Origin of the sequence: Shewanella sp. 10N.286.54.B9, assembly GCF_041468565.1 — a bacterium.
Lineage (GTDB): Bacteria > Pseudomonadota > Gammaproteobacteria > Enterobacterales > Shewanellaceae > Shewanella.
On sequence record NZ_JBFRIY010000021.1, the window covers coordinates 1 to 102,526 of the forward strand.

The 102,526-nt window shown below is 43.5% G+C and carries 93 protein-coding genes, 9 tRNA genes and 3 pseudogenes; 64 read left to right on the forward strand and 41 right to left on the reverse strand.

Annotated elements, in window-relative coordinates:
* From AB4135_RS07795 to AB4135_RS07810, 4 genes and pseudogenes are all read right to left on the reverse strand, one after another.
* Positions 1–326 (reverse strand): annotated as a pseudogene (locus AB4135_RS07795) (transposase); the annotation flags it as partial.
* A 526-nt stretch (positions 327–852) separates the two neighbouring features.
* Complete coding sequence (locus AB4135_RS07800) at positions 853–1,698, reverse strand: hypothetical protein (protein ID WP_371991789.1); 846 nt, start codon at positions 1,696–1,698, stop codon at positions 853–855.
* Between the two features lie 242 nt (positions 1,699–1,940).
* Positions 1,941–2,399: a GNAT family N-acetyltransferase gene (locus AB4135_RS07805; protein ID WP_371991791.1), complete on the reverse strand. Its 459-nt coding sequence runs from the start codon at positions 2,397–2,399 to the stop codon at positions 1,941–1,943.
* Positions 2,400–2,528: 129 nt separating this feature from the next.
* Positions 2,529–2,789: a hypothetical protein gene (locus AB4135_RS07810; RefSeq protein WP_371991793.1), complete on the reverse strand. Its 261-nt coding sequence runs from the start codon at positions 2,787–2,789 to the stop codon at positions 2,529–2,531.
* A gap of 808 nt (positions 2,790–3,597) precedes the next feature.
* On the opposite strand from AB4135_RS07810, the gene AB4135_RS07815 reads away from it, so the two are divergent.
* The 7 genes from AB4135_RS07815 (at position 3,598) to AB4135_RS07845 (ending at position 8,283) form a co-directional block, all read left to right on the forward strand.
* The gene (locus AB4135_RS07815) at positions 3,598–3,936 is read left to right on the forward strand and encodes a cytosolic protein (protein WP_371991949.1); all 339 of its coding nucleotides are present in this window, start codon (positions 3,598–3,600) and stop codon (positions 3,934–3,936) included.
* A gap of 443 nt (positions 3,937–4,379) precedes the next feature.
* Positions 4,380–5,078, forward strand: a complete 699-nt coding sequence (gene mtnN / locus AB4135_RS07820) for a 5'-methylthioadenosine/S-adenosylhomocysteine nucleosidase (protein ID WP_371991795.1) — start codon at positions 4,380–4,382, stop codon at positions 5,076–5,078.
* A 99-nt stretch (positions 5,079–5,177) separates the two neighbouring features.
* Positions 5,178–6,104: a cobalamin biosynthesis protein gene (locus AB4135_RS07825; protein ID WP_371991797.1), complete on the forward strand. Its 927-nt coding sequence runs from the start codon at positions 5,178–5,180 to the stop codon at positions 6,102–6,104.
* 164 nt (positions 6,105–6,268) lie between these two features.
* A complete protein-coding gene (locus tag AB4135_RS07830) occupies positions 6,269–6,646 on the forward strand; it encodes a DUF2721 domain-containing protein (protein ID WP_371991951.1) in 378 nt (125 codons plus the stop codon).
* Positions 6,643–7,269, forward strand: a complete 627-nt coding sequence (locus AB4135_RS07835) for a trimeric intracellular cation channel family protein (protein WP_371991799.1) — start codon at positions 6,643–6,645, stop codon at positions 7,267–7,269. Before AB4135_RS07830 ends, AB4135_RS07835 begins: the two co-directional genes overlap by 4 nt.
* Positions 7,266–7,745 (forward strand): nuclear transport factor 2 family protein, encoded by a 480-nt coding sequence (locus tag AB4135_RS07840; protein ID WP_371991801.1) that lies wholly within the window; start codon positions 7,266–7,268, stop codon positions 7,743–7,745. The genes AB4135_RS07835 and AB4135_RS07840 overlap by 4 nt, the downstream gene beginning before the upstream one ends.
* Before the next feature lie 136 nt (positions 7,746–7,881).
* Positions 7,882–8,283, forward strand: a complete 402-nt coding sequence (locus tag AB4135_RS07845; RefSeq protein ID WP_371991803.1) for a hypothetical protein — start codon at positions 7,882–7,884, stop codon at positions 8,281–8,283.
* A gap of 53 nt (positions 8,284–8,336) precedes the next feature.
* Here the strand turns inward: AB4135_RS07845 and tyrS are convergent, their stop codons facing one another.
* Positions 8,337–9,533, reverse strand: coding sequence for a tyrosine--tRNA ligase (tyrS, locus tag AB4135_RS07850; RefSeq protein WP_371991804.1), 1,197 nt, complete (start codon positions 9,531–9,533; stop codon positions 8,337–8,339).
* Positions 9,534–9,659: 126 nt separating this feature from the next.
* On the opposite strand from tyrS, the gene AB4135_RS07855 reads away from it, so the two are divergent.
* Positions 9,660–11,063, forward strand: a complete 1,404-nt coding sequence (locus AB4135_RS07855) for a peptidoglycan DD-metalloendopeptidase family protein (protein ID WP_371991806.1) — start codon at positions 9,660–9,662, stop codon at positions 11,061–11,063.
* Between the two features lie 38 nt (positions 11,064–11,101).
* Entirely contained in the window at positions 11,102–12,211 is a 1,110-nt protein-coding gene (locus AB4135_RS07860) for an anhydro-N-acetylmuramic acid kinase (RefSeq protein WP_371991808.1), read from the forward strand.
* Positions 12,212–12,218: 7 nt separating this feature from the next.
* Here the strand turns inward: AB4135_RS07860 and AB4135_RS07865 are convergent, their stop codons facing one another.
* Positions 12,219–14,363, reverse strand: a complete 2,145-nt coding sequence (locus AB4135_RS07865) for a winged helix-turn-helix domain-containing protein (protein WP_371991810.1) — start codon at positions 14,361–14,363, stop codon at positions 12,219–12,221.
* A 321-nt stretch (positions 14,364–14,684) separates the two neighbouring features.
* Between AB4135_RS07865 and AB4135_RS07870 the strand changes: the two genes are divergently transcribed.
* The 5 genes from AB4135_RS07870 to AB4135_RS07890 all read left to right on the forward strand — a co-directional run bounded on the left by AB4135_RS07870 (position 14,685) and on the right by AB4135_RS07890 (position 20,865).
* Positions 14,685–17,441, forward strand: coding sequence for a TonB-dependent receptor plug domain-containing protein (locus AB4135_RS07870; protein ID WP_371991812.1), 2,757 nt, complete (start codon positions 14,685–14,687; stop codon positions 17,439–17,441).
* Positions 17,442–17,604: 163 nt separating this feature from the next.
* Entirely contained in the window at positions 17,605–18,951 is a 1,347-nt protein-coding gene (locus tag AB4135_RS07875) for an alkaline phosphatase (protein WP_371991814.1), read from the forward strand.
* A 191-nt stretch (positions 18,952–19,142) separates the two neighbouring features.
* On the forward strand, positions 19,143–19,838 hold the full coding sequence (gene aqpZ / locus AB4135_RS07880; protein WP_371991815.1) for an aquaporin Z: 696 nt from the start codon (positions 19,143–19,145) through the stop codon (positions 19,836–19,838).
* Positions 19,839–19,971: 133 nt separating this feature from the next.
* Positions 19,972–20,352 carry a DUF2750 domain-containing protein gene (locus AB4135_RS07885; protein WP_371991817.1) on the forward strand — a complete coding sequence of 127 codons (381 nt, stop codon included), beginning with the start codon at positions 19,972–19,974 and terminating at the stop codon, positions 20,350–20,352.
* A gap of 69 nt (positions 20,353–20,421) precedes the next feature.
* Positions 20,422–20,865 (forward strand): hypothetical protein, encoded by a 444-nt coding sequence (locus AB4135_RS07890; RefSeq protein WP_371991819.1) that lies wholly within the window; start codon positions 20,422–20,424, stop codon positions 20,863–20,865.
* A gap of 185 nt (positions 20,866–21,050) precedes the next feature.
* Here AB4135_RS07890 and erpA read toward each other — a convergent pair whose 3' ends face one another.
* Positions 21,051–21,401, reverse strand: coding sequence for an iron-sulfur cluster insertion protein ErpA (gene erpA / locus AB4135_RS07895; RefSeq protein WP_020913868.1), 351 nt, complete (start codon positions 21,399–21,401; stop codon positions 21,051–21,053).
* Positions 21,394–22,197, reverse strand: coding sequence for a DUF6776 family protein (locus AB4135_RS07900; RefSeq protein WP_371991821.1), 804 nt, complete (start codon positions 22,195–22,197; stop codon positions 21,394–21,396). Before AB4135_RS07900 ends, erpA begins: the two co-directional genes overlap by 8 nt.
* 66 nt (positions 22,198–22,263) lie before the next feature.
* Here AB4135_RS07900 and AB4135_RS07905 point away from each other — a divergent pair, with 66 nt between their 5' ends.
* The 6 genes from AB4135_RS07905 to AB4135_RS07930 all read left to right on the forward strand — a co-directional run bounded on the left by AB4135_RS07905 (position 22,264) and on the right by AB4135_RS07930 (position 28,274).
* Complete coding sequence (locus AB4135_RS07905) at positions 22,264–23,979, forward strand: chloride channel protein (RefSeq protein WP_371991823.1); 1,716 nt, start codon at positions 22,264–22,266, stop codon at positions 23,977–23,979.
* Positions 23,980–24,521: 542 nt separating this feature from the next.
* The gene (locus AB4135_RS07910) at positions 24,522–24,842 is read left to right on the forward strand and encodes a cytochrome c (protein WP_371991825.1); all 321 of its coding nucleotides are present in this window, start codon (positions 24,522–24,524) and stop codon (positions 24,840–24,842) included.
* Complete coding sequence (locus AB4135_RS07915) at positions 24,842–26,068, forward strand: sulfite oxidase (RefSeq protein ID WP_371991827.1); 1,227 nt, start codon at positions 24,842–24,844, stop codon at positions 26,066–26,068. The genes AB4135_RS07910 and AB4135_RS07915 overlap by 1 nt, the downstream gene beginning before the upstream one ends.
* Complete coding sequence (locus AB4135_RS07920; RefSeq protein ID WP_371991829.1) at positions 26,068–26,475, forward strand: cytochrome C; 408 nt, start codon at positions 26,068–26,070, stop codon at positions 26,473–26,475. The genes AB4135_RS07915 and AB4135_RS07920 overlap by 1 nt, the downstream gene beginning before the upstream one ends.
* A gap of 1 nt (position 26,476) precedes the next feature.
* Complete coding sequence (locus AB4135_RS07925) at positions 26,477–26,884, forward strand: cytochrome c (RefSeq protein ID WP_371991831.1); 408 nt, start codon at positions 26,477–26,479, stop codon at positions 26,882–26,884.
* 280 nt (positions 26,885–27,164) lie between these two features.
* A complete protein-coding gene (locus AB4135_RS07930; RefSeq protein WP_371991833.1) occupies positions 27,165–28,274 on the forward strand; it encodes a glucosaminidase domain-containing protein in 1,110 nt (369 codons plus the stop codon).
* A 61-nt stretch (positions 28,275–28,335) separates the two neighbouring features.
* Here AB4135_RS07930 and AB4135_RS07935 read toward each other — a convergent pair whose 3' ends face one another.
* The gene (locus tag AB4135_RS07935) at positions 28,336–30,198 is read right to left on the reverse strand and encodes a methyl-accepting chemotaxis protein (RefSeq protein WP_371991835.1); all 1,863 of its coding nucleotides are present in this window, start codon (positions 30,196–30,198) and stop codon (positions 28,336–28,338) included.
* Between the two features lie 388 nt (positions 30,199–30,586).
* Here AB4135_RS07935 and AB4135_RS07940 point away from each other — a divergent pair, with 388 nt between their 5' ends.
* From AB4135_RS07940 to AB4135_RS07955, 4 genes are all read left to right on the forward strand, one after another.
* Entirely contained in the window at positions 30,587–31,540 is a 954-nt protein-coding gene (locus AB4135_RS07940) for an ornithine cyclodeaminase family protein (RefSeq protein ID WP_371991837.1), read from the forward strand.
* 174 nt (positions 31,541–31,714) lie between these two features.
* Entirely contained in the window at positions 31,715–32,248 is a 534-nt protein-coding gene (locus AB4135_RS07945; protein ID WP_371991839.1) for an RNA polymerase sigma factor, read from the forward strand.
* Between the two features lie 24 nt (positions 32,249–32,272).
* Positions 32,273–32,803 carry a hypothetical protein gene (locus AB4135_RS07950; RefSeq protein WP_371991841.1) on the forward strand — a complete coding sequence of 177 codons (531 nt, stop codon included), beginning with the start codon at positions 32,273–32,275 and terminating at the stop codon, positions 32,801–32,803.
* Positions 32,800–33,747: a DUF4097 domain-containing protein gene (locus AB4135_RS07955; RefSeq protein WP_371991843.1), complete on the forward strand. Its 948-nt coding sequence runs from the start codon at positions 32,800–32,802 to the stop codon at positions 33,745–33,747. Before AB4135_RS07950 ends, AB4135_RS07955 begins: the two co-directional genes overlap by 4 nt.
* A gap of 595 nt (positions 33,748–34,342) precedes the next feature.
* Here AB4135_RS07955 and rsuA read toward each other — a convergent pair.
* The gene (gene rsuA / locus AB4135_RS07960) at positions 34,343–35,035 is read right to left on the reverse strand and encodes a 16S rRNA pseudouridine(516) synthase RsuA (protein ID WP_371991845.1); all 693 of its coding nucleotides are present in this window, start codon (positions 35,033–35,035) and stop codon (positions 34,343–34,345) included.
* 346 nt (positions 35,036–35,381) lie between these two features.
* Between rsuA and AB4135_RS07965 the strand changes: the two genes are divergently transcribed.
* From AB4135_RS07965 to AB4135_RS07980, 4 genes are all read left to right on the forward strand, one after another.
* Complete coding sequence (locus AB4135_RS07965; protein ID WP_371991846.1) at positions 35,382–37,466, forward strand: M13 family metallopeptidase; 2,085 nt, start codon at positions 35,382–35,384, stop codon at positions 37,464–37,466.
* Between the two features lie 240 nt (positions 37,467–37,706).
* Positions 37,707–38,489 (forward strand): RelA/SpoT domain-containing protein, encoded by a 783-nt coding sequence (locus AB4135_RS07970; RefSeq protein ID WP_371991848.1) that lies wholly within the window; start codon positions 37,707–37,709, stop codon positions 38,487–38,489.
* 107 nt (positions 38,490–38,596) lie between these two features.
* Positions 38,597–38,998: an SMI1/KNR4 family protein gene (locus AB4135_RS07975; RefSeq protein ID WP_371991850.1), complete on the forward strand. Its 402-nt coding sequence runs from the start codon at positions 38,597–38,599 to the stop codon at positions 38,996–38,998.
* A 38-nt stretch (positions 38,999–39,036) separates the two neighbouring features.
* Positions 39,037–39,537 carry a DUF4447 family protein gene (locus AB4135_RS07980; RefSeq protein ID WP_220739039.1) on the forward strand — a complete coding sequence of 167 codons (501 nt, stop codon included), beginning with the start codon at positions 39,037–39,039 and terminating at the stop codon, positions 39,535–39,537.
* Positions 39,538–39,681: 144 nt separating this feature from the next.
* Here the strand turns inward: AB4135_RS07980 and AB4135_RS07985 are convergent, their stop codons facing one another.
* Positions 39,682–40,308: a glutathione S-transferase family protein gene (locus AB4135_RS07985; RefSeq protein WP_371991851.1), complete on the reverse strand. Its 627-nt coding sequence runs from the start codon at positions 40,306–40,308 to the stop codon at positions 39,682–39,684.
* A 215-nt stretch (positions 40,309–40,523) separates the two neighbouring features.
* Between AB4135_RS07985 and AB4135_RS07990 the strand changes: the two genes are divergently transcribed.
* The 6 genes from AB4135_RS07990 (at position 40,524) to AB4135_RS08015 (ending at position 46,880) form a co-directional block, all read left to right on the forward strand.
* Positions 40,524–41,060, forward strand: a complete 537-nt coding sequence (locus AB4135_RS07990) for a PH domain-containing protein (protein ID WP_371991853.1) — start codon at positions 40,524–40,526, stop codon at positions 41,058–41,060.
* A gap of 46 nt (positions 41,061–41,106) precedes the next feature.
* Complete coding sequence (locus tag AB4135_RS07995) at positions 41,107–42,372, forward strand: Nramp family divalent metal transporter (RefSeq protein ID WP_371991855.1); 1,266 nt, start codon at positions 41,107–41,109, stop codon at positions 42,370–42,372.
* A gap of 18 nt (positions 42,373–42,390) precedes the next feature.
* A complete protein-coding gene (locus AB4135_RS08000; RefSeq protein ID WP_371991857.1) occupies positions 42,391–43,539 on the forward strand; it encodes a serine hydrolase domain-containing protein in 1,149 nt (382 codons plus the stop codon).
* 77 nt (positions 43,540–43,616) lie between these two features.
* Positions 43,617–44,081 carry a DUF1456 family protein gene (locus AB4135_RS08005; protein WP_020913893.1) on the forward strand — a complete coding sequence of 155 codons (465 nt, stop codon included), beginning with the start codon at positions 43,617–43,619 and terminating at the stop codon, positions 44,079–44,081.
* Between the two features lie 214 nt (positions 44,082–44,295).
* Complete coding sequence (locus tag AB4135_RS08010) at positions 44,296–45,984, forward strand: NAD-dependent malic enzyme (protein WP_371991859.1); 1,689 nt, start codon at positions 44,296–44,298, stop codon at positions 45,982–45,984.
* Positions 45,985–46,184: 200 nt separating this feature from the next.
* On the forward strand, positions 46,185–46,880 hold the full coding sequence (locus tag AB4135_RS08015; protein ID WP_371991861.1) for a polymorphic toxin-type HINT domain-containing protein: 696 nt from the start codon (positions 46,185–46,187) through the stop codon (positions 46,878–46,880).
* Between the two features lie 73 nt (positions 46,881–46,953).
* Here AB4135_RS08015 and AB4135_RS08020 read toward each other — a convergent pair whose 3' ends face one another.
* The gene (locus AB4135_RS08020; RefSeq protein WP_371991863.1) at positions 46,954–47,391 is read right to left on the reverse strand and encodes a DUF3069 domain-containing protein; all 438 of its coding nucleotides are present in this window, start codon (positions 47,389–47,391) and stop codon (positions 46,954–46,956) included.
* 660 nt (positions 47,392–48,051) lie between these two features.
* Between AB4135_RS08020 and AB4135_RS08025 the strand changes: the two genes are divergently transcribed.
* Together AB4135_RS08025 and queG are read left to right on the forward strand one after the other, a co-directional pair.
* Entirely contained in the window at positions 48,052–49,962 is a 1,911-nt protein-coding gene (locus AB4135_RS08025; RefSeq protein ID WP_371991865.1) for a diguanylate cyclase, read from the forward strand.
* Between the two features lie 72 nt (positions 49,963–50,034).
* The gene (gene queG, locus AB4135_RS08030) at positions 50,035–51,219 is read left to right on the forward strand and encodes a tRNA epoxyqueuosine(34) reductase QueG (protein WP_371991867.1); all 1,185 of its coding nucleotides are present in this window, start codon (positions 50,035–50,037) and stop codon (positions 51,217–51,219) included.
* A 38-nt stretch (positions 51,220–51,257) separates the two neighbouring features.
* On the opposite strand, the gene AB4135_RS08035 is transcribed toward queG, so the two are convergent.
* The 4 genes from AB4135_RS08035 to AB4135_RS08050 form a co-directional block, all read right to left on the reverse strand.
* Positions 51,258–51,467 (reverse strand): dodecin, encoded by a 210-nt coding sequence (locus AB4135_RS08035; protein ID WP_371991869.1) that lies wholly within the window; start codon positions 51,465–51,467, stop codon positions 51,258–51,260.
* Positions 51,468–51,634: 167 nt separating this feature from the next.
* Positions 51,635–52,159: a protein disulfide oxidoreductase gene (locus AB4135_RS08040; protein ID WP_371991871.1), complete on the reverse strand. Its 525-nt coding sequence runs from the start codon at positions 52,157–52,159 to the stop codon at positions 51,635–51,637.
* Entirely contained in the window at positions 52,159–52,938 is a 780-nt protein-coding gene (locus AB4135_RS08045) for a thioredoxin domain-containing protein (protein ID WP_371991873.1), read from the reverse strand. Before AB4135_RS08045 ends, AB4135_RS08040 begins: the two co-directional genes overlap by 1 nt.
* A gap of 144 nt (positions 52,939–53,082) precedes the next feature.
* Positions 53,083–55,152: a protein-disulfide reductase DsbD family protein gene (locus AB4135_RS08050; protein ID WP_371991875.1), complete on the reverse strand. Its 2,070-nt coding sequence runs from the start codon at positions 55,150–55,152 to the stop codon at positions 53,083–53,085.
* A gap of 782 nt (positions 55,153–55,934) precedes the next feature.
* Between AB4135_RS08050 and AB4135_RS08055 the strand changes: the two genes are divergently transcribed.
* Positions 55,935–56,345 carry a GNAT family N-acetyltransferase gene (locus tag AB4135_RS08055; protein ID WP_371991877.1) on the forward strand — a complete coding sequence of 137 codons (411 nt, stop codon included), beginning with the start codon at positions 55,935–55,937 and terminating at the stop codon, positions 56,343–56,345.
* Positions 56,346–56,419: 74 nt separating this feature from the next.
* Here AB4135_RS08055 and prmC read toward each other — a convergent pair whose 3' ends face one another.
* The 3 genes from prmC to hemA are packed head-to-tail and all read right to left on the reverse strand — an operon-like array spanning position 56,420 to position 59,662.
* Positions 56,420–57,262: a peptide chain release factor N(5)-glutamine methyltransferase gene (gene prmC / locus AB4135_RS08060; protein WP_371991879.1), complete on the reverse strand. Its 843-nt coding sequence runs from the start codon at positions 57,260–57,262 to the stop codon at positions 56,420–56,422.
* A gap of 50 nt (positions 57,263–57,312) precedes the next feature.
* Positions 57,313–58,398, reverse strand: a complete 1,086-nt coding sequence (gene prfA, locus AB4135_RS08065; RefSeq protein ID WP_371991881.1) for a peptide chain release factor 1 — start codon at positions 58,396–58,398, stop codon at positions 57,313–57,315.
* Between the two features lie 13 nt (positions 58,399–58,411).
* Positions 58,412–59,662: a glutamyl-tRNA reductase gene (gene hemA, locus AB4135_RS08070; RefSeq protein ID WP_371991883.1), complete on the reverse strand. Its 1,251-nt coding sequence runs from the start codon at positions 59,660–59,662 to the stop codon at positions 58,412–58,414.
* A 270-nt stretch (positions 59,663–59,932) separates the two neighbouring features.
* Here hemA and lolB point away from each other — a divergent pair, with 270 nt between their 5' ends.
* The 3 genes from lolB to AB4135_RS08085 all read left to right on the forward strand — a co-directional run bounded on the left by lolB (position 59,933) and on the right by AB4135_RS08085 (position 62,461).
* Positions 59,933–60,598: a lipoprotein insertase outer membrane protein LolB gene (gene lolB / locus AB4135_RS08075; protein WP_371991885.1), complete on the forward strand. Its 666-nt coding sequence runs from the start codon at positions 59,933–59,935 to the stop codon at positions 60,596–60,598.
* Positions 60,595–61,449: a 4-(cytidine 5'-diphospho)-2-C-methyl-D-erythritol kinase gene (ispE, locus tag AB4135_RS08080; protein ID WP_371991887.1), complete on the forward strand. Its 855-nt coding sequence runs from the start codon at positions 60,595–60,597 to the stop codon at positions 61,447–61,449. The genes lolB and ispE overlap by 4 nt, the downstream gene beginning before the upstream one ends.
* A gap of 64 nt (positions 61,450–61,513) precedes the next feature.
* Positions 61,514–62,461 carry a ribose-phosphate pyrophosphokinase gene (locus tag AB4135_RS08085; RefSeq protein ID WP_028769213.1) on the forward strand — a complete coding sequence of 316 codons (948 nt, stop codon included), beginning with the start codon at positions 61,514–61,516 and terminating at the stop codon, positions 62,459–62,461.
* 112 nt (positions 62,462–62,573) lie between these two features.
* Here the strand turns inward: AB4135_RS08085 and AB4135_RS08090 are convergent, their stop codons facing one another.
* The 18 genes and pseudogenes from AB4135_RS08090 to AB4135_RS08175 form a co-directional block, all read right to left on the reverse strand.
* Positions 62,574–62,990, reverse strand: a complete 417-nt coding sequence (locus AB4135_RS08090; protein WP_371991889.1) for a hypothetical protein — start codon at positions 62,988–62,990, stop codon at positions 62,574–62,576.
* 31 nt (positions 62,991–63,021) lie between these two features.
* Positions 63,022–63,480 (reverse strand): hypothetical protein, encoded by a 459-nt coding sequence (locus tag AB4135_RS08095; protein ID WP_371991891.1) that lies wholly within the window; start codon positions 63,478–63,480, stop codon positions 63,022–63,024.
* Positions 63,481–63,571: 91 nt separating this feature from the next.
* Positions 63,572–64,930 (reverse strand): transcriptional regulator, encoded by a 1,359-nt coding sequence (locus AB4135_RS08100; protein ID WP_371991893.1) that lies wholly within the window; start codon positions 64,928–64,930, stop codon positions 63,572–63,574.
* A 187-nt stretch (positions 64,931–65,117) separates the two neighbouring features.
* On the reverse strand, positions 65,118–67,475 hold the full coding sequence (locus tag AB4135_RS08105) for a multiheme c-type cytochrome (protein WP_371991895.1): 2,358 nt from the start codon (positions 67,473–67,475) through the stop codon (positions 65,118–65,120).
* Positions 67,476–68,967: 1,492 nt separating this feature from the next.
* Complete coding sequence (locus AB4135_RS08110; RefSeq protein ID WP_371991897.1) at positions 68,968–69,702, reverse strand: RES family NAD+ phosphorylase; 735 nt, start codon at positions 69,700–69,702, stop codon at positions 68,968–68,970.
* Positions 69,703–70,002: 300 nt separating this feature from the next.
* Positions 70,003–70,994: pseudogene (locus AB4135_RS08115) on the reverse strand (transposase).
* A gap of 83 nt (positions 70,995–71,077) precedes the next feature.
* Positions 71,078–71,164 (reverse strand): annotated as a pseudogene (locus AB4135_RS08120) (Mobile element protein); the annotation flags it as partial.
* 279 nt (positions 71,165–71,443) lie between these two features.
* A tRNA-Gln gene (locus AB4135_RS08125) sits at positions 71,444–71,518 on the reverse strand.
* A gap of 30 nt (positions 71,519–71,548) precedes the next feature.
* Positions 71,549–71,633: transfer RNA gene (locus tag AB4135_RS08130), tRNA-Leu, on the reverse strand.
* Between the two features lie 101 nt (positions 71,634–71,734).
* Positions 71,735–71,809: transfer RNA gene (locus tag AB4135_RS08135), tRNA-Gln, on the reverse strand.
* A 50-nt stretch (positions 71,810–71,859) separates the two neighbouring features.
* A tRNA-Leu gene (locus AB4135_RS08140) sits at positions 71,860–71,944 on the reverse strand.
* A gap of 57 nt (positions 71,945–72,001) precedes the next feature.
* Positions 72,002–72,078 (reverse strand) — tRNA-Met (locus AB4135_RS08145).
* A gap of 5 nt (positions 72,079–72,083) precedes the next feature.
* Positions 72,084–72,158, reverse strand: a tRNA-Gln gene (locus tag AB4135_RS08150).
* A gap of 50 nt (positions 72,159–72,208) precedes the next feature.
* Positions 72,209–72,293, reverse strand: a tRNA-Leu gene (locus AB4135_RS08155).
* A gap of 318 nt (positions 72,294–72,611) precedes the next feature.
* Positions 72,612–72,688 (reverse strand) — tRNA-Met (locus AB4135_RS08160).
* Positions 72,689–73,132: 444 nt separating this feature from the next.
* Positions 73,133–74,224: a redox-regulated ATPase YchF gene (ychF, locus tag AB4135_RS08165; RefSeq protein ID WP_371991899.1), complete on the reverse strand. Its 1,092-nt coding sequence runs from the start codon at positions 74,222–74,224 to the stop codon at positions 73,133–73,135.
* Between the two features lie 51 nt (positions 74,225–74,275).
* The gene (gene pth, locus AB4135_RS08170; RefSeq protein WP_371991901.1) at positions 74,276–74,860 is read right to left on the reverse strand and encodes an aminoacyl-tRNA hydrolase; all 585 of its coding nucleotides are present in this window, start codon (positions 74,858–74,860) and stop codon (positions 74,276–74,278) included.
* 224 nt (positions 74,861–75,084) lie between these two features.
* Entirely contained in the window at positions 75,085–76,227 is a 1,143-nt protein-coding gene (locus tag AB4135_RS08175) for an FAD-dependent monooxygenase (protein WP_371991953.1), read from the reverse strand.
* A gap of 361 nt (positions 76,228–76,588) precedes the next feature.
* On the opposite strand from AB4135_RS08175, the gene AB4135_RS08180 reads away from it, so the two are divergent.
* The 8 genes from AB4135_RS08180 to AB4135_RS08215 all read left to right on the forward strand — a co-directional run bounded on the left by AB4135_RS08180 (position 76,589) and on the right by AB4135_RS08215 (position 85,234).
* Positions 76,589–76,903 carry a hypothetical protein gene (locus tag AB4135_RS08180; protein WP_371991903.1) on the forward strand — a complete coding sequence of 105 codons (315 nt, stop codon included), beginning with the start codon at positions 76,589–76,591 and terminating at the stop codon, positions 76,901–76,903.
* 95 nt (positions 76,904–76,998) lie between these two features.
* The gene (gene miaB / locus AB4135_RS08185) at positions 76,999–78,426 is read left to right on the forward strand and encodes a tRNA (N6-isopentenyl adenosine(37)-C2)-methylthiotransferase MiaB (protein ID WP_371991905.1); all 1,428 of its coding nucleotides are present in this window, start codon (positions 76,999–77,001) and stop codon (positions 78,424–78,426) included.
* Between the two features lie 157 nt (positions 78,427–78,583).
* The gene (locus tag AB4135_RS08190; protein WP_371991907.1) at positions 78,584–79,624 is read left to right on the forward strand and encodes a PhoH family protein; all 1,041 of its coding nucleotides are present in this window, start codon (positions 78,584–78,586) and stop codon (positions 79,622–79,624) included.
* Positions 79,617–80,087 (forward strand): rRNA maturation RNase YbeY, encoded by a 471-nt coding sequence (gene ybeY / locus AB4135_RS08195; protein ID WP_371991908.1) that lies wholly within the window; start codon positions 79,617–79,619, stop codon positions 80,085–80,087. The genes AB4135_RS08190 and ybeY overlap by 8 nt, the downstream gene beginning before the upstream one ends.
* Before the next feature lie 27 nt (positions 80,088–80,114).
* On the forward strand, positions 80,115–80,990 hold the full coding sequence (corC, locus tag AB4135_RS08200) for a CNNM family magnesium/cobalt transport protein CorC (RefSeq protein ID WP_248975871.1): 876 nt from the start codon (positions 80,115–80,117) through the stop codon (positions 80,988–80,990).
* A 35-nt stretch (positions 80,991–81,025) separates the two neighbouring features.
* Positions 81,026–82,561, forward strand: coding sequence for an apolipoprotein N-acyltransferase (gene lnt, locus AB4135_RS08205; RefSeq protein ID WP_371991910.1), 1,536 nt, complete (start codon positions 81,026–81,028; stop codon positions 82,559–82,561).
* Positions 82,558–83,049, forward strand: a complete 492-nt coding sequence (locus tag AB4135_RS08210; protein ID WP_371991911.1) for a prepilin-type N-terminal cleavage/methylation domain-containing protein — start codon at positions 82,558–82,560, stop codon at positions 83,047–83,049. The genes lnt and AB4135_RS08210 overlap by 4 nt, the downstream gene beginning before the upstream one ends.
* A gap of 319 nt (positions 83,050–83,368) precedes the next feature.
* Entirely contained in the window at positions 83,369–85,234 is a 1,866-nt protein-coding gene (locus tag AB4135_RS08215; protein WP_371991913.1) for a methyl-accepting chemotaxis protein, read from the forward strand.
* A gap of 199 nt (positions 85,235–85,433) precedes the next feature.
* On the opposite strand, the gene AB4135_RS08220 is transcribed toward AB4135_RS08215, so the two are convergent.
* A complete protein-coding gene (locus tag AB4135_RS08220) occupies positions 85,434–85,934 on the reverse strand; it encodes a zinc ribbon-containing protein (protein ID WP_371991915.1) in 501 nt (166 codons plus the stop codon).
* A 120-nt stretch (positions 85,935–86,054) separates the two neighbouring features.
* Here AB4135_RS08220 and leuS point away from each other — a divergent pair, with 120 nt between their 5' ends.
* From leuS to lipA, 14 genes are all read left to right on the forward strand, one after another.
* Positions 86,055–88,634, forward strand: coding sequence for a leucine--tRNA ligase (gene leuS / locus AB4135_RS08225; RefSeq protein WP_371991917.1), 2,580 nt, complete (start codon positions 86,055–86,057; stop codon positions 88,632–88,634).
* Between the two features lie 59 nt (positions 88,635–88,693).
* Positions 88,694–89,188: an LPS assembly lipoprotein LptE gene (lptE, locus tag AB4135_RS08230; RefSeq protein WP_371991919.1), complete on the forward strand. Its 495-nt coding sequence runs from the start codon at positions 88,694–88,696 to the stop codon at positions 89,186–89,188.
* Entirely contained in the window at positions 89,188–90,219 is a 1,032-nt protein-coding gene (holA, locus tag AB4135_RS08235; protein WP_371991921.1) for a DNA polymerase III subunit delta, read from the forward strand. Before lptE ends, holA begins: the two co-directional genes overlap by 1 nt.
* The gene (nadD, locus tag AB4135_RS08240) at positions 90,219–90,884 is read left to right on the forward strand and encodes a nicotinate-nucleotide adenylyltransferase (protein WP_371991923.1); all 666 of its coding nucleotides are present in this window, start codon (positions 90,219–90,221) and stop codon (positions 90,882–90,884) included. Before holA ends, nadD begins: the two co-directional genes overlap by 1 nt.
* A gap of 93 nt (positions 90,885–90,977) precedes the next feature.
* A complete protein-coding gene (gene rsfS, locus AB4135_RS08245; protein ID WP_371991924.1) occupies positions 90,978–91,307 on the forward strand; it encodes a ribosome silencing factor in 330 nt (109 codons plus the stop codon).
* Entirely contained in the window at positions 91,307–91,777 is a 471-nt protein-coding gene (rlmH, locus tag AB4135_RS08250) for a 23S rRNA (pseudouridine(1915)-N(3))-methyltransferase RlmH (RefSeq protein WP_020913937.1), read from the forward strand. The genes rsfS and rlmH overlap by 1 nt, the downstream gene beginning before the upstream one ends.
* An 84-nt stretch (positions 91,778–91,861) precedes the next feature.
* Positions 91,862–93,718 carry a penicillin-binding protein 2 gene (mrdA, locus tag AB4135_RS08255; RefSeq protein ID WP_371991926.1) on the forward strand — a complete coding sequence of 619 codons (1,857 nt, stop codon included), beginning with the start codon at positions 91,862–91,864 and terminating at the stop codon, positions 93,716–93,718.
* Positions 93,715–94,821 (forward strand): rod shape-determining protein RodA, encoded by a 1,107-nt coding sequence (gene rodA / locus AB4135_RS08260; RefSeq protein ID WP_371991928.1) that lies wholly within the window; start codon positions 93,715–93,717, stop codon positions 94,819–94,821. The genes mrdA and rodA overlap by 4 nt, the downstream gene beginning before the upstream one ends.
* Before the next feature lie 76 nt (positions 94,822–94,897).
* Positions 94,898–95,896 (forward strand): lytic murein transglycosylase B, encoded by a 999-nt coding sequence (gene mltB / locus AB4135_RS08265; protein ID WP_371991930.1) that lies wholly within the window; start codon positions 94,898–94,900, stop codon positions 95,894–95,896.
* The gene (locus AB4135_RS08270; RefSeq protein ID WP_371991932.1) at positions 95,883–96,671 is read left to right on the forward strand and encodes a septal ring lytic transglycosylase RlpA family protein; all 789 of its coding nucleotides are present in this window, start codon (positions 95,883–95,885) and stop codon (positions 96,669–96,671) included. The genes mltB and AB4135_RS08270 overlap by 14 nt, the downstream gene beginning before the upstream one ends.
* Positions 96,672–96,774: 103 nt before the next feature.
* The gene (locus AB4135_RS08275; protein WP_371991934.1) at positions 96,775–97,947 is read left to right on the forward strand and encodes a serine hydrolase; all 1,173 of its coding nucleotides are present in this window, start codon (positions 96,775–96,777) and stop codon (positions 97,945–97,947) included.
* 141 nt (positions 97,948–98,088) lie between these two features.
* Entirely contained in the window at positions 98,089–98,355 is a 267-nt protein-coding gene (ybeD, locus tag AB4135_RS08280) for a DUF493 family protein YbeD (RefSeq protein WP_371991936.1), read from the forward strand.
* 93 nt (positions 98,356–98,448) lie between these two features.
* A complete protein-coding gene (lipB, locus tag AB4135_RS08285; RefSeq protein WP_371991938.1) occupies positions 98,449–99,105 on the forward strand; it encodes a lipoyl(octanoyl) transferase LipB in 657 nt (218 codons plus the stop codon).
* A complete protein-coding gene (gene lipA / locus AB4135_RS08290) occupies positions 99,102–100,067 on the forward strand; it encodes a lipoyl synthase (protein ID WP_371991939.1) in 966 nt (321 codons plus the stop codon). Before lipB ends, lipA begins: the two co-directional genes overlap by 4 nt.
* Positions 100,068–100,152: 85 nt before the next feature.
* Here lipA and rimI read toward each other — a convergent pair whose 3' ends face one another.
* The 3 genes from rimI to AB4135_RS08305 all read right to left on the reverse strand — a co-directional run bounded on the left by rimI (position 100,153) and on the right by AB4135_RS08305 (position 101,154).
* Positions 100,153–100,590 carry a ribosomal protein S18-alanine N-acetyltransferase gene (gene rimI / locus AB4135_RS08295; RefSeq protein ID WP_371991941.1) on the reverse strand — a complete coding sequence of 146 codons (438 nt, stop codon included), beginning with the start codon at positions 100,588–100,590 and terminating at the stop codon, positions 100,153–100,155.
* On the reverse strand, positions 100,587–100,937 hold the full coding sequence (locus AB4135_RS08300; RefSeq protein WP_371991943.1) for a hypothetical protein: 351 nt from the start codon (positions 100,935–100,937) through the stop codon (positions 100,587–100,589). Before AB4135_RS08300 ends, rimI begins: the two co-directional genes overlap by 4 nt.
* A 140-nt stretch (positions 100,938–101,077) precedes the next feature.
* Positions 101,078–101,154: transfer RNA gene (locus tag AB4135_RS08305), tRNA-Trp, on the reverse strand.
* A 319-nt stretch (positions 101,155–101,473) separates the two neighbouring features.
* Between AB4135_RS08305 and AB4135_RS08310 the strand changes: the two genes are divergently transcribed.
* Together AB4135_RS08310 and AB4135_RS08315 are read left to right on the forward strand one after the other, a co-directional pair.
* A complete protein-coding gene (locus AB4135_RS08310) occupies positions 101,474–101,686 on the forward strand; it encodes a patatin-like phospholipase family protein (protein ID WP_371991945.1) in 213 nt (70 codons plus the stop codon).
* Positions 101,687–101,713: 27 nt separating this feature from the next.
* Positions 101,714–102,424: a DUF6363 domain-containing protein gene (locus tag AB4135_RS08315; protein WP_371991947.1), complete on the forward strand. Its 711-nt coding sequence runs from the start codon at positions 101,714–101,716 to the stop codon at positions 102,422–102,424.
* The last annotated feature ends 102 nt before the right edge of the window (positions 102,425–102,526 follow it).

Sequence of the window (102,526 nt, forward strand, 5' to 3'; positions counted from 1 at the left end):
ATATTATTTTCAGTCGCTGAAATAGCCCCTCGCTTGTCATCACGAATAACTCTGCCTGTTTCATCAACCAATTGCAGATAATCTTTCAGTGAGAAGGTAATGCCTTTTGGTTGATGTGCCCGTTCATTACCAATAAAGGGTAATAACCTCTTAGGTTGCTCGCCTTTTACGGCTGCACTGACTCTTAATTTTAAACTTGTGAAATCCGATTGCTCTGGAGTGTTAGCCATTTGGGCGCGTATAGGGTTGAGCTCAACGTAAGCCATACAGGCAAGGACTGCCGCTTCATCCAGCAGTGCCTGAGACTTGAATCTTCCCTCCCAGAAAAGAGAAAACTCATAGCCAGTCATTATTAATCAATAACATACCCAGTTTAAAAACCGATATCAACGATAGCCGCGTACCGAAGGCGCAATTGAATTATTTTCAACAAAGAATGACCAAAAAAAACAAAGCCAGCCATTATTAATCAATAACATACCCAGTTTAAAAACCGATATCAACGATTACCGCGTACCGAAGGTGTCATGGCGTTATTTTCAACAAAGAATAATCAAACAGTTCGAAAAAATGGGGGAGTTTGCTGATATTGAATTCGGACAGGACGACAAAATCTAGATTTAACATACAGATAAAAATAAGAAAAAGGAGGTGCTAAGGCATTGATATGTTGAGGTAACGAAATTAGCTGGCGATGCTAAGGGATAGATGCGGCTAGTAAAAAATGTTACTGCTCAGCACACATCGAAAAAGCGTAAGATCTTACGCCGATATTTACACTATAAAGGTATTACTCGGGCTTGTTCAACACTTGGGATAAGGACGCGGCTGCGCGCGGCCTATCCTTATACGTTATTTGTTCTGTCCCCAAAGTGTGTCTACACGCTCATACCCTAAAGACAGCATGTATTTATTGTTTTGCTCCGTCGTCATATTAGGCTGCCAGTCTAAAGGGGCATAACGCGCTTCGGCGCGGCTAGAAAGTTGTTTTGTCATCTCAGTGAAAATTGAAAATGGATCTGCTGTTGTACTGGCCCTATTTACTCGTTGGTGAATTTGAGGGGCATCAATAATGCCACGTACATCGATGATGTCTTTTAAATTGCTCTTATCTACATGGTATTGCCCTAGGTAACGGCTACTTCCGCTTGGCCCTCTTTCAAGGGCTATGCCATCAATTAGAGATTCAGATAATTTATTTGATAGCTGCACTAGTTGATCATTACTGTTAAGTAAGTTGGTCAAGTATGCCGTTTCATCCTCGGTTAGTGCCTCACCAGGATCAAATACGAGTAAGCCACCGTCTTCAGCGACGGTAAAGCCCCAATCTTTTTTAGCAAGCGCTGGACTTAAATTCTGAACTTCATTCAGTAGTTCACTAAAAGAGGCTCTCATATTGTTAACGGCTCTAATGCCGCGCTTGAACAACATGCCTGTTTCATGTTCTCGAGCCCCCCTCTCCCCCTTTGTCTCTTTTGGCACAGCCCACACCTCCATATTTTTATTAGGGTGATATGTTGACGGCTCTTCTTTCAAGGTCTTGTGATAGATAGCAGACTGAACAACTTCCAAGGCACTAGTTAACGCCTGCTGGCCATTATCAACCACAGGCTGTTGCTGGCTATTTTTTGCTAATGAGCTTGCCTCTACTTGACTGCTGTGGTGATAAAGCTGATTGATATTATTGGTCACATTCACTTTCACACTCCCTGTGATTTCAAAACTAACGCTAGGGTACTCACCCAAAAACTACACTCTATATCGGCATAAGAAACTACGCCTTGAAAGGTTTCTAGTCTGTTAGTGAGGCTCTAATTTTCAATAATGCTTCAGACTTATTCATACACATAACGCCGTTTTAAGCGGCGAGTAATAGCTTGCTAAAATGTGAAACGAAGTGGAACCGAGCAAGCTGTAATGAGTCCGACTTTAAAACCTTGTTAGCTGCTTTTTAGATTGCGCTCTAAGAATACAACTCTCGTTTTACCCAACTTTGCCGTTTTAAACTCAGAATAACCGCGACGTTTATACATCGCTAAATTAAAAGCACTAAACTCCCCTGTAAAAAGCTCGACACGATTAGCTTCTGGAAATACAGTTTCAAGTGAAGAAAGTAACTTAGAGCCAACACCCTGACCATGCAGTTCAGGCCATACCGCCATGCGTCCAATATGACAACTACCAGCTTCTAAGCAAGCTTGGCCACTTGCCAATAACTTACCGTTATCAACAACTTTCAAAATGGTTTTACTCTCAAAGTCTGCTTTCAGTTCATCAAGCGTTTGAGTTAAAGGAGGGATATTAAAGTCATTATGCAGTTCAGCTTCTGATTGATAAGCAACGCGCTGAAGTTCTAGCAAACATTCTGCATCTTCTATTGTGGCGTGAAATATTTCCATATACTCAATTCCTTTTGGCAGCTAACGCCCGCATAAGGGGCTGATAATAGTTTGCTAAAATGTGAAGCGAAGCGGAACCGAGCAAACTGTTAGCAGTCCCGTCTTAATGCGCTTGTTATATGCTAATTGCTAATGTAGTTTTTCCGACTTATCCCCGATGAAAGCCAAAATACCATCAGCTTTGATTGTGCTAATTGCTTCATCCAGCGCTTCTTGCTCGGTTGGGAATTCATCATTCCATACTGTGGAGTTATTAAATTCATCAACAACCTCAATGAGCCAGCCTCCATTGTCACCATTATAAATATCAATTTGCACTGACTTTCCGTCTAATTCAAATGATTGACATAAAGGGGACATTATTAATTCCCAATCATCTTCTTCTGACATAGTTTACTCCTGCTCAAATGTGAGACTTTTGCATATAACAGCTTATTCATTAGTCGCTCGATAACGTTCTTAGCAACTCGTTAACTTTTTAACAAACTATCACTGCTAAGGCATTGCTGTAAATAGATAATTTCTAAGTTAAGGCGACATAAACGGCCTTATTGAGTACGGAGAAAGAGAGCCTAAGTTGTTCAATGGGTCCGTGTATCACTTTTTTACATTTTTCATAAGGCTGATTTTTATAGTTTTTGTGAAATGTTAAAAAATTATCGATGCCTAGCAGCACCGTTTTTGGCATCTTTATTCAAGCTACACTTGGTTGCTCTGCGGTTTCAACTAAGCTCCATATATGGAGGGAACACCAAACTCTGTATGCAACAGGATTCGCCATGAAACAAAAGCCTCAACAACATCTTCATTAGAGAATAAAAGCGTAAATACTTAGCATTTGGGTTTTAGCTTTAGCTATTTTCCCGTAAACATCTGAGCTTAAAAATATTACCATGAACTCACAGAATCAGATCCCCCCGTTGGAAATTTCGCTTTTTAAATTTCGCCGGGGCGCTGAGGGATTGCCAAGGGGCGCAAGCGCTTTGCCCCTTGGCTCGGGTGTGGGCGAAGCGCCACGACTTTTCTTTTACTTAAAATGGAAGCAAAGCTTCATGAACGTAACTTGGATTGGGGCAGAAACGTGTTTCAAGTTGGCCTAGTGAATGTCGGGAAATGGCACTGCATAGCAACTAAATCTCTACTACGTTCTGCCCCTGATAGTGATAGAATCTCCGCATCAGAAATACCGAGAAACTCTATGTTTATCCATCATGTTAACGACATCGACTGGCTGGTGATTACAGCTTTTGAAGAACTGAAAACGATATTTATTGAAGAAGCCGGTGCTATCCCATCTTGCTTCTCAAGCGCCAGCGAATTGAGCTTGATTGCTCAAGCCAAGCGCACTTATGGATATTTGCCTACATTCAGCGGCGTAATCACCGATACCGGCTCATTTCAAAGTCAGGATAACGAAGAAGATTTGAACCCACAGCTTGCCTGCCTAGTTGAGGGGCGTGGTCGGGTGTTTATCTATCACGGCGGCTTTGTGGCTTTTGTGGATGACGAGCAAACCTTTATTACCCGAATGGGCTAAAAATCACTCATTAAGTTAAAATCGCTAAATTAGCAAGTGTAGGTACGGCAGTGTCTGCACATGCGGTCGTTCATTCACATTTGACCCATAGAGATATGAGAAATGTCATAATGATGTCGGGAACATCATCGACCATGTGTTCACGACATTCGTACATCCTGTCCAGCACCCGCTGGAGGCAATTAATAGCCATGAGAACTCAAGTTCAAACAGGTTGCATGGCAACACCAACCAAAAATGTAATCAGTCTTCATTCGAAGGTAAACTAACTTTGGGACACTTCCCAGCTAACAACTTACAAAGACAATGGCTTGCCGTCAGCAAGCTGCAACTAGCCGCCCTTGCACCATATCTCAACTTACCACACTGGCTTTTTCCCTATCACCATAGGCCGTGGTATATTAGCGCCCATAATCACTCAAGCAGTTAAAAAAGGTCATTTCATGAAAATCGGTATTATTGGCGCTATGGAGCCAGAAGTTGCGCATTTAGTTGAATCGATGGAAAACTCGACTTCTACCACTATTGCGGGTATCGAGTTTGTCGCTGGCCAATTAGCCGGCAAAGAGGTCATTGTCACTCGCTCTGGTATTGGTAAAGTGACCGCGAGTATCGCAACGACACTGCTTATTGAAAAATATGCCCCCGATGCCATTATTAATACTGGTTCAGCAGGTGGTTTTGCTAAAGATCTGGCTATTGGTGATATCGTTATCTCATCAGAAGTGCGTCATCACGATGTCGATGTGACCGCTTTTGGCTATGAAATAGGCCAGATGGCTCAGCAACCAGCAGCATTTATTCCAGATGCAAAACTTGTCGCTGCAGCGCAAAAAGCAGTAGCGAGCCTAGGCGAAGTTAAAGCGATTGAGGGGCTAATTTGTACTGGTGATAGCTTTATTTGCGACCCTGTACGAACTAAGACTATGTTAGAGAACTTCCCAACAATGGCAGCGTGTGAAATGGAAGCGGCGGCAATTGCCCAAGTTTGCCATCAGTTTACTATGCCTTTTGTGGTTATTCGCTCATTGTCAGACAATGCAAATGACGATTCGGCGGTCGATTTTGACGAGTACTTAATCAAAGCAGGTCACCACTCAGCATTGATGGTTATCGCCTTAATAGGGCAATTAGATAATTAAGCTGAATCAGACAAGGATATAACAGCCACTATGGTTCCAGAGTTTACAAAGCTCTTCTCGCAAGATAGCCAACTCTATATTGGGGCTATAGTGCTGTTTATGTCGATCCTGCTCGCACGTATGGCGCCATTACCGCGCCAACTGCAACCATTGGTATGGCTCAGCAATTTAGCGTTAAGTTTAAGCGTAAAAGTGAACCATACTCACCGTGCAGTTTCGCAGCAGATCCTTGCTGGCGCGCTATCAACACTGCTTTTAGTCATCCCCTTCTGGCTCATTATCAGCTTTTTTATCGAGCTTGCTGAGTTTCCGTGGTTTTTTGAAGCATTAGTTATCTATATTTGCCTGCAAGACGATCACTTCAGATATATAGCCCGCGAAGTTTCTATCGCAATTCAACGGGATAATAAAGGCCGTGCCCGGGCACTATTGCAGCCTTGGCTCAATCGCAGCACTCAGTCTTTGTCTAGTGTCGGTTTGAGTAAAGTCACCATTGAACGTTTAGCTACAACCCCAACCTATGGCATTGCCTCTACCGTGCTGTTTTATTGCATTGGGGGAGTACCATTGCTGCTAGCGGCGAGAATGCTTAAACAGCTAGATAATGCTTGGCCGGTTTATAATCCGCAGTATCGTTTCTTCGGCATTGCAGTGTATGCACTGAGTAGCATTGTTCATTTCATTCCCGCTAAACTTTGGAGTTTTACGCTTGCGATTCAGGGCGGTCCAAGAAGTTTAGCCGTACTACTGAGCCCTAAAGTCAATGCGGCGCCGATTGTTGATTATCAAACCTGTGCCGTTATCGCCAGTGCGCTTAACGTTGAGCTAGGTGGCCCCGCTAAATTTCAACGTGGTAAAAATGCCGATGAAAAGGTCATTTTACCCAAATTAAAATATGGCCGCTTGCCCGAAGCTAACGATATTCAACGCGCATTAAAGCTTAACTCGATTGCATTTTCCTTGTGGACCTTGACGATTGTTTTGTTGCCAATGATTTGGGGAACACTAAGAGTACTCAATAGCTAATCAATGGCGCACCGATTTATCTGATAACATTAGTGCGTCATAAATAACCAATCAGCAATAAAATGCATCAGAAAAATGTCATCATCTTGTATATATTGTTGTCATAGGTATTATTCTTAATTTGGTTATTATCTCCGTTACGGGCTTTCGATTTGCTAGATAACATACATGTATCGCTTACTACACCAGCATTGCTATTTCCGGCAATTTCTTTGCTTTTGCTCGCCTATACCAATCGCTTTTTTGCGTTAGCCGCACTTATTCGAAATTTGAGCGCCGACGGCCAACCCATCCACGACAGCCAGCTTAAAAACTTACGTCAACGAATTAGTATTATCAAAAGAATGCAAGAGTCCGGTGTGCTCAGTTTTGCACTGTGCGTTTTATGCATGATTTTTATCTATATTGGCTTTAACAAAATTGGTTCGTTGATCTTTGGTTGCAGCTTATTGTTATTGCTTTATTCACTGCTGTTATCTGTCATTGAAATCCGCATCTCTGTCGATGCATTAAACATCCACCTGAAAGAGATGGACAAATGATAGATTGGATCTATTTTTTCGACCTGTGCGGTACCTCAGTATTTGCCCTATCAGGTGCACTGGCAGCTGGTCGGCATAAAATGGATCCATTTGGGGTGATTGTTTTGGCCTCTGTTACTGCCGTCGGCGGCGGCAGTATTCGTGATGCGATATTAGGCGCTACGCCTGTGTTTTGGATCCAAGACCCTAACTACATTATTGTAATTTTAGCGACCGTGCTGCTAACACTGATATTTGTGCGCAAACCAAAGCGTGTACCTAGATATATCTTTCCTGTGGCTGATGCCCTAGGTTTAGCACTGTTTACCATTATTGGCGCTGAAAAGGCTCTGAACCTAGAGCTAGGCGGTATGATAGCGGTAGTGATGGGACTGATTACCGGAGTCGGTGGCGGCATTATTCGCGATCTGCTTTGTCAACAAGTGCCGATGGTACTGCGCACAGAAATTTATGCGACAGCATCAATTATGGGTGGGATCTGCTACACCATTAGCTTATATTGGGGAGCGCCAGATATGTTTGCGCTGCTGTTTGCTATGGCGACCGCATTAATAATAAGATTAGCTGCAATACGCTGGCATCTATCTTTACCTGCATTTGACTTAAAGACCCAACAAAAATGAGATTACAATTATTTAGTTTACTCCTGGTTTTTTTCAGCTTGCCAAGCTTCGCCAACATCGGTGACATGCCTAAAGAGCAGCAACTAGCAGTTAAGTATATTAAGGCTCTCACTAGCCAAGATTACGCAAAGCTAACCTCATTTTATAATCGTGACAGCGTGTTTAATGATAGAACGGCCAAGCGTAAATACACCGGGAAACGCCACATATTAAATTTTTTAAAACGCGCCCATCGCGGCGTGCTGGAGTACAACTTTAATATCGAACATATGTATAATTCAGGCTCTTTAGTTGTTCTGATTGGTAACTACCATTACAAAGGCCCTGGAGAGCAGTTTGGTAAGCCCGGTAGAATTATTGATCTCGCTATCCCAGGGGTGACCACGCTAAGTCTGGATATGACTAATAATCGTGTAAAAGAGCACCAAGATTTGATGGACTACCAAACCATGTCAGATCAGCTCTCGACTCAATAACCACTAAAACCTGCGAGTAAACTGCAAACTGGATATATTCCGTGGGCGCTGGATCGCATTTTAAAACTGCTGTAGGAAACTTTTTCAATCTGACCTGTCAAAGCAATAGAGACACATTTTTTTGCTGTAGGTTGTTATGAGTTTTATCAATATTATTCGTACCTTTTTTGCTTTTTCAGCTCTGCTGTGCGGCGCTGCATTGGCCTATGACAATCCCATAGTGGTGTCTTATGCTGTGCAGCCAATAAACAAGTTTAATCGGCAACTTGATCAAGCTCAACAGCAGTCTTTAAAGTGGACGCAGGCGCCGGAATCTATCTCTGAACACTATTCAGGTGATAACTTTACTTTAGCGAGAATTAAAAATTTCAATGGCAAAGTGGTCACTTACAGTGTTAGCCAACAGAATAGTAAGCATCCAAAAATGTTATTGATATTGTCGATGGAGAAACAGAAAGGCTTGTGGAGCGTAGATGCCGCAAAGCTTACTTGGCAATGTAAAAACGGCCTGCACTTTGGTACAGACCGTTGTCAATAATCAGCACTTTATGAGCACTGTGGCAGTATAAGTCTTTATATTGAAATAAAGCCTTATACCAAAGTGATTTTAGCGAACTTGCGCTTACCCACTTGGAAAACACCCGTTGTGCCAGCCGTTAGCTGCATACGTGTATCTTCAATCTTGTCACCGTCTATCTTCGCTGCGCCTTGCTTGATCATGCGCATTGCATCAGATGTAGAGCTAACCAGACCCGCTTCTTTTAGTAAGTTAGCAATCGCTATCCCTTCACCCGCTGCAATTTCTAACTCTTGAATATCGCTAGGAAGTGCACCTTTCTGGAAACGGTTGATAAACTCTTGATGGGCAGCGTCTGCTGCAGCTTCATCATGGAAACGAGCAATGATCTCTTTGGCTAATGCAATCTTGACATCGCGCGGATTAGCACCGGCTTCGATATCCGCTTTAAACTGCTCAATCTCAGCTAACGGACGGAATGATAGCAATTCAAAGTAGCGCCACATCAGCTCATCAGAGATCGACATGATCTTACCGAACATCTCTCCGGCAGGCTCACTCACACCAATGTAGTTGTGGGCAGACTTAGACATCTTCTTAACGCCATCAAGACCTTCTAGCAGCGGCATCATGATCACTGTCTGTGGTTTTTGACCCGATGACTTTTGTAGCTCACGTCCCATCAGCAAGTTAAACTTCTGATCGGTACCACCCAACTCTACATCTGACTCAAGTGCGACTGAATCGTAACCTTGCAGTAACGGGTACATAAACTCATGAATCGCGATAGCTTGACCTGAACCATAACGCTTCTTAAAGTCATCACGTTCCATCATACGCGCAACAGTCTGTTGCGATGCTAGACGGATCATACCTGCAGCGCCAAGTGGCTCTAACCAGCTAGAGTTAAATTCAATACGAGTTTTAGCAGGGTCTAAAATCTTAAACACTTGCTCTTTATACGTCTCGGCATTAGCAAGTACTTGCTCACGTGTCAGCGGCGGACGAGTACTGTTTTTGCCACTTGGATCGCCGACCATACCAGTGAAGTCACCAATCAAGAAGATCACTTCATGACCTAGCTCTTGAAAGGTACGCATTTTGTTCAAAATAACGGTGTGGCCCAAATGAATATCTGGCGCGGTTGGATCGGCGCCAAGTTTGATCTTTAGTGGACGACCCTCTTTTAGCTTCTCCAGCAGATCCGCTTCAAGTAAAATTTCGTCAGTACCACGTTTAATTTCTGCTAATGCTTGCTCTAAATCAGCCATGTCGGCGGTTACTCCTGGGAGCCTAATCATAAAATCTGGGGACTAATGTTACTTGTTAGCCAGCACAAATGAAAGTGTGTACACTAAGGGGATCACTAAGAAAGAGCGAATTTGGTACCAAGGTCAATGGGAAAGGTTATAACTTTATTTAAATTACTGCCAAAATTACATCAAATACTCCTTTGTATCTTAGTTTTTGTCACCCTAATTATAGTGTTAATACCGTCAGATGATGTTCAAGCATCGAAACAAACGGTGTCATCAAGCGGTGAGTACGGCTTAAATACGCGTTATGACGTACCTTTAGCATTTCGCACACCGACTCCTCCTACGGGTTCAGATTCAATCAATCAAAAAAATGCTGAGACTCGAAAACAGCCTTTAGCGCAAACTTCTTCGCGCAATCAAATAAAAACAGAACAAACAACAGCAGTAGATATTGAACCAGTATTAAACGAAAAACATTTTCAGGTTAAAAGTGGTGACACGCTTGCGGCACTCTTTAGCCGTGCTGGTTTAACCGCGAAAGATGTCTACGACGTCACTCAATTGCCTAAGTCCAAAAAGAACTTACTTAAAATCATGCCTGGCGATGAGTTAGTGATTGCTAAAAACGATGATGGTCAACTGGTGCAACTACGCTACCACTTGGATAAAATTTCCACCTTGGTGGTAAACCGAGTTGATGATAAATATCAAGAGAGCATCAGCACTAAACAGGTTGAAACTCGCAGCAAGTTTGCCAATGCCACCATTGAAAATAACTTTTGGAATGCAGGCGTTGCCGCTGGACTAACCCCAAATCAGATCATGCAGCTGGCCACGATCTATGGCTGGGATATTGATTTCGCCTTGGACCTTAGGAAAGGTGACAGTTTTGCCATTCTGTTTGAAGAGGAATACGCCGACGGTGAGTTTTTGCGTAACGGCAATATTCTAGCCGCTGAGTTTACTAACCAAGGCGACCTCTACACTGCGGTGCGGTATAAAGACGGTAACTATTACTCTGCTGAAGGCCGCAGTATGCGTAAGGCGTTCTTACGTTCACCAGTCGACTTTAAGTATGTAAGCTCAAGCTTTAACCCTCGCCGCTTACATCCGGTCACAGGCCAAGTACGAGCCCATAGAGGCGTTGATTACGTTGCGGCCGTTGGCACTCCTATTAAAGCCGCGGGTAAAGGCCGCGTAATAAAATCAGCCTATAATCAATACAACGGCAATTACGTTTTTATCAAGCACAATGACACCTACACCACCAAGTACCTGCACCTTAAAAAGCGTAAAGTGAAAACTGGCGCCTCTGTTAAGCAGGGACAAATTATTGGTACTTTAGGCTCTACTGGCCGAGTCACTGGTGCTCATCTGCATTATGAATTTATTGTAAACGGGGTTCACCGTAACCCGCGCACCGTTAAGCTGCCAAAGTCACAAGCAATAGCGAAAAAAGAGCAAGCCCAATTTGCGATTGTCAGTAAAAAGCTAATGGGTGAGCTTGAACACAATAAACAAGTACAGCTAGCATCACATTAGTGTTTGCTCAATCAAGGCTAACAGAAGAGATCAATACTATGAATAAAAGCTATTATATTGGTCTAATGTCAGGCACCAGTATGGACGGTGTTGACGCGGTACTGGTTAAATTCAGTGGTGATACGCCATCTTTGATAGAGCATCACTCAGAAGAGATCCCCTCTGCATTGCTAATTAACTTACAAAAGCTTTGCTTACCGGGCAATGACGAGATCAATCGTTTAGGTCATCTTGACCGTGCAGTAGGCAAGCTGTTTGCAAAAGCGGTCAACGTTCTGCTTGATAAAGCTGGCGTTGATAAACTTGCCGTTATTGCTATTGGTAGCCATGGGCAAACGGTTCGCCATATGCCTAATCTTGAGATGGGCTTTACCCTACAAATAGGCGACCCGAATACTATTGCAGCTGAAACTGGCATTGATGTTATCGCAGATTTTAGACGTAAAGATATTGCCCTTGATGGCCAAGGTGCGCCGCTGGTTCCAGCCTTTCATCAGCAGGTATTTGCCACGCCTAAACATAAACGTATCATTTTAAACATTGGTGGTATTGCCAACATTACCTATTTACCAGGTAACACCGATGCGGTTACTGGTTTTGATACAGGACCTGGCAATACCTTAATGGATGCGTGGACCCAATATCACCAAGAGTTACCTTATGACAAAGACGGTGCTTGGGCCAAATCTGGCTGCACCGACGATAAGATGTTACAGCACTTATTATCTCACCCTTACTTTGCCTTAGCAGCGCCTAAAAGCACCGGAAGAGAGTTGTTTAATCAAGCATGGTTAGAGCAGCAGCTCGCCGAGTTTAACCACCTTAGTGACGCTGATATCCAATCAACGTTACTCGATTTAACCTGCTTCAGTATTGCCAATGATATATTAGCCTTATCAACACAAGGAGAGGTATATGTCTGCGGTGGCGGCGCATATAACACTGAACTAATGAGTCGCCTAACCCGCCTCTTGCCTCATTATAAAATCACAACAACAGCGGAGCTGGGCATTAATCCACAATGGGTTGAAGGCATTGCTTTTGCTTGGCTAGCGATGCGCTTCCACTTAGGGTTACCCGGTAACTTACCCGCAGTAACAGGTGCCAGCCGTGAAGCCATACTAGGCGGCAAATTCAGCGCTTTTTAATATGCGGCTACCTTAAAAGCTTATGTTCGAGCATCATCACGTCACGCTCAGAGTATTTGGAGAGTGTCATTAGCAACTGTTGCTGCTCTTCACTGTAACTTATTGATCCAAAAGAGCTTAAACTCGATGAGGGCAGGCGTATAATAGGCTTAACCATTTTATTAGTAAAATCCCAATAGTTGATCTGCTGAAAACCGACACCATTTGCCTTAAAAAAGATGCCATTATCAACCACTGTCCAGTTGTGGTTCTCTTTAAAAATTGTCGGCGAAATAACTTTGGTTAACTTATTTGGCGCATCTAGCGCCAACTGCCACAAGCCATTCTTATCCTCTCGAGTAAACAATAATCGCTTGTCATCAGTCGCGTATGCTAAACGTATTGCCACTTTAGCAATAACTTTAACTTGGTGTTCAGTCAAAAAGAACTGCGTTAACCCATCAGCAGTAGAGGTAAAGATAGCGTTATCATCACGGCTCCAGTTGAGCCTACCATGGTCTATATAGGGCGAGGCCAGAATACTCAAACTTTGACTCGCTAAATTTAGCACATGAATGACATTGCCCTCCCCCTTCGCGTCGGGAGCAAGAAAAGCAATGTTTTTACCGTCATGAGACCATTTAGGGTAGGCCACTCGTTGATTTAATGTTGTAAGCTGACGTCGATTCTCACCATTAATATCGGCAGTCCAAAGTTCATTAGCCCCTGTAAGGTTGGATACATATACAATTCGCTGAGTCTGCTCTGAATAGTCCGGGTTTCTAAAACTAAAGCCCGACTGCAACATAGGAAAGGGAGCCGTAGCGACTGCGGCATTCGTCGGTAAGGAGACAATTTGGTACTCTTTTTTATGCCGTTCAAACACCAAAGCGTCGCTTCCAATCAAAAACTTAGGATAACTAAAGCCCTTTATATTTAAGGCTTCAGTTTGCTTGGTCTTGATATCGACAATAAAACCATTACGCACCCCAGATGTTTCAGTGCTAAAGACCAGACGTTGATTATCTTGATGCCAGCTTATTCCGCGGATATCTTCCAGCCCTTCAGTTAAGCGCTGCTCCTCACCCGAATCTCGATTTAAAATGAAAATATCTTCCGATATATTGCCAAAACGTCGTGCTATTGCTAACCATTTTCCGTCGTGGCTGTAAGCTAAATCACGGTCCCTGTAGTTACAATCAACTAAACAAGAGATCCGAGTTGGTAGTACTTGTTGCTGTTGTAAATCAACTGTGTAAAGACCGCCAACATCACTCTCTAAATCAAAGCCTATATATGCCAGCTCAGTATCACCGGGCGCTAGATCAATTGCAGACATATAGCTATTACAAGGCGTTAGGCTAAGCGTTTCTGCCGTTGCGATAGCAAAATGTTTAATAAAGCATTCATCGGTTTTCTTATCTGTACTTGGGAAATAAAGCCCGGTGCCATCAGCACTCCAAACCGCGCGAGCTTCTCGACTTGCATTAGAAGTTAGTCGTTTGGGGCTGCTGTCGAAATCAGTTAAATCTTTTAAATACAGGCTGTAACTTTGACCGTGACTGCGACTGCCATATACCAACCAAAGCCCATCTGGTGATACCGCCGGAAAGCGCTCAGCCTCTCCGCCCCATGATAATCGTGAAACCTGTGGCTCCATCATTTTAATCTGATCTTGGTAAAGGTGGTAAGCGAGAGTGATTAGGCTTATTACACTGACACAGGCTATTGCTATCCAACTGTTTTTTAGCGCTACGTTTAGTTTTTTTGTGCGACTTTGTAGTTGCTGCAATACATCAACGTCATCGACTAAGTCAGCTGCATTATATTGTGGCTCGACCAGAAGGCGATAACCGCTTTTACGCACAGTTTCTATAATAGGCTCGGTTGCAATAGGCTTAAGCTGCTGCCGAAGATGCCAGATCGCATTGGTAAGCGCTTTACTGCCTACGTAGGTATTTCCATCCCAAATATGCTCAATTATCTCATCACGGGAGACCACTTCTGGATAACGGTGAGCCAGATAGCTGAGCAGCTCAATAAACTTAGGTTGCAAGGTAGTACAACTCGCAACCTCATCATCGAGTAAAGAGTCAAAACGCAGGCTATGGTCGCTAGGATCAACAACGCATCTACCAAGCTCAAACTTAATCCCTAGCTTTACTGTTGTCATATTACCTCTTAAGCCATTTGATTAAGTTATCCGTAGACTCACAGCAACTCTGCTATTGAAGCCTAAGTAATCATATCGTTAACACGCTTAGCACATATCAAAAACATAGTAACTCATTAATTAAAAACAAAATAGATATTAAATAGATATATAAACAACGAAGAAACGACATAGCAAACATTGCTGATGATTAACAAAGAATTTACAAATATCCCCAGAGCAAATTGACAGGGGTGCACCACACCTAAACAGATAGCTCCTATAAAAAATAGCCCGTAAACCTCCCAATTGAAGTGGCTAACGAACATTAAAGGATGACTGATGAAACGATCAATATTAAGCATGGCAATAGCGCTTGCCACCATAACACCCACCACATTCGCAGCAGAAACGGCGACAGATAAAAACGCCGATCAACCTATGGAGAAAATGGAAGTCACTGGTTCTCGCATTAAACGAGCAGACTTTGAAGGGGTTGCTCCAGTAACTGTTATTTCAGCAGATGAGATTGCTAATAGCGGCCTCACCTCTATTGCGGAGGTGTTGCAATCTTCAATCGCCAATACCGGTGGTTCATTAAATGGCGAAAGTGATGGTTTTACCGATAGTGCCAGTTCAGTTAACCTGCGTGGAATGGGCGCAAACAGAACCTTGGTACTCATAAATGGTCGCCGCCAAGCTTCTTTTCCAAGTGCTGCAGGTGGCACGTCAAATTTTGTCGATGTATCAGATATCCCTACCGCAGCAGTGGCACGTATAGAGATCCTTACTGGCGGTGCATCGGCAATTTATGGCTCTGATGCCGTTGGCGGTGTAGTTAACATCATTCTGAAAACCGAATATGAAGGCGCTAAGGTCGCAGTAAAATATAACGACCCAACTCAAGGTGGCGGCGAGCAACTCGACCTCTCATACCTACAAGGATTTAATACTGAGAATAGCCAAACATTGGTGATGCTCGAATATAAAAATGTTAAACAGATCCAAACTTATCAAAGAGATCTTTTCTATAGCCCTGCTTATTATGAAGATGACGAGGGTGAGACACGCTGGGGCGCAGGTCCGTACGGTGATGCGTCAGCATCAAGTTGGGCGTCTTGGGTCCGTGATTACGATAAAGTCTATACCAGTGATAAATATAGTCCTGTCGATCAAGCTCAATGTAGCAATCTCTTTGGTGACAAGGGTATATACACTCCAGTTGGAAAGTACGACTGTTACTACGACAAATACGCAGATCGAGGCTTACAGTCGGCTTATGACCGCCTCAATTTAGTGCTCAGCAGTACCTATGACCTTAATGATGACTGGCAACTTTACGGTATGGTAAATGCGTCATACAAAGAATCCACCAAATACAAAGATGAAAAAGGCTTTGGCACCTATATCTATGAAGATAGCGCTTCTGGCTCATTGAGCTATGAAAAAACTGACTTTGATGACTACAACAAATTCCAAATGCGTCGCCGTATGGAAGAGTACCCTGGCACACGAACTTATGACACTCAAAATACTAAAGCCGCCATCTCATTTGGTATCGACGGTGCAATTGGTGATTACGAGCTAGATGTCTCCTGGTCAAGCAGCTACAACAAATATGAGAAGCAAAATCACCACATGGTTAAGGCTGACGCGCTGCTCGATATGGTCACATTTGATCCAAATGATGCCAACCCAAGTAAATGGTACCCCAATAACAAACTGACGACAGAGCAAGCCGAGTCATTGATTGGCGACTCGACTAAAGAATCAGATTCAAGTATGCACCAGCTACAAGCTGTATTTACTGGTGACTTAATGGAACTATCAGCAGGTACCGTTGGTTTTGCGACCACTGCAGAATGGGCACGCGAAGGATATGAAGATACCTTAGATGCCACGACCACCAGCGGCGGCTATATCGGTATGGGCGGCACGGGTGGTAAAGGCGATAGAGATAGAGTTGCCATAGCCGGCGAGCTACAAATTCCACTGTTGGCAGATATCACGGCAGTAAAATCATTAGAACTATCAGCGGCGTTACGTTACGACCATTACTTAGACGACTCTAGCGTTGGCGGCGCAACCACTCCACAGGTGGGACTCATGTATCGTCCAATTGATGAAGTGTTGGTTCGCGCCAACTGGGGCAAGAGTTTTAGAGCCCCTGATATGCATAGGCTTTACGCGGGCATCACCCGCAGCTTTGGCTCAACAGAATATCCTCATCCAACAATCCCAGATGAGGTCTACGAAGATCAATATGATGGTATTAGTTCAGGCAATATCAACCTGACTGAAGAGAAAGGTGATTTTTGGAACATAGGTTTAGTCGCCAATATCACCGACAATGCCGATCTAACCTTGGATTGGTGGAATATCGAACTTGAAGGTGCTGTTAAAACGATCTCGACAGATGAGATGCGTGATGATCCAGCGCAGTACGACCAAACGGGTAACTACACTAGCTGTGATAAAATGAATGTTGTTGGCTACCTCAATGAGTTTGATGACGACGGTATTGAGAACTTGGCGTGTATGCGTAAAGGCCCTATTAACAGTGCTTATGAAGCCTCAGAAGGTATTGATGCAAGCTTTAACTACCAATTCCCCGAAACGGTTGCGGGTGAATTCAAGCTTAAAATTGGTGCTTCTTACTTAATCAAAAAAGAGTATCAAGAGACTGTTGAAAGTGAAATCGAAGAGCAAACTGAAACCGATTACTTCCCTAAATGGAAAGGTAAGGCAAGCCTAAATTGGAACATGGCGGATTTCTCGGCCACCTTAGCTTACTACTACACCGGCGAAGCTAAGGGCACTGACACCTTTACTCTTATTGACGCCGATGGCGAAGAGTATGAAGAGGATAACTACACAGACACCTTAGATGCGTATCAAACTTTGAACCTCACGCTTAGTTATAGCGCACCATGGGATGGTAAATTCACTGCTGGTGTTAAAAATCTGACTGATGAAATGCCGCCGCTTTACGATGAGCGTAACGATGAGCACAACAGCTGGCCATTTTATGAGGAAGATAACAGCAGTTATTCCGCTGTAGGTCGTAGTGTGTTCTTCGGCTACTCACAGAAATTCTAAACTCATCCTTTCATGGCGTCTCGAGTCATTCTTGACGCCTATTTTTATTACGTTAAAAGGCATTGGGTTGAGTTTGCTATAAATCGGGATGTGACCCATTCAAACCTATCAACCTAAGCGCCACTTAAACACAATTATCGTGTTTCTATTTAGGGATATCTCTATGCAGTACTTATTGAAGCCCTGTGCATTACTCTTGCTACTACTTACTGTTTTCAGTGCTTATTCGACCACGACTCAGCTAACCGCAACCCAAAAGTTAGTTGTGCCAAAGAACATAATCTACGTTATCGGCGATGGTATGGGCCCAGCATATACCTCGGCCTACCGCTACTTTAATGATGACCCTTCTACAAAAATGGTAGAGCAAACCATATTCGACAAACTCTTGGTGGGCATGTCGAGTACCTACCCCGATGATGATACTTATGTCACCGACTCAGCAGCGGCTGCAACGGCGCTAGCCACCAGCCATAAGACCTATAATGGCGCCATTGCAGTGACTAAAGAGCAACAGCCATTAACCACCTTACTTGAGCAAGCCAAGGCTGCTGGTAAAACAACAGCAGTGATAGTCACTTCACAAATCAACCACGCGACTCCAGCCAGCTTTTTGGCCCACAACGAGCATAGACGCAACTATGACGAGATTGCCGACAGTTATCTAACAAACCTTATTAATGGCCAGCCTGTCGCCGACATCATGCTCGGCGGCGGCAAGCGTTATTTTATCCGTGATGACACAGATCTAACTCATGGTTTTATCGAGCACGGATACCAATACATTGATGACATTGACCAACTCAATCAATTGACTAGGATACCCGCACTCGGATTGTTTGCCGACAAAGGCTTAGCCCCTGCATTAGGAAGTAAACATCCCACACGATTAATGACCATGACAGACAAAGCACTACAACTCGTCAGCAGCCGTAAACAACCTTTTGTGATGATGGTAGAAGCCAGTCAAATTGATTGGTGTGGTCACAGTAACGATATCAGTTGCGCCATGGCAGAGATGGATGACTTAGCCAAAACAGTTAGGTTAATAAAGGCCTATATCGATACTCATCCAGATACGCTGCTTGTTATGACAGCGGATCATTCAACTGGTGGCTTAAGTTTGGGGCGAGCTGGCACCTATCAATGGCAAGGCCAAGCGCTAAAGCAAGTTACAATGATGCCAAACGACATTGCTCAAAAGATGTTGCGATCAGAGCAGCCTCTCGTTTTTTGGCAACAAACGACACAATTGCCACTGACAAAAGAGCAAAAACTGCAACTTACAGAAACGATTATGACTGCCAAAGCACAGAAAAGGCCGCAGAAATATCTAACAAAAGCCTTAAAACACCTCATTGATACCGCGACCTATACAGGCTGGACAACCAGTGGCCATGATGCTGTAGATGTTCAAGTGTTTGCCTACGGCAAAGGCTATGAAGCCTTTATCGGTCATCAAGACAATACCGGGATTGCTGCGACAATAATGCAGATGATTGACCAATAGCCTCATCTTCCCTCATTGCGCTTGTTTCTCTACTGGACAAGCGTCATTTCGTTCATCAAATTAACATATATTGAAATTATGCTTTATATTCAATAGCGAGTGCGCAAACTTTAAATAAAACCACATAATGGATTCAGTCACGCAGTCGGTTCATTGAGGTATGTCGGTCAAATCAAAAAGGATTAAGACTTATGAGTATGTCTCAAAAAATGGCGGCTGAGTTTATCGGTACATTATGGTTGGTGCTCGGCGGTTGCGGCGCCGCAGTGCTCGCGGCGGCTTTCCCTGAATTAGGTATCGGCTTCGCAGGCGTTGCATTAGCGTTCGGATTAACGGTATTAACCATGGCCTTTGCCATTGGGCATATTTCAGGCTGCCACCTCAATCCCGCGGTATCATTTGGCCTATGGGCCGGTGGTCGTTTCCCAGCATCTGAGCTTGCGCCCTATATTATCGCCCAAGTATCGGGCGGTATCGCAGGTGCAGGTATTCTATATCTAATAGCATCAGGCCAAGATGGCTTTAGCCTAGCTGGCGGCTTTGCTTCTAATGGCTTTGGCGAACATTCCCCTGGTGGATACAGCTTAACTGCAGCATTAGTGTGTGAATTAGTGATGACGCTATTTTTCCTCATCATCATTTTGGGCGCTACTGATGAGCGCGCGCCAAAAGGTTTTGCCCCTATCGCTATCGGCCTTGGGCTGACGCTTATTCACCTTATTAGTATTCCGGTAACCAATACCTCTGTAAATCCAGCAAGAAGCACCGGGCCGGCTCTGTTTGTTGGTGATTGGGCACTGTCTCAACTTTGGTTATTTTGGCTGGCGCCGATAATCGGCGCCATACTCGCTGGTGTTATTTATAAGTTCTTTAACCCAAAAACATAGCAATCCCCAAAACAGAGTCGATTCGGCTCTGTTTTCTTTTTCATTCCGGCATGAAATGTTACTATCCACAGCAATTCGGCGCATTGCGTGCATAGCTTACGCTCGCCCCCTTTAAAATTGAGAGACGTACACCATGAGCAACAAAAGCAAAAGCTTAAAGCAAATTACTGAAATGACGCCAGAATCTCGTTATGACTATCTTGTTGAGCAAGTTAAAGAACACAAAACCTTATGGTCATTACAAGATCTAGACGGTTGCGTAATGTTAACCACTGATGATGAAGACTGCATCCCGATGTGGCCAACTGAAGAGGCTGCTGCACTTTGGGCTGTTGATGACTGGAAAGATTGCCAAGCATTAGCCATTCCAGTTGATGAGTGGTTAGAGCGTTGGGTGCCTGGTATGCAGGATGATGACTTGTTTGTAGCTGTATTCCCAGTACAAGATGACTTAGGTGTGGTGATCCCACCTTACGAACTTGAAGAGCGTTTAGCCCCTAAAAAGCGTCACTAATTACTATCGTTTTATGGCTAGCGATTAGCTAGCCTTCTATTCCCTGCCGCCTGCAAAAGAGATTAAAAAGTGGAAACCAATAATACCGCTAACAATACTGCCGCCCCGACTAAAGTGAACATGCCAAAACGGCTTATCGCGCTACTTGCTTTTTTAGTAATAATTTCAGTAAGTGGCTTATTTGCCAAACAGGGGGCGCTGTTTTGTATATTGACCCTGTTTATGGTGCTGGCACTTATCGGCAGACAAAAAGCGGCATTAATCATGTTGCGAGTGTACACCTCATTACAACTCGCCATTGTTAGCATATTGCCCGTGGTGTTGTACGATCCAGAGAACCTTGCAGCTTCGGGTCCTTCAAGTTTTGCTATCGGTAGCTTTAAAGCTCAAGTGCCAGACTGGATAATATTTAGCATATTGATTGTGTTAGCGATTGTACAAGTGTGGATAGCCTTCAATCGTAAAGTCAGTCTGTATTTTAACCGAGAAGTTAACCTCAATATTATGCGTTAAATAAGGTGCAGTTCTTTCCAGCTGAGTTCTTGTATGAGTTCAATAATTTAAGGCAAGGCTTGAACGTTGATGCTTCGCTCACGAGGTGAAAGCTCACCAGCCCCTAGCAGGCACAAAAAAGCCGTCGATTGACGGCTTTTTTAATGGGCGAAACACAATCCGCCAAATCTCAGTCAGCGACTTGCTTAAACTGAGAAACTTGCACCACAACCACAGGTTGTTGTTGCATTTGGATTCTTCACGAAAAAGCGTGATCCTTCAAGGCCTGAAGTGTAGTCCACTTCACCACCAACAAGGTATTGCAGGCTCATAGGGTCAACAACTAACTGAACACCCTGCTTCTCTACAGTAAAGTCACCTTCGTTTACTTTCTCATCGAAAGTGAAACCATATTGGAAACCTGAGCAACCGCCACCAGTTACGTATACACGTAATTTAAGGGCATCATTTTCTTCTTCATCGAGCAAGGTTTTTACTTTTAATGCCGCCGCATCAGTAAAGCTAATTGGCAAAGCATCTTCAGCTTGTTCAGTCATTACTACCTCTTACATCTATTTGCTGTGCAGAATTATCTAATACCTGACCGTTTTGTTCAAGTAATATGCTCTGCTCATTTTCATTCACAAGTAATTCTTGTGAACTATATTCCTGTTCAGTCTGTGACCCTTTAGTCCAGCGACTTGCTGGTACAACGACTTTTGCCGTCACTCTAGACAAGATAAAGCCTTCAGGTAAAGTGAATTCTGTTTCTAGCACCTGAAAATAGGTAAACTTGAATTTAAACGGTGCGTCACTCAATTCAGATAACTTAATGGTTTTAGCTTTACCATCTTGCAGCCCGATAAAGCTCACTTCACTGCGCCCAGACACTGAACGCCGACGTTTTTCAAGCTGAGTCAGCACTAATTTAAGCCGGTACTGACGCGGCAACAGCTCAGGCTTTAACTCTAAACCATTAATGGCTATGCCTTCTGCATTATTTTCTGGCGCCATCACGCTACGGTAAAATGCCAGCTCACGAGAAAGTTCCTTCTGTTTGCCCTCTTGTTCAATAAACATGGCTTGCATGTTTGTATTGGCAGCCTTTTCCAAAGCCAGTTCAATATTTCGCGCGGCTAATAGGTCTGCCAGCTCTTTCAATTCAGCTGCAAACTCAGAGCTTGTATCAGCCTGCTGTTCGACTTCAGCAGCAAAGTAACGTGTGCCAACATCAAAACACAAAGCCCCTAGAACAAAGGCTGTCAGCACTAATAAGAATAAATATGTACCTGAAGTTCGAAATTGTCGCTCTATCACTTGCAAGCGATCGAGCCAACGATGATAATTTGCCATTAAGTAACAGCCCCTTAATAAAAGAATCACACTTGAAAGCAAATGTGACAATCAAAAATTTTGGAAATGTCTGTGTATCAAACAATCGTAAAAATGCAGCAGCAAGCTAAAAAGTACCTAAGTACTGAACTTAAAGACACGCTTTCACAAGCGAAGGTCAGTGTTCAGCTGTGTGTGCTAGCGTTGCTTTTTGCTTTGTTTGCATCAGGTGTCATCCTGCTTTTTCGATTGCTCTTAGTTTGGTTTGACACCTATACCCAGACTCAGGCTCTGAATTTTACGGATATCATCGATGACTGGCGAGTATTATTGCCGCTTTTCGGATCTTTTTTGATCTGGGGTGTAGCAAAAATGGGATCTAAACGATATAAACGCATGGGAATTGCCTATGTAATTCATCGCGTTAAATTGCATTATGGCAAAATTCCACTGCAATCAGCCCCCGGTCAGTTCTTTCAAGCGCTGTTTGCCCTAGCAACTAACTTCTCTGTTGGCCGTGAAGGTCCAGCCATTCATCTCGGCGCCGTCAGTGCCAGTGTATTAGCTGAAAAATTCAAACTGCCCGACAATAGTGTTCGCATTATGTGTGCCAGCGGTATCGCTGCGGGTATCGCTGCCATTTTCAATGCGCCGTTAGCAGCGGTTATTTTTGTATTTGAAGTGGTGCTGCGTGAGTACAAAATTCACTACTTTTTCCCAGTAATGATCTCTGCTATTTGCGGCGCATTAAGCAGTCAGATAGTTTTTGGTAATGTGCATGAGTTTGAACAAATAGGTGCAGCAGTCATTCCCCTTAGCCAGTACCCACTGTTGGCACTATTTGGCGTTGTACTGGGTTGTATTGCGGCCTTTTTTAACCGCTCGCTACTGAGCATTACTGCAATGGGTCAAAAGTGGCCATTAATGCAAAGGCTGCTGCTGGCAGGTGCGATTACGACTTTAGTTGGACTAGTGTTACCGCAAGCCATTGGTAGCGGCGAACTGGCCATTGCAGAAACAATTAGTGAGCACCCAAGTATTTTATTTTTAAGCGCCATACTCATTGGCAAGATGGTGGCCACGATAGCTGCAATTGGACTTGGGATCCCTGGCGGTTTAATCGGCCCTTTATATGGCATAGGCGCCCTGCTCGGTACAATACTCGGCTTAATTTGTGCTATTTGGTTCCCATCGATTGCGCCTTATATTGGTCTTTACACCATTATTGGCATGACAGGCATGATGGGAGTTTGTTTAAGTGCACCACTGGCCGCTCTAGTAGCGCTGATAGAATTGACTGATAACGCTTCTATCATTTTGCCGTCTATGTTTGTCGTTATTCCTGCGTTCTTAATCTCACACCAAGGGTTTAAAACCAAATCAATTTTCTTCAAGCAACTTGAAATAATGGGGCTTGGTTATAAAGTTGCGCCAGTGAATCTAGGTCTACAAAAGGTGGGTGTTCGCCACCTTATGGATAAGCGATTTGTGATTGTTCGCGACGATGATGAGTTGCTATTAGAGGTGCTAAAACGCGCTGAAGGTCGCTCGGTATTGGCACGTAATACCAACAACGAAGTAGAGATGATCCAACTTGAACTGCAGGCCAGTGATACCGCCACCACCTTAACTCGACATCCGATCCAGGGGATAGCAGATACAGCCACCCTTAATGAGGTTTACCTGTGCTTGTCTAAAGAGCGACGCGGTGAGGTCTACATATATCAAGATAATGCAGACAATATAGTTGGTGTGATCAACTGGACAACACTCCAAAAAGAGATCCGCTTAGGGCAAGTGTAAGCCGTTCAAGCTTACTTTGATTTAGGCGCTATTTTTGTAACGATTCTTGGAGTTCAATATAAACCCATACATCGACTAAACCTTTAAAAATGACGGTTCACTCGCCGTTACCCCCTCTCAATCATCATTGAAACACCACGACTCTTTCGTCGACAATGACTAAAAAATGCGCTTATTCCCTGTTTCCAACCTCGCCCAAACAAAAAGCTGGTTTCCTAGCAAGCTATAACGACAAGTTCAATAACCCAGCAAAAACTATCTCCCACTGTTTTAGATTCGAATTTATCGATACTAAAGTGCGTCATTGGCTATTTTAAATCGATAAAACAGGTTCTTTTAGAACTTTTTATAACTTTTTACAGGCTATAGATCACATTTATCTGTAATTTTACGATCTCAATCGCTGACCAAGCTTTTGGTACCTATTAACAAAACATGAGAGTCCTATATATCGCTAAAGCACGTGAGTCATCAAGATCACGAAACAAAAAGGGCTTCATTCACTTTGTGAAAATAATTATTTCCCCCGAAAAGGGCTATTTATGAGTGTTATAAAAATTAAGTTAGCTGCGTTTATTTTTGTACTCGCACCGCTTGCCGGACAAATATCATCATCGCAAGCACAAGACGATCAGAAATTACTGCACATGTGTATCGCATGTCATGGTGAAGATGGTAGTAACAATTACAGCTCAATCCCCAATCTAAAGGGACAAAATGCAGCCTATATGGTCGAACAATTAAAGCATTTCAAATCGGGTCAACGGCCGGATAAGACAATGAGCAAGGTCGCAAAACTGCTTAACGAAAAGCAGATGCAGCAGATGGCAAACTACTTCAATACTGGAAAGGAACAACACTAATGGCTATCGATAGACGTAATTTTCTAAAAGGTGCTGTTGCTACCTCTGTATCAGCTATGCTTCCTACAAGCTGGGCTTTCGCACAAAACCGTCCTGCAGGTATGGCGCCGCTCGATGTTTCTGCGGTGACTTGGTCAAAAGCGGAAGATCTCCCTAGCCATTTTAAAGTGCTCAACTCAAGTCCATTGAATGCATTTCCACCCGAACACTTGCTTGCGCCAGCGAAAACACCTGCTGATATCGCGTTTATCCGCTGGAATGGACAGATGCCTAACTTTGCAGAAATAGATGCCGATACCTGGGAGTTCACCGTTGATGGTGAGTCAATTGAAACGCCAAAAACCTACACCATTGCTGAACTTAAAAAGAAATTCAAAACAGTCACCCAGCAACTGGTATTGGAGTGTGGCGGCAATAGCCGAGAAAACTTCTATCCTAATGCCAAAGGTAACCAATGGAGTAATACAGCTGTTTTCTGCGCAGAATGGACAGGAGTGCTAGTCAAAGATGTCCTAGCAGATTGCGGCGTTAAAAGTGACGCCGTATATACCGCTCATTATGGTGCTGATAAGCATATTAGCGGCAAAGGCGCCGCGATATCTCGCGGCGTTCCCATTGAGGCAGCGATGAATGAGAATGCCATGATAGCTTGGGGGATGAATGGCGAAGATATCCCTTATATGCATGGCTACCCACTACGAATAGTCTTTGGTGGTCGTCCAGGTTCAGTGTCGCAGAAGTGCGCAGTAGGTATGGGGGTTAGAGATCGCGTTCATGACGGTAAGAAAATGGCAGCGCCTGCTTATCAAGTCCCCAAGCACCCCGTAGCACCAGGTGAGAAGGTCGACAACAAAGACTTTAAAATCATTGAAGAGATGATCGTCAAATCACTTATCACAGCCCCGCAAACGGGTCGTGAACTCTCCTTGGGCGATACACTGCAAGTCAGCGGTCACGCTTGGGCCGGCACACGTGATGTGTCTAAGGTCGAGATCAGCTATGACTATGGCACAACATGGCAAACTGCAGCGTTAAGTAAAGCGGTTAATCCTATGGCATGGCAGCAATGGAGTATCGAGCTAAAGCTACCTCAGACGGGTTACTACGAAGTGTGGGCCCGTGCGACTGACAGCAAAGGCGATACGCAGCCTATGGTTCAACCACAGTGGAACCCCAAAGGTTACCTTTTCAATGGCTGTCATCGTGTAGCAGTAAGGGTTGTATGATGAGAAAAGCACTATTGTTTATGGCAGTGCTAAGCACGATGTTTATCCCTGCAGTGATGGCCGCCGACGCAAATCAAGTCAAAAACTATCCTGTTGATCCAACCACTGGGCTCATTATGGCACCAGGGTGGGAAGTGGTTAAACAGCAGTGTAACGCCTGTCATACCAGCCTAATCATCCCGCAAAATGTCGGTAGTCGAGAAGTGTGGCGCGATACCATTCAGTGGATGATTGATACACAGGGGCTTTGGGACTTATCTGATACTTGGGAACCTGTACTTGACTACCTTGAAACTTATTACAATGAAACTGGCATTGATATGAAAATTTTTAGGCGTAAACCTTTAACTCCTGAGCAAATGCCACCTATGCCTGCAAAGCTTTCATCTGCGAACAAGGAGCATTAACGTGCAATATTTACTAAAAATACTGACCTACACCAGTTTAGCCAGTGCAGCAATGATTTCAGGTTACGTGTACGCCGAGGATAACTCTTTCAAAGATACACTGGCGCTGCAGCAGTTAGGGTTAGCCAGCAACGTCCTGAGCTATCAAGCAGATGCGAGTTTAGGCGAAACTCTTGCCAATCAGCGCTGCATCGCTTGTCACGGTGATGCCATGCTAAAGATGATGACGACCTACCCTAACTTAAAAGGCCAAAAAGGCGCTTACCTGTTTAAACAGTTAGTACAGTTTAAGCGTGGTGATAGAGTAAACCCTATTATGCAAGCGCAAGCAGGCATGCTGTCTGAGACGCAGATGAAAGATGTCGCCCTGTATTACTCACAACAAGTCGCTGTTGATTTAAGCCAATAGCTCGTTCCTCTAAAGCTCGGCTATCACGCCGAGCTTTCTCCACTTAATCATAACTAACTTGCCCAGCTCTCCTCCCCAATTCCTTAACCACTTAGCGATCACACTGGTGCAATTCACGCTTTATTAACCTCGTATTAAGGTTGACAATGATATGCTGCACGCATTGATAGTACGGTGTTAAGTAAGTAAAAAATCAAGAATATTGGCCAATATTCGACTACGTTTAGACTGTACCTACCCATTTGCTAGTGCTCAATAAAAGCAACCAAAGGACGCTTAGATGCTTAGAAAACCTCAAGTACAACTCGCGCTACTTGCCGCTACCATTTTATTGCTAGTTTACGCAGCCAACTCTCAATTTAGCCCAGACAAAGACAGTACTGTCGTTAATACCGCTGAGACTGTAAAAAAAACTAACAAAGCGCCTAGTGAAACGGTCAATAAAAACAGCAGTGAACAGTCCAGCACCAACTCTGAACATCATCTTGTTGCTGCAGATCTTGCCACTAAAGAGGGGTCTACTCAGACCCAAATGAGCTTTATCAATATCTCTGATGATAGACCAACAAAGGCTCCTAAAGATATTCAAATTAACTCTCTTGACGAACTGTCTGCGCTGTTTGATTCACTCAATTACAATACCAAAAGTTGGCAAGCAGGCAACCGAGAAGTACCTAGGCTAACCTTCGACTCAGTCAGTGAGCGCTGGCAACAAACCTCTAATCAAATACCTGTCCAACAAAAAAAGATGGTGTTCTTTCGATTACTTGCGCCATTAATATTAATGGCTAACGAGAATATTCTATTAGAGAGACGCTTAATAGAATCCGCTCCTTTAGATGACATAGTATTGCTCAATATCGCAGTAAAATACCGACTAATTAAGAGCGTTGAACAACCCATAACCGAACAACAGCGACAGCAATTACTTGAAGAGATAGATATTCTGCCGCCATCACTGGTATTGGTACAAGCAGCGGAAGAAAGTGGCTGGGCAACCTCAAGGTTTACTATCGAGGGCAATGCATTTTTCGGCCAATGGGACTTTAGTGGTAACGGCATGATCCCCAAGCAACAACGAAAAGAACTAGGCAATTATGGCTTAGCTCGTTTTGATACACCGTTAGCGTCTGTTGAAGGATATATGCTTAATCTCAACACCAATAATGCCTATAAGAAACTACGCAGCTTAAGGGCGAGCTTAAGAGCGAGTAACTCGCCAATAACCGGTATGGAACTGGCTGGAACCTTGGATAAATACTCTGAAAGAGGACAGGCTTATATCGACGGGATCAGACAGATGATTAGTTATAATAAACTTGATCAGGTGGATGAGGCTTACTTGAGTGACGCCGCACCAATGCGTCTTATCCCTAGAGCCCCCCCTTAAACAAGCAGCATAAAAAAGGCTAGCCATGAAGCTAGCCTTTTTTATTGTTCAGAGCATAATGTTAGATTTTGAATTTACTCACTGCACGTTGTAAGAACTCAGCTCGCTCTTTTACATTTTCTGTTGCTGCAGAGTTTTCAGCGGCAGTATCGGCAGTGGCTTGAGCAATATCTCTAATCACCACCACGTTTTTATTTACCTCTGTCGCCACCATACTTTGCTCCTCAATCGCCGCAGCGATCTGAGTGCTCATATCCATAATATTAGTAACATCACTGTTTATTTGTTGCAGTAGATCACCAGCTGAAGCCGCTTGTACAGCACTTTCATCGCCTTGAATTCGGCTCGCGTTCATCACCTGCACAATAGAGCGAGTTCGACTCTGCAATGTCTGCACAATATTAGATATCTCTTCAGTAGACTCTTGTGTTCTCAAGGCTAAACTACGCACTTCATCGGCAACGACAGCAAAGCCTCTTCCTTGCTCCCCTGCACGCGCAGCCTCAATCGCTGCATTTAAAGCGAGTAGGTTTGTTTGCTCAGCAATAGACTTAATCACGCTTAATACGCTGCCGATGGTTTCACTATCTTTTTCAAGTTCATTAACAACGATTGAAGATTCATTAATTTGAGATGCTAATGACTCTATCTTTTCAATAGTTTGTTCTACACCACGCTGGCCAAGTTGAGCGTTCTGATGTGTACTACTGGCCTTATTAGCAGCTAGCTCAGTATTTTTAGCAATCTCTTCGATAGTCGCGCCCATTTCGGTCACAGCGGTTGCAACCATGTCAGTTTCATTTAACTGACTGCTGACCCCTTGCGAAGCGCTATTCACATTACTGGCGAGGTCTTGGCAAGATTGGTTCATGGTATCGACCGAGGTTGTCACCTGCTCAATAAGCTCCTGAAAGCTCTCAACCATACTGTTGAAGTGTTTAGCTATCTGCCCAAGCTCATCATCACTACTGTCATCACAGCGCATCGACAAGTCTTTGTTCTCTTCAATATGAGTTATTACCGCAGTGATCTGCTTCACTGGGTCAATAATACTGCGAATAATAACAAAAGTTGCACCAACTAAAGCGAGTGCAATTAACACGGCAATAGATAAGCCTAAGATAAATGCCGAGTTCTCTTTTTCTTCAATGGCTGTTCGCGCTAAAGATTCAAGTTGATTCAGCGCACTGTCGGTGTTGGCAACCGCTTGCCTTAGTTTGCCCATTTCCCCTTGAGTGATACTGAGGCCAAGTTGACGCTCTTTGACCACTAATAGCTTAAAGTCAGCACTGTATTGCTTGATGAACTTTGCAATACCTTGCTTTGAAGGTTCCTCTAAAAGCGATTGCGATAACACGCTATTAAACTGACTCATGCCGGCATCAAATTTAGCGATATAGCTATCGCTACGTCGAAGCATAAAGTCTTTCTCTGCTCGACGAAGTTGTAACATCTGCACCATTAATTGCGGCTCGTCATATTGCTTTACCAAGGACTCAACCTGATGAACAGCGCTGCGCAGCGTGCCATATAGTCCAGATTTAGGGGTTAAACCTATCTGTTGGTTTAGTGCAACGACATTTTTAAATGTATTACTGTATAGGCTCAAGTCATTGTTAAATGTAGTCAGCGCCTCTGTAGGAATGCCATATCGAGTAAACGCTTGATTGAGATCTTGGGTCAGTGCTTTAATATCATTATGATTTGATTGGTGTCTGTCGACATACTTAAGATCCAATCGAGATAGGAAATCTTTTTCATCACTGCGCAGACTTAACACTTCACTTTTAAGGCTAGAGATCTCTTGTGATGCTTTAGAAAGTTCAGACTGGACTTGGCCAAAATAAAGCTGCAAACCAAACATAGCAGCAAGCGCTGCTATAGATAGCACAGCACTTAAAAGTAACTTATGACGGATCAACATATAACCCCCAACAGCAAGATAAAAACATCTTATGAGCAATATTAAATATGACCGCGATTCTACAACATTACGTTATATATGGCCGCACATTTAACCATTTAAACCATAAAAACTTAATAAAACCGTAATACTCAGCAAATACCGCTTTAAGTCGACAACCGCAAAGCACTGATTTTGTTAATGTTAGGTATAGAGCACTGATGCCAGAGCACCACCCAATATATCTTCCATACCACAGAACAATGCTTAACAAAGTAGATAGCACTACAGCACTTCTTTTGCTGTATCCAAGCTAATGCAGCTTATATCCATATAAAATGTCGATTGACTCATTCTAGCAAGCCAAGCAAAATAATATAAAATATACCTTAATTATTAAGAGACCATCATGCAAGTCATAACTGCTGAATCTGTACATCAGTCCTTAAATTTCAAAGAGCTTGTCGATGCACTCGATGAAACATTTTCTCGACCCGCGGGAATGCCACAACGCCAAGTTTTTAGTCTTGATGAATCAACCAGTCACAGTGATGCTTTTGCCGTGCTGCCATCGTGGAACGAAAAAACCATTGCAGTAAAAGCTTTTACCTACTTTCCAAGCAACCCTAAAAAAGATCCAAACTTGGCTAGCCTCTATTCCAAAATCCTTATTTTTAGCCGCGAAACCGGTGAGCCACAAGCGTTAGTTGATGGCACCAGTGTAACCTACTGGCGCACAGCAGCGGTTTCAGCACTTGGCAGCCGGTATTTATCCCGTGAAAATTCTAATAAGTTACTAGTATGTGGTACCGGTAACTTGGCTTCATTTATGGCGCTTGCCCATGCGAGTGTTCGGCCAATCACGCAGATTAAGGTTTGGGGTCGCAGTGAAGTCAAAGCCCGAGCAACGATTGAGCTTATCCGTAATAAGCGCAGTGATATCGAGGTGATCTACTGCGAAGACCTAGAAGCTAGCGTACGTGAAGCAGATATAATTAGCTGCGCAACAGGCTCACCAACTCCCTTATTCCCAGCAGAGTGGGTACAAGCAGGCACCCATACCGATTTTGTCGGTAATCATAACCATGATCGTCGCGAGTGTGACTCGGCATTAATTCAAAAATCAGCAGTATTTGTTGATTCGAAAATCAATGTGTTTGCTGAAGCAGGTGAACTGTTATTGCCTGTCGCGGAAGGCGTATTCTCCCTCGATGAAGTAAAAGGCGAGTTGGCTCAATTATGCCGTTCTGGAACTCTAGCAAGGGAAAGTGCAGAGCAAATCACCCTATTTAAAACTGTTGGAACAGCGCTTTCAGACCTTGTCGGCGCACAATTGGTCTACGAAAAAGTAAGCCAAGACTAAATAGCTACAAAAATGGGGTTGCCTCTCAGCCCCATCAAACCTTGTTAGCCCCCTCTTTAAGCCCGCTATCGCTTCAGCAATACTACCCATTTAATATTTATTTTATTTCTGTTTAAACCTTTTTATAGGTTAGCTTTGTCTTATCTATATCGGCAGGCACATAAGGAACATGTAGTGACAGCACAATTGAAGGTCTTACAACAGAGTTCATTTAATGAACCGGACCTTATCGATAGCGCCAAAAAAGGCGACAAAGCAGCGTTTAAGCAGCTTTATCAGCAACACCATAAACGAGTGTATGCACTGTGCTTTCGCATTACAGGGCAAGTTGCATTAGCAGAAGATGCCACCCAAGACTGTTTTGTTACTTTGTGGCAAAAGCTGCCTCAGTTTAAAGGGCAAAGCCAGTTCACCACTTGGCTGCACAGCCTATCGGTTAATCAGGCGCTAAACAGCCTTAAAAAGCACCGCTCTTTTTGGTCTCGATTTACTGCCAGCGACACAGATGTCGAAACGGTCAATGATGAGTATGAAGATCTCGATAAAATTTTAGTGCGCTTGCCTGAACGAGCCCGAATAGTGTTCGTACTGCATGCACTTGAAGGTTACAAACACCAAGAGATTGGTCAGCTTATGGGGATCGCTTCGGGAACTAGTAAGGCGCAATACCATAGAGCACAAAAGTTATTAGCTGAAATGCTGGATTAAATGATGGTTAACAGGGGTATAGAAATGAGCCATTCACAAGATAAATTGCAGCAGTTGATCGCACAAACGCCCAACACATTAACGCCTGAGCGGGAACTGTGGACTGATATCGAAAAGCAACTGGATAAACCGGAATACAACCAGCCGAATCATTGGCGCAGAGTTGCCGTTGCAAGCGTGGTACTCCTCTGTGCAGTTATTGGCACAACACTATGGAATAACAGCGCTATCACGCCCACTTATACCGCGCAAACAGTAACTGTACCACTGTTAACAACACTTGCGGATATAAAGCGAGAACATGAGCAACAAGTTGCTTTATTAGAACAAAGTCAGAAAGTTAACTGGCAATCAACTGAATTGGGCTTACCACTCAATAAGGGCATTGAACAACTCAGAAAAGCCGCTGAAAAAATTTACCAAACACTAAAGAAAACCCCCAATGACAAAGAGCTATGGCAACTGTGGCTTTGGACCCAACAACGAGAAATTGAGTTATTACAGCAAGGTCAAAAATTACCTGCTGCAGACAAAAATCAGGGAGCACTAATATGAATAGAACACCACTTATCGGTTTAGCATTAACCTCGCTTATCTTCAGCCAAACGATACTCGCAGCAGAAACCGTCGATCAAACACAGTCGCTCCAAGGCCAAGCTAAGGTCAGCGTCAATGTCCAACGAGGAGATGTTGTCTTTAAATCTTGGGATAAGAACCAAGTTTCTGTAAAAGGTGAGCTCGACGAGTTAAGCGAAGGGTTAACTTTTACTGTTAATGGTAGCCATGTGGTGATCGAAGACAAGATGCCTAGACAGTACAACGGTAACAACAAAGATGGCTCCAATCTCACTATCATGCTACCTCAGCAGATAAAGCTGCAAGCTGAGGGCGTTTCAGCCAACTACCGTATTGATGCTTTCAACGGAAAGATGGATATTAGTTCGGTCAGTGGCGATATAAAAGCCAGCCAGCTAAAAGATAAAGTGATGCTACATACTGTTTCTGGGGATATCAGCAGCCGTGCACTGAGCGGTAAAGTCATGCTTGAAACCGTCTCTGGCGAGATAAAAGATACAGATAGTTCAGGAAAAGTGGCTTATCGCCTAGTCAGCGGTGAACTCACCGCAAATAGCCGTGCTGATCAAATATCAGTCGAATTAGTCTCTGGTGATGCGACTGTAGCATTAGGTGATGTAGACAGTCTTAGCATAAAAACCGTTAGCGGCGACATTGAGCTTTCAGTTGGCAAACTTACTGACAAAGCAAAACTAGGCAGTGTCAGTGGTGATATCGAAGTCCACTTTACCAGCGAGGTCAACGTATCATTCAACATCAATGGCGGCCCAGGTGGCACGATCAAAAACAAGCTAAGCAATGATCAGGTTTCAAAAGAACAATATTCCCCGCAAACGTACCTTAAATTTCAAGCGGGAGATGGCAGCGCTAACCTCAATGCCTCTACCATTAGTGGCAATATAGCGTTGTCTAATACCAATTAGTATAAAGATTTGATCGCTCAGCGAGAGTTTAGCGGCTTTGAGGTAAGGTCATTAAATGCTCCTCGGTAACTGCTCCTGCGTTACTCTCGATAATTGCTCCTGCATTATTCTACCTTCGACCATCCTTGGTCTCGTACCTCCTATATCAGACCTCCAAGGAGGGAGGGAATGTCTGATTTTGTATGGAACAAAATAGACCATATAGTCGTGCATGAATGACATTCACCACGTCTGACCTCCAGGGATGGAGGGAATGCCTTAAGCATGTCAGGAACATGCTAGGTCATGTGGTTCGCAATGAATGAAGAGCATAGTTATTCTACGTTCAAGTTCATTAACGCAGCATCAGAGCCTCTAAAACTCGCCTGAAGGAGTGTTTTTGGCTTTTAAGAACACTCAAGAATGGCCTTCGCTCATTTTTTATTTAGTAAAAAATGAGCGACTGCAATATGGCTTATGCCAATTGCATTAAGTATGGTCATAACGTTGGTATGGAACTGAAAAATGAGGTCTGATTGGCTTATTTCCAATAAAGCTTAATCAGACCGTCACAATTAATCTGTACCACCGAACAATAGTGAAACCGCTAAAAATCTTACTTAACAGAATTAATTTCGCTCTCTGTTAGAAAGCGCCATTCACCTAGCTCAAGCGTGCTATCAAGCTCTATCTCTCCAACAACTTCACGATGAAGCTTAGTCACCTTGTTACCGACAGCTGCCAGCATACGTTTAACTTGATGGTATTTACCTTCAGTAATGGTCAAACGTGCTTGATGAGTACCCAACAGTTCAAGTATGGCAGGCTTAGTTAGACCATCTTCATTATTGAGTTGCAGCCCAGTAGCAAACTGCTCAACTAAATCTTCAGTTAGTGGGTCAGCAGTCTCTAACAAGTAACGCTTGCCACACTCTTTCTTTGGTGAAGTAATCTTGTGTGACCATTTGCCGTCAGTGGTGATAAGTACTAACCCTGTGGTATCTGCATCTAAACGACCTGCAATATGCAGATCTTCAGGACGAATCACATCAAGCAAGCCTATAACTGATGGATACTCTTCATCTATGGTTGAACAGATAGTATCAACAGGCTTATTGAGCATAATAAAGCGCGGGCCGATAACTTTTAGTATCACACCTTCTAAACGAATTTCGTGCTCGTCAGTCACTTTAAAACCTGAAGTTTTAACCACCTCACCATTACAAGTGACATCCCCACGATGCAGTGCTTTCTTCGCAGAAACACGAGAATGGGAAGTTGACTCACAAATAAATTTATCTAAACGCACAGTAATACTCAGCTATATGATCATAATGGCCGACATTATGAGGGCTACAGATGTAAAGGGCAAAGTTTTGCCAATACTTAAGGCTACGTTTATCACTGCTGTAGAGGCATTCATAACTTAATGCGCTAATAAACATCGACAAATTTAGACGGTAAATAGTTCAGGAAACCTTTTCTTACACATGTTGATTCAATTTAGTCGGTAAGTTTACCCCCAAACCGTATTCACAAAGCCTGAAAAACCTTAACATGTGTTACCCAATGTAATTTGTGCTATCTAGATAAAAGCACAAGTGCATCGCTTGATTTATAAAACAAAAAAATTGACGGTATATAAAGGAAGAAAAATGAAAAAAGTACTCGTTGGGGGCTTATGCGCTTCCCTTATCGTAGGCCTAAGCGCTTGCAATAGCGACACTACAGCCACTAAAGCACCAGAAACAAGCAAAACAGAAGCCGCAGTTGCCGTGCAAAAAGCACTAACTTCAGGCATCGATTTTGCCAACTTCGATAAATCAGTTCGCCCACAAGATGACTTTTACTCTTATGTAAACGGCACTTGGGTTAAGAACACCACTATCCCGAGCGATCGCACTAGCACAGGTGCATTTTATGATCTTCGTGAAAAATCACGTGATGACGTAAAAGCCATTATCGAAGAAGTCGCTGCAACCCCTAACCTTAAAGCTGGTAGCGATGAGCAAAAAGTGGCTGATCTTTACCGTTCATTCATGGATGTTGAAACACTCAATAAATTGGGCGTGACACCAATTCAGAGCGAACTTGATAAAGTCAGTGCCATTAAGAATAAAGATGAGCTAGTGACTTATTTTGCTCGTAGCCAAGTGATTGGCGGCGGCACGCCAATGGCATTTTACATCGGTGTCGATGCGAAAGACTCTAGCCGTTATGCAACACATATCTGGCAGTATGGCTTAAGCCTGCCAGAAAAAGATTACTACTTTAACCAAGACGAGCGCTTCGTAAATATCCGTAAGGCATTCGTAGCACACATCGAAAAGATGTATACCCTTGCAGGTCTTGCTAACCCTAAAGCTAGCGCTGAAGCGGTACTGGCTCTTGAAACATCAATTGCTGAAAAGCATTGGGATGTCGTTGAAACTCGTGATAGCACTAAGACCTACAACTTATATCAAGTTAAAGATCTGCCAACGCTTGCACCTGATATCAACTGGGATGGTTACCTGACTACTCTTGGTGCAGATAAGCAAGCTGACATCATCATCAACCAGCCTAGCTTTATCCAAGGACTGAATGAAGTCATCAAGACGACTGACCTAAATACTTGGAAGACCTACATGCAGTGGCAAGTACTGACACATGCAGCAAGTAGCCTAAGTGAAGAACTAGATACTGAAAACTTTGAGTTCTTCTCTAAAACACTTAATGGCCAAGAAGAGCAACAACCACGCTGGAAGCGCGGTGTCGCTTCAGTCAACGGTTTGCTTGGTGAAGTAGTAGGTAAAGTCTATGTTAAGCGCCACTTTGCGCCAGAAGCTAAGACACGCATGCAGACTTTGGTTGAGAACTTACGTGGCGCCTACGGCGATAGCATTGAGTCACTAGAGTGGATGAGTGCTGACACTAAAGTCGCTGCTAAAGATAAGTTAGCTAAGTTTGATCCTAAGATTGGTTACCCTGATCGCTGGGAAAACTACGATAAGCTAGCCATCAAAGCTAACGACCTGTTCGGCAACAACCTGCGCGCAAGCGAGCTGAGCCATGAGAACGAGCTAGAAAAACTCGGTAGCCCTATTCGCAAGTGGGAATGGCATATGACTCCGCAAACGGTTAATGCTTACTACAACCCAACCATGAATGAAATCGTATTCCCTGCCGCAATCTTGCAGCCTCCATTCTTTAATATGGAAGCTGATGATGCGGTTAACTACGGTGGTATTGGTGCGGTTATTGGTCATGAAATGGGTCATGGTTTTGACGATCAAGGCGCTAAGTTTGACGGTGAAGGCAATATGCGTGATTGGTGGACAGAGCAAGACTTGAAAGAGTTTTCTGCTCGCGGTAAAGCCCTAATCGATCAGTACAATGATTACGCCGTATTTGACGACCTGCACGTTAATGGTGAACTAACACTTGGTGAGAACATTGGTGATCTTTCTGGTGTAACCATCGCTTACCGTGCGTACAAGAAATCACTTAATGGTCAAGAGGCACCTGTGATTGATGGCCTGACAGGCGATCAACGTTTCTTCATTGGTTTCACCCAGATCTGGCGTGCAAAAATCAAAGAAGAGTCAATGCGTAATCGCGTTGCGACAGATCCACATTCACCTGCACAGTTCCGCTCACTTGGCGCACTTTCAAACATGCCAGAGTTTTACAGCACTTATGACGTGAAACCTGGTGATGCTATGTATATTGCTCCAGAAAAGCGCGTTAAAATTTGGTAATTACAGCAATATAAACCGCCGTAATTAGCGATAAAAAAGCCGTTGATGACAAGTTCATTCAACGGTTTTTTTTTGCTAATCCGCTCACACATCTGATTATGAATAAATGTTAATTTGCCATTCAGCATAGCTTCAGTATCCACAGGTTAGATTAATACCAAATCTGATTCGCAGTACCTCTTCTATACCAGAGAGGCAATCAGATTTGATATAGGTCTACAGCCATTAAAAGGGATAGCTATGAATCGGATATTACGAACATTTTTCATTTTCTTATTGCTACTTTCGACCCGTTCAGCCTTCGCACAAGCAGTGCCTCTCGAACACGATATCAATACCTCAAAAGGTAGCTATAACGCTAAACTGGCATTTTCCAATGATCTAGATGGCCTCACCGCTATCGAATCAATACAGTATCAACAACCAAGGCAAACTAGCGCAGACTTAAACTCTCTTTACGCAAACGCTTCAAGCGCTCAGCAAGAGCTGGCGCATTTGCTAAACCACATTACCGAGCAAACTCAAACCCAATCGATTCTCGCTGATGTAAAAACTCGCGAAAGAGCAGAAGCTAAAGTCAGAAACAAACTCGATGGTGATGCTAGCCAACTTACCGATCTGGTTAGGGCAAGCATTGTCAGCAACGATATACAAAACCTGATGCAAGCATTTGCACTGGTTAAAACTGATAGCCAAATCATTCAAGTTAAAAACCGCTTTGCTGAGCCAAAAGAGTCTGGTTATCGTGATCTCAACTTGCTGGTTAGATTGCCTCAGTCACAGATGATTGCCGAGATCCAATTGCACTTGGCAGATATCGCAGAGATAAAAAGTGGCGATGAACATGAGGTATACCAACAAGTGCAGCAGATCCAAGCTAATGCCGCAGATCAATTACGACAACTTGATGATTTAGAAGCGGCAAAAATAGTCCAGCTACGCCAGCAGTCACACAAGCTTTACCACAAGGCATGGCTTAGGTATAAGCGCTTAGATCAAGCCAATATTCTAGCCGCAGCCTAAAACCTCTAAGCGGGGCCCAAAATACGCCCCGCAACTCACATCTCTTTTTGTGACTTGTCAGATAAAAGTCTATACTCCCGCCCAATAGTCTTCACACGCGAAAAAATATGAACGATATCATTGAGCAACTACAAGAGATGAGCGAAACGGTTCCTGTACCGTTAGAGCTTGCAACCTTTGAACAAATTGTTGAAGTCGAGGAAGAGATCTTAATCCCACTGCCTCTGGCTTTAAAAGAGTACTTGATGGAAGCCAGTGATGTGATCGTCGGCAGTTTAGAGCCTGTCACAGCCAGCGATCCGCATTCCCATACCTTTTTGCCAGAAGTAGCAGCCTACGCATGGTCTATCGGCTTACCGCGTGAATTTGTCCCTATCTGCCAACGTGGCGATGCTTTTTTCTTTATCAGCCAAGAAGGTGAAGTGAAGTTATGGCAAGACGGTGAGATAGAAGAGGACAGCTGGGAAACATTCTGGGAATGGGCTGAAAATGTTTGGATGCGTAGCTAAGTTAGCTAAAGTGCTACAAATTAAATAAAGGAAACACCATGTCTAAAGTTCTTGGCCTAAACGCCATTGAAATGCAGTACCTACGTCACTCACTTGCGCTAACCACCGCCCAAGTTGCCGAGATAGGCAAAGTCACAGAAGCCGATGTCATTGCATGGGAAGCGGGCGAAAAGCCAGCGCATATGCCTGTACAAAAAAAGCTGATTGAAATTGATGAAGCGATCGAAATGCAGGTACTGAATACTTGCGACGGTATTGAAGAACTATTTACTAAAGAGCCTAAGCGTACACTGAGCTTTGTGGTTTACCCAACGCAAGCTCTATATGCCCAATATAACCCCGAGTTTCTTGGGACTCTGCCACTTGCAGAGCTATACAACACTTCAGCTTGGCGTATTAAGAAAGAGTGTAAATTGATGCTTGAAGTGGAAGTGGTTCTGGTCCCGCTTAATTTTGAGTCTTACAAAGCATTCCGCGACAAAGATGGCCTCAAAGAGAGCCGTGAGAATCGTGCTAAATGGGCTGCAGCTCAGTTATAACGTTAACACCTAGCTTTTATCCTTAGGGTTATATACAAAGACGGAAAATAAAAGACGATTTTACAGTACTTTTATATTGAACCGTTTTTCATAAAAAAAGCATCCAGGTGGATGCTTTTTTTGTATTAGACTCGGTGCCTTACCCTACTCAGCTTCGCCCGCCAGCTCTTTCTCAAGAGCCGTGACCATGGCTGTTCGAGCCGTAATCCTGTCTCGGTAGGCGGCTAACTTAGGCGGTATATCCTGCTCAAATCGTGTCGCCCATAACAAGGTGTGGCCTAAAAGAATATCTGCGACACTGAGCTCATCGCCAAGTAAGAACTCGCTATCAGGTAGCCAAAGCTCTGCAATCGCAGCGGCTTTATCAAACTCCCATTTTGCTACCGCAAACATAGCCTCAAGTCTTAACTCCTCTGGTATAGCAAACTTATGCTTACCAATTGTCCATAAAGGCTGCTCAAGCTCATTGGTAATAAAGCTTAGCCACTTATGATGCAGTGCTGATGCATCTGAACCAGCTTTGGGTAGTAAGCGGCCTTCACCATATTTTTCAGCCAAAAATACTGCAATAGCCGCAGACTCAGTAATAACGTTGCCATTATCGATTAACGCAGGTACTTTTCCACAAGGGTTAATGGCTAGAAAATCGGGATGACGACTGTCACCTTTGGAAAAGTTAATGAACTCATATTGCCACTCAAGCCCTAACTCCTCTAATGTCCAAGACACTCTCAGTGAACGGCTACGTGGCACTCCATATAAAGTAATCATCTTGCGCTTCCTCTGCAGTAAAACCATTAAACTACTCCGTTAAGACGAAAATGGAAACTAACAATTAGTCCTAAAATAATTAAATAGCTTTAAATTAGATTCGAATTTGCTTAAGTTTATAAAAGACAATTAAAAGTAATCAGTTGAGTCACTTTGACCCGCTAGGCTGAGTCAATAAATCTTGGATTGGACAACAATCACTGAAAGGACACTGTATGCAGCAGAGCACGGAAACAAGTATCAAGAAGGCGGAATTTGTTAGTAACCTTGGACAATACTGGTTAACACCATTTAGCATTTTATTAGCGCTATCGATTGTCGGTTTGCCGTTACTGCTGCTATGGCTACCCATAGGCCATATTTTTACCAAGCGTTATATCGCCAACATGAGCACTGAGTTAACCGACAAAAAGCTTATTGTCCGCAAAGGGGTTTTTACCCGCACCGAAAATACTGTACCACTAGATAAAATCACTGACATGGCACTTATCCAAGGGCCGCTGATGCGGATGTTTAAACTGCATAAGCTAACGATTGAAACCGCTGGGCAATCGGGTACTGGGGCACTGCTAAATTTAACCGGAATTGTCGATGCTGCAGATTTTAGAAGTCAGGTCTTGGCGCAGAAAGAGAAACTCAGCCAACTTGAAACCAGTCCAGTACAAGATGAAAATAATGACACTAGTGTCGTGAGCCTTTTACAAGAGATCTCTGATACCCTCAAACGCATCGAAGCTAACAGTAAAAGTTAATCTTTGGCGTAGCACTTCCCTTAATCAATAAGACAGAATTTAAACCATGAGCAACAGTAATACTCAGTCACTATCCAAACCCTCTTTTCACTTAGGTGCACTATTAGGGGCTATGGGGCCGGGGATATTAATGGCGGCCGCCGCCATTGGCGCCTCTCACCTTGTCGCATCGACTCGCGCCGGAGCTGAATTTGGCTGGCAATTGGCTTGGGTCATTCTGGCGGTCAATATACTTAAATATCCCTTCTTTGCTGCCGGCGCTCGCTATACCGCCGCGACAGGTGAAAGCCTACTTGAAGGTTATTTAAAACAAGGGCGAAAGTATTTACTGCTGTTTACCTGTCTTAATGTGATTGCAGCCATTGCCAGCACTGCTGGTGTGGCGATGTTAACTGCAGCGATGTTGACCCAATTTGTACCGTTATCGATTGATCTATTGGCACTACTGGTACTTCTATCAAGTTTAACCATCCTTATTTTTGGCCACTACGCACTGCTCGATAAGATGACTAAAGTCATCATGCTGGCATTAACTTTAACCACATTAATCGCGGTTGCTTTAGCGTTTAACGCCCCGTCAATCGTGCAACCAGGGTTTGTATCGACCTCGCCATGGCAATGGGCCTACATCGGATTTTTAGTTGCTATGATGGGCTGGATGCCTGCCCCCATTGAAGTCAGCGCTTGGAATTCACTTTGGTTAATTGAAAAGAAGAAAAGCCAACAAATCAGTAAACAGCAAGCCATTCTCGACTTTAATTTTGGTTATATCGTCACCGCCCTGCTTGCCGTTGTATTCCTTGCATTAGGTACACTTGTTATGCATGGTAGCGGCGAGACATTTTCAGCATCTGGGGTGCAGTTTTCTCAACAATTGATCAGTCTCTATAGCAAAGTCATGGGCAGCGAAAGCCGCTACTTAATAGGAATGGTGGCTTTTTTATGTATTTTCAGCACCACAGTAACCGTCATTGATGGTTATAGCCGTACGCTGAACATGGGCTGGCAGTTATTAAAGGGTGGCCGATACAGCGAAAAGAGACTCAATATAGTGATGTGTTTAATGAGTCTGTGTGGGCTGGCTATTATCTTATTTTTCAAAGGAGCACTGCTTCCACTGCTTGAGTTTGTTATGATCCTCGCCTTTATGACTACAGTGATTTTTGCTTGGCTTAACTATAAGTTGATGATCAGCACAGCAATTCCACTTGAAGATCGCTATGGTGCAAAAATGAGAGTACTCTCTCTGGTCGGTTTAACTTACTTAGTAAGTTTTGCTGTTCTATTCATCTATTGGATGCTGACTAAATAACGGAACGCCACACTCCCAATGCATTTTCTAACTAAAACTCTGTTCAGCATTTTAGTGCTAACCTTGTTGCTATGGGCAGCGAACAAAGCCAGTGCGAACCTGATAGCTAACAGTGATATCGCGAGTCAACTGCCTACCATCATTGCCCAGAATGAACGCCCTTTTAACGGCATCATTATAGTTAAGCGTGATGATGAACCGCTATTTACCTATATTTCTGGTGATGATGTAAAACTGCAATCAAGCTTCATTATCGCCTCACTCTCCAAACAAGTGACTGCTACATTAGTGCTTAAAGCTGTCGATGACGGTAAGTTAGAATTAGCAAGTTCAGCCAATCGCTATTTGCCCATAGCTCAAAGCAAAGATGCAACGATTCCTGATAGTGTCACCATCTCACAGCTGCTCAGTAATACGTCAGGGCTTATCGCTCCAGGTAAGCCACCACTATTTGAACCTGGTAGCCAGTTTAAATACTCAAACTACGGTTACACACTACTTGGGGAAATACTTGAGAATGTTTACCAGCAGCCAATCACAACGCAGATAAATGCGCTGAATGAGCAAGCGGCTTTAGGTGGTCTCACGGCTCAACTGGGCAAGACATCGACAATTAGAAAACATTACTCACAACTATTGCTTGGTAGAGCTGAAACGATACATCAGCAAGATGGCAATACATTTTCGAGTTATCAAGATGCTGATGTTAAAATTACGCCGCAATTGCTCCCGGCTGGCGGCATAATGGCGTCTGCAGATGCATATAGTCATTTTCAATATGCACTCTTTTCAGGAAAGTTGATCAGCGAAAAAAGTTTAAAGGCAATGACCACCAGCCACAGCATACGCACTCATCGCTGGGGACAAGTCGGATATGGTTATGGTACTCAACTAGACGAATACAAAGGTATTACCGAGTATAGCCATAGCGGGTATCTGCCGGGGTATGTCAGCCTAGCGCTTTACTATCCTCAGTCGAACGTTAATGTCGTTGTGTTGGAAAATACTTCATGGGATCTACACGATACTCAGCGCACATTTGGCTTACACGACAAGCTACGTGAAAGTATTCGCAATAAGCTGGTGTTACTGGAAGACAGACCCGTCGCCAAGTTATACCAAGCAGGTAAACAAGCCCTTACCACAACTCTAATTGCGGCAAAGTAAACGCTGAGCATTTCTGCTATAATACGCCGCGATGACTACGCAGCCGCGTGGTCAAATAGATTAAAGAAAGCACATATATGATTAACAACGATATTTTACGTAAAGTTCGCTACATTCTTGACTTAAGCAACGCAAAGATGATCCGTATTTTTGCCAAGGCTAAGCATGAAGTTACCCAAGAACAGATGATAGACATGTTGAAAAAAGAGTCTGAAGAGGGCTACCAGCCTTGTAACGACAAAACCATGTGTATGTTCCTTGACGGCTTCGTGATCTACAAGCGCGGACTCAAGCCTGGTGCAGAAGTACCAGAGCCTCTTTCACAGCTAACCAACAACCTTATTTTCAAAAAATTAAGAGTTGCTTTTGAGCTACGTGAAGACGATATTCTTGAAGCATTGACCCTCGCCGAATTTAACATGTCTAAATCGGAACTGGGCGCTTTATTTAGAAAGCCAGGTCACAAGCATTACAAGCCTTGTGGTGATCAAGTTCTACGTAACTTCTTGATGGGACTTTCGCTTAAGCATCGTCCAAAGTAAGCATTCGCTTATATTTAGTTTCGAACGTAAAAAAGCACAGCAATCGCTGTGCTTTTTTACGTCTAAAACCTCGCGGCGTTTAAAACAACCTAGCTATTAAAAAAATCAATTTATCCGCCTACAAAATACAATAATGATCACACTTTGTGTTAGTCTTCGGTGATTAATGTCACAGCTCCCCACAACACTAACAAAAACAGAGAAAAGGTTTCTAATGGACGATAATAAACGCCCGCTGTATCTTCCTTTTGCCGGTCCTGCCATTCTTGAAGCGCCGTTGATTAACAAAGGCAGTGCTTTTACCGATGAAGAACGTATCTTTTTCAATCTTGAAGGCCTGCTGCCCCATGTCATTGAAACCATCGAAGAGCAAGCATCACGTGCTTATGACCAATATAAGAATTTTACCAATGATCTAGATAAGCATATCTATCTTAGAAACATTCAAGATACCAATGAAACGCTCTACTACCGTTTAGTGCAAAACCATATTACTGAAATGATGCCAATCATCTATACCCCAACAGTGGGTATGGCTTGTGAGCGTTTCTCAAAAGATTACCGTCGCAACCGTGGTTTGTTCATCTCATACCCGAATAAAGACCGCATCGATGATATTCTTAATAACTCTACTCGCCAGAAAGTTAAAATCATCGTAGTAACCGACGGTGAACGTATTCTTGGTCTAGGCGATCAAGGTATTGGTGGCATGGGGATCCCAATTGGTAAGCTTTCTCTTTACACCAGCTGTGGTGGTATTAGTCCCGCATATACCCTGCCCATTACTCTCGATGTGGGTACCGACAACCCACATCTGCTCGAAGACCCTATGTATATGGGCTGGCGTAATCCACGTATTGGCGGTGAAGAGTACACTGAATTTGTTGAAGCCTTTATGCAAGCGGTTCATCGCCGCTGGCCTGATGCCCTGATTCAGTTTGAAGACTTTGCCCAAAAAAATGCCATGCCATTATTGGAACGTTATAAAGACCAATATTGCTGCTTTAATGATGATATCCAAGGTACCGCCGCGGTCACTGTTGGCTCGCTTTTGGCCGCATGTAAGGCTGCAGATACTCAGCTCAGCGAACAACGTATTACCTTTTTAGGCGCGGGCTCAGCTGGCTGCGGTATTGCTGAAGCTATCGTGGCACAAATGGTGTCAGAAGGGATAACTGAAACTCAAGCGCGTAAGCAAGTGTTTATGGTTGACCGCTGGGGTATGTTGCAATCGAATATGCCAAACCTACTGCCGTTCCAGCAGAAATTAGCGCAAGATTGTGACGATATAACAAATTGGGACAATTTCAGCGAAAATATCTCTCTACTGGATGTGGTTAACAATGCTAAGCCTACAGTATTGATTGGCGTATCAGGTGCACCAGGTTTATTTAGTGAAGAGATAATTAAAGCGATGCACAGCCATTGTGAGCGCCCGATTGTATTCCCACTATCAAATCCGACAAGCCGCGTAGAAGCGACGCCAAAAGATATTCTACACTGGACTAAAGGCCAAGCGCTGGTAGCAACAGGTAGCCCGTTTGAGCCAGTCGTGGTTGACGATGTGACTTACGAGATCGCACAGTGCAACAATAGCTATATTTTCCCTGGCATAGGTCTTGGAGTCCTAGCTGCTGGTGCAGAGCGAGTCAGTGACGCTATGTTGATGGCATCAAGTCGTGCATTAGCTGAATGCTCGCCGTTATCTATCGATGGTGAAGGTTCACTGCTGCCGCAACTTGAAGATATTCATAAAGTGAGTAAACATATCGCCTTTGCGGTCGCTAAAGTGGCTATCGATGAAGGACATGCTCTGCCAACTAGCGATGAGTTATTGACTCAAGCTATTGAAGATAACTTCTGGACAGCAGAATATCGCCGTTATAAGCGAACCTCTTTCTAGGGTTTAGATACAAGCCCTTAGCTAAGAAGTAATTACAAGATAAGCAGCCTTACTCGGCTGCTTTTTGCTTACTGACTATTGGGGACTAGACTCTTTGTTCCCCTCCTTGCAAACGTTATAATTAACAAGCGTACACTGCTAGTCACACCTAATGACTAACCTCAGCCTACTAAACAAAAATATGGAAGCCTGCTGCAGATATGATTGAGATTGAATATTCAATTGGTGACATAAAAACCTTAATGTTTGTGAACGCTGAGCACACATTTTTCCTCAGTACACAAAGCTGGATAACAGCCAAAGAACTCAAAGCTGGTTCTAGGATACTGGCAAAAAATGGCAGTATTGCCGAAGTGACCAATATCAATGTTATTGAAGGGCAATACCAATGCCGCGACCTAATGGTCAGCCACAATCATCACTATTTCATATCTGCACAAAGTAAATTACTTGGCGCTGTATATACCGATACGTTACCCAGTAACGAACTTGAACGAGTGGCATACCAGTTAGCAGATAAACCTTCTCACTTTGCAGATGGTAAACCCACAGGTAACCACAGCGGTCCGTGGGCGGCAGCGCGATATATAGCAGCAGAGTCTAACGAGGATGTCATAGCATGGGGACGTGCGAACGACTTGATGTGCGCCGAAGATGCTGCGGTGAGTAATCTACGCTTAAAAATTACAGACCAAACCGAGTTGCATCAAGGTAATGTCGAGATCTCTCATGCCTACATAAGAAAATACACTAAGAAAGGTCGCTTTGTGAATACCATGAGCCCCTGTCAGCATTGCCGAGAGAACTACGGTAGTGCATTAAATGATGACTCACTCGGCGCCAGCGATATCATTAAGAGTCACAGAGACAACCTACCCTTGCATCAAGAAGATTAAGGCAATAAAAAAGGCTATGCAAATGCATAACCTTGTCTATATTCAGCTGCATAGTGACAGCGTTAATAAGTGGTTATTTACCTTCAATAACCGCTTTAATACTGTTTAACATAGAACGGTCAGTGCGCGACTTCTTAAGTTTTCGAACACTCTCTTTTAATGATGCATCAGACAGGCGAGTAAAAATACCGTTGTACTCTTTCTCTGCAATCTCATCATCGGTGTCAGCCATATCAGCAATATCTTGCGCAACACGACTCAATTGAAACCAAGCATTGGCAATATAAAAACCATGAAAATCTTCTTTTGGAAGTAGTGCTTTGGCACTTGCAGGTAGCGCGTCCCAACCGCTATTGAATTTAAGGTCGGTATCTTCAATCAATTCATTACAAAGATTGGCATAAGCCTCAAGTAAGTTTTCTGGGATCTGATCCATTGGCATAACGGTATTACACACATTTAATGCCACCAACTCGGCCCGCGCTCGGTATTCAGCGTTTACTTCAGTCATTTTTTATTCTCAATTACGATTTAATGTACGGCTTAAAATACGCCGCTAATATGTATGCCGTCGCCGCTGTTACCAGCAGTTGGCAATAAAAGTTATACTTTTGGGATCGGTTAAGTATAGCCCAGACAAAGTCCCCAATGCAGCCCTAGGTGTGCATCTTCTGTGTCGTTATTATCACTTTCAGCTAAGTGAGGACTATTTCTGAGCATAGCTCTACAGGTCAAACCTGAATGCAGCGAATATATCTGTAATATGTCTAGATAAAAACAAACCATCATCGAGCTATGAGCTCTACCTTTAGGGCACTTTGCTATGGCAAAACTTGACGCTATACCTGTTTAGCAAGTTATCTCCCCTTTTGTTATAGCGGCTTCGGCAGGCCTTTTATTGAAGCTGTGACGGAAAGCAAATGTAAAAAAACACTTTGCAAACTCAAGGGTAAATTTAACCAAAACGACAGAGGTTATATGCAGTTACTAGCTGTTCGAAATTTTTTTATTACCTTATGTTTAAGGCTTACCCCTTTAAACTCGGCGTTGTTATACAGTTTCAGGCTAACAAATACAAAAGCTTGTCATTAGAAAAATAGATTACTCCGCCTGAGCTACCAGAAAACAACTCTAAGGTATATTATATCGTGTATGCTAGCAGTGAATATCAATGACTTTGAGAGCAAGTAAGCGTTATATGCCTAAACAGTTTCTATTGATTAAAATGATGCTTTTGACCAGTTTACTTTTAGTGAACAATTCAGGCTATGCCGAACAAAGTAATAACCAAAAAGCTGATGACATTTTCACACTCCTCAATGATGGCACTATAAGTAACAATCAAGCCATACACTCTTACATTGAACAGCTAGAAACATTAGTAGCCAAAGAAGATACTTCAAGGCAACTGCGTCTAACTCGTGCCCGGTGCTGGGCATTTGATCCCTATGATGCCGAGCAGGTTCCCAAAGCTATTGCATTTGCACAATATGCATTAACCAATCCTGAATTAGCTAAATACCCCAACCATAAATTAGATTTAGAGCTATGTCAGTCTTGGTATTATGAGCAAAATGGTAATGTTGAGTTAGCACTTAAAGGCTATAACGATGCCGTGAATCAAGCATATGCCTTAGAGGATCTGCGCCTGATAGCAGACGCTAGAAGTATGCGAGGCTTTTTACATTCGTACCAAGGAAACTTTACCCAGGGCCTTGAGGATCTCATCACCTCACAATCTCTCTATCAAAGCTTGAATCTACCTGCATGGGTTAGCTATAACCTGTTCGAGATTGCCACCAGCTATCGCCGTTTTGGCGATCAAAAAAGTGCTATTCGTTATTATAGAAAGTTACAAGACAGCTACATAAAAAGTAATGACCTCGATGCCGCTAACGCTATAACAGTGTCCATAGCAATCTCAGAGGAGGAGCGAGGTAACTTAGAAAGCGCCAAAAAACTGTTTGAGCAAGGTCATTTATATTGGAAAGTTAATAACAAAGAATCAGAGCAAGCGATGGTTGCAGTCAACATGGCTGGCACATTAATCAAACTAAGGAAGATTGAAAAAGCAAATCAACTTCTCAATGAGGCTGAACCTTTTGTATTACCTACAGACGAAGCCTTTTACAGTTTTATGCACCTATTTAGAGCTCAAATACTTCTTGCAAATAACCAATTAAATGAAGCACACCAAAGCCTTGCCATTGCCCGAAAAACCTTCGAACGAGTTAAAAATATCAGAGGGCTAGCTGAATTACAGTTAGTCGAAAGCCAAGTATTCCTCAGCCAGAATAACTGGAAACAGGCCTACCTATCCCTTAACGAATATGTAAGACAACACAAAAAACTCGATACTAAACGGCTATCGAGTTATACCACCGAAATGCGTACTCGCTTCAATGCTGATCAAATTGAGGCCGAGAACCGCCATCTAATAGAAAACCAACACCTTAGAGAAATAGAGCTCGCTATGTTAGAGAAAAATGAAATCCTACAAGGGATAATTATTTTACTCGGTAGCTTTCTTATCGTCATAGTATCTTTCTTTGCTTATAAAAAATCTCAAAAGAACAAACTATTGTCAGCACTTGCTTTAACTGATGATTTAACCAAATTACCCAATCGTCGCTATATCTATACCAAAGCACAACACTGCTTTGAAGAAGCCCAAAGAGCAAAATTGCCACTATCCGTCATCGCGTTTGACGCCGACAATTTTAAACTGATTAATGACAACTTTGGCCATGAAGTCGGTGATCATGCGCTGGAACTGCTTGCTGATACCTGCCGTGAAATACTCTTACCCAATCATCAGGCTGCCCGTGTTGGTGGCGAAGAGTTCTTGATAATGTTACCGGGAATGGACAAAAATCAGACCTTTGACATTGCTCAAATCTTAATAAAGAAAGTTAGCGGAGCAGATTTTAGCGAGTTTCCAGCTCATTTTGCGCTAACGATAAGTGCCGGAGTTTCTAGCCTTGATGTCTCAGATGATAAATTGTCACAACTACTTAAAAGAGCTGACGATGCTCTCTATCAAGCAAAGAGTAGTGGCCGTAACCAAGCTAAAATGCAGTAACAGGAGGCAGAATACCTATTCCTGCTCAATAACTGCTATTATTAGCCGTTACTTCAAGCCGTTAATAGAGCTATGTCAGACACTCCTTCACAATTTGCATCAATTGAGACCTTAACGCCTATTTTACTTGGCGAGTTAGCCCTTAAGATTAAAACTTGGGGACAAGAACTCGGGTTTGCCCAAATAGGCATTTGCGATACCGATCTGACAGCCGAAGAGCCCAAACTACAACAGTGGTTAGACAATGACTACCACGGTGAAATGAGCTACATGGGCAATCATGGCATGATGCGCGCACGTCCTTATGAGCTTCATCCTGGCACTCGACGTGTCATTTCAGCAAGAATGGATTACCTGCCACCCAATGCTGGTTTTGCAACAAACCTTAAAGATCCCAATTTGGGCTACATTTCACGTTATGCTGGTGGTCGTGACTACCACAAGATGATCCGTAACCGACTAAAGAAATTGGGCGATAAAATTGAAGCGGAGTTAAAAGCTATGGGCTTTAGTAAGCCTAACTCACGCCCTTTTGTCGACTCAGCGCCGGTACTGGAACGCCCGTTAGCGGATAAAGCAGGATTAGGTTGGACAGGTAAGCACAGCTTATTGCTCAATAGCGATGCTGGCAGCTGGTTTTTTCTCGGTGAGCTATTTATCGATCTTCCACTGCCTGTCGATGCGCCCGTTAAGGCTGACTGTAATACCTGTGTTGCGTGTATCAAGTCCTGCCCTACCAATGCCATTGTTGAGCCTTATATTGTTGATGGACGGCGCTGTATCTCCTACCTTACCATTGAGCTACAAGGTGCAATCCCTGTCGAATTTCGCCAAGCGATTGGTAATCGTATTTATGGCTGTGATGATTGCCAACTGGTATGCCCAGTAAACAGCCAAGCACCGCTTACCAAAGAGCAAGATTTCCATACCCGTGAACCACTGTTACAACCTGAATTACTCACTTTATTTGCGTGGAGCGAAAGCGAGTTCCTCAAGCTTACCGAAGGCAGCGCGATTCGACGCATTGGTCACAAACGCTGGCTGCGTAATATCGCCATTGCACTTGGTAATGCCCCAACAGCAGCATCTGTTATTGCCGCACTTGAGTCGAGAAGACTCTCTGATGAAGTGGACGAAATGGTGATTGAGCATATCGACTGGGCACTTGAACAACAACACGCTAAACAAGCACAGTTGAGCCGTAAAACCCAGCGCGTTATCCGTACAGTCGAAAAAGGATTAACACGTGACGCCTAACCCTTGTTATCTCGCAACTTAATCGACTAGAACACACATTATTTGGGGTTAAGGGTAAACCCGACTTTTATTGTCACCTGCCAGTGCGCAATCATCCCCTCTTCTAAATGCCCTCGGGTTTCGGTCACCTGAAACCACCTTAAATGCTGCAATGACTCGTTGGCGGCAGCAATAGCATTCTTAATCGCTTCATCGGAACTAATTGGCGAAGAACCAGTAAGCTCAATAATCTTGTAGGTATGACTCATAACAAGCTCCAGCAGGGTTAAACACAATTGTGTTTACCAGTATAGAACACTTGCCAAAGAGAGAAGGGTTTTGCCACCTTTGATCACATAACCCCACGCTTTGCTGTTCTACAAAATAAAAAGGTAACCAATTCGGTTACCTTTTTATTAGCATATACCCGCTCCACTTAAGCCAGCAACATACGCCACCACATTCCAGGTAAACTGGTAAAGCCGCTGGTATAATATTGCAGCTCACCGTCCTTAATCACCATCAATGTCGGGGTTACATTAACCGACCAATCATGGGACAGTTGGCCCTTTTCATCATTTACCACTTTGAAGTCGTATTCCTTATGAGCCAAGTACTTAGCTAACTTCTCATTGTTACCCGAGTTCATCGCTACGGTGACCACTGAATAGTGAGTTGCCATAATATCCACCGATGGGCTAACAAAGCTGCACACCGGGCACCATGTCCCCCAGAAATAAACCAATACAGGTTCTTGATAACTCATCGCTAAAACATCAACGCCGTTGCCGTTGAGCGTCATAGCTTGTAAGTCCGGTAGATTATCAGTGGGTATATCTCTACTGCGCCACAGATCGAGTGCGGCTGAGAATAAGGTAAATATAACCAACATGATAGCCAGTTGCTTTGCCCCATTAAACACTCTACTTAACATCGATTTAGGCGCTACTTCGCTGGTCATTAGCCTTGCTCCTTAAGCGCTTTTTCAACCGCCTGCTTAAGTGTCTCAAATGGTACTAACCCCGGAATAACTTGCTCGCCAATGATCATACTCGGCGTGCCACGAAAGCCAAGCTGACGCATTAGTTGGAGATTACTATCAACAATACTATCGACTCTACTGTCTTTCTGATTTAACCAATCTTGAGTGTTGGTTAACTTAGCCACTTTAGCGATGGTTGCCGAATCAAGCTTTCGCGGAACCGCCATCAAAGTATCTTTAACTGCTAAGTATTTTTCAGGCTCATTCAACCAAACAGTTTGCGCTAAATCAACCGCCTCTTCAGCGCCTTTTCCTTGTAACGGTACCATTTTAATGACGACTCTCAGCTGTGGAAACTCAGTCACTAATTTTTCCAACTCAGGCTCCAACTTCTTACAGTATGGACAATTAAAGTCAGTAAAGTAAACCATGGTTAGTTCTGGCTTCTCAGCGCCTTTCCAAGGATCCGTTTCGCTATAAAATAGAGAATGCTGGTGCTGTGCAATAAGCGATTTCACACTTGCTTGCTGTGAACCTTGTTGACGAATTTGCATTGCAATCACAGCTTCTTTTAGTAAATCAGGATCATTGACCAGCATCTCTTTAATTATTGTTCTTACCTCTTGCTGCTGTGCAGTACTAAGACTCGTATCCGCTGCATTTACAGATGCACTGCTCATCACTTGTATCGTAATAAATGCTGCAATGATGGCTAATGTTACGCCCATAATCGCTTTAATCTTTATGGTAAAATTCATCTAGTTATTCTCGTAAAAAACCTGCTATTGACTGCCTTCAACGCGTCAGTTGGTGATTATCAATAACAGTTATCAATAATTGGGAAGCTCGCTAGCGTTAGCGCTAGCGCTAGCGCTAGCGAATAAGGCCTTTAAGTAAGTCAATTACAACTGAGTTGAAGCTTTATTAATCGCATCGATCACTTGCTTTGCAGTAAGGATAACCGGTAATTCAATCCCATCAGGCGCGTTCGGTCCATATACCACATTGAACGGCACACCATAGCGATTATGGCTCTGTAAGTAGTCTGTTATCGGTGCTGATGGTTTAGTCCAGTCACCAATGACAAGCTCTATATCTGCTTGCTTTAAGCGGCTGTACACAGGATCTTGTAAGATGACACCGACTTTGTTGGCTTTACAGGTAATGCACCAATCAGCAGTCACATCGACAAACACGGTTTGTCCTTTAGCGACTTTGGCCTGGATGTCCGTTTGCTGCAATGGTGTCCATTCAAGATCGGTTGGTAGCGGGCTTGCCCATCTATCTGAAGTCGCAAATGCGGTTACAGCACTGAGTAAAATGCTAATACTTATCGTAGCAATCACAGCAGCAGAACCATGCACTTTCGCCATAAAGACAACAAACAGCAATATCAGTAGCCCAGCAACTATCCAGAGTGCAGTTGCCGCAACAAAATTGGCTAACAAACTAATAAGCCACAGGCTAGTAAGCAATAACATTCCAGCAAAGATAACCTTGACGATATTCATCCAGCGTCCCGGTTTTGGAAGGTAACTTGCCACTTGAGGGATAACGGCCACCAGCAACCACGGCAACGCCATTCCAACGGCAAGAGCAGTAAAGATCACGAATAGAGTTAGCGTATCAGCCCCTAATGCAAAGGCCACAGCGGTCCCTAAAAACGGCGCACTGCAAGGCGTAGCTAAAAGTGTGGCAAACATCCCCTGTAGGAAATGACCACGAGTATCATTGCCACCGCTGGTCGCAAGCTTAGTTTGCAGGCTAGAAGGTAGGTTGATCTCAAACGCACCTAACATGTTTAACGCAAACACCGATGTCACTAACGCCATAAAGCCGATAAACCAAGGATTCTGGAACTGTACGCCCCAGCCAATTGCTTGACCAGTCAGCTTTAGGCTCAAAATGAAAGCCGCCAGTAACCAAAACGAAACTAAGATCCCTAGTGCGGATGCTAAAAACTGCTGCCTTACTTGAGCTTTATTAAGTTCTGGTGCGGCCACAACTGCACTTAACTTCATCCCTAAAACAGGTAACACACAAGGCATAACGTTGAGAATTAACCCGCCCAGCAAAGCTATCAGCATCATGGTCCATAGCGGCGAACTGCCGCTAACAATATCGACTGCAATCACAACAGAACGATATTCAATGGCGCTGTCAGCTTCAATGACTGTCACATTTAGGTTTTTACCGATAACATCCGTTTCACCTAACCAACTGCTACCATCAAACACAGCGCTAAGCTGTTTATTCCCCTGCTCATCTTTGTTCGTTTCAATACGCTTAAGCTTAAAACTGACATCAGGCTCACCATCAATAATCACTTGTGGATATTGCCAGTCGCCCTCATTAAGTAGCACTTGCAGTTGCTGCTTTGCATTGTCCCAACCAAGGTTGATATCAGCCGATGTTTTACGTTGTGGTACGCTAACTTTGGCCTTGTTGTACGCAAACATCGCTCCAGGATCCGCAGTCATGGTTTTAAGGTCAATATCTAGATTGATGTCGTAATCCGTTAACACACAGATATTGGTACAGCTGGATAAAGTGAGTAACCCTTTAAGCTTCAACGGCTGGTTAATATCTTTGACCTTAAGCTGCATGGGAAAAACCACATCATGCTTATAACCAAATGTTTGTAAACCAAGTAACGAAAAGGCTTCTGGTGCAGGCCAATCCCAGCTGACATCGGCAAGATTACCTGACTTATCCCATTTAATACTAGGAGCAACGCCCCCCTCTCCTGGACTACGCCAGTAGGTTTTCCAGTCACCCTCGAGTTTAACTTCTAACACCGCTGGCAAAGTTTGCTTGGCAGCATCGAGTTCGCCAGTTAGCATAAATTTAGCTTTTACTGGCGGGTGATTTGGATTCTCAATCCAACCAGTAGATTGGGAAAAGGCAGAGCTCGACAATAGCAAGCTAAGCACAAGCAAAAAGTGTTTAATGATTTTCAATTTCGTCTCCACAGCGACATATAACTTGGGGCTAGAAAGAGTGGCAGCCCTCGCATCCAGTCATTGTGCCGTCAATACATGTGTCAGAGGATTACCCATACTGGTAAACCCCATTAAAGTAAAAGAATTCAAAAGCGCATATCAGCTCAATTTAGCGATAAGCATTATAACTGAATATGCATAAGCGAGGTTATTCTTGAAAACGGCAAAAACACAGATGTATTCGCCTGGGTTTTGGCAAAACAGGTAGATCTAGGAGCCGAGATAATTGCCGAAAAACAATCGGCAATAGCGGAATAAAAAACAGCAGTAACAATACAAGGTTCAAATTGGGTTCATCGATACAAACCCGCAGTGATTTTTCAGACAGCTCACAAGGCGGCTCGCTTAACGCTTCCGAAGACTGCAACGCTGTCTGACTTTGCAAATTCAATTGCGGTATTTCTTTGCCAATAAGCTGATTGACACTGCGCAACATTCCACTATTTTGCATCAAACACAAAATCACCAGCATAGTAAAAACCATGACGATTAAATTTCTAGTGGTTGTTGTTTTGCAATAAAAGCGGATAACGCACTCCAAGTATATCAATGATTAGCAGCATCAAGCGGCAATTAAAGGATAAGACCGAGTTTTAGCAGATTTAGTTCATTGCTCGATGAAAATATATTAGAGTACCGGGCAGCAATGACAAATAATCATTTTCCAGACATTAATCGTCTAAATAACGACCTACAAAGTACCAACTTAAACATACGATTTCACGACTAGAACCCCTAGGAACCTTATAGCGATGAACCAATTTATTACCGATAACAGCAAAGAATTTGCTCAATCCGTTGAAGATAAAATTGCAGAGTTTAATTGGCAAAATTGGGAAGTATCAGAAAGACTGCCGCTAGGACTGAAACTAGAAAATGACTCTGGCGAGCTTTTAGCTGGTTTTTCTGGACGCACTTTTGGCAATTGGTTAATGATTGACAATTTGTGGGTATCTGAGGCCTTACGAGGGCAAAAAATAGGCCACCAACTGCTAGCAGAAGCTGAACGCTTAGCACTTGCTAAAGGCTGCAAGTTTGCCATTCTAGATACGCTAAACTTTCAAGCTAAGCCCTTCTATGAAGCGAGAGGATATCAAGTGCAGTGGACACAATTAGCATACCCAGAAACAGGCTGTAAGTATTTTATGGTTAAAGCTTTGTAGCCATAGCTGATAGCAACAAAAAAGGCACTTATAAAGTGCCTTGCTATCCATAATCAACCCGCTATTTTGGCTGGCTATCTAGGCCAGCGACCTATGGTGCAACGATCATTACTGCCAAAATCTCGCACTGTCGCTACGTTTTCATAGCCTAGCTCAATCAGCTTCTCTCTCAGCTCAATCGCTTGTTGGTAACCGTGCTCAAGTAACAGATAGCCACCAGGAGCTAAATAATCACGAGCACAGCTAGCAATATGAAACAGATCAGCAAAACCTTTTAACGGTGCAGTTAGCGCACTTTGCGGCTCAAAACGTACATCGCCTTGAGACAGGTGCTCATCTTCTTCATCAATATAAGGTGGATTAGACACAATTAAATTAAAATCGTAGCACTCGACCGCATCAAACCAATCACTTTGAAACACATCAACATGCTCAAGCTTCAAGTTAATGCGATTCTCAATCGCCAGCTCAACCGCTTCTTCAACCTTGTCGATAGCGCACACTTGCCACTCATTGCGCTCATGAGCGAGCGATAACGCAATCGCCCCAGTTCCTGTGCCTAAATCCAATACGCGGGCATTTTCAGCCAGAGGCAGATTAAGCGCGGTTTCTACCAGAATTTCGGTATCAGGCCTTGGGATCAAAGTCGTTGGGTTAACTCTAAATGGCAGCGACCAAAACTCTCTTTCACCGACAATGTGCGCAATGGGGTTTCCGCGAAGGCGTTTGGCAAGCATCTGTTTAAACTCAGAGACTTGAGCAGAATCTAAATCTTTTTCAGGCCAAGTATAAAGGTAGCTACGAGGTTTATTAATAATATGTAGCAGCATCACTTCAGCATCCAGCATAGCCGAATCTGAAATAGCCTCTAACTGAGAAGAGGCCCACTTTAGGGCCCCTGATATAGTCAATTGCAAGGAATGTCCTTATTCAACGAAAACGGCAGCGCATCGCTGCCCAATAACCGTTAACTTTCACCAAGAGCAGCAAGCATATCCGCTTGGGTTTCTTGGATTAGAGGTTCAATCACCACATCGATATCGCCTTCCATAAATTCACCTAAGCGGTATAAGGTAAGGTTTATACGATGCTCACTCACTCGGCCTTGAGGGAAGTTATAAGTACGGATACGCTCAGAACGGTCACCACTACTGACTAGGTTTCGGCGAGTACTGTCCTCTTCGCTGCGACGCTTTTCATCTTCGACAGCTTGAATTCGAGCAGAAAGAACACTCATCGCTTGGGCACGGTTTTTATGCTGTGAGCGCTGATCTTGGCACTCAACAACAATACCTGTCGGAATGTGAGTAATACGAATCGCGGAATCGGTTTTGTTGACGTGCTGTCCACCCGCACCTGATGCGCGGAAAGTATCAACTTTCAAGTCTGCTTTATTGATCTCAATCGCTTCAGCTTCAGGGATTTCTGGTAAAACGATCACTGTACAAGCTGAAGTATGCACTCGGCCTTGAGATTCTGTTTCTGGAACACGTTGCACACGATGCCCGCCAGATTCGAATTTCAGTTTACCGTATACGCCTTCACCACTAATTTTGGCTATCACTTCTTTAAAGCCGCCATGTTCACCTTCGTTGGTGTTCATAACTTCTATTTGCCAGCGGTTGCTTTCAGCATACTTGCTGTACATACGGAATAGATCGCCAGCAAAAATAGCCGCTTCATCACCACCCGCACCAGCGCGAATTTCGATAAAACAGTTATTATCATCATTAGGATCTTTTGGAAGTAGTAGAATTTGTAGCTCAGACTCTAAAGTTTCTATTGTCTCTTTAGCCGCTTTATACTCTTCTTGAGCCATCTCTTTAAGATCGGCATCATCCTCTTCCATCATCTCTTTAGCAGACTCAAGGTCTTCTTCAGCTTGCTGAAAAGATTTAAAAGCTTTAACAACATCCTCTAGTTGAGAATATTCTTTAGACAAGGCACGAAAACGCTCTTGATCGGCAATAATGCCTGCATCACTTAGTAGCGCCAACACTTCTTCATTACGTTCAAGCAAGCCTTCAAGCTTGCGAATTACACTGTCCTTCATTAAAACGCTAACCTTAGTCTTTATCTAGTCCGAGCACAGTCCTTAATTGTCCAAGTGAATTTAGATCACCTTGGCGACTCGCAGCGGTAAGCGCTTGGGTCGGTGCATGGATCAATTTATTGGTCAGCTTGTTAGCAAGTTCAAGCAACACTTGCTCGCTATTACCGCCTTGGGCCAACTTGTTGACCGCTCGCTCTACCAATTCATCTTTTATCGCCATACTTTGAGTACGATATTCACGGATACTGTCAACCGACTCTAATGAGCGGATCCACTCCATAAACTGATAAGATTGATCGTCTGCAATTAATTCTGCTTGCTCGGCAGCCTCTCTTCGAGAAGCCATATTCTGTTCAATGATGCTTTGCAGGTCATCAACGGTATATAGAAACGCATCATCCAGATCCGCTACTTCAGCCTCAATATCTCGAGGAACCGCTATATCTACCAACAACATAGGTTGATGACGACGCTGCTTAAGCGCTTTTTCTACCATGCCTTTACCAAGGATCGGTAATGGGCTAGCCGTAGAGGATATCACGATATCGGCCTTAGGGAGAAAATCTGGGATCTGTTCGAGTGTAATCGCGGTTGCGCCAAACTCGTCACACATTGCTTCTGCACGTGAAATTGTTCGGTTTGCCACCACCATTGCTTTAACACCATTATCTTTTAAATGGCGCGCAACTAGCTCAATGGTCTCGCCGGCACCCACGAGTAATACCTGTGTAGTACTCAAGGAGGAGAAGATATGCTTAGCCATGCTGACGGCGGCAAAAGCGACCGATACCGCAGCGGCGCCAATCTCAGTTTCCGTTCGAATCTTTTTAGCCACAGAAAAAGTATTCTGAAACAAGCGGTCCATTGTGGTCGCAACGGTACCCGCTTCTTTAGCTTTCACAAAAGATTGCTTAACCTGACCTAAGATTTGAGGTTCACCCAAGATCAACGAATCCAGTCCAGCAGAAACACGCATTAGATGTTTAACTGCCTGCTGATCCTTAAATTGATAAAGACAAGGCTCAACATCAGCATGAGAAAGTTGATGATAATCTTCTAACCACTGGACAACATCAGCTTCTTCACCGTTGTTACAGTAAAGTTCTGTCCGATTACAGGTAGAGATAATGACGGCTTCGCCCGATTGAGTGTGCTTCGCAAGACTCTTCATAGCATCATGAATTTTGTCTGGTGCGAAAGCAACTTTCTCACGTAGGTCGACCGTGGCCGTTTTATGATTTATTCCGATTGCTACAAGGCTCATTTGACTCGTTCTGGACTCTTGGGCATCTTATTTATTGGTGCCATTCTACTGAATTGGCTTTGTTAAAAACAGAATACGCTTAACAAAACCGAATAATAATCTCTGTTCTTACCCATTTTTCCAATTAGCGTCACCTTTTTAACTATTTCTAAATAGATATGACACTCATTGACGACAATAAATATTGTGCAAATGGCTATTTTTTGCATATGGGCATTGGTAAATTTACCAACCCCTCGTATCATAAGGGCTCTTTTATATCAGTAATAGATGAATAATTTGAGCAGCTTCACAAAAAACACTTATGCATGGGTGATATTGAGCTTTATTTTTATTAGCGGTTGCTCAACTACCATACCAGACAACTTAGTTCCCGTCTCTGTTGAGCAGGTCGAACAAGCACAAGCTTGGGAAATGCAAGGCAAACTCGCGGTGCGAACCGCTGATGACAAATTTAGTACTAATTTGTATTGGTTGCACACCCAAACCACTGATGAATTAAAACTGACCACAATGTTAGGCACCACGGTACTGAGCTTATCAAGTACTGACGGCGATACATTATTGGAGCTCGACGGTAAAACCTATACCGATAACAATGCCCAGCGCTTACTTACACGCATCACCGGTTGGACGATTCCTATCGATGCTTTACCGCTGTGGATCACTGGACAACTCAGCGAGGGAGATGAAGTGATCAGCCAAGATTCACTTAGTCGTCCTATTCAACTGCTTAATTCAAATCAACTTCCGGCTTGGAAAGTCGACTTTAAAAGTTGGCAAACTCAAAGTGGTGCAGAGTTACCCCGGTTGCTTGACATAAATCGAAGTGATATTCGACTTAAAATCCAAGTCAGTAAATGGCAAGCACTTATTCCAGAAAAACAAGTAACAACTAATCACCCACATTCTACTGCCAATGAGTCTTCTTTATGACAACAGCGCTTTCATTAGGTTGGCCTGCACCAGCTAAACTTAACCTTTTTCTGCATATCAATGGTCGCCGCGAAGATGGTTACCACGAACTGCAAACCCTGTTTCAATTTATCGAATATTGTGATTTCCTCGATTTTAAGGTTACTGATAAACCGAACTTGAAACTGCATTCGAACATGTCAGCAGTTGTCGCTGATAACGATAACTTAATTCTGCAAGCCGCAAAATCCCTACAAGAATATAGTGGTTGTCAGCAAGGTGCAGAGATTTGGCTAGATAAGCGTTTACCAATGGGAGGCGGTTTAGGTGGTGGCTCATCTGATGCTGCAACCACTTTGGTCGCACTTAATTCACTCTGGGGGCTAAATCTCCCCTTAACTAAGCTGGCCGATATAGGGCTAAAACTTGGTGCCGATGTTCCTGTTTTTATTAATGGTTTTTCAGCTTTTGCCGAGGGTGTAGGAGAGCAATTACAACCAGTTTCACCTCCCCAACCTTGGTACCTTGTACTGGTGCCGGATGTACATGTATCAACCGCTGAAATTTTCCAAGATCCGGCATTGCCTCGTAATACCCCAAAGCATACGCTGACCACTTTAATGCAAAACCCTTGGAAAAATGATTGCCAAGAACTGGTTGTAAAACACTCTCCTCAAGTTGCCAAAGCCTTAGCGTGGCTGCTAGAATATGCGCCGTCTAGAATGACCGGAACCGGAGCATGTGTTTTTGGTCAATTCGAACAGGAGCAACAAGCTAGAGATGTCTTGGCAAAACTGCCAGCGTCTATAAGTGGCTTTGTTGCCAAAGGGTCAAATAAATCGCCATTAATGCTGAGATTAGCTCAGTGTTAACTACATCTGGGATACCTTTTAAGTCCCAGCCACTATCATGAAGCATACGCCTGAGGTTCATACAGTGCCTGACATTAAACTTTTTGCCGGTAACGCAACACCTAGTCTCGCTAAGAAGATAGCCGATCGTCTATTTTGTAAACTTGGAGACGCAGAAGTAGGCGTTTTCAGTGACGGCGAAATCAGTGTCCAGATTAATGAAAATGTACGTGGTGCGGATGTATTCATCATTCAATCTACTTGTGCTCCGACTAACGACAACCTAATGGAACTTATCGTTATGGTTGACGCACTTCGTCGTGCTTCTGCTGGTCGTATTACAGCCGTTATCCCTTACTTCGGTTACGCTCGCCAAGACCGTCGTGTTCGTAGTGCTCGTGTACCAATTACTGCAAAAGTAGTTGCTGACTTCCTTTCAAGCGTTGGTGTTGACCGCGTTTTGACTTGTGATTTACACGCAGAGCAGATCCAAGGTTTCTTCGACGTTCCAGTTGATAACGTATTTGGTAGCCCAGTGCTACTTGAAGATATGCTAGCTAAGAACCTAGAAAACCCAGTGGTTGTTTCTCCTGATATCGGTGGCGTTGTACGTGCTCGTGCAGTTGCTAAGCTACTTGATGATTCTGACTTAGCAATCATCGACAAGCGTCGCCCACAGGCAAACGTTGCTCAAGTAATGCACATTATTGGCGATGTTCAAGGCCGTGACTGCATCATTGTTGATGACATGATTGATACTGGCGGAACGCTTTGTAAAGCAGCTGAAGCATTAAAAGAGCACGGTGCAAACCGCGTATTTGCTTATGCAACTCACCCTGTATTTTCAGGTAATGCAGCGAAGAACATCGCTGAGTCAGTAATCGATGAAGTGATTGTGACTGATACTATTCCATTAAGCCCTGAAATTGCTGCACTGGATAAAGTTTCTCAACTAACTATGTCTACCGTTATGGCTGAAGCGATTCGCCGTGTAAGTAACGAAGAGTCAATCTCTGCTATGTTCAAGCATTAATTCATCACGAATTAACCTGTTTTAATAGCAAAAAAACGCACTCGATTGAGTGCGTTTTTTTATGGTTTTTGGTCACTAATACAAACTATATAAAAAAGAACCGACCATAAAATCAATCAGTAAAACTGCGCCTTATGGCATCATCTCTTACCAGCTTAGTGATATCAAAAGCGATATTTCGGCGAAGTTTCACTATCCAGCCTTCAACCTTATCCATATCGACCTGACAACGTTTTTTACCACAGTCTGGTCGTTGAGCATCAAGCAATTTAAGCGCAACGCTTTCACCTTTAATGACAAGCTGAACGCTAATTTTATAGCTTTTATAGTCGAGATCCGCATACCTAGTGCCGGCTTCATCTTTACTGTACAGCCAGTGATTGCGTTCTACGGCTTTCGTTAGCGTGGAGTCGAGATCTTTAACGTAGTTACCGTAAGGAATTGGATCCTGATAATACTGCAACTCAGTTGCACTCGCTGGCGTACATAAACCTAAACAAACTATTAGCGCAAAAATAATGTGTTTCATACTTTCATCCTTAAAATAAATTTAGAAACCACTAAAGGCGCTGTAGCTGCTTGCTGATGCTATTTCTAAGATTTTTGACATAGTTATAGTATCCGCGGCTATTTTTATAGCAAATATCATCAACTAAATTTTTGCAGATGTAATCACCTAAAGCTGCATGGTATTTTAGTTGTACCAGTGATTGATCATATTCAATGCGCATAACATTAGTGTCGCCACGGTAATCAAACCGAGCCAAAATATAACCATCACCTTCGCCTTGATAAACCCAAGCAAAACCTTTGGTTACCAGCATCCCTTCTAAAATAGCGTAGCGGATCTTATTAATATCATTGCTGCCAGTTTCAATCTCTTTGTGAACCGCTCTTATGTAACGATCAAAAGACTTTGGCTTTATGTTGTCGTCCACTTGCAGAACTTCCGGTGCGGCGAGTAGAGGGGCACTCACGCTGAATAAGCTGATAAATGTTAAGGCGTGTATGAGCCTCATGGTATACAACTCCCTGTCATAAAAAACAAAATCTTAACATAATTGTTCGCTATGCTATAACTTGAATTTAGATAACTATTCCATCACATAACTACAGTGAGACTTGCTCTCGATGCGCCCACACCATAGTCTCGCCCCAGAGCGGTAGCATCCATACGCCACTATCATCATCTTGATAAACCTGTCTGAGGATCATTTGATCATTCTGTAGTACATTTTTACGTATTTCACGGTATATGGTCGCCGACTCTTTCGACACCTGTTGCGGACTAGTGAACCTGCGCTCATCAATATCGACTAAGAAAGTTTTTACCACTTTACCATCAACCAGCGACTGCTTCAGTTTAAAGTCGCCGCTAAATTGATACCTTATGGAGATTTCTCTGAGCATATCATCAGTTATACAAGCAGCGGCCACCAGCTTACCGCGGTTATCTGAATCAAATATCATCGATAGCCTGACATCGGCTCTGACAACATTTTTTGTATCTGAGTAGTAGTAAACATCCGCTCGATAAACGTCTTCAACCACGCCGCTATTTTCTGTCTCAAACTTGTCGAGTAAGATTTTGTTATAGGTAACTTGCTCCATCCTTAGTTTAGTATCCGCCAACCACTGAATGTCGAGCGGGATCACTGGCGCATCAGCAGTCCTCACTAAGTTAAGTGGCTGCCTATCACTACAGGTACTGTCAAAATCATTACACAATGCGACTGATTCATACTGACCGTTATCATAAGTAAATAGCTGTTTTTCACTGGAGGCAGGTAACACGCTTTCATAATTGAACCAGTTGGCAATCAGCTCATCAACACGAGTTGTTTGTTGAGAACTCTCGCTTTGCTGTGAATCTAAAAAGACCTTACTAACTAATGAAGAGGTATGATTAAACTCAAGGTTTTGCGTTGTGATAGCGGCAATTTGAGGCTTGGCCAGAAGCGCAATATAATTGACAACCTTTTTCAGTCCACCAGAAAAGTGCAGCGTGATGATAATACCGAGCAAGACCACCAATGTTGGCCAGACTAGGCGGCTTGTTAGATTGGCGTTGAGGCGCTTTTCCTTAAACACGGTACCAGTCTTGTTAGGCTGCAGTTGTGGCTGTGCCAATACTGCTTCAACCTTAGTTTCATCAATACAAACATCGTGTTCATCAACGATGCACAAACTATAGCCATAACGCGGAATATTCTTAAGCTCGATGTCAGTTTGTGCCACCAGCTTTTTTCTCAAACTGCTCATACACTGGGTTAAAGATGATGGCGCGACAACACGTCCAGGCCAACCCGCTGCATTTAATTGCTCTTTACTTACCACTTCACCAACGTGGCTAACTAAACATTTTAAAACTTCTAATTCAGCAAGAGAAAGAGCTTGGCGTTCTGACGCTTTCAGATCGACTAAGTCTCTTGCATCTAAATCTATAATTAAAAATTCGGTAATTTTCACAAGCTAACCCCTACTTCCTACCATCCCTGTAGCTTCCCCTAGGTTATTCTATCTCTTTGACGCTCTTTTAACCTGACCCGATTAGAGCTTTTGGAAAAAGAGTTGAGACTTTGTTAATAATTGTGATCCCTGTAAAAAAAGACCCTAGCAAAATGCTAGGGCCAAAATAATTGCAGGGGGATAAACTCTATTTGAGGTTATGAGATTCCTTTAGGTTGTTAAGATCATGACAAACAGCACATGACTCTTCGCCTGTGTATTGGCCCATCTCTACGCCAAACTGAGCGCCATTTTGCTTCATATGGCTGACCACATCTTTACGAACCTGACGACGATCTTCACCTTCTTCAGCAGCACGCTTACCATGACAGCTCAAACATACAGCAGCGGTAGGTGATACAAATGCATCAGCAACAGCATCTACGGCATAACGTTTGTTACCGCTAGTGTCTTTGCCATTTGCAGGGTCCAGACCGTCGTAAGTGTCCATGTAGTCAAGATCCAGCGCTAATGGCTTACGACCGACAAGATACTTAGCATCAAAGCTATCTTCGATATGACACTTAGCACAGTTAGCGAGATCTGCAGAGTACTCCACATTACGCTTCCAACCTTCACCACTTTGGTTAGCGCGGTTGTTGGCATGCATAGCATGGATCCATACTTTTTGATCAGGATGACTCATGGTCAACTGCTCGATGTAATCCTCATCACCTTGCTTAGTTTGTGAGTTACGGATGACCTGAGTCGGCATGTTGTTAGCGTTGTGACAAGCCACACACTCTTCACCAGCGTTTGATGCAGTGGTCCAGTCACGCTCACCGCGTGGCATCAGATCTTTCATCATAATCATTGGATCCAAAGCACCATCGTTATCGGTGTCAACTGAACCCGAAGCACAAGTAGTACCAAAGTAAGTACTGTCATTCTTAACCACTGAATGGCAGCTACGACAGTTAAGCGTCATCTGTACAAAACCATCATCTGAAGTCGTAGTTCCGTGACAGTCACCACACAGCTCATTGGTTACGATTTGACGGCGTGGGCGCTCTTCTAGCATCCCCTCTTTATTGAAGAAGTGTTGCCAGTTATAACCTGCAGCACCGTTGCTCCAATCAGTTTTACCATCACAGTCTTGGATTGTTTCACCATCTGCATCGATACAGAACCAAATACGTGGTGTTACCATACCGTAGCTATCGTTCAAATCACCGTCGAAGCTATCTTCAAGATCGAATGGACCGATTTCAAAGGTCGTCTTACCATTTTCGTAGTTAAGAACGATTGGATCATCTACATAGCCAGCAAAGTTCTCTTTGTTAGTATGAACACGCAACACCTTGCCGCGCTCCATGCCCATATCTTGGCCACCCCAGTTGATATAAAACTCGGCGTAGTACATGTACTTAACCAGATCTAACTGTTCATTTCGGCTATTGCCATTCTTATCCAAAATATCGACAGTCAGCTGTACATAACCAGTCTTATCAGTGTCTAGGTTGGCATTAATATTGGCTTGCGCTTCTGGAGCATCAACCATCTTGGCTTCAGTAACGGTCAAGTGAAGGTTTTCACGACGCTCGTTCTGCCCTTTGTAAGTAGATAGATGCACATTTTCAACGATTTCTGCTGTATGGCAGCTCGCACATTGCGAGTTATCAGCATAAGGCCAGTGATTGATCCCCTGTTTGAAGTCAACGCTAGTGTGACATGTTACGCAAGTTTCAGCTGTAGGCACCTGCTTCCAGTTTGCAAAATCGGTAGCTTGTTCATTTTCTGAGTGACAGTTGTCACAACCACCTACAGGAGCAGGGATCACGCCGATGTGCTTTTCATGTGCAAGCATAGGGAAGACTTTACTGATGTCACTCACTTTATTATCAGTATGACAAGCAACACAGGTTTCAACTTCAGTGTACTTTCCACCGTGAATAGCGAAGTCATCATGACAGCTTTCACAGTTCTGATTGTTAACAACATTCTTAGTGTATTTAGCTTCGTTACCTTGACCACTGAAATCTACATGGGTGTTGGCATAAGAGATTTCAGTCGCACCAACCGCTTCACCACCGGTGCGCAAAACCAACCTTAAGGTTTTCTCGTCGGTAATCGTAAAGGCTGATTCAGTGGTGACATCTTTTTCAAAACTATACGTATAGGTACCGTCTTGGTTGTCTACCAGTGCCCCACACTTTGAGTATTTGCTTGCAGGACATGCTTCAGAGCTCAGTAATTTCCATTCGTTAGCATCACCAGTACTACCCTCTTCAAGTCCAGATAAGATAAAGCCAAACTTCTCCAAGCCTACTACAGGTAGGTCTTTTTCATTGGTTACCATAAACGTAACATCAGATGTTGCGCCAACAGCTATGCTGTCAACAGCAACGGTCAATGCCTTAGCGTCTGTAGCAACAGGGATCCCTGGAGTGCCTGGCGTACCCGGTGCACCATCTTTACCATTCGCGCCATCATCGCCAGAACAACCCGTTAAGGCTAACCCGATGAGGGTTGCTAGTGTTGCAACTTTCATATCGAATATTTTCATCATCAATTCCACTCACTTATGTTCAGCCCTCTTTATTGGGGCAAGTGAAATTTATCCGCTTAGTGAGTGATTTAGTGTGATGACTTCGATTGCAATTCTGACAAAGTTACCTCTTGAGAGGTATGCCACATAACTTTCGAGAGAGGTGAAGTTTGAGTGACAAAAAAGATTACCAACTGTAAAACCAAAGTAGCACCAATGTTAATCAGCACTGATTTCATGTGATTGTTAGCACGTTTTAAGCTGACAATAGTTAACAAAACCCTGATTTGTTACCAAACACTAGGATTTCACCTAAGAATGCAGACTCAGCAGCAAATCATTTAACTCCCCTATCGATGGCTAACGTAGTTTTGGCATAAATCGCTTTCGCATAGATAGTTTTGCTTAGAATAGTTTTACTCTAAATATGTCGGTATTTAACTGGCACATAACTGGACATAAATGCGTTAGCGCAAAGGTCTAAAGGGCTGTATTGTGGTTAGCGGAATATGATAATTAAATGCAATTCAACTGCCTTGAGCTTTTGCAAGTCGCCGTGAATATCCCCCTATAGGCTCTACTAAATCATCCATGATTTAGAAGCTTGCACAGCCCAATTCTGATGAATTGCTAGCAAGGCCAGTTTAGTAGTTAACTCGTTTTTAGACGTGCGACGAGAAGTCGTATGAAGCGCTGTTCACCGCTTTGAGTGAACCATCTGTATCACCAGATGACCCTAAGACTCTGAATAAAGTAGCGAGTCTGACAATGTAACGAAGTTCAGTACCATAACGGAGCGGGAACAAAATCGTGAGAGGATGTTCCTCCTGACAACCACAAGTCGGGTAAGTGCTAGGAAGTTAGTATGATGAACACAAGTGAATCCGTGCAAGGTGCGTTATACGAGAAACAGCGGAAGTGGTTTTTACGCTGTGGCCAAAAGGCAATGAGAGTCGGAAAGAAGTTGTCCAATATTCTTTCGTGATCAATACGCTCTTCGCACTACAGTTAAAACAAAGTAAAAACAAATAAAAACAAAGGCAGCCATTAATAATCATTCATATCTTTTTGTGGGGATTCGTCAGACACTGACCCCACATATCACTGACCCCACATATCAAATTCAAATCGTCACTTACCACATCGTTCCTCAGTCAAATTGACAGAGTTAATCTTCCTTACTGAAAAACTAACTATACGTGTCTGTTTTACGTTCTTAGGGCCTACTTCGCATAGCCTATTAGTGTGTTGGGCGAAGATTAAAGGCGAGGAACCAAGCCGTCATCGATATGCTTGATGAGAGTCAGCTATGTTGTTGATTAATAATGGCTGGCTAATGTATTTAGGTAGATGAGCATTTCTAGGGTATTTTCTAAATTTTAAGGGCATTTACCCATCCTTTATCGTTACACAGAATATTTAGGACATCCATGATAATTAACTTTGGGTGCCCTAGTTAATTTCTATTCAGTGCACTTGCATTTTGAACGCGGCTATTTTTATCTTAATTTTATTTCATCCAAAGAAATTTATCATCGCTGAGATTATTTAAACTTTCAATAATCTTATAACTGTATACGCTTCGTGTTTCATCAACTACTTCAATTGCCTCAACGCACTTGAAGTCAAACATAGAGATACTCTCAGGTAATAGTGCTAAGTTCTCTCCTCTCGCTACAGATTGAACGGAAGGGAATCGAATTCCCCATGATGGGGGAGTGCGTTTCCAGCTATTCAGTAAAACATCTGATATTGCGGCGGTCATTTTGTACTCATAACTAAATGTACTTTCGACTCTTTGTATGAATTTATCCGCAAAGAATCCGTACACAATAGCTACTTCATTAGAATAATTCGATGTTAAATCACCTGAAATATCACTAATTAAAAAATCTTCTTTTACTTCCCACTTAGAAACAAAAACTATATCACCAGCTTTAGTCCGACATTCCCTTAATGACCTTTCTAGGCATGTGGAAACATACCACATAGGATATCCAGGATAATTACAACGTTGAAAGCCTATTACCTTTTCTGTAGGTGGTGCATATAAATGATTCATAACCTCAGGCTTAAACGTATGTACTCTATACATTATTTCTCCTCTTTTAATGAGTACACTTTGAGTGGTAGAGCCAAGAGCTGGGAGAAAAATTGACTCTACTTTATTCTTTAAATCGCAGTATTTAATATTATATAAATCAAGAACTCTTAACTCCTGTATCTTTTCTAGTAATCGTTGCATAAATGCATCCTTAATTGTTTTCTAGGACATCCACTCTGAAAGCGAAAAATCTCTAGCCAGCCATCATAGTAATCATCATAAAATCCTTAGCCAGCCATTATTAATCAATAACATACCCAGTTTAAAAACTGATATCAACGATTGCCGTCTACCAAACGTGTACTTGAATGACTTGTCACAAAGAATGACCAAATGGTTCGAAGAAATAGCGGATTTTACTGAAATTTATAGGTTTAAAAGCGCGGTAGATTAACTCGGTGTTTGAACAGAGGTATGTAGGCTTAAAGTGGTTTTTAGCGTTCAATCTGCTGGTAAATACTCGCAGCTGCTTGAAAAATGCCGTCGTCGCTTGTTGAGGTGTTCGCAGTAGCGGCTGAATTCCTCCAATGTACCAACAGGACCATGAAATAGTTGGCCAAATTCGGCGACGATTTTAATCCAGTTTACAGCTGGAATATTTAGCCTATTGAGGATAGCTTCTGCACTGGAAGATATTGCGCCACGCTTATCATCACGGATAATTCTCCCTGTTTCATCAACTAATACAAGATAGTCTTGCAGTGAAAAAGCAATCCCTTTAGGTTGATTTACCCTTTCATTACCAATGAACGGTAATAGCGTCTTCGGTTGCTCACCTTTCAGTGCCGCAGTGACTCTTAACTTGATACTAGTAAAGTCTGATTTTTCAGGCGTGCTCGCCATTTGAGCGCGTATAGGGTTGAGTTCGACATACGCCATACAAGCTAGAACTGCCGCTTCATCCAGTAGTGCTTGGGACTTGAAACGCCCCTCCCAGAAATGTCCGGTACAGTTATCTTCAAGATTAGCTTGCCTGGCAATCGGTTCATTGAGGCACCGCAACTCTTATGAAAACGTTAGCAACTGATATCACACAACCTTGAACGATAGGTCGCAATAAGATGTTTTAGTTGCACCACTAAATGCTCATCAATGACTTCACCTTTCGCAAATTTTTGCGTTAGCGCCGTACCGTTAAACAGTTTATGCCACTGCTCGACAATCTCTCTATCTGACCAGCTATTCACGGTATCTAAATCAATATAAAGCACCACATGCAAATGGTTGCTCATCACTGCGTATGCTGCTACATCAATGGCAAACACCTCACTGAGCTTGAGGATTTGTTCCTCAACCCAGCTTCTGCGGTGGTCGTAGTTTTTACCGGTGTATTTATCGTCACCACACAGAAAGGCACGTCGAACGACGCGGCTACAACAATGATAGTAAGGGGTGTCTTCAATACTAATAAGGGTTCGTCTTGGCCTCGGCATGCAACCTCCTTGTTCAATGCTCAATTCAAGCATAGTAGGAGGTCGCGATTGATGCCATTAACTATGGGTGTCTAAGTATTCATTAGAAAGGCACGCCGAACAACACGGCTGCAGCAGTGATAATAAGGTGTGTCTTCGATGCTAATAAGGGTTCGTCTTGGCCTCGGCATGCAACCTCCTTGTTAAATGCTCAAATAAAGCATAGTAGGAGGTCGCGATTGATGCCATTAACTATGGGTGTCTAAGTATTTAGCATTAACTATGGGTGTCTAAGTATTTAGCAAACGACAAAATTGCCAGTTTAGGTTGGCAACTTGAGTAGCACTAGCAGCATTGTTTGAGCGAAAACCATGAACGGCTAACCAAAGAAGATACTATAGGTAATACCAAGCAGTATTCACAAACGCTAAACGGCAAAAAGCCCGTCATAAAGACGGGCTTTCTGTTTATGGCTGGGATACCAGGATTTGAACCTGGGAATGCCGAGATCAAAACCCGGTGCCTTACCGCTTGGCGATATCCCAATTAACTCTTTGTATAAATATAAAATTCGATGGTACGGGAAGAGAGACTTGAACTCTCACACCTTACGGCACCAGAACCTAAATCTGGCGTGTCTACCAATTCCACCACTCCCGCATCGAACTTTACTGTAGGTTGCCCTACTTCATCATTATAACACCAAGCAACGAATTACTTTTAGTTATGCCGACAAGGTCAATAAATCAACCTTTTAAAAATGGCTGGGATACCAGGATTTGAACCTGGGAATGCCGAGATCAAAACCCGGTGCCTTACCGCTTGGCGATATCCCAATTAATCTTTGTTGCTAATAACAAGCCGAAGCTCATTACTTTAAAATAAATGGTACGGGAAGAGAGACTTGAACTCTCACACCTTACGGCACCAGAACCTAAATCTGGCGTGTCTACCAATTCCACCACTCCCGCACTGCATCGATTTTACATCCCGATTAAGATGACTCATATTTTACATCTTGAGAAAGATGGTAGCAATGGCGGGACTTGAACCTGCGACCCCAGCATTATGAGTGCTGTGCTCTAACCAGCTGAGCTACATTGCCAAAGATGGCTGGGATACCAGGATTTGAACCTGGGAATGCCGAGATCAAAACCCGGTGCCTTACCGCTTGGCGATATCCCAATTAATCTTTGTTGCTAATAACAAGCCAAAGCTCATTACTTTAAAATAAATGGTACGGGAAGAGAGACTTGAACTCTCACACCTTACGGCACCAGAACCTAAATCTGGCGTGTCTACCAATTCCACCACTCCCGCACTGCATCGATTTTACATCCCGATTAAGATGGTAGCGAGTCACAGCGTGTCTAATATCAACATCCACCACTCCCGCACTGCATCGGTTTTTCATCTCGATTAAGATGGCAATGAATCATGGAGTGTCTAACATCAACATCCACCACTTCGACACTGCATCAAGTTTTACATCTAGATAAGATGACAATCAATTTTACATCTAGATTAAGATGATGCCAATCATATTTCTGATTTAATAAATCAACTAATCGGCCATTCTCTATTTTTCATCTAGAGGAGATGGTAGCCATATTGTCGGGACTTAACATCCAGAGAAGATGGTAGCAATGGCGGGACTTGAACCTGCGACCCCAGCATTATGAGTGCTGTGCTCTAACCAGCTGAGCTACATTGCCATCTACTTATCTGTCCCTCTTGCTGAGGAACGGGGCGTATTATGCTTATTCAGCGTATGCAGGTCAACTGGTTTTTTTCGCTATTTTAAACTAAATACACTGTTAGGCTATTACTTCGCCAAACTGGGCAACAGATGTGCAATATATCCGTATGATGGCCAGAATTGTCGCCAAATCGAAGCTAATACTCCGGTTCATTATCGGTTCAACCTTGGTTTAAACGATCGAAATCCAATCAAAACTTAAGTTTAGCTGCTGAGCGAATCCCATTTCTAGTGAGTTATACAAAAGAATTACTGCACAGGAAGGCTATGTTCTTAGCTTCAAGCCATAGCTTATTCTAACTAGAGAGCGTCGCTGCTAGGTAAATGCAAAAACGGCGCTTGAAGCTAACTTCAAGCGCCGTTTTCCATCATTCAATGCAGTAATTACACCGCAATAAACTTATACGTTAAATAAGAAGTGCATCACGTCGCCGTCTTTAACGACATATGTTTTACCTTCAACGCGCAGCTTACCCGCTTCTTTCGCGCCGGCTTCACCTTTGTAGGTGATAAAGTCTTCGTATGCCATTACTTGCGCACGAATAAAACCACGTTCAAAGTCAGTATGAATAACACCAGCAGCTTGCGGAGCGCTAGCACCGATTCTAACCGTCCAGGCACGCACTTCTTTTACACCAGCGGTAAAGTAGGTTTGTAGTGTCAGCAAGTCATAACCGGCACGAATAACGCGATCAAGACCGGGCTCTTCTAATCCAAGATCAGCCATGAACTCATTACGGTCTTCGGCGTCCATCTCAGCAAGCTCTGACTCAATGGCAGCACAAACAGCAACAACAACTGCGTTTTCTTCAGCAGCAATAGCACGCACTGTATCTAAATGAGGGTTATTTTCAAACCCATCTTCAGCAACGTTAGCAATGTACATGGTTGGTTTGATGGTTAAGAAGTTCAAGTAAGCCACTGCAGCTAACTCTTCTTTGCTTAACTCCATTGAACGTAGCATTTTGCCTTCGTCCAATACTGGGCGCATCTTCTCAAGTACCGCAACTTCAAACTTAGCCTCAGCGTCGCCGCCTTTAGCTCGCTTAGCTTGACGAGTGATAGCTCGCTCACATGAGTCTAAATCAGCTAATGCCAGTTCGGTATTGATCACTTCAATATCACTTGCTGGTGATACTTTGTTAGCAACGTGAACGATATTGTCATCTTCAAAACAACGTACAACATGGCCGATAGCATCAGTTTCACGAATGTTTGCCAGGAATTTATTCCCTAGGCCTTCACCTTTCGATGCGCCAGCAACTAAACCTGCAATATCTACAAATTCCATTGTGGTAGGCATGATGCGCTCAGGGTTAACGATCTCTGCTAACGCATCGAGTCTTGAATCCGGTACAGGAACAACACCTGTGTTCGGTTCAATTGTACAGAACGGGAAGTTTGACGCTTCGATGCCTGCTTTAGTTAACGCGTTGAAAAGTGTTGATTTACCAACATTTGGCAGGCCTACGATGCCACATTTGAAACCCATATTGTTACCTTTATATCAATGAATCACTTGGAGCTAACCCCAAGAATTTGTTTATGCTTTAAAAGAATGCAACCTGTGCATCGCCTTTGCCATATCTTCGTTAAATAATATTTCTGTCGAGCGGACAGCTTCATCTATTGCAGCGTCCATTAACTCTTGATCCGTTGGTGCAGCCTTACTGAGTACATAATTGCTAACCTGATTTTTATCACCAGGATGGCCTATACCAATCCGTAAGCGGTAGAAGCCTTTATCATTTGCTAATTTAGCGATGATATCTTTAAGGCCATTATGCCCACCGTGCCCACCGCCAAGTTTAAATTTAGCCACGCCAGGTGGCATATCTAACTCATCGTGGGCAACCAAGATCTCTTCCGGCGCAATGCGGAAAAAGTTAGCCAATGCGCCAACCGACTTACCACTTAAGTTCATAAAGGTCGTCGGGATCAATAAACGCACATCTTTGCCATGAAGCGTCACTCTTGCTGTCATACCAAAGTACTTACTGTCTAATGTTAATGTCGCCCCACACACTCTGGCGAGCTCTTCAACGTACCAAGCCCCAGCGTTATGACGCGTTCGTTCATACTGTGCGCCGGGATTTGCTAACCCAACAATAAGTTTAATATTGCTCATAATACTCAGTCTGTGTTTACTTATTTATGTTTTGCCGCCATTAGCCACAAAATTAAAAACGCGGCATTTTAGCACTCAAAGCGCGCGCCAACAAATTATACGCAAAATAGACCGTTTTATTTTGGTTTGAAAACGTTTCTACTCAGCAAATTTCAGTACTTGATTATGATAAAAAAACGGAAAGCATCAATTGCTTTCCGTCTACCAAACTCGCTGCCAGCAAACTAATACCCCATGGCATATTTCAGTACATACTTTTTAATTGGACTATCGAAATTCGCCAGCTTAAGTGCGCTATTTCTTAATAATTTCAGTGGCAAAATGTCATTACTAAAGCTGGCATAAAACATATCCATTGCAGACATCATTAACTGGTTGTCTCGATAACGAGCCCCTTGGTATTGCTTTAGCACTTCAGGGGTCCACCAGCCAGATTCATTTTGTAGTTGGGACTCTATAGTAGTGATAAGCGCATCAACATCCTTAAAACCTAGGTTTACTCCCTGGCCTGCTAACGGGTTAATGGTATGCGCGGCATCGCCAACAATCACTAAATTATCACTGTAGTAGCGCTGTGCATGACGGCGGGTCAGCTTAAAGCTGGCTTTATTTACTACTTTAAAATCACGATCGAGTCGCTCTGGAAAGTATTGGTCTATCTGCTTCTTCAAGGCGTTATTGTTCATCTGAGACAACTGAGCAATACGATTAGCATCGTCATACCACACCAAAGAAGCATTGTTACCCGGTAATGGTAATAAAGAGCGCGGGCCGTCAGGCGTAAACTGCTGCCAGGTAACATCTTGTTCATCGCAGCTGGTTTCGATATTGATAAGCATGGCTGACTGCGCGTAATCCCAACCTGTAATACCTATGTTCGCCCATTGCCTAACATAGGAATTAGCACCATCAGCACCGATTAACAGCTTAGTCTCGAACATCCGCCCGTCTTCCAATGCAACATCAATAGCATCATTACCATGATTGCGTTGCAGTTGATTGATTTTAACAGGGCAATAGAGGCTAATATTGTCTAACTGCGCAATACGATCCCACAACGACAGTTGAATTAAGCGATTTTCAACAATATGTCCAAGGTGTGTAGCTCCTATTTGGTCACTGTGAAACTGAGTAATGCAGCCATCTAGCTCCCATGTCTCAAGGCCTTTATAGGCCACTTGACGCATGGTTTGTAAAGACTCAAGTGCACCTAACCGTGAAAGTAACTCTTCTGATGCAGCGCTAATCGCAGAGACTCTTAAGTCAAGAGGCTGGTTGCTTTCATACGCTTTTGGAGCAAACGCTTCTACTACAGCGACAGTTAGCCCTAATTGTGCTAATCCAATCGCCGTAGCCGCTCCAACCATACCGCCGCCCACGACAACTGCATCATATTTATCGTTGTTATTCTTCAGCTGTTCCACAGAACCAAACTCCAAAAAGGTGACACCAGTTATTTATATTGGCATCAGTTTACACTCAAAATTGACTCTACTTGCTCTTTGCTACACAAAACTTGATCTAAAGTCGCGCTTCTTTTGACTACCGCCGGAAAATATAGCCTTGAATATGTCTTTTAATGTCTCAGCGAGCTCTAACGTATTAAAATGTGTCTGAGACGCTATCTGCTTACAACTGGTTACATCCCATTCTATCAACATACAAACCATATCATAGACTCAAGTTGTCACATTAATATAACCCCCCAACGGAATGAGTGAGAACGGTATGAGAAAGTTAATTTACGTAGCACTAATCGCCGCATCAATAAGCCCTTTTACAGCCCTAGCTGCAAATGACCAACAGGATATAGAGCATATGTCGGTCTTATATAGAGCACCACTTGAGTACGCAGCTTATCAATATACAACTGAAATGCTCAGTAACTTTAACCTTCAATTACTTGCTGACATCTATGTTCAAGCCCGCATGAGCAGTCTACAAATGGCCAAAGAACAGAGCCTTATGAGTAATAAGATCTCAATGGAACAACAGCATGATAAATCCTTAGCAAGTACAGGGGTAATGACCTCAGCAGAATAAATTCACTCAAACATAGGCTAAATGCTAGCCAGCGGCCTGTATTAGCGTTAAAATATTGCGCTATTTTTTCGGTGCCTCTAGAGTGATACAAACTGATGAGTAAAAAACTCCATATTAAAACTTGGGGCTGTCAAATGAATGAGTATGACTCATCAAAGATGGCTGATCTTCTCGACGAATATGAAGGCTATGAGCTAACAGATGAAGCAGAAGAAGCAGATGTGCTGCTATTGAACACCTGCTCTATTCGTGAGAAAGCACAAGAAAAGGTTTTTCATCAGCTAGGGCGTTGGAAAACATTAAAAGACAAAAAGCCTGGGCTTATTATTGGCGTGGGTGGCTGTGTTGCTTCACAAGAAGGTAAAGCAATTAAAGAGCGAGCACCGAGTGTTGATCTTATTTTTGGCCCACAAACACTACACCGTTTGCCAGAGATGCTCGATCAGATTAAAGATGGCAAAAAAGCCGTTATTGACGTTAGTTTTCCAGAAATTGAAAAATTCGACCGTCTACCAGAGCCACGTGCCGATGGCCCTAGCGCATTCGTATCTATCATGGAAGGTTGCAGCAAGTACTGCTCTTTCTGTGTAGTGCCTTATACGCGCGGTGAAGAAGTTAGCCGTCCATTAGACGACATCATTCTAGAAATTGCACAGTTAGCCGACCAAGGCGTACGTGAAGTTAACCTTCTAGGACAGAACGTGAATGCTTACCGTGGTGCGACTCATGATGATGAGATCTGTACTTTCGCAGAACTACTACGTTATGTTGCAGCAATCGATGGTATTGACCGTTTACGTTTTACCACCAGTCATCCGATTGAATTCTCTCAAGACATTATCGATGTCTATGAAGACACGCCTGAACTAGTAAGCTTCTTGCATTTGCCAGTTCAGTCTGGTTCTGACCTGATATTAACGCAGATGAAGCGTGGCCATATGGCAATTGAATACAAGTCAATTATTCGCCGTCTACGTAAAGCGCGTCCTGACATTCAGATCAGTTCTGACTTCATCATTGGCTTCCCAGGTGAATCAAAGCAAGATTTTGCTGACACCATGAAACTCATTGAAGATATTCAATTCGATCACAGCTTTAGCTTTATCTATAGCGCTCGCCCAGGTACGCCTGCAGCCGATCTTCCTGATGATGTGACATTAGAAGAGAAAAAAGAGCGCTTAGCGATATTACAAGATCGTATCACTCAGCAAGCAATGCGCTACAGTCGCCACATGGTAGGTACCGTTCAGCGTATTTTGGTTGAGGGTCCGTCAGTTAAAAACCCGATGGAACTACGTGGTCGTACTGAAAATAGCCGTGTGGTTAACTTTGAAGGCAAGCCTGAGCATATCGGTGGTTTTGTCGATGTAGAGATTGTTGATGTTTATACCAACTCACTTCGCGGTGTGTTCATTCGCGCTGAAGATGAGATGGATTTACGCCGAGACCTACGCCCATCAGATATTATGGCAAAATACAAACAGGATGATGCCTTAGGTGTCACCCAGTATACTCCGTCTTAACAGGCTGAATAGATACAAGTAAATAGTAAGATAGAGCGGCATTTCTGATGCCGCTTTTTTCGTTGCTATAACCATTAAAAAATACCATTCGCAATTATTGAATATCGCTCGTAAACTAGAGTGCTAGCAATAATATTCTTAAATTTGGAGTTATTTTTTGTCAAACAAGTTAACGACGCTCAACCTGTATTTAGAGCCTGCTGAAACACGCCGACTAGCCTCACTTTGCGGTCCTTTTGATGACAACATTAAACAATTGGAACGCCGTATTGGTGTCGAGATCAGCTATCGCAACAATCACTTTCAGATTGTTGGTGCACCGCAGAACTGCCTAACCGCTAATAACTTGTTAAAAGACTTATATATAGAGACACAGCCTCTTAGAGGCAGTACACCGGATCTTGAACCTGATACCGTGCACCTAGCGATTCAAGAAGCCGTTGCATTGGACTTAGAAGCGCCTCGAGATGAAAAGGAACTCTATATTAAAACTAAGCGTGGGGTGATTAAGCCACGTAACCCAAATCAGAGCGATTATGTGCGTAATATTGTCTCCCATGATATTACCTTTGGTATTGGCCCGGCAGGTACCGGTAAAACCTATTTAGCTGTCGCTGCAGCAGTCGATGCATTGGAGCGTCAAGAGGTTCGTCGAATCCTGTTGACCCGCCCTGCAGTTGAAGCTGGTGAGAAACTCGGCTTTTTGCCGGGAGATTTAAGTCAGAAAGTCGACCCCTATCTACGCCCTCTCTATGATGCATTGTTTGAGATGATGGGCTTTGAGAAAGTTGAACGCCTGATTGAGCGCAACGTGATTGAAGTGGCACCGTTAGCTTATATGCGTGGACGCACATTAAACGATGCCTTTATCATTCTGGATGAGAGTCAGAACACAACGGTTGAGCAGATGAAGATGTTTCTAACCCGAATTGGTTTTAATTCACGCGCAGTGATTACCGGTGATATCACTCAAATAGATCTGCCAAAACATCAAAAGTCAGGACTACGTCATTCAATCGAAGTATTAGGCGAGGTCAGTGAAATAAGCTTTAACTTCTTCCAAGCAAAAGATGTGGTTCGTCACCCTGTAGTGGCTAGAATTGTTGAAGCCTATGAAGCATTTGACTTAAAAACTCAGACAACTAAAGGCAACAAAGACAGCCAATATCAACTACAAGAAGTGCCAAACCATGACTAATACTGCTACGAGTGTTGATCTCGATCTGCAAGTCGCAGTTGAGGGATTTGAACTTCCATCAGCACAAGAAATGGAACTTTGGGTAAAAACAGCACTCAGAGATAGCATGCTTCAAGCAGAATTGACCATTCGCATTGTTGATGTGGCTGAAAGTCAGATGCTTAATAGCACCTATCGCGGAAAGGACAAACCGACTAATGTGTTGTCATTTCCGTTTGAAGCACCACCAGGCATAGAGCTACCGTTGCTGGGCGACTTAGTCGTTTGTGCTGCGGTAGTCGAGCAAGAAGCAATTGATCAGAATAAAACCCTTAACGCACATTGGGCACACATGGTTGTACATGGTTGTCTCCATCTGCTAGGGTATGATCATATTGAAGATATAGAGGCAGAAGAGATGGAGTCATTAGAGACCCAACTAATTGAAAGCCTTGGTTTTAACAATCCTTATCAGGAGCAATAATTGACTCAAATGAGTCGATAAAAAACTATGAGTGACGATATCCCCCCGAGTACCAGCGCCCAAAAGAAGGGCTGGTTGGACAAAGTAAGTCAGTTATTCCAGGGCGAACCCCAAAATCGCGAAGACTTGGTTGATGTGATTCACGATGCAGAGCAGCGTGAAGTGATCAGTGAAGATACGCGTGAAATGATTAAAGGTGTTTTAGAGGTCTCCGATCTTCGAGTGCGGGATATTATGATCCCACGCGCGCAAATCGTCGCACTTCAAATAGACAATACGGTAGAAGAGCTACTCTCTACTGTTATCGGCTCAGCACACTCCCGCTTTCCAGTAGTCAATGAAGATAAAGATCATATTGAGGGTATATTACTCGCCAAAGATCTACTTCAGTATGGCTTCAAGAACAGTGAAAAACCTTTTGAGCTTGGCCAAGTTATCCGCCCAGCTGTAGTTGTCCCAGAAAGTAAACGAGTCGATGTATTACTAAAAGAGTTCCGTTCTCAGCGTTATCATATGGCGATTGTTGTTGATGAATACGGTGGTGTATCAGGTTTGGTGACCATTGAAGATATCCTCGAAGAGATTGTCGGTGATATTGAGGATGAGTTTGATCATGACTCTGCTGAAGAGACTGAAATCAAACAAGTCGCTAAACAGGTCTTTATGGTTAAAGCACTCACTCCTATTGATGACTTCAATGAAGCCTTCGCTACACAATTTAGTGATGAAGAGTTTGATACCGTTGGTGGTTTAGTTTCTCATGCGTTTGGGCATTTGCCAGAACGAGATGAAAAGGTCACGATTGAAGGTATAGAGTTTAAAGTCGTTAATGCAGATACTCGTAGACTGATTCAACTACGTGTGAAGTTTCCTGATAAAACTGTAAGCGAGACTATTGCCTAGCAATTATCCGTCTACAGCCCCCATGATGAGGCAGTATGCTGAATAAATTTCGGGCAGCCGCCCATCATACCTATCTTAGATTGGTGCTAGCCTTTGCGGCTGGTGCCATGACAGCCCTTGCTTTTGCCCCCTACTCTTACTGGCCGTTATATTTAATTGCCATGGCATTTGCGCTGCATCAAAGTGCAGGCTTATCGGCAAAACAGGGGATGCAATACTGGTTGAGTTTCGGTTTTGGCTGTTTTGCTATTGGTATAAGCTGGGTACATGTCAGTATGGATACCTTTGGCGGCATGCCGCTCATTGCTTCCATTGCACTGATGGCTTTATTGGCATTATATCTTGCCTTATACCCAGCGATAACCGGCTACCTGTTGCAAAAGCTAACACCTGAGACGAGCCTTAGTCGCAACTTAATGCTATTCCCCGCACTGTGGACGTTAACAGAATGGGCCCGAGGCTGGGTACTTACTGGCTTCCCATGGTTGTGGGCAGGATACAGTCAAACACAAGGGCCATTGAAGCCAATTGCTTCAATGACTGGCACCTTAAGTCTAAGCTTTATTGTGGCTCTGCTTGCTGGCGCACTGGCACTTTGTATTGCAAAGCGCTGGCGCAGCATATTAGTTGTTTTGCCAACTCTGGCAATATTAACCTTTATCGCACCGTTAACTTCGACCGTTGAGCCTAAAGATGACGAGCTTAGCGTGGCATTGGTGCAAGGTAACATCCCCCAGAGCATGAAGTGGGAACCTGATGCATTATGGCCAACAATGCTCAAGTATATGGACCTCTCTCGGCCTGAGTTTTCTGCCGATCTAATTGTTTGGCCTGAAGCTGCGATTCCGGCACCTGAATATGTAGTTAAAGATTTTCTGTATAACGCTAATGCAGTAGCTAACTTAAATGACAGTGCCATTATTACTGGGATACCTACAGTTGAGGCTGGTCGCTTCTATAACTCACTTATCGTATTGGGTAATTACAACGCAAAGCAGCAAGAACAAGCCGATTATTACGGCGAAGCGCATAACGAGTTTAAAAAACACCACTTAGTACCTATTGGCGAGTTTGTGCCACTTGAATCTCTATTAAGACCACTTGCTCCTTTCTTTAACTTACCCATGTCCTCCTTTAATCGTGGTGACTATAAACAACAGAACTTAAATGCTGTAGGGCACCAGATATCACCCGCTATTTGCTATGAGATTGCTTTTCCTGAGCAGCTAAGAGCCAACATGAATGACAGCACCGATCTGCTATTAACCGTGTCAAATGATGCCTGGTTTGGCACATCTAACGGACCACTGCAGCATATGGAAATAGCGCAGATGCGTTCGGTAGAACTTGGTAGACCACTGGTTCGCGCCACTAATAATGGCGTCACAGCGGTAGTCGATGAAAATGGTAATATTACCCACCAGCTACCGCAATTTGAAGCGGGTGTGCTGACTGCTGATATCGCCTTGGTAAAAGGCCACACCTTGTTTACCTACATAGGCCAGTGGCCAATACTGATATTGAGCTTTTTGCTGGCTTTGATCAGCATATTAAGGAAATTTAAAAAGTGACATCGATTAAAGCGAAAAATGGATTTACCTTAATCGAGTTGGTGGTGGTCATCATTATTCTCGGAATTTTAGCGATAATTGCAGCCCCAAAATTCATCGGCTTGTCCACTGAAGCCAGAACAGAAGCCGTCAACCAGATAGAGGCCAGTGTGAAAACGGCCAATCAGCTAGTCTATGCGAAGTCACAAATGCCCGGCCTTGGAGTCAGACCACACAGTAGCCGAGATGATATTATAGATGTCGACATTGATGGTGATGGCAGCTTTGAAACTAGGCTATTATCAGGCTATTTAGATAATACTGACATAAAGAACTGGATTGAACTTGATGATGTGTTTGTTATCGAAGAGCAAAGTATAAACTTTACCTACATAGGTTATGACCACAACCAAGATGGCAAAGTCAGAGATGATTTATGCTACTTCAGGTATCAGCAAGCCACAGCCAACAGTGCCCCCCTTTACCTTACAGAACATAGTGGCTGCTAATCTATCGATTTGCGAATCGATAGAAGCATAGTATTCCCCCAGCCACAACGCTTAAGCCTTACAATTGAAGCTGTAGTCTTTAAATAAGAATACAGCTCTTTGAAATTATCTTCTCTGCATCTCATTAATTTCAATGATAAAGTCACATTTCTAATACTTATTTATGACAAACCACTAAAGATCACTCAATATCTAGCCGATAATAACAATTGAAACATATATTAATAATTTGTAGTCAATCATAAGGAGATGTATCGGCTGCGCAGTTTTCGGTGCTAACTATATAAAAGCTTTAGTACCGTTATTTTTGGGGATTAGCATGAAATTTTTACATAAAATAGTTATCAGCGCGAGTTTGATTTTAATCTTGTCTTTAGGCGGCTTATCAAGCTACCAGTACTTTCAAGTTAAGCAGCAGATAAATAGCCAAGTCACACAAAGTGTGACTGAAATAACCGATTCAATGGCGAACAATATTGAAGCTGTTATGGCTGAAAAGTCAGATTTGATTCGTTTTGCAACAGCGTTATTTGAAGCCGATCTCTCAGATGAAAACTTCCAACAAATATTAGGTCAAGCAGTCATCAAAGAGCACTTCATTTTAGCCGGTATGGGGCTAGAATCAGGGCACTTTATCGGCAATGAAGCCAGTTGGCAGCCGCAGAATTATGATCCTCGTAATAGAATGTGGTACCAAGAGGCTAAAAAGCATGGCAAGCAGCTTTTCACTGCCCCCTACGCCGATGCCAGTAGCGGGGAGATCTTAGTCTCAGTTGCTGCGCCTCTGTTTAATAATGGCGCCTTTAAAGGGGTTATGTTTGCAGATATCAGCCTAAAAGCCCTCGCTGATATTAGTAACAAAGCTAATTTATTTGGTGCCGGTGATGCTTTTATTGTAGGTAACGATGGTAATTTTATTGCTTACCCCGATGCGAGCATGAATGGTCAGCCAATGAGTCAGGTATTTGGCCGCCAATTAGATATCAATCACAAGACCGCTCACATAACGGTAAATGGTAAAGAGCATAGTGTTATTTTCACCCCTTTATCAGGCTTAGATTGGAGCCTGGGGGTGGTACTTGACGAAGATATAATTTACGCGGCAGCAGATAAATTGCGCGGTGACGCCATTTTCTATTCACTGCTAGCATTAGTTTTGGCTACATTGCTAATGGCGGGGCTTATCAAGCGCTTAATGAAACCATTAGCAATTCTCAACCAAGCAATGGAAGATGTTGCATCTGGAGAAGGTGATTTAACCAGAAGGTTAAGTACTGATTCTGATTTAGAGTTTGCCAGTTTAGCTAACAGCTTTAATCGCTTTGTCATTAAACTTCAAGGGCTGATCCAGCAGGTTAAGGTAATTGGTGGTGAAGTTGCATTAGGCACTGAGATGACGACTGAAGGTGCCCAAGCTGCAGCAAGAGCGATGGAGCGACAAACTCAAGAAGTCGAGCAACTAGCAACCGCTATGCATGAAATGTCAGTAACCGCCTCTGAAGTCGCATCCAATGCTCAAACAGCTGCATTTGCCGTTCAACAAGCAGATACTGCCGTCAGTCATGGTGCTACGGCTGTCGATCAAACCACCAGTTCAATTGATCACTTGTCGGAACAAATAGCACAAGCAAGTGAAGTGGTGCAAGAACTAGAGGCTGATACAGTCAGTATTGAGTCCATTCTAAGTGTTATTAATGAAATCGCCGGACAGACTAACTTATTGGCTCTAAACGCTGCAATTGAAGCGGCTAGAGCGGGTGAATCAGGCAGGGGCTTCGCTGTTGTAGCAGACGAAGTCAGAAGTTTGGCGGCTCGTACCCAGGAATCGACATCAGAGATTAAAGATAAAATTGAGAAGTTGCAGACAGGAGTTGCCGCTGTTGTGCATGTCATGGATGAGAGCCGCGGCACAACCAAGCAAACCGTAGAAAAAGCGTTGACCGCAAATGACACACTCAAAGAGATCCGCCACAGCATTCAAGAGATCACAGATATGAACCTGCAAATCGCAAGCGCTGCGGAGGAGCAGAGTCAAGTTGCTGAAGAAATGAATAAAAACACAGCGAATATTAAAGATCTGACTGTAGAAGTTGCTGAAAATGCGAGCCAAGCTGATTTGGCAATGGTGGCTCAAATGAAACAAGTAAAAGAGCAAGAAGCATTGCTTAGTCAGTTCATTGTCTAGCATTAACCTTGCTAATTAGCACCACGAGTACTATTCGATAAAAATACCCGCAATATGCGGGTATTTTTATAACCACACGCTATAGGACATTCAAACATACTTTAAATGAACTGATTGCAGTGCTCTGATAAAGCCAAAGTCCTGCGAGATTCATGACCAAGACGACTCGCTTATCGACTAATGAGTCATTGGTGCACGACTACGGTGCTAATGCTTCACGAGTAAATTCACCATTATCACACTCGGAACAATCAGAGATTACACCCGGAAACTCTATTTTGGCCTCATGCCCACAAGCGGTACAAACCATGGTTCCCTGACCAACAATTTCGCCAGTTTCATAATAACCATGATGCTTAAAGTCCTGTGCGACTTCATGCCACTCCACCTGACTTCTATCAGTAATTTCGCTGAGCCAATGCCATAAAGTATTCTCAACAGTGATCATTGTCGGGCTATGACTTAGGTCTTTAGCATTTTGCTCTTGTAAAAAACTGGCAATATCACGTTTTAAAAATTGTTCAACCAAAGCGAGCTCTTCTGCTTTTGCTTGCTCTTTAATGGCCAAGAATTCTTTACTGCTCTGGGTCTGCTGATACAAACTCTTTACAGTCAATGAGTTATCATCAGTATATTGAGCTTTTATCTGCTGGATAAGCTTCTCATACAGCGAAAGTAACTCAGTACTTTTATCACTCATAGTAAATACTCCTTCTACGAACCTTTTTAATGACTCACTTCTAGTTTATTCTATGTCGATATAACTCGCGTAGAAATAGCGCGAGATCAAACAATAGGCGGCATGGCCGGAAATAGATTGATGCAAGAACAATATACTCCTTCTGAAATTGAAGCAAAAGTGCAACAGCACTGGAAAGACGAAAAGACATTTGAAGTTACCGAAGACGCAAACAAAGAAAAGTTCTACTGCCTTTCTATGTTTCCATACCCTTCTGGTCGTCTACACATGGGCCATGTACGTAACTACACCATAGGTGATGTAGTTGCACGTTACCAGCGCCTGCAAGGCAAAAATGTTCTACAACCTATTGGTTGGGACTCATTTGGTCTGCCTGCTGAAAACGCTGCGATTAAGAACAATACCGCACCGGCACCATGGACCTATGAGAACATAGACTACATGAAGAACCAGCTTAAAATGCTTGGTTTTGGTTATGACTGGTCACGTGAAATTGCCACTTGTACGCCAGAGTACTACCGTTGGGAACAGTGGTTCTTCACAAAGCTTTATGAAAAAGGCTTGGTTTATAAGAAGACTGCCAACGTAAACTGGTGTCCAAATGATGAAACCGTTCTGGCTAACGAACAAGTTATCGACGGCTGCTGTTGGCGCTGTGATACCACTGTTGAGCAAAAAGAGATCCCACAGTGGTTTATTAAAATTACTGAGTATGCCGACGAACTGCTAAAAGATATCGACCAGCTCGATGAGTGGCCAGAGCAAGTTAAGACCATGCAGCGTAACTGGATTGGTCGTAGTGAAGGCATCGAGATGACCTTCCAAGTTGCAGATAGTGACCAAAGCTTTGATATCTACACCACACGCCCTGACACTGTTATGGGCGTTACCTACGTAGCTATCGCTGCAGCACACCCTCTTGCGAAGCAAGCTGCTGCCAACAACCCTGCATTGGTTGAGTTTATCGAAGAGTGTAACAACGCTGACACCACCGAAGCCGCAATGGCAGCGATGGAAAAGAAAGGCGTTGCTACAGGCCTTAATGCTATCCACCCACTGACAGGTAAAGAAGTGCCTATCTGGGTCGGTAACTTTGTCTTAATGAACTACGGTACGGGTGCAGTCATGTCTGTGCCGGCACACGATCAGCGTGATTACGAGTTTGCTAAGAAATACGGCCTCACTATCGAAGGTGTGGTTAAGCCTGTTGATAGCGAACTCGATATCAGCGAAGAAGCCTACACTGATAAAGGTGTGCTGTTTAACTCTGCAGAATTTGACGGTCTTGATTTCCAAGCTGCGTTTGATGCAATCGATGCCAAGCTAACTGCTGAAGGCAAAGGTAAGCGCCAAGTGAACTTCCGTCTACGTGACTGGGGTGTTTCACGTCAACGCTACTGGGGAGCACCTATCCCTATGGTAACTCTGGCTGACGGCACCGTAATGCCTACACCAGAAGACCAACTACCGGTTATCTTGCCTGAAGATGTAGTTATGGATGGCATTCAGAGCCCAATCAAAGCCGATAAAGAGTGGGCAAAAACCACGATTAACGGCCAAGAAGCGTTCCGTGAAACCGATACCTTTGACACCTTTATGGAGTCATCTTGGTATTACGCTCGCTACTGTAGCCCGCATGCAGATGAGATGCTTGATCCTGCGAAAGCAAACTACTGGTTACCAGTCGATCAATACATTGGTGGTATCGAGCATGCTTGTATGCACCTATTGTACTTCCGCTTCTTCCATAAGTTACTGCGTGATACAGGCTTAGTGGACTCTAACGAGCCAGCTAAACGTCTACTGACTCAAGGTATGGTGTTAGCCGATGCTTACTACTATAACAATGAGAAAGGCGCACGCGTTTGGGTTGCCCCAAGTGATGTGACAGTGCTAGAAACTGATGACAAAGGCCGTACTGTAAAAGCTGTTGATAGTGAAGGTAATGAACTGGTTTATACCGGTATGAGCAAAATGTCTAAGTCTAAGAATAACGGTATCGACCCACAAGAGATGGTTGATAAATACGGTGCTGACACCGTTCGTCTATTCATGATGTTTGCAGCACCACCAGAGCTAACGCTTGAGTGGCAAGAATCGAGTGTTGAAGGCGCGCACCGCTTTATTAAGCGTTTGTGGAAAACAGCACACGATCATGTCGCTGCGGGCCCAACTGTCGCACTTGACGTTAAATCACTAAATGCTGCTCAAAAAGAGCTACGTCGTGAACTTCACAAGACCATCGCTAAAGTGGGTGATGATATTGAACGCCGCCAAATGTTCAATACTGCCATTGCATCGGTAATGGAGTTGATGAATCGCTTACAGAAGGCACCGACAGAATCAGATCAAGACAGAGCGTTAATGCAAGAAGCATTAAATGCTGTCACGCGTCTGCTTTACCCTATCATTCCACACACCAGCTTTAGCTTGTGGAATGAACTTGGTAACACGGGTGCGATTGAAGATGTACTCTGGCCAGAGGTTGATGAATCTGCACTTGTTGAAGACAGCAAGCTAATCATCGTTCAGGTTAACGGTAAACTACGGGCTAAAATTACGGTAGCAGCTGACGCGACTAAAGAAGTCGTTGAAGCAGCAGGTATGGCCGAAGAGGGTGTAGTTAAGCACACTGAAGGCAAAACCGTTCGTAAAGTTATCTACGTGCCGGGCAAACTGCTCAATATCGTCGCTAACTAAAGCCGACCCATGCACTTTGCCTTTGGCAAAGTGCAAACAAGGAAGACGAATCAAAGCTTATGCTAATTAAACGCATATTTTCAGTAACCTTAGCACTGAGTATTTTGCTCAGTGCGGGTTGCGGCTTTAAATTACAGGGAAGCTACTCAATCCCTGAACAATTGCAAACATTAAGCTTAACCAGTCAAGATGAGTACAGTGAGCTGACTCGTTTGGTGCGTGAGCGCTTAAGACTAAACAGTATTGCAGTTGTTGATCCCGCAGATAACATTCCAACAATTCGTATCATTAGTGACTCGCTCGATCGCTCAACCCTGTCTATCTACCCAACGGGTAATGTGGCCGAATATGAGCTTATCTACCAGGTCTCGTTTGCAGTGCAGTTGCCTAAAGCTGAATCACAACGTTTTGAAGTTGATATTCATCGCGACTATTTGGACGACCCCCGCACAGCACTCGCTAAAAGTAGAGAGATGCAATTGCTACTCAAAGAGATGCGTAACCAAGCGGCCGACCGTATTATTCAAACTTTGGCCGCTACAGAGGTTAATTGATGCGGGTCTACCCAGATCAATTGCTGCGAAATCTCAGCCCATTGCCCCAGTGTTGCCTTATCTTTGGTGACGATCCTTGGCTGTGTGAGCAGAGTCGTGCCACTTTACACCAAATAGCTAAACAGCAAGGCTTCGATGAAAAGATTCAATTAACTCAAGAAACTGGATTCAGTTGGAATGAATTAATTGACCAATGGCAGGCGATGAGCTTATTTTCTAGTCGTCGTATCATTGAGCTCACCCTGCCTACCGCAAAACCGGGGACAGAAGGAAGCGCCATGTTTCAATCATTAATGCAGATGGATAACCCAGATGTATTGCTGATTTTAACTGGGCCTAAACTCGCCGCAGAGCAAACCAAAAGTAAGTGGTTCAAATCACTTGATGCAAAAGGCGTTTACGTGCCTTGTATCACACCTGAGGGTGCTCAGTTCCAACGTTGGCTAGATGGCAGGATTAGCCATTACTCGTTGACGTTATCGCGTGATTCTCGAGAGATGCTATTTGCACTCTATGAGGGAAACTTGCTAGCAGCAGATCAGGCATTACAGCTTTTACAACTACTGAGCCCAACGGCACCCATCGAGCCTGAACAGCTAAGTCAATATTTTGAAGACCAATCACGCTTTAGTGTGTTCCAGCTAACAGATGCCATGTTAAGTAATCAGCAAGAAAAAGCGCAACATATCCTGTCGCAGCTTAAGAGCGAAGGCGTCGCAATGCCGATAATACTCTGGTCACTATTCAAAGAGCTAGGTGTGTTACTGCAACTAAAGACGGCTGAAGCAAATGGGCAAGCACTGCAAGGTCTTTGGAGTAAGCTGCGCATTTGGGATAAGCGTAAACCTTTATATCAACAAGCAATTAAACGTTTATCTCTAGCTCAAGTCGAAACCCTACTATCGACCTCATCAAGGTTAGAGTTAAAACTTAAACAGCAAGGTATAGAGGATTGGACAGGCCTAAGCCACATCTGTCTATTGTTTGATGCTAACGCCCACAACGCACTTAAACATATAGCGCTAGACTAATGAAAATTGCTATTTTGGGCGGCACCTTCGACCCGATACACTTTGGCCATATTCGACCAGCACTTGAAGTGCAACAGCAACTTGCGTTAGATGAAGTCTGGTTGATGCCAAATCATATACCGCCGCACAAAAGTGGCACTCACGTCAGTACCGATGACCGCTTGGCAATGGCACAGCTTGTATGTGATGCTTTTCCACCGCTAAAACTATGTGCGATTGAAGCTTTACGACAAAGTCCATCTTATACCGTGACAACACTGCAAGCGCTCAAGCAACAATATCCGCAACATGAATTCTACTTTCTAATGGGAATGGACTCATTTTTGGGGTTACAAAGTTGGTACCATTGGCAAGATTTATTTGAGCTGTGTCACCTTGTCGTTTGCCAGCGTCCAGGTTCAACATTGTCACAACAGCACCCGATGCATACTGTTCTGGCACAACATGAATATGTTCCCAGTGCTGAAGTGAAAACAAAGTCAGACAAAATAGGGTTCATCTACCGCGTTTCTATCACCGAGCAACCTTTTTCATCGACTCAAGTACGAGCAGACCTCTATCAAGGATTAGCAATCAAAGACGCTATACCTGCCTGTATTGAGCAATATATAAAGCAGCATCAGTTATATGCCCCAAAGGCTCCTCAGCCACTACTAAAATCTTAAGCGTTAAAGTCACTATTTCTAATCTTCTCTATTAATCTACTACCTATTACCTGCTATACTATCGCGCTGTCTAAAAATTAATGGGGTATCCGCGTGGAAAGCGCCGAGCTAAAGCAATTTGTAATCGATAAGGTTGAAGACCTTAAAGCTAAAGATATTGTCGTCATGGACGTATCAGAGAAATCTAACATCGCCGATTTTATGGTGGTATGTACAGGTAACTCAAAAACACATGTTAAAGCAATCGCTGAAAATTTAGTGGTTGAATCAAAACGTGCTGGCCTAAATATTTTAGGTGTTGAAGGCCGTGAAAGCAGTGAATGGGTTCTTGTTGACCTAGGTGATGTGATCATGCACGTAATGCAAGACCAAACTCGTGACTTCTACCAGCTTGAAAAGCTATGGTCAGAAAAACCTGAATAATGAAAATTCAGTTAGTTGCAGTTGGAACCCGCATGCCAGACTGGGTCGAAACAGGTTTTAAGGAATACCAGCGCCGCTTTCCTCGAGATATGGCGCTTGAGTTAATTGAAATCCCCGCTGGCAAACGCGGTAAAAATGCCGATATAGCTCGCATCCTCCAAAAAGAGGGCGAGTTAATGTTGGCAGCAATCCCAAAAGGCAATCATATCGTGAGCCTCGATCTTCCAGGTAAAAACCTGAAGACTCCTGAGCTGGCGCAACAGATGAATAAATGGTTACTCGATGGCCGTGACGTTAGTCTGTTAATTGGTGGGCCAGAGGGACTGTCTCCAGACTGTAAAAAAGCAGCGGCACAAAGCTGGTGCTTATCAGCGTTAACTCTTCCCCATCCTTTGGTTAGAGTGATTGTTGCAGAAAGTCTTTATCGAGGCTGGAGTATTAACAATAATCATCCCTACCATAGAGAATAATATCGACTTTACATTCAGTTAGTCTTACCTTAGCAGGGCTAAGATATGTGCTTGGCACCTTTTTTTGAGCAGGAGAAAATGTAAGTGTCCCCTAGAAAGCGCATCACCATGAACGACCATGCAGCTGAAGCTTCGCTGTTTAAACGTCGCGCTCTATTTACTTTCCTTTGTGTTGTCATTCTGCTGAGTTTGCTGTTAGTCAATCTCTACCAACTGCAGATCCTCTCTTACAAAGATTATGCAACACGTTCAAACGACAACCGCATCCGAGTCGTGCCAGTTGCCCCTAGTCGCGGCCTTATCTATGACAGACACGGGAAACTGCTGGCAGAAAATCAACCATTTTTCTCATTAGAAATGGTGCCTGAGAAAGTCAAAAACATCAGTGACACGTTAGATAAATTAAGCAACGTCATCTCTCTTTCTAGCGATGAAAAAGAGAACGTTATAGAAGCGCTTAAGTACCATCGCCGCTTCAAGCCGCTAACCATTAAAAATAGGCTGACCGAGGAGCAAGTCGCTGAATTTAGTGTCAATCAACATCAGTTTCCAGGCTTCTCGATTGAAGCAGGCCTTAAGCGCCACTACCCCTATAATGGCCTGATGACACACGCTTTAGGTTATGTTGGCAAAATCAATAGCCGAGATAGAACTTCACTTGAGAAAAATAACAAATGGAGTAATTACGCCGCCACTAAAGATATCGGCAAACAGGGTATCGAAAAGTTTTATGAAAGCATGCTACTCGGCAAACCTGGTCACCTCGAAGAGGAAGTGAATAACCGCGGGCGAACTATTAGAACCTTGAAGTCAGAGCCGCCAATGCCTGGCCAAGACATCTATTTAACCTTAGATCTCAAGCTACAAAAAAAGGCGATGGAGCTTTTAAATGGCAGACGCGGCTCCGTTGTTGCTATTGACCCACGTGATGGTGGCATCTTAGCACTGTTATCCAGCCCAACTTACGATCCTAATCAGTTTGTACATGGGATCAGTAGTAAAGCTTACAACGAGCTTCTCAACTCCAGGTCACGACCGTTAATCAACCGGGCTACCCAAGGGCAATATGCCCCTGCATCTACGGTGAAGCCGCATTTGGCATTACTTGGCCTTGAGAACAAAAGCATTACTCCGAAGACACGCATTTGGGATCCAGGCTTTTGGCAGATCCCCGGTGTTGAGCGTAAGTATCGAGACTGGAAGCGTTGGGGTCACGGTTGGGTTGATGTTAATAGCGCGATTGTCAGTTCATGTGACACCTACTTCTATGACTTAGCCTATAAAACAGGGGTTGATGCGATTGCCAACTTTATGGAACCATTTGGTTTTGGAGAGCGCACCGGTGTCGATATCTTTGAAGAGTCCGCAGGCATCATGCCATCTAAAGATTGGAAGCGTCTACGCTATAACCAGCCTTGGTATATTGGCGATACTATTTCGGTCGGAATTGGCCAGGGCTACTGGACTACTACCCCACTGCAGCTTGCAAATGCCACCGCAATTATGGCAAACAAAGGCCGCCGTTTTGTGCCTCACCTGCTCAAATCAATTCAAGATCAGACAGCAAAAATTGATTCGCCAGCAGATGAACTGGCACCGATTGTGCTCAAAGACCCCAAAAACTGGGACATAATAAACGAAGCTATGCGCGACACAGCGCATAAATCACGTTTCACCGATGCCAAGTACACCGCAGCGATGAAGACAGGTACCGCGCAGGTATTTAGTGTGGCAGAAGATGCTAAGTATGATGCAGAGACTATTGACGAACACTTGCGAGATAACGCTTTGATTATTGCCTATGCTCCCTACGAAAACCCAAAAATTGTTCTGGCGGTAGTGCTTGAGAATGCCGGTTGGGGCGGTGCAAATGCAGGCCCTGTAGCACGTGCTCTGCTTGATGAGTATTTACTAAGAGATTCATGGGAAGACGAAAAATGAGTGCTCATAACAACCGACCTAATATTTGGCAACGTCTACATATTGATCTGCCATTACTCATCGGCTTGCTGGCATTGATGGGCTTCGGGCTTGTGGTTATCTATTCAGCAGGTGGCGAAGATCTAGCACTGATGGACCGCCAGTTAGTTCGTATGGGCCTATCGCTAGTCATTATGTTTGCAGTAGCGCAGATTAACCCTGAGATTTTACGGCGATGGGCATTCCCTATCTATATAGCGGGAATAATTTTGCTGCTCGGAGTGCACTTTTTTGGTGAGATAAACAAAGGAGCACAGCGCTGGCTCAATCTTGGTTTTATGGAGTTTCAGCCCTCTGAGCTAATCAAGCTAGCATTCCCGATAACCATGGCATGGTATATCAGTAAGTTTCCGTTGCCACCGAAAAAGCGTTACCTAGCAGGCGCGGTTGTCATCTTATTGGTACCCACGCTACTTATTGCCAAACAGCCAGATTTGGGCACATCAATTTTGGTTGCTGCTTCTGGTATATTTGTCCTGTTTCTTTCAGGCATGAGCTGGCGCATTGTAGGTGGTTGTATTGGCGCAGTATTAGCCATGCTACCCGCCCTGTGGTTTTTCTTTATGCATGACTACCAACGTACACGCGTCATGACACTACTCGACCCAGAAAAAGATCCTCTTGGTGCAGGCTATCATATCATTCAGTCGAAAATTGCCATTGGTTCAGGTGGCCTATGGGGTAAAGGCTGGCTCGATGGAACACAATCGCAACTTGAGTTTTTACCAGAGCGCCACACTGACTTTATCTTTGCCGTGATTGGCGAGGAGTTTGGGCTTATCGGCAGTTTACTGCTGCTAACGCTGTATCTATATGTTATTGGCCGCGGCCTTGTAATTGCTTCACGTGCCCAAACTAGCTTTGCTCGCTTACTCGCAGGGAGTATTACTTTAACTTTCTTTGTTTACATTTTTGTAAACATCGGCATGGTTTCAGGATTATTACCTGTAGTAGGTGTACCTCTGCCACTGATAAGTTATGGTGGTACCTCGATGCTGACATTAATGACTGGATTTGGGATCTTAATGAGTATCCATACTCATAGACGCTTCATTGATAGATAACTGACTCACGTTAAAAATTCACTCGCTGGAGCTTAAATTTATTGGCTCCAATTGAAGTATAGGGATTGTAAAACAGATGAAGCTGTTGAATCGTATTCTAGCGCCCATAGCGCTGACTCTTTTATCAGGCTCCGTATTCGCAGATCCAATCGAGCCTAGTGTTGCTGAACTTAAAGCAGAGTTTATGCAGACTCAAAACGCTAAAGGATTTAGCGACGAAGCAACTCAGGCATTTATTGATAATGCCGAATTTAACCAAGCCGTCATTGATGCGATGACCAAGCCATGGGAGGCTAAGCCTTGGCATCAGTACTATCCTATCTTCCTAACCGAAAAACGCTTAGATGCAGGACTTAAGTTCTGGAAAGAGCATGCTGATACCATAAAAAGAGCCTCTAAAGAGTTTGATGTCGACCCACAGATTATTGTTGCCATAATTGGAATTGAAACCTTCTATGGCGGCTATATGGGCAACTACCCAGTTAAAGATGCTCTATATACGCTAGGCTTTCACTATCCGCCAAGAGCGACTTTCTTCAGAAAAGAGTTTGCCAATTTGCAAGAGCTTGTCAAAGAAGAAAACCTTGATATTAACAATCTAAAAGGTAGCTACGCGGGTGCAATGGGTTACGGTCAATTTATCCCATCCAGTTACCGACACTACTCCGTTGACTTTGATAACGACGGTAGCCGTGACCTCCTTAATAGTCCTGTTGATGCCATTGGCAGTGTCGCCAACTACTTCCATCAACATGGGTGGCAGAAAAATCAGCCAGTAGCGCTGGAATTAACGTTAAATAAAGCATTACCTGCTACAGTGAAAACTTGGGCTGGAGAGAAAATGCACTACCAAATTGCAGATATTTTATCTCCCAATGTCGCACTCGCTAAATCAATGGACATCGATATTTCCCAGCCTGGTCTAGTGATCAAACTTGAACAGCAAGATCATGATGAATATTGGTTAGGTCTGAAGAACTTTTATGTCATCACCCGCTATAACCGCAGCCCTTTATACGCAATGGCGGTATACCAGTTTAGCCAGGAACTTAAGCAAGCTTATGCAACGTATTAATCTTCTCCTTATTCTCTTCATCGCAGGCTTGCTAGCAGCCTGTTCGAGTAGTGATAAAAGCCGTTACGATATTGCTGACGATAGAGCGCCAACATCAGCTCCAGACGTTTCAAAAGTTGAAGATGCACATCCCAAATTTGAGCCTTATAGCCGTGGTGGTAATAGAAAGAACTACACGGTTTTAGGCAAAAATTATCAAGTGATGGATAGTGGTGAAGGTTACCAAGCTAAAGGGATTGCTTCGTGGTATGGCAGTAAGTTTCATGGCCATTTGACCTCTAACGGTGAAACCTATGATATGTACTCTATGTCAGCGGCGCACAAGAGCTTACCGCTACCGAGTTACGTCAAAGTCACCAACCTTAAGAATAACAAAACAGTCATTGTTAGGGTGAATGACCGCGGTCCGTTTCATGAAGATCGACTCATCGATCTGTCCTATGCTGCTGCTCACAGACTCGACATGCTTAAAACAGGCACAGCAAATGTGAGCCTAGAGGTTATCTATATTGCCGATCCCGAATCAATTGCATTGGCAGAGCTAAAAGGTACAGAGCTGCACTTCATCCAAGTTGTGGCATCTTCTAACAAATCGCGTTTAGAGCTACTTGCCAAAGATCTTGAGCAAAAATATAAAGTTAATAGCCGACTACAACAGTCAAATAATTTATACCGTTTGCAGCTGGGCCCCATAGGTCAACAGCAGCTAGCCACAAAACTGACGGATAAACTTAAACAGCAGGGTTACCCACAAAGCTATTTAATCACTGAATGAAACAAGATTAATGAACCTATGGCGAATTACCTTGTCGACTAATGATATACTTTGTGGAACTTCGCTTTCATCTTACCTAAACATAAAGACGTGCATTATTAATATGAATTTATTAAACCAACCACTAAAAACGCTTTTGCTCGCGACCTCAGTCGCCGCCTTTTCTGCACAAGCAGCTCCTGTTGTTACCCCTAATGCACCGACTGTTGCAGCCAAAGCATATGTGCTTTTGGACTACAACACTGGGCAGATTATTGCAGAAAACAACGCTTACGAAAGCTTGAACCCTGCCAGCTTAACTAAAATGATGACCAGTTATGTTATTGGCCATGAAATTAAAGTTGGCAATGTATCACCATCAGATGAAGTCACCATCAGTAAGAATGCTTGGTCAAAAAACTTCCCTGACTCGTCAAAAATGTTTATCGAAGTAGGTAAGACGGTTACGGTTGAAGACCTTAACAAAGGTATTATTATCCAGTCTGGTAATGATGCTTGTGTTGCAATGGCTGAGCACATTGCTGGCACCGAAGATGGCTTTGTTGATTTAATGAATTCATGGGCAAAGCAGCTTGGTATGCAGGACAGCTACTTTGAAAACTCTCACGGTCTAGATTCAGATAATCACAAGACCACCGCCTACGATATGGCAATTTTAGGTGCGGCTATCATTCGCGACGTCCCAGAAGAGTATGCCGTTTATAAAGAGAAATCCTTTACTTATAACGGCATCAAACAATATAACCGTAATGGGCTTTTATGGGATAAAAGCCTAAATGTAGATGGCATTAAGACTGGTCACACTTCGGGTGCGGGTTACAACCTAGTGACCTCAGCAACAAAAGATGGCATGCGTTTAATCTCTGTTGTTATGGGCACTAAGAGTGAAACAGCTCGTAAAGCAGAAAGCAAAAAGTTGCTTAATTACGGCTTCCGTTTCTTTGAAACTGTGACTCCATACCAAGCCGGCGATAGTTTTGTTACCCAAAAGATTTGGTACGGCGACAGAGAAACAATTGATTTGGGTGTCACTACAGATACCCCTATTACGATTAGCCGCGGTCAAGCTAAAAACTTGCAAGCTAACTTTGAACTAACCAAAGAGTTAAAAGCCCCAATAGCTAAAGGCGAAACAGTTGGTCGTATCTACTTCCAGCTAAATGGCAAAGATATAGCGCAGTTCCCACTGGTCACCTTACAAGAAGTAAATGAAGGTAGCTGGTTTAGTCAGTTAATGGACTACTTTAAGCAGATGTTTGAAGGCTGGTTCAGCTAACAGCACCAATGCAGATAGAAGCCACCTTAGGGTGGCTTCTTGCGTTTAGTCACGCTGAATTTACTTGTAGCGAGATAACTAACCTTGAATTAGTTATAATTAGCACCATATTAAGGTTATTGAAATTGTCGAGAGTAAAAAATGTTAGATACTAAATTTGATGAATTAATGGAGTTCCCAGCCTCTTTTCCATTTAAAGTTGTCGGTGACGCTAGTGATACCTTACAAGACCGTGTGCTTGCCGTTGTACAAAGTCTAGCGCCAGGTGATTATGCGCCTTCAACCAAAGCCTCAAGCAAGGGGACATACTATTCAGTCACTATCCGTGTAACAGTTACTAGCAAAGAGCAGATTGAGAAATTGTACACTCAACTTGCCGAACTTGAAGGTGTTAAGCGCGTCTTATAAATATTACTCATTACTGATAAATGTGATCTGTCTTACATTTATCAATTTGAGGCGTATAATAGCCGCACTTATATTTGAGGGGAGAGGTTGCCCTTGCAAGAAAGCACTTTGCATATTCGCCATTTGGGTCGCCAAGATTACGAATCAGTGTGGCATGCTATGCAGCACTACACCGATAATCGTGATGAAAATAGCCAAGATGAGATCTGGGTTGTTGAACACACGCCAGTATTTACTCAAGGCCAAGCTGGTAAGAGTGAGCACATCTTGAATCCTGGTGATATTCCAGTTATCCAAGTAGATCGTGGTGGGCAAGTTACTTACCACGGTCCAGGGCAATTGGTTGTTTATCCTCTACTTGATATCAAGCGCCTAAAAGTGGGCGTACGCCAACTTGTTACTCACATCGAACAAAGCATCGTCAACATGCTAAAACGCTATGATGTAGAAGCTTATGCAAAAGCCGATGCTCCAGGTGTATATGTTGAAGAGCGTAAAATTGCATCTCTAGGTCTTAGGATCAGAAAAGGATGCTCTTTCCATGGATTGGCCCTAAACGTGGATATGGACATGTCCCCTTTTCAACGCATCAATCCATGTGGCTATGCCGGCATGGAAATGATCCAATGCAAACAGCTCGGCGGACCACAAACCGTTGAAGAAGCTGGCAAGCAATTAGTTGAAACCCTTAGCCAAGAGCTCGGTTTAGCAGACCTAGTTCACCATCAAGGATTACCTGAGTCATTATGAATAGGCCTGAAAGATTACAACCTGGTGTTAAGTTAAGAGATGCCGATAAAGTTTCGCGCATTCCAGTGAAAGTAGTACCATCTGAGCGTGAAACAATGCTTAGAAAACCCGACTGGTTACGTGTAAAACTTCCCGCATCGAATCAACGTATTACAGAGATAAAACAGGCGCTACGTAAAAATGGCCTCCACTCTGTCTGTGAAGAAGCCTCGTGCCCTAACCTCTCGGAATGTTTCAACCACGGAACAGCAACCTTTATGATTTTAGGCGCGATCTGTACTCGTCGTTGCCCTTTTTGTGATGTTGCACATGGCCGACCGCTTAAACCGGATGCTGAAGAGCCTAAGAAACTCGCTCAAACCATTAAAGACATGAAGCTAAAATACGTGGTGATTACTTCTGTCGATCGTGACGATCTACGTGATGGTGGCGCTCAGCATTTTGCTGATTGTATTCGTGAAATTCGACTGCTAAACCCTGAAATCAAAATTGAAACCTTAGTACCAGATTTCCGCGGTCGCATCGATAAAGCACTCGACATCATAGCGACTGAGCCACCAGATGTGTTTAATCACAATCTAGAAACGGCACCTATGCATTACCGTAAAGCGCGTCCTGGTGCCAACTATCAATGGTCACTTGATCTATTGAAAAAGTTTAAAGAACGTCACCCTGATGTGCCAACTAAATCCGGTTTGATGATGGGTCTTGGCGAAAGCAATGAAGAGATCGCTCAAGTTCTGCATGACCTTCGCGCCCATAACGTTGAGATGCTGACCTTAGGACAATACTTGCAGCCATCTAAATTCCACTTACCAGTAGAACGTTACGTGTCGCCTGCAGAGTTTGATGAATTAAAGGATTTAGCAGAGAGTATTGGTTTCACACATGCAGCCTGTGGTCCTCTAGTACGCTCAAGCTACCATGCTGATCTGCAAGCACAGGGCAAAGAAGTTAAATAGCTTTACTTGTATTCCACCAATTAACAGACTAATTGGTGGGATACCAAAAAAAAGCGCCATTTGGCGCTTTTTTTATCTGTTTCATTTATAAACTTAACGTCATCAGGATGGCATCTTCGGTGCCAATTTCAGTTTTGTAATACCCTTTACGTACACCTGCCAACTCAAAACCGGCTTTAGCATACAATGCTTGTGCTCCAACGGAAGATTCACGAACTTCCAGCATTAGCACTTCGGCCTCCTTTACACGAGCAAGTCCAATAACGGCATCAAGTAGCGCTTTACCATAGCCTTTACCTTGATGGACCGGCTCAACACAGATATCCATCAAGGTTGCATCTTCAAAGATCTGATGCAAAATAGCAAAGCCACATAACTCATCATCAGCTAGAACGCCCAAGCATTCATACAAATCACCAAAACAGCTGTTAATTGTCGACTCGTTCATAGGATGACTATGGGCATTAGCCGCAATCAGCGCCATCACAGACGAAAATTCCTTGGAAAGGGTAATAAGGTTCATAAAGAATCCTTAGGTTTCAGAAATGGCTGCATATTGCGCCATAACGCCTTTTTAGCTTCAGGATTTTTTTCTATCTCATTGATGGGTGCTGATAACAGAACCTCATTGTCATCTATTCCAGGTTTACCGCGCATATCCCAAACAACTTTGATGTTAGGCTCTGCAGCCGTCGCAAAGCGAACATGGTCACGATCGTAGCCCATCATCTCTAATACCTTAGTGATAATAGGGCTGCTGGTTTCATTGAGCCTACGAGGGCTCACAAGCACCATTGACAACTCGGGCTTTAACTCGGGTTTAACCCAACGGCTAATCCCCATTGCATCTAAGTAATCACTCGATTTCATATTGGCTCAAAAGGTACTAAAGACAGATAAGAATAACAGTTCACTTGCAGGCTTGTGAAGACATCAAGCCTTTAGTTATAGCAATTGCATTAAATCCTAGATGCAAAAAAGCCGAGCTAATGCTCGGCTTTTTCTATATTTGGCAGGGGTGGGGAGATTCGAACTCACAACATCCGGTTTTGGAGACCGGCGCTCTACCAATTGGAGCTACACCCCTGTTGACGAGACGCATTATGCGTAAACTGGCCTAAAAGGTAAAGTACTTTTTCAAGCAAAAGTTATCGACTGCTCTCTTTTCAATCAAAACCACTAAACCAAGTACATTTAGCACACAACGTAGGTCCTATTGGGTCTAAAAGTACACTTATACGGCAACGAACACTTTTGGAACAATGGTGATAGGTAAACTCTATCTGAGCAATTTGTTTAATCAATTATACAACAAGATGAGTAAACGCTAAATTTGCCTTAATTCTAACCAAGCTGGCATCGTATAACCAATGCACCAAGCTTTAACATCCAAGGGAGCAACAATAATGGCTAGTGACGCTAATACTCCCATAGCCCAAACGGCTTTGGTCGCTGAGGGCGGGGGTCAACGAGGTATTTTTACTGCGGGAATTTTGGATAGCTGGTTAGAGCAAAACTTCAATCCTTTTAGCTTATTAATAGGGACATCGGCAGGAGCTCAAAACTTATCAAGTTATGTCACCCAACAGCCAGGCTTCGCGCATCGAACAATCACATAATTTTCTAGTGACCCTAAGTTTTTTAGCTTGAGTCGGCCACTAAAGGGACAAAGTACAGTTGATCTCGACTGGTATTTTGACCAAGTGAACAGCAAATCAAAATATAAAGTGAACATTCAGCTCGATACTAACAAAGGTCTGCAGGAGTTAAACCGTCGGCAATTACTTATATCGACGACCAACAGTTCAAATTACCAAGCTAGCTTTTACAAACCGAATAAAGACAATTGGCTGACACTGCTTAAAGCTTCTAGTGCTTTGCCCATGTTATATAGAGAGGGGGTGAAAATTGATGGCGACTACCAAGTTGACGGTGGGCTTTCTGCACCACTCCCTGTAGAAGAAGCTTATAAGCGCGGAGCTAAGAAAATTGTAGTGCTAAGGACCTTACCCAGAGAGTATGCGGCTCATACGCCATGGATCAATCGATTGAAATCTTGGGTCTGCACGTCAAACCATTGCCCAAAAGCCATCGACTTCTTTATACACCACGAATATGCCTACCGAGATGCTCTGCGCTTTATAGCATCTCCGCCCAGTGATCTTGAGATCATCCAGATATTCCCTAATAGGAATCTCAAAAGCAAGTTAATTGGCAGCAAGAAAATCGCATTACAGTCTGATTACTTACTTGGTAAGCAAGCTGGAGCAGCATTTATCAAACGACACGCTAACGCTTTAAACCAAACTCCGCCAGCGAGCATTACCGCTCCACGTAAAACACTACGATACTGCTAGGTACCGTGCGTAAATCTTAACAGTTCATCAGTTATAAATCGCAGACGTAAAAAAGCCCGCTATATAATAGCGGGCTTAGATACTAATTAGGCGCCTGGAAAT

Excerpts from the sequence above, each read along its gene's own strand:
- AB4135_RS07980 (WP_220739039.1), top strand. The coding sequence starts at position 39,037 with ATGTCTAAAGTTCTTGGCCTAAACGCCATTGAAATGCAGTACCTACGT.
- leuS (WP_371991917.1), top strand. The coding sequence starts at position 86,055 with ATGCAAGAACAATATACTCCTTCTGAAATTGAAGCAAAAGTGCAACAG.
- lnt (WP_371991910.1), top strand. The coding sequence starts at position 81,026 with ATGCTGAATAAATTTCGGGCAGCCGCCCATCATACCTATCTTAGATTG.
- miaB (WP_371991905.1), top strand. The coding sequence starts at position 76,999 with ATGAGTAAAAAACTCCATATTAAAACTTGGGGCTGTCAAATGAATGAG.
- AB4135_RS07835 (WP_371991799.1), top strand. The coding sequence starts at position 6,643 with ATGATAGATTGGATCTATTTTTTCGACCTGTGCGGTACCTCAGTATTT.
- AB4135_RS08045 (WP_371991873.1), bottom strand. The coding sequence starts at position 52,938 with ATGAATTTTACCATAAAGATTAAAGCGATTATGGGCGTAACATTAGCC.
- lptE (WP_371991919.1), top strand. The coding sequence starts at position 88,694 with ATGCTAATTAAACGCATATTTTCAGTAACCTTAGCACTGAGTATTTTG.
- ybeD (WP_371991936.1), top strand. The coding sequence starts at position 98,089 with ATGTTAGATACTAAATTTGATGAATTAATGGAGTTCCCAGCCTCTTTT.
- aqpZ (WP_371991815.1), top strand. The coding sequence starts at position 19,143 with ATGAGTATGTCTCAAAAAATGGCGGCTGAGTTTATCGGTACATTATGG.
- AB4135_RS08270 (WP_371991932.1), top strand. The coding sequence starts at position 95,883 with ATGCAACGTATTAATCTTCTCCTTATTCTCTTCATCGCAGGCTTGCTA.
- queG (WP_371991867.1), top strand. The coding sequence starts at position 50,035 with ATGTCAGACACTCCTTCACAATTTGCATCAATTGAGACCTTAACGCCT.
- AB4135_RS07920 (WP_371991829.1), top strand. The coding sequence starts at position 26,068 with ATGAGAAAAGCACTATTGTTTATGGCAGTGCTAAGCACGATGTTTATC.
- AB4135_RS08220 (WP_371991915.1), bottom strand. The coding sequence starts at position 85,934 with ATGAGTGATAAAAGTACTGAGTTACTTTCGCTGTATGAGAAGCTTATC.
- AB4135_RS08095 (WP_371991891.1), bottom strand. The coding sequence starts at position 63,480 with ATGAGGCTCATACACGCCTTAACATTTATCAGCTTATTCAGCGTGAGT.
- AB4135_RS07815 (WP_371991949.1), top strand. The coding sequence starts at position 3,598 with ATGTTTATCCATCATGTTAACGACATCGACTGGCTGGTGATTACAGCT.
- mltB (WP_371991930.1), top strand. The coding sequence starts at position 94,898 with ATGAAGCTGTTGAATCGTATTCTAGCGCCCATAGCGCTGACTCTTTTA.
- AB4135_RS07860 (WP_371991808.1), top strand. The coding sequence starts at position 11,102 with ATGAATAAAAGCTATTATATTGGTCTAATGTCAGGCACCAGTATGGAC.
- AB4135_RS08015 (WP_371991861.1), top strand. The coding sequence starts at position 46,185 with ATGATTGAGATTGAATATTCAATTGGTGACATAAAAACCTTAATGTTT.
- corC (WP_248975871.1), top strand. The coding sequence starts at position 80,115 with ATGAGTGACGATATCCCCCCGAGTACCAGCGCCCAAAAGAAGGGCTGG.
- pth (WP_371991901.1), bottom strand. The coding sequence starts at position 74,860 with ATGAGCAATATTAAACTTATTGTTGGGTTAGCAAATCCCGGCGCACAG.
- AB4135_RS07870 (WP_371991812.1), top strand. The coding sequence starts at position 14,685 with ATGAAACGATCAATATTAAGCATGGCAATAGCGCTTGCCACCATAACA.
- AB4135_RS08105 (WP_371991895.1), bottom strand. The coding sequence starts at position 67,475 with ATGAAAATATTCGATATGAAAGTTGCAACACTAGCAACCCTCATCGGG.
- AB4135_RS08000 (WP_371991857.1), top strand. The coding sequence starts at position 42,391 with ATGCATTTTCTAACTAAAACTCTGTTCAGCATTTTAGTGCTAACCTTG.
- tyrS (WP_371991804.1), bottom strand. The coding sequence starts at position 9,533 with ATGGCTGATTTAGAGCAAGCATTAGCAGAAATTAAACGTGGTACTGAC.
- AB4135_RS08175 (WP_371991953.1), bottom strand. The coding sequence starts at position 76,227 with ATGGTTGGAGCGGCTACGGCGATTGGATTAGCACAATTAGGGCTAACT.
- prfA (WP_371991881.1), bottom strand. The coding sequence starts at position 58,398 with ATGAAGGACAGTGTAATTCGCAAGCTTGAAGGCTTGCTTGAACGTAAT.
- AB4135_RS07810 (WP_371991793.1), bottom strand. The coding sequence starts at position 2,789 with ATGTCAGAAGAAGATGATTGGGAATTAATAATGTCCCCTTTATGTCAA.
- ychF (WP_371991899.1), bottom strand. The coding sequence starts at position 74,224 with ATGGGTTTCAAATGTGGCATCGTAGGCCTGCCAAATGTTGGTAAATCA.
- AB4135_RS07970 (WP_371991848.1), top strand. The coding sequence starts at position 37,707 with ATGAATCGGATATTACGAACATTTTTCATTTTCTTATTGCTACTTTCG.
- AB4135_RS07875 (WP_371991814.1), top strand. The coding sequence starts at position 17,605 with ATGCAGTACTTATTGAAGCCCTGTGCATTACTCTTGCTACTACTTACT.
- AB4135_RS07950 (WP_371991841.1), top strand. The coding sequence starts at position 32,273 with ATGAGCCATTCACAAGATAAATTGCAGCAGTTGATCGCACAAACGCCC.
- AB4135_RS07975 (WP_371991850.1), top strand. The coding sequence starts at position 38,597 with ATGAACGATATCATTGAGCAACTACAAGAGATGAGCGAAACGGTTCCT.
- AB4135_RS08090 (WP_371991889.1), bottom strand. The coding sequence starts at position 62,990 with ATGAAACACATTATTTTTGCGCTAATAGTTTGTTTAGGTTTATGTACG.
- AB4135_RS07910 (WP_371991825.1), top strand. The coding sequence starts at position 24,522 with ATGAGTGTTATAAAAATTAAGTTAGCTGCGTTTATTTTTGTACTCGCA.
- AB4135_RS08180 (WP_371991903.1), top strand. The coding sequence starts at position 76,589 with ATGAGAAAGTTAATTTACGTAGCACTAATCGCCGCATCAATAAGCCCT.
- AB4135_RS07955 (WP_371991843.1), top strand. The coding sequence starts at position 32,800 with ATGAATAGAACACCACTTATCGGTTTAGCATTAACCTCGCTTATCTTC.
- AB4135_RS07840 (WP_371991801.1), top strand. The coding sequence starts at position 7,266 with ATGAGATTACAATTATTTAGTTTACTCCTGGTTTTTTTCAGCTTGCCA.
- AB4135_RS07845 (WP_371991803.1), top strand. The coding sequence starts at position 7,882 with ATGAGTTTTATCAATATTATTCGTACCTTTTTTGCTTTTTCAGCTCTG.
- AB4135_RS08275 (WP_371991934.1), top strand. The coding sequence starts at position 96,775 with ATGAATTTATTAAACCAACCACTAAAAACGCTTTTGCTCGCGACCTCA.
- AB4135_RS07900 (WP_371991821.1), bottom strand. The coding sequence starts at position 22,197 with ATGGCAAATTATCATCGTTGGCTCGATCGCTTGCAAGTGATAGAGCGA.
- AB4135_RS07825 (WP_371991797.1), top strand. The coding sequence starts at position 5,178 with ATGTCGATCCTGCTCGCACGTATGGCGCCATTACCGCGCCAACTGCAA.
- AB4135_RS08110 (WP_371991897.1), bottom strand. The coding sequence starts at position 69,702 with ATGCAACGATTACTAGAAAAGATACAGGAGTTAAGAGTTCTTGATTTA.
- AB4135_RS07915 (WP_371991827.1), top strand. The coding sequence starts at position 24,842 with ATGGCTATCGATAGACGTAATTTTCTAAAAGGTGCTGTTGCTACCTCT.
- AB4135_RS07865 (WP_371991810.1), bottom strand. The coding sequence starts at position 14,363 with ATGACAACAGTAAAGCTAGGGATTAAGTTTGAGCTTGGTAGATGCGTT.
- AB4135_RS07805 (WP_371991791.1), bottom strand. The coding sequence starts at position 2,399 with ATGGAAATATTTCACGCCACAATAGAAGATGCAGAATGTTTGCTAGAA.
- AB4135_RS07990 (WP_371991853.1), top strand. The coding sequence starts at position 40,524 with ATGCAGCAGAGCACGGAAACAAGTATCAAGAAGGCGGAATTTGTTAGT.
- AB4135_RS08010 (WP_371991859.1), top strand. The coding sequence starts at position 44,296 with ATGGACGATAATAAACGCCCGCTGTATCTTCCTTTTGCCGGTCCTGCC.
- AB4135_RS07940 (WP_371991837.1), top strand. The coding sequence starts at position 30,587 with ATGCAAGTCATAACTGCTGAATCTGTACATCAGTCCTTAAATTTCAAA.
- lolB (WP_371991885.1), top strand. The coding sequence starts at position 59,933 with ATGAATAATTTGAGCAGCTTCACAAAAAACACTTATGCATGGGTGATA.
- hemA (WP_371991883.1), bottom strand. The coding sequence starts at position 59,662 with ATGAGCCTTGTAGCAATCGGAATAAATCATAAAACGGCCACGGTCGAC.
- lipA (WP_371991939.1), top strand. The coding sequence starts at position 99,102 with ATGAATAGGCCTGAAAGATTACAACCTGGTGTTAAGTTAAGAGATGCC.
- AB4135_RS07885 (WP_371991817.1), top strand. The coding sequence starts at position 19,972 with ATGAGCAACAAAAGCAAAAGCTTAAAGCAAATTACTGAAATGACGCCA.
- AB4135_RS08310 (WP_371991945.1), top strand. The coding sequence starts at position 101,474 with ATGGCTAGTGACGCTAATACTCCCATAGCCCAAACGGCTTTGGTCGCT.
- mtnN (WP_371991795.1), top strand. The coding sequence starts at position 4,380 with ATGAAAATCGGTATTATTGGCGCTATGGAGCCAGAAGTTGCGCATTTA.
- AB4135_RS08055 (WP_371991877.1), top strand. The coding sequence starts at position 55,935 with ATGAACCAATTTATTACCGATAACAGCAAAGAATTTGCTCAATCCGTT.
- ybeY (WP_371991908.1), top strand. The coding sequence starts at position 79,617 with ATGACTAATACTGCTACGAGTGTTGATCTCGATCTGCAAGTCGCAGTT.
- AB4135_RS08025 (WP_371991865.1), top strand. The coding sequence starts at position 48,052 with ATGACTTTGAGAGCAAGTAAGCGTTATATGCCTAAACAGTTTCTATTG.
- AB4135_RS07965 (WP_371991846.1), top strand. The coding sequence starts at position 35,382 with ATGAAAAAAGTACTCGTTGGGGGCTTATGCGCTTCCCTTATCGTAGGC.
- erpA (WP_020913868.1), bottom strand. The coding sequence starts at position 21,401 with ATGACTGAACAAGCTGAAGATGCTTTGCCAATTAGCTTTACTGATGCG.
- rlmH (WP_020913937.1), top strand. The coding sequence starts at position 91,307 with ATGAAAATTCAGTTAGTTGCAGTTGGAACCCGCATGCCAGACTGGGTC.
- rodA (WP_371991928.1), top strand. The coding sequence starts at position 93,715 with ATGAGTGCTCATAACAACCGACCTAATATTTGGCAACGTCTACATATT.
- AB4135_RS08035 (WP_371991869.1), bottom strand. The coding sequence starts at position 51,467 with ATGAGTCATACCTACAAGATTATTGAGCTTACTGGTTCTTCGCCAATT.
- AB4135_RS08020 (WP_371991863.1), bottom strand. The coding sequence starts at position 47,391 with ATGACTGAAGTAAACGCTGAATACCGAGCGCGGGCCGAGTTGGTGGCA.
- AB4135_RS08040 (WP_371991871.1), bottom strand. The coding sequence starts at position 52,159 with ATGACCAGCGAAGTAGCGCCTAAATCGATGTTAAGTAGAGTGTTTAAT.
- AB4135_RS07995 (WP_371991855.1), top strand. The coding sequence starts at position 41,107 with ATGAGCAACAGTAATACTCAGTCACTATCCAAACCCTCTTTTCACTTA.
- AB4135_RS07905 (WP_371991823.1), top strand. The coding sequence starts at position 22,264 with ATGTCTGTGTATCAAACAATCGTAAAAATGCAGCAGCAAGCTAAAAAG.
- AB4135_RS08005 (WP_020913893.1), top strand. The coding sequence starts at position 43,617 with ATGATTAACAACGATATTTTACGTAAAGTTCGCTACATTCTTGACTTA.
- AB4135_RS07935 (WP_371991835.1), bottom strand. The coding sequence starts at position 30,198 with ATGTTGATCCGTCATAAGTTACTTTTAAGTGCTGTGCTATCTATAGCA.
- AB4135_RS07930 (WP_371991833.1), top strand. The coding sequence starts at position 27,165 with ATGCTTAGAAAACCTCAAGTACAACTCGCGCTACTTGCCGCTACCATT.
- rimI (WP_371991941.1), bottom strand. The coding sequence starts at position 100,590 with ATGAACCTTATTACCCTTTCCAAGGAATTTTCGTCTGTGATGGCGCTG.
- AB4135_RS08215 (WP_371991913.1), top strand. The coding sequence starts at position 83,369 with ATGAAATTTTTACATAAAATAGTTATCAGCGCGAGTTTGATTTTAATC.
- AB4135_RS07985 (WP_371991851.1), bottom strand. The coding sequence starts at position 40,308 with ATGATTACTTTATATGGAGTGCCACGTAGCCGTTCACTGAGAGTGTCT.
- AB4135_RS07855 (WP_371991806.1), top strand. The coding sequence starts at position 9,660 with ATGGGAAAGGTTATAACTTTATTTAAATTACTGCCAAAATTACATCAA.
- nadD (WP_371991923.1), top strand. The coding sequence starts at position 90,219 with ATGAAAATTGCTATTTTGGGCGGCACCTTCGACCCGATACACTTTGGC.
- ispE (WP_371991887.1), top strand. The coding sequence starts at position 60,595 with ATGACAACAGCGCTTTCATTAGGTTGGCCTGCACCAGCTAAACTTAAC.
- AB4135_RS08300 (WP_371991943.1), bottom strand. The coding sequence starts at position 100,937 with ATGAAATCGAGTGATTACTTAGATGCAATGGGGATTAGCCGTTGGGTT.
- holA (WP_371991921.1), top strand. The coding sequence starts at position 89,188 with ATGCGGGTCTACCCAGATCAATTGCTGCGAAATCTCAGCCCATTGCCC.